This window comes from Labrys sp. ALF-8 (genome assembly GCF_059699065.1).
The window spans coordinates 2,646,873-2,760,288 of record NZ_AP048537.1 but is presented as its reverse complement, the minus strand read 5'-3'; the positions used below and the strand labels follow the sequence as shown (position 1 = coordinate 2,760,288).

Genomic DNA, 113,416 nt, shown 5'->3' with positions numbered 1-113,416 from the left:
CAGTTCCTGGGCATAGTCCTTCAGCTCATCCAGACTACCCTTGATATCGGTGCGCGTACCGGCGATCAGTTCTTCCAGTTCGATACCCCAGCGGTCGCCGAGAGCCGGCCAGTCCGCATCCTGCCAGAAATTGACGGCGGTGACCTTCGCCGTGTCGGAGAGGGCCTTTGAAAGATCCGCGCTGAACTTCTCATTGAATTCCGGACTGCTCAGGATGCTGGTGCGATTGAGGCCACCGAAATTGCTGGCATCGAGATTGCGCTTCTCGTTCTCCTTCGAGGTCGCCCAGGCGATGAAGAGACCGGCGCATTTGCGGGCATCCTCATCCTTGTTGCCCTTCACGCCGATGGCGAGGCCATGCGCATAGCCGCCGCCCGTGAGTGGAGAGGGTGGAGCGCCGAAACCGACCTTGTCGATCACCTTGGACACCTTGGGATCGAGGGCCAGAGCGCCGAGCGGGCTCGATTCGATCAGCAGGGCCACCTGACCGGACAGGAATGCGCCCGTCGATTCATCCCAGCTGCCGGTCTTGGTGCCGGGCGCGGAATATTTGAACAGATCGAGGTAGGTCTGCGTCGCCTTCACGGCGGCGTCGGAATCGAAGGTCGGTTTGTCGCCATCGAACCACTGGCCACCGAAACCCTTGAAATAGGGCATCCAGCGCCAGACATTGGCGCCCGAACCGCGCTGGCCGCGCAGGGCGATGCCATAGACGCCATGGTCGGGATCGTGCAGCTTCTGCACATCGCCGATCAGCTCATCCAGCGTCGTGGGCGGCTTCAGCCCGGCCTTGTCGAAGAGGTCCTTGCGATAGACCATGAGATCGCCGCCGCCGGTGATCGGCGCGAAATAGGGCTTGCCCTCGAATGTCGCGACCTTCTGGCGGCCGGGATCGAAATCGGTGTAGTCGAATTCCTTCGGATAGTAGTCCAGGATTGGATAGATCCATTTCGAGGAGGCGAAGAGCGCCACATTCGCCTCGTCGATGTAGTAGACGTTGTATTTTCCGATGGTGGAAGCATCCGCCCGGGACTTGGCGCGCCGATCATTTTCATTGAGGTAGTCGATCTGGAAGCTGGCCCCGCTCAGCTTCTCGAATTCGTCCTTGTTCTTCTCGTTGAGAGCGAGGCTGTCCTGGGGCTGGGCCAGCACGCGCACCGTGTTCTTGCAGATGGCATCCGCGTTGGCAGCAAGCGTGCCCGCGGCGAAAGCCATGACAGCACCCAAAGCGGTGCCGTAGACCTTGGATTTGTTCATCAGCGTTTCCTCTTTATATTCTGTTGCCGAGTAGACCTACTCCGGCATTGCTTCGCCGGCATTCGGCTTCTGTGGCCGATATGCGTGGCTGCATGTGAAATTCGGGATCTGGACACTTAGCGCATCGGCACTCTGACCCTTCCTTTACCCACGGACGCCGACCGGTTGCTCCGGCCGGAAACTTTAATGTGGGACACTACCATACTACAAACTCGGGCATTTCGGTGCGGGGTCATGAAAGGCGAACCGCCGCTGTCGGCCAGTCGATGTCAGTAGAAGGGGCGCCCCGGCTGCGGGGCGCTTGCGCGTTTTCGCGCCATTTTGGCAGAGTTTGATATGTCTTGCCCCAGCCCGTCAAGGGCCTTGGTGACAGGAGAACGACAGCGCTCCATACTTCACGCAATGCCTCTGCGCCGGCATGGCATGCAGCTCGGCGCTTTCCATTCGCCGGCGCAGTCCAGTTTACGTCAAGGGCAACCAATGGAGTGCGCTGCGCTCAGGCCTTGACGTCGGCCACCGTGCCGCCTGTCACGCGGACAAGCTCCTTCGGCGAAGTGCGGAAGGCGTGCGTCGGCGAGCCGGCTGCGGCCCAGACCGGATCCAGGGCCAGCAGATCCTCGTCGATCAGGATGAGCGCCGGTGCGAGATGCCCCACCGGCGCCACCCCTCCGACGGCGAAACCCGTCACGTGCTGAACCCAGGCCGGATCGGCTCGCTCGATCTTACGCCCCAGCACCACGCCCACCTTGGCGCGATCGATGCGATTGGCCCCCGACGCAACCACCAGCACCGGCGTCTCGCCTGCCCGGAAGATGATCGACTTGGCGATCTGCGCCTCGCTGCAACCAACGGAAGCCGCCGCCTCGGCCACGGTATGCGTGCCCTTGGCGAACTGCGCGATGGTGTCGGGATGGCCGGCAGCCAACAAGGCCTGCCGGACGCGATCGACGGAATGCGGCATGGAGGGAGCCCACGAACATGAAAGGGGCACGGTAGCCAAGAAGCGCCGCGACCCCAAGCCAAAATCCGCGCATATGCGCGGCATCTGCGCCGACAATCACGCCCCTCTGGACGGATGACGATTCCGGGTCTAGGCTGTCTGCCGTTCCGAGGGGTGTCCCGCGCAAGCGGGGCTGAGATGGTCCAGAACCGAACCCTTCGAACCTGATCCGGGTCATGCCGGCGAAGGGACGGGAACTGCGGGCCTCGAATTGGGCCCAAGGACCAGGTTGCGATACCCGGTCTCCCAGACAATCGTCGCCCCGGATCTCCACAACTCGCTTCGAGGAGGAGATCCATGAACGACCAAGCCCCCAAGGACAAGACGGCGGCGCCGCAGAGCGTCACCACAGGGCCGATCGAAGGGTCGCGCAAGGTCTACGCAGCGCCGTCCTCGCATCCCCTGATGCGCGTGCCATTCCGCGAAATCCGCCTCAGTGACGCTGCCTTGGAGCCGGTGCGCGTTTACGATGCCTCGGGCCCCTACACGGAAGATGACGCGGCGATCGATCTGAAGCAGGGTCTGCCAGCCATCCGCGATGCCTGGATCGCATCTCGCGGCTTTCCTGCCGTCGAGGGCCGTACCGTCAAGCCCGAGGACAACGGCAACGTCTCGGCGGAACGGCTGGTGCAGCCCTGTCCGGCCGAGCGCGTCCTGCGCCGCGGGGCCGACGGACAAATGGTCACCCAGTTCGAATTCGCCCGAGCGGGACTGATTACCGAGGAGATGGTCTATGCGGCCTTCCGCGAAAACCTGGCCCGGGAGCAGGCACTGGACGGGGCCTCCGCCCGCCGGGCCGACGGAGAGGATTTCGGCGCCGCCATCCCCGACTTCGTGACGCCGGAATTCGTGCGGGACGAGATCGCGCGCGGCAGGGCCATCCTGCCGGCCAACATCAATCATCCGGAAATAGAGCCGATGGTGATCGGCCGCAACTTCCTGGTGAAGGTCAACGCGAACATCGGCAACTCGGCCGTCACCTCCGGTGCGGCCGAGGAGGTGGAGAAGCTCGTCTGGGCCACACGCTGGGGCGCCGATACGGTGATGGACCTGTCCACCGGACGGAACATCCACAATATCCGTTCCTGGATCATCCGGAACTCGCCGGTGCCCATCGGCACGGTGCCGATCTACCAGGCGCTGGAGAAGGTCGACGGCGACCCGCTCAAGCTCGATTGGGAAGTGTTCAAGGACACGCTGATCGAGCAGGCCGAGCAGGGCGTCGACTACTTTACCATCCATGCCGGCGTGCGGCTCGCCCATGTGCCGCTGACGGCCCGGCGCGTCACCGGCATTGTCTCGCGCGGCGGCTCGATCATGGCGCGGTGGTGCCTCGCCGGCCATCGCGAAAGCTTTCTCTATGAACGCTTCGACGAGATCTGCGACATCATGCGCCGCTATGACGTTTCCTTCTCGCTGGGCGACGGCCTGAGGCCAGGCTCGATCGCTGATGCCAACGACGCGGCCCAGTTCGCCGAGCTCGAAACCCTGGGCGAACTGGGCAGGATTGCCTGGGACAAGGGCTGCCAGGTCATGATCGAAGGCCCCGGCCATGTACCGATGCACAAGATCAAGCAGAACATGGACAAGCAGCTCGCCGCCTGCGGCGAGGCTCCCTTCTATACGCTCGGACCGCTGACGACCGACATCGCCCCCGGCTACGATCACATCACCTCCGGCATCGGCGCCGCGATGATCGGCTGGTTCGGCACGGCGATGCTCTGCTACGTCACGCCCAAGGAGCATCTCGGCCTGCCCAACCGAGACGATGTGAAGACCGGCGTCATCACCTATCGCATCGCCGCGCATGCGGCGGATCTGGCCAAGGGCCATCCGGCCGCCCGCATCCGCGACGACGCTCTCTCGCAGGCTCGGTTCGACTTCCGCTGGGAGGACCAGTTCAACCTATCGCTCGATCCGGATACGGCGCGCGCCTTCCACGACGAGACATTGCCGAAGGATGTGCACAAGGTGGCGCATTTCTGCTCGATGTGCGGCCCGAAATTCTGCTCGATGAAGATCACCCAGGATCTGCGCGAGGAAGTTCGCGCCCTTGAAGCCGCAGCCCAGGAAGGGATGGCCGCGAAATCGCGCGAATTTCTCGAACAGGGCGGGGCCCTTTATGTCCCGGCCGGATAGGAGAACCCGCATTACCGTCGTCGGGGCCGGCGTCGCCGGCCTCGTCGCCGCCATCGAATGTGCCGAGCGAGGCGCCGAGGTCGAGATCCTGGAGCGCGCGCCGGTCCTGGGCGCACGAGCCTGTTCCTGGCTCGCGGGAGGTATGCTGGCGCCCTGGTGCGAGCGCGAAAGCGCCGAGCCCGCCGTCGAGGAGGGCGGCCAGTTCGCACTCGACTGGTGGCCGCGCCACTACGCCGGGACGGTGCAGCAGGGCACGCTGGTGGTGGCTCCGCCGCGCGACGAAGGCGATATCGCCCGCTTCGCGCGCCGCACGCGGGAACATGTGCAACTCGACGCGTCCGGCGTCGCCAGACTGGAACCCGGCCTGGCAGGACGTTTCCGGCAGGGGCTCTTCTTCCCGCGCGAGGCGCATCTCGATCCCCGGCTGGCGCTCGCGGCTCTCGCGGCTGCGCTCCCCCGCCTCGGCGCGACCTTCCGCTTCGGCGTCGAGGCCGATCCCATGGCAATCGAGGCGGACGGCGTGCTCGACTGCCGGGGCTTCGCGGCTCGCGGTTCGCTGCCGGGCCTGCGCGGCGTGCGGGGCGAAATGGCGATCGTCCGCGCCCCGGGGGTGACGCTGTCGCGGCCGGTGCGCTTCCTGCACCCCAGGTTTCCTCTCTACATCGTGCCGCGTGCCGACAGCCACTTCATGATCGGCGCGACCATGATCGAAAGCGAGCATGCGGGACCACCCACGGCCCGCTCGATCATGGAACTGCTCAATGCCGCCTTCACCCTGCATCCCGCCTTCGGCGAGGCGGAGATCGTCGAGCTCGATGCCGATCTGCGCCCCGCCTTTGCCGACAACCTGCCGCGCCTGACCCGTCAGGGCCGCGTGCTCGCTCTCAACGGCATGTACCGTCACGGCTTCCTGCTTTCGCCGGCTCTGGCGAGAGAAGCGGCGGACCAGATCCTGCAGCCCGAGGAGATTCTCATATGACGCTGACCATCAACGGCGAGAAGCGCGAGGAAGCGGCGGATACCCTCGCGCATCTCCTGGACGTGCTGGACCTCGGAGAGGCCGTGGTCGCGACCGCGGTCAACGGCCGATTCGTGCGCGCGACCGACCGCGGGAAGACGCCATTGCGCGACGGCGACGCCGTCGAGATCCTCGCTCCGATGCAAGGAGGGTGACGCCGGGTGCGCGGTCATGCTGTCCGCGCCTTGCCCACCTGCGAGCGTCACGCCCCCGGACACGGGCGGATTCCCTAACCCGGCCCGAGGCTGACGTCCCTTTCGAAAGGACCCGATTCATGAGCGATCCGCTCACCTTCTACGGCACTCCCCTCTCCTCGCGTCTCCTGCTGGGTACGGCTCAATATCCCTCGCCCGCCATCCTCACTGACGCCATACGCGCTTGCGGGACCGAACTCGTCACCGTATCGCTGCGGCGGGAGGCGGGAACGCAGCGCAGCGGCCAGAGCTTCTGGCAGTTGATCCGCGCCCTGGGGATGCGCGTGCTGCCCAACACCGCCGGCTGTCACACCGTGCAGGAAGCGGTCACCACGGCCCAGATGGCTCGGGAAGTGTTCGGCACCAGCTGGATCAAGCTCGAAGTCATCGGCGAGGCCGATACGCTGCAGCCGGATGTCTTCGGCCTGGTCGAGGCTGCCCGGATCCTCGTCGCGGATGGCTTCGAGGTGTTTCCCTATACGACCGAAGATCTCGTGGTCGCCGAGAGGCTGGTCGAGGCCGGCTGCCGTGTGCTGATGCCCTGGGGGGCGCCGATCGGCTCGGGCCGGGGGCTGAACAATGTCTACGGCCTCAGGGCCCTGCGCGCGCATTTCCCCGGCATCCCCCTGGTGGTCGACGCGGGGATCGGCACGCCCTCCCATGCCGCGCAAGCGATGGAGCACGGCTATGACGCCATCCTGCTGAATACCGCCGTGGCCAAGGCCGGCGATCCCGTCGGCATGGCGCGCGCCTTCGCCCTTGGAATCGAGGCCGGGCGCCTCGCCTTCCTCGCGGATCCGATGACGCCACGCGACATGGCCGTGCCCTCGACCCCTCTTCTCGGACAGGCGGTGTTCGCATGACCTTTCGGCTCGACCCTTTCTACCCCGTCGTCGATAGCGTCGACTGGGTATCCCTCCTGGTTGAGGAAGGCGCGAAACTGATCCAGCTCCGTATAAAGGACCGCACCGACGAGGAGGCCTTGCCGGACATTCAGGCCGCGCTGGCGCTGTGCAAGGCCGCCGGAGCCGATCTCGTCGTCAACGACTACTGGCGGGCTGCGATCAAGGCGGATGCGAGTTTCGTGCATCTCGGCCAGGGCGACCTCGATGACGCCGACGTGCCGGCCATCCGCGCCGCCGGCCTCCGGCTCGGGCTCAGTACGCATGATCATTCGGAGCTTACCCGGGCACTCTCCTTCGAACCGGACTATGTCGCCCTCGGTCCGATTTACCCCACCACGCTGAAAGCGATGCCCTTCGCGCCGCAGGGGCTGCCACGCATCGGCGAGTGGAAAGGTCTGGCAGGTACCCGCCCCCTCGTCGCCATTGGCGGCATTTCCCTGGAGCGCGCCCAGGATTGCCTGGATGCCGGAGCCGATGCGATTGCCATGGTGAGCGACGTCACCCGGCATCCCGCCCCCCGCTCCCGCGTCCGGGCCTGGCTGGCGGCAACGCGGGCAGCAGCCAGGTGACGCCGGCCGCCCTGACCATCGCAGGATCGGATTCCGGAGGCGGCGCGGGCATCCAGGCCGATCTGGCGGCATTTCGCGCCTTTGGCGTGCACGGCACCAGCGCCATCACGGCGGTCACCGCGCAGAACACGCTCGGCATATCGGCGATCCACGAAGTCCCCCCCGGCGTGCTTGGTGCCCAGATCGAGACAGTCCTCGCCGATTTCGAGGTGAGAGCCATCAAGATCGGCATGGTGCCGAGCCACGAGCATGCCGAAGTGATCGCCACGATTCTCGCCGGCTCCTCCCTGCCGATCGTGCTCGACCCGGTGATGACGGCCAGTACCGGCCGCGCGTTGGGCCGTGCCGGAACGATCGCGTCCCTCCGCGGCTGCCTCCTGCCGCTCGCGGCCTGCCTGACGCCAAATCTGCCGGAGGCAGCCGCGCTTCTGGGCTGCAAGGAGGCAAACGGCGAAGAGGCCATGCAGATACAGGCCGCCGCCCTTCTCGCCCTCGGGCCGCGGGCCGTATTGATCAAGGGCGGCCACGCCCCTCTCGAGGAGGCGGTGGATATCCTCGTGTCGGGGGCGGACGTCCGGCGTCTTGCTTCGACCTGGGTCGATAGCGTGAACTCCCATGGAACCGGTTGTGCGCTTTCCTCCGCGCTGACGGCATGCCTGGCTCTTGGCCAGCCCCTCGATTCGGCCGCCACCAATGCAAAGGCATGGCTCAGAAGGAATCTGGACGCTGGCAAAAACCTCCAGATCGGCCATGGAAAGGGCCCGGCGATCCCTCCTTCAGCGGTTTAGTAGTTAGCCATGCACTAAACGCAAGGCAGCCGCCATATTGCAGCAAAGCAATCCGAAGTCACATTCCGCCCCATAATGTGGCGCAAATGGGGCATGTTCTTTGCACGCCTGCCGTGGGACTCTATTGGCCGCTTCTGTGTTTCGGAGCCGTGTCAAATTTCCTCAAAGCATAAACTGCAGCGACGCGCATGTTCACAACTAGGGAAATTCATAATTTAATTCTGATCCATTTATATTCTATATATGTAATGATTTAGGAAAATCACAAGTTTTGGTTTCATATCGATTTTTTTATAAACTTATATAGGTATATTTTGATGACTTAAGCAGAGATTAACTACAAATCCGCGGAAGCGGCGTCTTAATTTCGCCTTGGAATCTGCGCGACGCCGTCACCAAGCGGGAAGCCACTGTGGCTGAAACGCTACAGACTCTGTCAACGCTTTCTGCTTATATCCAGTCACTGTGATTTCTCGGTTTGGAGTTTAGTTCCATGAAAATGCGTTTGGCCCTCGCGGCTCTCCTGCTCACCTCGACCTCGGCCTTCGCTGCTGACCTCGCTCCCCAGCCGGTCGAGCCTGCGGCTCCCGTCGTGGCTCCCGTCTACAACTGGACCGGCTTCTACGCGGGTCTCCATGCCGGCGCCTTCATCGGCCAGGGCAAGGTCGACGCCGCCAAGTTTGACGGCACGGGCTTCATCGGCGGCGTGCATGCCGGCTACAATGCCCAGTTCGACGGTGGCTTCGTCGTCGGTCTCGAGACGGACATCGACTACTCGAGCTTCAGCAAGTCCAAGACCGTCACGGACGGTGCCGTTGTTGCCCGCGCCAAGTTCAAGAATGAGTGGCAGGGTTCGACCCGCGCTCGTATCGGCTACGCCTTCGACAACATCCTGCCCTACATCACCGGCGGTGTTGCCTATGGCGACCAGAAGGTCAGCATCGCAGGCGTCGGCTCCAACTCCGACACCCGCGTCGGCTGGACGGCTGGTGCCGGTGTCGAATACGCGATCGACCAGAACTGGCTGGTCCGCGGCGAAGCTCGCTATGTCGACCTCGGCTCGAAGAACGTCAACCTGGCCGGCACCCGTCACAAGGTCAAGTTCGACGGCGCCGACCTGAACCTCGGCGTCAGCTACAAGTTCTGATCCGCGTATCTGGATCATTGCGTAGGAAGAGCCCGGCGAAAGCCGGGCTTTTTCTTTGTCCCATGCAAAAGCGCCTCACCCGACCCAAGGCCATTCGAGCAGGTCGCTGGCCTGGAGAGAGACATCGGCCCCAAATGGCCGCCCGTCACGGATTAACGGGCATTCCCGCCGGATTTCGGCTCCGCTAAACTGCGCCGGAGACGGCCTAGCCGCAGGCCTGTTCCGTGATAATATTTGCTTCATTTTACGATTCTATAAATATAAACTCATCATTAACCAATATTTAACGGCCACGTTTGGGCCAAAACTGCAATATTGTTTCTTCTTGAGATTCAAATTTAGCAAGTTTAACTAATGATTAACTATATAAAAATAGAGGCCGTTCTTTTGCTTCATCTAATCCTCGGTCTCAATTTTATCGGCAGTGTTGCCTAAACGCTACAGACTCCATGCGTCATTTGCGTCTATATGGAGGCACTCTGAATTCTGGTTCTGGATTATTCAAATGAAAATGCGTCTGGCCCTCGCGGCTCTCCTGCTCACCTCGACCTCGGCCTTCGCTGCTGACCTCGCTCCCCAGTCGGTCGAGCCTGCGGCTCCCGTCGTGGCTCCCGTCTACAACTGGACCGGCTTCTACGCGGGTCTCCATGCCGGCGCCTTCATCGGCCAGGGCAAGGTCGACGCCGCCAAGTTTGACGGCACGGGCTTCATCGGCGGCGTGCATGCCGGCTACAATGCCCAGTTCGACGGTGGCTTCGTCGTCGGTCTCGAGACGGACATCGACTACTCGAGCTTCAGCAAGTCCAAGACCGTCACGGACGGCGTTGTTGTTGCCCGCGCCAAGTTCAAGAATGAGTGGCAGGGTTCGACCCGCGCTCGTATCGGCTACGCCTTCGACAACATCCTGCCCTACATCACCGGCGGTGTTGCCTATGGCGACCAGAAGGTCAGCATCGCAGGCGTCGGCTCCAACTCCGACACCCGCGTCGGCTGGACGGCTGGTGCCGGTGTCGAATACGCGATCGACCAGAACTGGCTGGTCCGCGGCGAAGCTCGCTATGTCGACCTCGGCTCGAAGAACGTCAACCTGGCCGGCACCCGTCACAAGGTCAAGTTCGACGGCGCCGACCTGAACCTCGGCGTCAGCTACAAGTTCTGATCCGCGTATCTGGATCATAGTGTAGGAAGAGCCCGGCGAAAGCCGGGCTTTTTCTTTTTTTGGGCATGGGGCCAAGAGACTTTCAAACCCGTCGGCGACTCCTGATAGAGACCGATGCAAAGAGTGTTTTTCCTTTATTTCAGTCGTTTTATCCGAAAGTACGTAATGTCCACCGCCCTTCGCGACGTTCCGTCCCTGCTCCGCCATACCGGCTTCGTCTTGTTCTGGTCGGCTCGTGTCCTTTCGACGAGCTGCTTCCAGATCATTTCCGTCGTCATTGGCTGGCAGATCTATGCCCTCACCAACTCCACCTTCGACCTCGGCCTCGTGGGCCTGTGCCAGTTCCTGCCCATGCTGCTGCTGACGATACCAGCCGGTCATGTCGCCGACCGGTTCGACCGGCGGGTCATCGTGCGCACGTGCCAGGTCATCGAGGGGCTCACCGCCCTGTCGCTGGCGCTCGCCTCCTGGCAAGGCGCGATCAATCCGCACGTGATCTTCGCCGCTGCCGTGCTCATCGGCGCGTGCCGCACCTTCGAAGCGCCGACCACTGCCGCACTACTGCCCATGGTGGTAAGCCCGGCCGCCCTTCCCAAGGCACTCGCCCTCTCGGCTTCAGCCATCCAGACAGCCACGATCATCGACCCCGCTCTCGGAGGCCTGCTCTACATTGCCGGACCGGGGCACGCCTATCTCTTCGTCGGCGTCTTCTACCTGCTCGCAGCCGTTCTGGTCTCCCTGCTGAAGATCCTGGCGCCTCCGGCCGTGCGGGAGCCGCCGACGCTGCGATCCGTCTTTTCGGGCTTCAGCTTCATCCGCAGCCGCCCGATCATCCTGGGTGCCATCTCGCTCGACATGGTCGCCGTTCTGCTCGGCGGCGCCACTGCGCTGTTGCCGGTCTATGCCCGCGACATCCTTCACACCAATTCCCTCGGGCTCGGCGCGTTGCGGGCTTCTCCGGCCATCGGCGCGCTTCTGATGTCGCTCGTGCTGGCGCGCTGGCCGATGAAAAGCCGCGTCGGCCTGAAGATGTTCGGCGCCGTCGTGGTCTTCGGCCTTGGCACCGTGATCTTCGGGCTCTCAACCTGGTTTCCGCTATCCATGGCTGCCCTGATCGCGATGGGAGCCGCCGACGTGGTCAGCGTTGTGGTGCGATCCACTCTGGTGCAGCTCGGCACGCCTGATGCCATGCGAGGGCGCGTCAGCGCCGTCAACTCGATGTTCGTCGGCACCTCGAACCAGCTCGGCGAATTCGAATCCGGCATGACCGCGAGCCTTTTCGGCACCGTACCAGCCGTGGTGCTCGGCGGGCTGGGCACGATCCTGGTGGCGCTCGTGTGGTCGCAGCTGTTCAAGCCCCTGCGCGATGCGAACAGATTTCCGGAGCGGGGCGCCTAGCGGGGCGAGGCAGGCATCGGGGAGGGCTCGACAACCACGGCGTACCTGCCCATGGTGCGGCGATGCGTAGCTCCTCCTTCAAACGCGATTCGAAGCCGGCTTCCACCGAGGCCGTTCCGGATGACCTTTCGATCTCCGGCATCGTCGACCGCGTCACCTACCACAACAAGGAAAACGGCTTCGCCGTCCTGAAGGTCAAGGTCAAGGGCCGGCGGGACCTCGCCACGGTGCTCGCGCGCACCGCGGCGATCGCGCCGGGCGAGAAGCTCGAAGCAAGCGGGCGCTGGAACATCGATCCCGAACGAGGGCTGCAATTCAAGGCCGAGGCTCTCCAGACCACGCCGCCTGGTTCGGCATCCGGCATCGAGCGCTACCTGGCCTCGGGCTTCGTGCGCGGCATCGGACCGGAGACGGCCAAGAAGCTGGTCGCCACCTTCGGCAGGGATACGCTCAAGGTGCTCGACAGCGAGCCCGAGCGTCTCGGCCAGGTCCTCGGCCTGACGTTGCAGCGCATCAAGCTGATCCGCGAGGGCTGGAGCGCGCAGCAGGGCTTTCGCGACGTGCTGCTTTTCCTCACCGAGCACGGCCTCGGCGCCACGCGCGCCGCCACGGTGCAGAAGACGCTGGGCGCCAATGCGGTCGAACTGATCAAGGCCGATCCCTATCGCCTGTCGCGCGAGGTGAAGGGTTTCGACTTCCGCACCGCCGACCAGTTCGCCCTCAGCCTCGGCCATGATCGCGAGGATATCTCACGCCTGACGGCGGGACTACTCTGGGCGCTCGGAGAGGCCGCGACGAACGGCCATTGCGGCCTTCCCCGCGACGTGCTGTTCGAGCGCGCGGCGCGCGTCCTGGAGGTCGAGGAATATCTGCTCAACGCCGCCGCCTCGAACCTCCTCGAAAGCAAGCTGATCATCGGCGACACCATCGACGGCGCTCCCTCCTATTTCTTGCCGACACTCTGGAAGGCGGAGGAAGCAGTCGCGACGCGGCTGAGGCAGATGGCCGACGGAACTCCTCCCTGGCGGCAGGAGGGGCTCAGCCAGGCGGTGATCGACACGGAAGCGAGAACCAGGAAGCGCCTTGCCCCGGCACAGGCCCTCGCGGTGGAAACCGCGCTTGCCTCCAAGCTCCTCGTCATCACCGGCGGCCCCGGCGTGGGCAAGACGACTATCATCGATACCATCATCAAGGCCCTCGACCGCCGCGAGGTGACGATCGCGCTGTGCGCGCCCACTGGCCGGGCCGCCAAGCGCATGTCGGAAAGTACCGGCCAGGATGCCCGCACCATCCATCGCCTGCTGGAAATCGATCCGGCCTCCGGCACCTTCCGGCGCCAGAAGGCCTATCCGCTGGATGCCGACCTCGTCATCGCCGACGAGGCAAGCATGATCGACATCGAGCTCATGAAGGCCTTGCTGGACGCCCTCTCGCCGCGCGCCGCCCTTGTCCTGGTGGGAGATGCCGACCAGCTTCCGTCCGTCGGCCCCGGCCAGGTGCTGGCCGACGTCATCGCCTCCGACGTCATCCCTGTCGTGCGGCTGACGGAAGTGTTCCGCCAAGCCGAATCAAGCCGCATCATCTCCGCGGCCCATGCCATCAACCATGGAGAGGTCCCGGAAGGAGCCAAGAGCCCTGAGGATGGGGATTTCTTCGTCGTCGACATGGCTTCCGCCGAGGATGGCGCCAACAAGGTGCTCGACATCGTCACCAACCGCCTGCCGCGCCGCTTCGGCCTCGATCCGGTGCGCGACATCCATGTGCTGACGCCGATGAACAAGGGGCCGCTCGGCTCCCTGGTGCTGACGCAGGCCCTGCGCGAGGTGCTCAATCCCGGACGTGAGGGAGCGATCACCCGAGAGTCGGGCACTTTCGCGCCGCGCGACAAGGTCATGCAGATCGACAACGACTACGACCGGGAAATCTTCAACGGCGACATCGGTTTCATCACCCGCACCGATCCCAAGGCGGGCCAGCTCACCGTGAGCTTCGAGGGCCGGGACGTCCATTACACCACCGCCCAGCTCGAAAGCCTTGTGCCGGCCTACGCGACGACCATCCACAAGGCGCAGGGCTCGGAATACCCGGCCGTGGTGGTGGTGATCTCCAACGCCCACTACCCCATGCTGGCACGCAACCTTCTCTATACCGCCATCACTCGCGGCAAGCGCCTCGTGGTCGTGGTGGCCGAGCGCCGGGCGCTTCGCATGGCGGCCGAGGACGCAATGGGGCGCCGGCGCTGGACGAGGCTGCGCGAGAAACTGGCGGCACAAGTCCGCGACGCGGGCTGAAAATCTCCGCCGGATGTCCCAGACGAGCCGGGTATGGCGGTATCCAAATCTTCGCTATTGCGGCAGCGGTCCGAGAATTTCGAGCTGATGGCGAGCCGCCGCAGCCATCAATTTCCCCATGTCGGGGGGCGAGGGCGGCGTATCACGTGCAACGCTGGTCTCGGCAATGAAATCGGCGAAGTCACCGCCCGTGGTGAACAGGAGGATGCGGGCCGGCGTGGTTCCGTCGATGCGAAAGCCATGAGCGATGCCGCGCGGGCCGAAGGCGTAGCCACCCTGGCCAAGCGAGATCCTGTTGCCGCCGACGATGACCGTCATGGCCCCTTCGATCACGTAGAAGGACTCGTCCTCGGAATGGTGGACATGCCAGGGCGACTCGAAGCCAGCCGGCATGATCTGCTCGATCAGGCTGAGCCTGCCGCCAGTGTTCTGGCGACTGGCCTTGATCCAGGTCGGCAGGCCCAGGAAAAGGACCTCTTCGCCGCCACAGTGGCTGTTCGCTTCAACGGTGCCATGCATGAAACTATCCCCCGCTCGGGTTGCAAGAGCGCTCTTGGATAAATGTTGGGCATATCGGCCGGAAAGGGCGTCGAGACCAGACAGGCTACGCAGACATCCGCAACCAGCCATCGTAAGCATATTTGACGGAATCTATATTCCATGAAATATAGATTCCGTCAATTTGGATTCTGAATGACACGACGCAATTATCAGATGAGGCAGCGGGCGACAGCGCAGGACGAGACGCGCGAGCGCATCGTCCGGGCGACCATGCTGCTGCACGACAAGCAAGGCGTGGCATCAACGTCGTTCGCCGACATCGCCAAATCGGCCGGAGTGGGCGCTGCGACCGTTCACAGGCATTTTCCGAACCTGGGTGCACTGGTCTCCGCCTGCGGCGCCCATGTCTGGGAAGAGATGAGGCCACCCGTGCCCGGACAGGCCCAGGCTCTGTTCCAGGGGTTGGCGACCCGCGAGGAACGGCTGGAGCGTCTGGTCGAGGAACTGGATCTCTTCTATCGGCGCGGTGCGCTTCGCCTGGAGCGCGCGAGCACGGACCGATCTCACATCGCCGAGCTCGACGGTTTCCTGAAGGCGGTGGAGGCCGGCGTCGCCGATCTCGTTCGCGAGGCGCTGGCGCGGGAGAGTCCGTCCGGACCGATTCTCCACCTTGTCCACGCGCTGGTGGATTTCCCCGTCTGGCTCTCTCTGCAGCGGGTGGAAATTTCAGACACGCGGCGCAGGGCCGTGATGGTTCGCTTGATCGGTAGCGCGATCGAGGCTGCCGGGCACCCGGATTTGGCGTGAGACCGGTTTCTGCAGGTGCCCTTCCTGCAGGACGACCCGACATCCCTTCTTCTGCCGCTGGGACGGCCTTGTTTCCTGAAGAACGCTTGCCGTCACACAACAGCGCTATAGAAAGGAGGTGGGCGAGGCGGTTCCACGCGAGGGGGTGAAAATGCTGTCGATTCGGACGATCGGGGCCTGTGTGCTGGCAGGCTCCGCCTTGTTATCCCTCCCCGCTTTTGCCCAGACCCAACCGGCTGCTCCCGATGCCGACACCGCCAAGCCTGCCGCGGATCCCGCCTTCGATGCTGCCAAGGCCGCGGCGGTGGCGATGGGAGCCGATGCCTTCGCCTCGATCCAGCAGGACCTGATCTGGACAGGCGACCTCAACACCCTGCCTTCAGGCGAGATGGGCAAGCGCAGTTATGACGCCATCCGCGCCTTCCAGAAGCGCATCAACGTCAAGGATACCGGTATCTTCACGCCGCAGCAGCGCGAGGTGCTGGCCCAGCACGCAGCGAAATTCACCTCGGCCTTCGGCTTTGATACCCTCACCGAGCGCGGCATCACCATCGGCTATCCGGCCAAGGTGACGACCGACCGAAGCGAGGGCCGCAACGGCCCGCATTTTGCGACGCCGAAGGCCGCCAAGAACCAGGCCACGGTCGATATTCTCAGCCTGCCAACGGCAAAGGAGAGTTTCGAGGCCCTGTTCGCCCGGCTGAAGACCGAGAATCCCAAGCGCAAGGTGACCTATTCCCTGCTGCGGCCTGATTTCTTCGTGGTGAGCGGGATCAATGAGGGCATGACCTTCTATATCCGGTTCATCAGGACGGATACGGATTCGAAGGGCTTCGTCGTCGGCTGGGATCCTGCCCTCTCGCCCCGTTTCGACCGCGTCGCCATCGCCATGGCGTCCTCGCTGAAATTGGCCGGTGCCAGCGATCAGGCCGGCGCCCAACAGGGGCAGCCCAAGCCGCAACCCCAGCCTGCTGCGCCCTCGGAATCGCCCAGGCCCGCCGGCCCGCCCGTACCGCTGGCGCCCGGCGCTGCCGCGACGACGAAGACCGGCATCGGCATCATCGTCTCCAGCCAGGGCGACATCCTCACTTATGCCAGCGTGATCGCCGGCTGCGAGACGGTCACCCTGCAGGGCGGTGGCAAGGCCAAGGTGATCGGCGGCGACCTCAACAACGACATCGCTCTGGTGCGAGGCCCTGTGCCGGCGGGCGCCCAGCCGCTGGCCTGGCGACTGCCGGCGCTTGCGGAGAACGAAGCCGTCTCGCTTTTGTCGGGCGCCGCGCCCGTCGCGACGACGGTCAGCGCACTCGCGGGAACCAATGGCGACACGCGCCGCGTGACTCTTGCGGCCGGCGCCGCGGGCGCACTCATCGACGGGGATGGAGCTCTTGCGGGCCTGTCCGCTGCCGATGGCGGCCCCAGCGCCCTGAAGGGCCTCTTCGTCAGCGCCTTCCTGCGGGCCAACGGCGCGGCGCCTCCCAGCCAGGGCGGGGATCCGACGAAAGCGTCGGTGACGCTGACCTGCACACCCGGCAAACCATGAAGCTGCGTGCAACGGGCAGGATGTCCGTGCACGCAGGGCCTATGCCCGCTTCCTCGCCAGGCGTGCCTTGATGCTGTCGACGTCGGCGCGGGGAGTCGCCGCGAACAGCTTCTTCGTATAGTCGTGATGCGGATCGCTGAAGACCTTGTCGCGCGAGCCATATTCGACGGCCTCGCCGAAATACATCACCATTACATCGTCCGCGATATAGCGGACGACCGAAAGATCGTGGCTGATGAAGACGTAGGTCAGGTTCAACTCGTCCTGCAGATCGGCCAGGAGATTGAGAACCTGTGCCTGGACCGACAGGTCGAGGGCCGAAACCGGCTCGTCCAGCACCAGCAGGCTGGGATTGAGCATCAGGGCACGGGCGATCGCGATACGCTGGCGCTGCCCGCCTGAAAACATGTGCGGATAGCGGTTGAAATGCCTTTCCTCGAGGCCGACCTTGACGAGCATGCTCATCGCGCGCTCACGCCGCTCGGCCGCCGGCATATTGGTATTGACCAGAAGGGGCTCCATCAGCACATCGCCGATCTTCTGGCGTGGGTTGAGCGAACCATAGGGGTTCTGGAACACCATCTGGACCTTGCGCCGCATGGCGCTGGAGACGCCGTCGCGCTTGATGTCGATCGAGGCATTGTCGATGAAGAGCTCGCCGGCAGTTTGCCGGTCGATCAGGGTCAGGATGCGGGCAAGCGTGGACTTGCCGCAGCCGCTTTCACCGACGATGGCAAGCGTCTTGCCCTTCTCCACCGAGAAGCTCACGCCCTTGACGGCGTGTACTGTCTGCCCCTTGCGCAGCAAGGTAGCGGGCACGTGATAGTCGCGCACGATATTCTCGGCACGGACGACGATATCGGCCATCACACGGCCTCCGTGAAGGTGCCGTCGCGCCCAAGATAGCTTGCAATTGTCGGCAGGCGATCTCCGGTGGCGTTATCGGGCAGGGCCGCGAGCAATGCCTTGGTGTAGTTGCTCCTGGGGGACTCGAAGAGGCTCAGCACGTCGGCCTCCTCCATCTTCCGGCCCTTGTATTGCACGATGACCCTGTCGGCCGTCTCCGCCACCACGCCCATATTGTGCGTGATCATGATCAGCGCCATGCCGTGCTCTTCCTGCAGGCGCATGAGCAGGTCGAGGATCTGCTTCTGGATGGTGACGTCGAGCGCCGTGGTAGGCTCATCCGCGATCAGGAGCTTCGGATTGCAGGCGACGCCGATGGCGATCATCACGCGCTGGCACTGGCCACCTGACATCTGGTGGGGAAACGCCGAGAGGCGCCGCTCCGGCTCGGGGATGCCGACCAGGCGCAGCAGTTCCACGGCCCGCTCGCGGCGCCGGCGCTTGTTCATGCCCATATGGACGCGCAGTACTTCCTCGATCTGGAAGCCGATCGTGAAGCACGGATTGAGGCTGGCGATCGGCTCCTGGAAGATCATGGCGATGTCCTTGCCGACGATCTCGCGCCGTTCGGCCGGACTGAGTTTCAAGAGGTCGCGCCCCTCGAACGTCATCCTGTCGGCAGTGACCGTCGCGGTGAAGGGCAGGAGCCCCATCACCGCCATCATCGAGACGGACTTGCCGGAACCGGACTCGCCGACAATGGCGAGAACCTCGCGACTGTCCACGTTGAGCGAGATGCCGTCGACGGCACGGAACGGCCCCGAAGCGGTCGGAAATTCGACCACGAGATTGCTGATCTCGAGCAAAGCCATGTCAGGACCTCTTCAGCTTGGGGTCGAGGGCGTCGCGCAATCCGTCGCCGAACAGGTTGATCGCCACCACGGTGACGAGGATGCAGACGCCGGGCGCGATGGCGAGCCATGGCGCGCTCTGGATCTCCTGGCGCACGTCGGACAGCATGGCGCCCCATTCCGGGATCGGCGGCTGCGCGCCCATGCCGAGGAAGCCGAGAGCTGCGGCCTGGAGAATGGCGTCGGACACGCCGAGCGTGGCCTGCACGATCAGCGGTGCGGTGCAATTGGGCAGGATGGTGCGGAACAGCAGCCGCAGCGGCTTCACGCCGACGACCTTGGCGGCCGTGACATAGTCCTTCGACAGTTCGGCCAGCGCGGCCGCCCTGACGATACGCACGTAGCGCGGCAGGAAGACGATGGTGATGGCGGCCACGGTGGGTCCCAGGCCCGGCTCGAGGATGGCGACGATTACCATCGACAGCACCAAGTCCGGGATGGACATGATCATGTCCATGAGGCGCATCAGGCCGAAATCGAACCAGCCACCGATATAGGCCGCCAGCAGGCCGAGGATCGAGCCGATCACCATGGAGACCAGCATCACGGTGAGGCCGATGCCGAGCGAATAGCGGGCGCCGTAGATGAGGCGGGAGAGAACGTCGCGCCCGCCGGTCTTGTCGGTACCGAGGACGAAGTCCCAGCTGCCGCCCTCGACCCAGGCGGGCGGCTGGCCGACGTGGCCGGGGTGGCCCGCGTCAGGCCAGCCGGGCGCGTTGTAGGGTGCGTAGGGGGCCAGGACGGGGGCGAAGATCGCGACGAGCACGATCAGGACGAGCACCACGAGCCCGGCAACCGCACCCTTGTTCTGCTTGAGAGAATGCCAGATCTCGGCGACGGCGGAGGAAGGCTGACCCGCAGCGACTGCCGCCGAGGCTTGCGTGTCAGCGGCCATGGCGAATCCTTGGATTGATGACGCCGTAGAGCAGGTCGACGCCGAGATTGATGAAGGTGACCAGGATGGCGATGATCAGGATCCCGCCCTGCAGCGCGGGATAATCGCGGCGGGAGAAGGAATCGATCAGCCATTTGCCGACGCCCGGCCATGAGAAAACCGTTTCGGTCTGGACGGCGCCCGCGAAGAGCGAGCCGACCATCAGGCCGATGATCGTGATGATGGGAATCATGGCGTTGCGCAGGGCATGCAGGCCGATCACCCGAAGGGGCGAAAGGCCCTTCGCCCTGGCGGTGCGGACATAATCCTCATTCAGCACTTCCAGCATGGCCGAGCGCGTGACGCGCATGATCACGGCGAGCGGAATGGTGCCGAGCACGATGGCCGGCAGGATGAGATGCGAGACGGCCGACCAGAACGCTCCCTCCTGATCGGACCAGACGCTGTCCCACAGCATGAAGTTGGTGCTGCTGTCGGGATCGAAGAAATAGTTGATGTTGTCGATGCGTCCCCCGACGGGCGTGAGGTCGAGCTTGAGCGAGACCAGCAGGATGAGGAGGATGCCCCACCAGAAGATGGGCATGGAGTTGCCGAACACGGCCAGCGCGGTGGCGACGTAATCCGCGACCTTCCCGCGCTGCAGGGCTGCGAGGATTCCGAAGGGGATGCCGATGCCGACGGCAAAGATCATCGCCGCGAACGACAATTCGATCGTAGCCGGAAAGAGGGTGAAGAACTCGCTCAGCACAGGCCTTTGCGTGACGATGGACGTGCCGAAATCACCATGCAGGAGCTGCCAGAGATAGCGGCCGAACTGAGCATAGACGGGCTGGTCGAGGCCGAGCTGGTGCCGGAACTCGGCGAGGCGCTCGGGCGAGATGCCTCGTTCACCGACACGAACCTCCACCGGGTCGCCCGGCACCAGCCGGATGGCGAAGAAGGCCAGGGCGATCAGGGCGATGAAGGTCGGAATGGTCTGGGCGACACGCTTGAGCAGGAAGGTCAGCATGGGCGCTCGCGGATCTACAAGAAAACAGGATACAAAAAGGCTGCCGAACCGATTAAAGCCCGGCAGCCCTGAGCGGTGATTACTTCAGGTCGGTATCGAAGAACTCGAAGCGGCCGAGCGGCGAGGGCTTGAACCCTTCGACGTTCTTGCGAACCGGCGTATAGACCACGGTGTGGGCGATGTTCAGATAGGGAACGTCGTCGAAGGTGATCTGCTGCATCTCCTGATAGAGCTTGGCACGCTCCGCCTTGTCGGCGCTGGCGCGAGCCTTCTCGAGGTGCTCGTTGTAGTCCTTGTTGCACCAGCGCGGATAGTTCTGGCTGACGGGCTTGCCGGAGCTGTCGCAGGCGAACAGGAAGAAGAAGTTGTCCGGATCGCCGTTGTCGCCGGTCCAGCCCATCTGCGGGAGGGAGGCCTCGCCGTTCTGGAGGCGCTTGCGGTAGTCGCCCCACTCATAGGTCACGAGCTTGGCGTTGACGCCGACCTTGGCGAGATCGGCCTGCATGAGCTCGCCCATGCGCTTGCCGTTCGGATTGTACGGGCGATAGACCGGCATGTACCACAGATCGATGTCGATCGGCGTCTTGACGCCGGCGTCGGCCAGCAGCTTCTTGGCCTTCTCCGGATCGTAGCCATATTCCGGGATCTTGTCGTTGTAGCCCAGCATGAAGGAGGGGATCAGCGTGGTGGCCGACTTGCCGCTGCCTTCATAGACATCCGCGATCAGCGCGTCCTTGTTGATCGCCATCGCCAGGGCCTGGCGTACTTCCTTCTTGTCGAGCGGAGGCTTCGTCGTGTTGAAGGAGAAGTACATATCGTTCAGGCCCTCGTTGGTGAGGACCTTGAGATCGCCGTTGGCCTGCATCGACTTGAGATCGGACGGATTGGGGCCGATCATCACCTGGCATTCGTTCTTCTGCAGCTTGGCATAGCGGGCCGCCGCGTCGGGCGTGATGGCGAAGACGAGATTGTCGAGCTTGACCTTGCCGCGCCAGAAGTTCGGGAAGGCCTTGTAGCGGATTACCGCATCCTTCTGGTAGGCCACGAATTGGAAAGCACCGGTGCCGACCGGTTCCTGGTCGAACTTCTCCGGCGTGCCCGCCTTCAGCAGGTAATCGGCATATTCGGCCGACTGGATGGTGCTGAAGTCCATGGCCAGATTGGCGAGGAACGGCGCATTCGGCTTGGTGAGCGTGAACTTCACCGTGTAGTCGTCGACCTTGTCGATCGACTTCAGCAGATCCGGCATGCCCATGTCGTTGAAGTAGTCGTAGGAGCCGCCCGAGACCTTGCTATAGGGATGGTCCTTCTTCCACTGGCGATTGAAGGAGAAGAGCACGTCGTCGGCGTTGAAGTCGCGGGATGGCTTGAAGCCCTTGTAGGACTGCCACTTCACGCCCTTGCGCAGGTGGAAGGTGACCTCGGTGCCGTCCGCCGACACGTCCCATTTCTCGGCAAGGGCCGGCTCCAGATTGGTCGTTCCGGGCGTGAATTCCACGAGCTGGTCGTAGACTTGGCGCGCGGCGTCCAGCGAGGTGCCGGTCGTGTTCAATGCGGGGGTAAAATTCTCGGGGCTCCCTTCCGAGCAATAGACCAGCGTCTTGGGAGCACCCAAGGCGGTGGTGCTCAAGAGCGCGGCAAAGCCGGCTGCGAGAAGGCCTGTCTTCAGCAGTTTTGACATATGATCCCCACTTCATGGTGCGGCGGGCTGCCTGCTTCGGGGCGGCAGCCGGCGCCGAACGGGCTGAACGCCCTGTTCGACGCGCATGGAAGCCTTTTTACGAGCAATCGGCAACGGGAATCTGACGAATCCGCAGCCTTTGTAATTTTTGTATCAAAAATCGAAGACAAAGAACCCCGCGGCGCCGCCGCGGGGTTTCATGGAGCAATAACCTGTCACGACCCTTGGGCTTGATGACCGTGACGGCCGCCTGTCTCAGGCGGGCTTTACGAAAAGTTCGAGCTTCTTGTAATGCTCGGCGAGAAGGTAATAGACCGTAACGCGGGATTTCGTCGTATCCGCCTTCATCTTCTGGACGACCGCGGAAACCTCTGCGTCAAGCTTGCTGTCGGATTCCGTCAGTGCGAGCTTCTTCTTGAGGAAACTGTCACGCACGCGGGCGAGTTCAGCCGGATCGGTTCCGGCCACGAGCGAGGAATCGCGGTTGCGCAGGGCGATGCCGAGATGTTTCACGATGCCGGCGACGGCAGCTTCATTCACACTGGACGTGTATTTCTTGATGTCGGTCACATAGGTTGCCAAGTCAGCCATCGGCGTCGAGTCCTCCCAAAGCACAATCGATCAGACACAGTTGCTCGCAAGGTGAAACAAGCGGAGAATATAAGGGCACGAAATCCCCGCCTGCGCTACCGATATTTACGTCCTTCCTTACGGAAGTCTGCCCGGTCGCATTGCAAATTTGCTCATTGGCGCTTGGATTCGATGGCATCCCAGATCTGGGCGGCAAGATCAGGCCCGCCGAGGCGCTTGATTGCACGCAGCCCTGTCGGAGAAGTAACGTTGATCTCGGTAAGATGACCATCGATTACGTCGATGCCGGTGAAGATCAGCCCTTTCTCGCGCAAGGCAGGGCCGATTCGCTCGCAGATCTCGATCTCCCGCCGGCTCAGGTCCGTCGGCATCGCCGCGCCGCCGCGCACCATGTTGGAGCGGATGTCGCCCGGCTGCGGAACCCGGTTGACGGCGCCCGCCGCCACGCCGTCGACCAGGATGATACGCTTGTCGCCCTCCGACACCTGCGGCAGGAAATGCTGGACGACCCACGGCTCGCGCGACATCGAGGCGAAGAGGTCGTAGAGCGAGCCGAAGTTCGGATCCTGCGTGGCCACCTTGAACACGGCCGCCCCGCCATTGCCGTAGAGCGGCTTCATGACGATGTCGCCATGCTCGGCACGGAAAGCCTCTATCTCGCCCTTGTCGCGGGTGATCAGGGTCGCGGGCATGAGATCCGGGAATTCCGTGACGAAGATCTTCTCGGGCGCATTGCGGACATGGAACGGATCGTTCACCACGAGGGTCTTGGGGTGGATGCGCTCCAGGATGTGGGTCGTGGTGACGTAGCCCATGTCGAAGGGCGGATCCTGGCGCAGCAGCACGACGTCGAAGGTGGACAGATCGGTGCGGGCCGGGGCGCCGGACCTGACGTGATCGCCCTCGACGTCCTGGACGGTAACGGGTTTGGTGATGGCGGAAACCGTGCCGTTCCTCTGGGACAGCGTGTCGGGCGTGTAGACGGAAAGCGCGTAGCCGCGCGCCTGCGCCTCGAGCATCAGGGCGAATGTGGAATCGCCCTTGATGTTGATGCGCTCGATCGGATCCATCTGCACGGCGACATTGAGCTTCATCGGGCAATTTCCTTGAATGCTGGAAAGAAGGGACTGGTCGTAGATAGAGGTCAGGAACGGACTGGAACAGACGCCCGCCGCGCGGGACCGGAAAAAAGGAAGACGAGCAGCGCACATATGCCCGTCGCCGCGATGGCGACCGGCAGCGGCAGCGCGCTTGCCCCGAGGAAGTGGCCGACCGCAGCGCCGATCAGCGCGCCGCCCAGCATCTGGACGAAGCCGCAGAAGGAGGAAGCGCTGCCGGCCCGGTCCGGGAAGGGCATCAGCGCGCCCGCCATGGCCTGCGGCATCACGAGGCCGACGCCGAAGAGATAGAACATCATCGGCACCACCACTTCGGCAGGATGGCCGCTGCCCAGCAGCACGAAAGCCAGCATGGCGAGGCCTCCGGCGGCCAGGCATGCCACGCCCACGGCGATCGTCCTGTCGATGCCGACGCGCGGGACGAGGCGTTGGGCGGTGAGCGTGCCGCCGATATAGCCGATCACACCGATGGCGAATGCAAGGCCGAACGCAACCTCGCTGAGCCGATAGATGCCCTGCAGCACGAAGCTCGAACCGGAGATGTAGGCAAACAGCCCGCCATAGGCCAAGGCCATCATGGCGAGATAGGCCACGAAGCCGCGATTGGCGGTCAGGGCAGCAAAGCCTCGGAGAATTCCCAGGGCCGAGATCGGCGCGCGGTTGCGTACCTTCACGGTCTCCGGGAGCTTCCTGGTGATGACGATGCCACCAAAGATGCCGCAGGCGGCGGCGATGGCGAAATGCGCCGGCCAGCCGAAAAAGCGCTGCACATAGCCGCCCATGATCGGTGCCGCCGCGGGGACGAGGCCCATGATCGTACCCATGAGGGCAAGTTCGCGTGCGGCCTTCGGTCCCTCGTAGAGGTCGCGCACGACTGCGCGCGCAAGCACGATGGGGCCGGCCGCCCCGACCGCCTGCAGGAACCGGGCGGCGATCAGCAGATCGATGCTGGGTGCGATCATGCATAGGAGGCTGGCGATGATGAACAGGCAGAGCCCTCCCAGCAGCAATGGCTTGCGGCCATATTTGTCGGAGAAGGGTCCGTAGAAGACCTGGCCGACGGCAAAGCCGAGCAGGAAGGCGGACAGGGTCAGCTGTACCTGCGCCATGTCAGCCCCGAGGGAAAGGCCTATCGCCGGCAGCGAGGGCAGGTACATGTCGGTCGAAAGCGGACCGAGTGCCGTCATCAAGGCAAGCAGCGCCGTCAGGGCGAAGGTGTCGGGGCGCAGCATCGGGGAAACCGCATCGGGAGGGGAAGGGTTTCATACGGCAAGCGCGCACGCAGGGGAAGGCGGCGATTTTCCCCTGCAAAAGTAGCGGCTGGCAATCGGCTACTGCGCCTTCGCGGCGTCGCCGATATAGCCGGCCATCAGTATCTGCCCGCTGGCCGCGGCGCGCAGGGCGAACAGGAAGGGCTTGTCCGCAACGAAGGTGAAGGTCGCCGGCATCGCCAGGCTCCGCGAGGTGATCGCGGTCGCAGCCGCCGCCTCCGTGCCCTTCTCATCGACCGTGAGCGCCACCCTCTGGATGATCTTGTCGATTTTCTGGGGCACGGCGAGGAAGCCGCTGAGCGCATCCGGCGCGCGCACGGCTGGGTCGAGCCCAAGCCTGTCGAGACTCCCGCGCAGATCCTCGCCTGCCTTGATCGACAGGCGAGGCAGCGACACCGTGCCTTCGCTTTCCGTGAACCCCTCGCCCGTCAGCCAGCCCGCCACGGGCGCGAAGTCGGCGAGCGCGGCGGGCTTGTCCCTGGTGGTGAGCAGGATGAGGTCGTAGCCGTCGGTCTTGTAGGGCAGAGCGACGGCTGCGAAATGGTCATCCTGCCGCGAAAGCCAGCGGCCATGCCCACCCTGCATCATCGCCACCTTTGCGTTACCGCCGGTCAGGCGATGGAAATCGGCCTGGCTGGTATGCGAGGGGTCGAACGCCGTTCGCCAGTCGTCCTTGAAATGCAGGGCATTCAGAACCACGAGGCCGCCCTTGGGCAGGGGCTCGTCGATCAGGGTTGGAATCAGGCCCTTGGTGCGCTCCTTCACGAGCGCATTGATGGCGTCGATGGTCTTGGGGTCGGCGAGGCTGCGCACTTCGGCTTGCACGCCCGCCTGCCGGAGCTGGTCGAGCGCCGCCGGCTTGGGCCTGCCATGCGGATCGAGATAGACGGCGCTGATGCCGGTGAGCGGCCCCTCGGCCTTGCTGCCGTCGAGCAGCGGCAGGAGGGAGGCACGCAAGGTCGCGAGATCGCCGCCGTCCTTTACACCATCAAGGCGCAGGGTCTTCACCAGCGCCGCGTGGAACTTGGGGCTGGCCCCGAGATCGAGCGCGGCAAAGGCGGCGGTGAGGCTGGCCGGCGAGACCACCGTATTGGGTCCTGCACCCTTGCTTCTACCTAGCTGGCTGAGGAGATCGAAACCGAGCTGCGCCGATGCCTGCGAGACGGTCGTCGCCGCTGGAGGCGCGGCAGCTTTCCTGGCCTTGGTTGCCGCTTCCGCCCCCGGCACGGCCCAGGGCAGCATGGCGAGTACGCCCAATGCCAACAACCTCCGCCTGGACACCCTCTGCCCCAAAACCCGGCCCATGCTCAACTCCTCGGCGGGCACACATGCCCGCTGCCACCCCTGATAGCGATCATGGCATGATTGCACTGTACCGTGGAGCACAATCGTATCGAGGGCTTCGGGCGCGCGGGCATCCTGCCTGTCCTCCCCGGAACGGCGGCATCGCGCAGATATGGCGGTGCACAATCACCTTTCCCCAACCGAACGGCCTCGCTATAAGGCGCCGTTACTCGGCCAGTTGAGGTAAGCCATGCGCAGCGCGTCGATCGAGCGCATCACCAATGAAACGTCCGTCTCCGTGTCCGTCTCGCTCGACGGCACGGGCAGGCACGACATCGCCACGGGCGTGGGTTTCTTCGACCATATGCTGGACCAGCTGGCGCGCCATTCCCTGATCGACATCACAGTGCGAGCCAAGGGCGACCTGCACATCGACGACCATCACGCCGTCGAGGACACTGGCATTGCGCTAGGCCAGGCCGTCCGCAAGGCCCTGGGCGATCTCAAGGGCGTAACGCGCTATGCCGATGCCTATCTGCCGATGGACGAGGCGCTGTCGCGCTGCGCCGTCGACATATCCGGCCGGCCCTTCCTGGTATTCAAAGTCGAATTCCCGCGCGAGAAGATCGGCACGTTCGACACCGAACTGGTGCGCGAATGGTTCCAGGCCTTCGCGATGAATGCCGGAATGACGCTGCATATCGAGAATCTCTACGGGGCCAACGCGCACCACATCGCAGAGAGCTGTTTCAAGGCTCTGGCTCGTGCGCTGCGCGGCGCCATTGCCATCGATCCGCGCATGGCCGGAGAACTGCCGACCACCAAGGGCAAGCTTGGATGAGGCCGAAAATGGTCAGATGGGAGCAGCATTGCACCGGCCAGCACCTTCGCATCGGCAGGCTGTGCGACACTGCAGCAGACCATTTTTCATCTCACCCCGGAGGAGCGATCTAATGGCGAGCTGGTATGTCTTCGAGCCTGCCGCGACGGTGCCGGACACGGTCGATGCCGCCAGGAAGGCCGTTTTCGTCAAGGACGGCTTCAGCATCGGCGCCTTCCTGTTCGGCCCGCTCTGGCTGCTCTGGCGACGGATGTGGCTCGTCTTCCTGTTCTGGCTGTTGGCCGAAATCGTGCTGCTCCTGATTGCGCGGGCACTGCATTTCGACGAACGCCTGCAGGGTATCGTGTCGCTCCTGTTCAGCATCTGCGTTTCCCTGGAGGCCAACGCCCTCCGGGCGTGGACGCTGCGCCGCAAGAGCTGGCGCTTCATGGGTATCGCGGTGGGCCACAAGCTCGACGAGGCCGAGCAGCGCCATTTTGCCACCCGCACCATCATCGAGCCGCAAAGGCCCACGCCGCCGCCGGCACGCTCCCTGCCGCCCGGTCCGACTCGGCCCCATGAAGGACATGGCGGCGTGCTCGGCGTATTTCCCGAACCGCAGGGGATGCGGCCATGATCGCTGCGATTATCGACTACGGCTCAGGCAATCTGCACTCGGCGCAGAAGGCGTTCGAGCGTGCCGCCGCCGATGCCGGCCTGGCGACCGCGATCCACGTCACCGACGATCCGGCCCTGGTGGCCAGAGCCGATCACATCGTCCTGCCGGGTGTGGGCGCCTATGCCGACTGCAAGCGGGGCCTGTCTGCCGTTCCAGGCATGATCGAGGCTCTCAACGACACGGTGATCGCTCGTGGCCGGCCCTTTCTCGGCATCTGCGTCGGCATGCAGTTGATGGCCGAGCGCGGTCTCGAATTCGAGACCACCGAGGGGCTCGGCTGGATCGGTGGCGACGTCAAGGCCATCGAACCCGAGGATGCCGCCTTCAAGGTTCCTCATATGGGGTGGAACACGCTGGCCGTCTCGCGCAGCCACGACCTGTTGAAGGGCATCCCGACCGGACCCTCCGGCCTGCATGCCTATTTCGTCCACTCCTACCACCTTGCGGCGACCGAACGCGGCAGCGTGATCGCGGAGGCCGACTATGGCGGCCCGGTTACGGCCATGGTCGGCCGGGCCAACATGGTGGGTACCCAGTTTCATCCCGAGAAGAGCCAGACGCTGGGTCTGGCCCTGATCGCCAATTTCCTCCGGTGGCGCCCGTGATCCTCTTTCCCGCAATCGATCTCAAGGAAGGGCGCTGCGTGCGCCTGATCCAGGGGGACATGGCGCAGGCCACCGTCTTCAACGACGATCCGGCCGAACAGGCGATCGCCTTCGAGGAGATGGGCTTCACGGATCTCCACGTCGTCGATCTCGACGGCGCCTTCGCCGGCAAGCCGATGAATTCGGCCGCCGTCGAGCGCATCCTCGCCGCCTGCACCATGCGCGTACAGCTGGGCGGTGGCATCCGCGACATGGTGACGGTCTCCGGATGGCTCGACAAGGGCATCGGCCGAGTGATCATCGGCACGGCCGCCGTGCGCGACCCCGCCTTCGTGAAGGAGGCCGCCAGGGCCTTCCCGGGCAAGATCGCCGTCGGCCTCGATGCCCGCGACGGGCTGGTTGCCGTCGAGGGCTGGGCCGAGGTCTCGACCATCACCGCCGAGGAGATCGCGAAGCGCTTCGAGGACGCGGGCGTTTCCGCCATCATCTATACCAACATCGCTCGCGACGGCATGCTCAAGGGCATCGACTGGGAGGGCACGCTCGCGCTTGCCCGGGCGGTCAGCATTCCGGTCATCGCCTCTGGCGGCCTCGCATCGATCGCGGACGTCGAACGCATGATGCAGCCCGACGCAGCCCTTCTCGAGGGCGCCATCGCCGGTCGCGCGCTCTATGACCACCGCCTCGATCCGCAGGAGGCGCTGGCCCTACTGAAGAGGGCAGCCTGATGGCTGCGTGGCAGCACGGAACCGCCGCCCCTCCGCCTCGAGGACAGGGTGAAAAGCCCAGATGATTTTCCGCAACAATTCTGTCATGGTGCGGCGCAACAGCCCCGGCTGTCCCGCATTCGGTTCAAAGTCCCGATGCTCAAAGCGCGTGTAATTCCCTGTCTCGACGTCAAGGACGGCCGTGTCGTCAAGGGCGTGAATTTCGTCGATCTTCGTGATGCTGGCGATCCGGTGGAGAGTGCCCGCGCCTATGACGCGGCCGGTGCCGACGAGCTCTGCTTCCTCGATATCGCCGCGACCCATGAGAAGCGCGGCATCCTGCTCGATGTTGTACGTCGCACGGCCGAAGCCTGCTTCATGCCGCTGACCGTGGGCGGCGGCGTGCGCGCCGTCGATGACATACGCCAGCTCCTGCTGGCCGGTGCAGACAAGGTCTCCATCAACTCGGCCGCCGTCGCCGACCGGCAGTTCGTGGCCCGTGCCGCGGAGAAGTTCGGCCAGCAATGCATCGTCGTCGCCATCGACGCCAAAAAGGTGTCGGCGCCGGGAATGAACGATCGCTGGGAGATCTTCACCCATGGCGGAAGGCGCGAGACGGGCATCGACGCGGTCGAGTTCGCGCGCGAGGTCGTCGCCCTGGGGGCCGGCGAATTGCTGCTCACCTCGATGGACCGGGACGGCACCAAGGCCGGCTTCGACATCCAGCTCACGCGAACCATCGCGGATGCGGTGAGCGTGCCGGTGATCGCATCCGGTGGCGTCGGCACGCTCGAACATCTCGTCGAAGGCGTGCGGGACGGCCATGCCAGCGCCGTACTGGCCGCCTCCATCTTCCACTTCGGCACTTTCTCCATCCGCGAGGCCAAGACCTACATGGCCCATGCCGGCCTGCCGATGCGGCTCGACGGCCTCGATACGAACGGGCTGGCGGCATGAGCTCTTTCCGGCAATGTCTTCAGGACACTCTGGCGCCGACCTCGCCGTCGTGCATCCTTAACCCGAGGCGACTGCCGCGATGAGCTTCTCGCTTGACGATCTTGAAACCCGCGTGGCCGAGCGCGCAAAGGCGCCGCCGGAAGAATCCTGGACCGCCCGGCTCCTGGCGGGGGGCCCGCCTCGCGCGGCCAAGAAATTCGGCGAGGAGGCAGTCGAGCTGGTGATCGCCCTCGCCGAGGGCGACAAGGGGCCGATCGTGGCCGAAGCCGCGGATGTGCTCTATCATCTGCTCGTGGGGTTGCATTCGCGCAACGTCCATCTCGCCGAGGTGATGCTGGAACTCGAGAAGCGCACCGCCCAGTCCGGCCTCGCCGAAAAGGCGGCCAGGCCCAAATGACGGTGGCGTTCAGTCAGGGACAAGCATTGGCAATGGATCAGCTCGTGAAGTCGACCGTGTCGCCCTACTCCGTCTTTACGCGCAGCGAATGGGCCAAGCTGCGCGCTGACACGCCGATGACGCTGACCGCTGCCGAGCTCGACCGTCTGCGCGCCCTCAACGACCCTGTCTCGCTGGTGGACGTCGAGGAAATCTACCTGCCGCTCTCGCGCCTGCTTTCGCTGTATGTCGCCGCCACGCAGGGCCTGCATCGCGCCACGCAGCGCTTCCTGGGTACGCATGAGCGCAAGGTCCCCTATCTCATCGGCGTCGCCGGCTCGGTCGCGGTGGGCAAGTCGACCACCGCCCGCGTGCTGAGGCAATTGCTGACCCGCTGGCCGAATACGCCGAAGGTCGATCTCATCACCACCGACGGCTTCCTCTTTCCCAACGCCTTCCTCCGCGAAAACGGGCTGATGGAGCGAAAGGGTTTCCCGGAGAGCTACGACACACAGCGCCTGCTGCGCTTCCTCGCCGACATCAAGGCCGGCCAGGCCAAGGTCACCGCGCCGGTCTACTCCCATCTCGTCTACGACGTCGTGCCCGGCGAGATCGTCACGGTGGACCAGCCCGACATCCTCATCGTGGAAGGGCTGAACGTATTGCAGCCGGCGCGGCTTCCCCGCGACGGCAAAGCAGTCCCCTTCGTCTCGGACTTCTTCGACTTCGCCGTCTATCTCGATGCCGAGGAAGCCTTGCTGCGCCGCTGGTATGTCGAGCGCTTCATGACGCTGCGCGAAACCGCCTTCAGAAACCCACTCTCCTTCTTTCGCAAATATGCCGATCTCACCGAAGCGGAGGCGCTGGAGACGGCCTTGGGCCTATGGGGCCGCATCAATCAGCCCAACCTGATCGAGAACATCCTGCCCACCCGCCCGCGCGCGGACCTGATCCTGCGCAAGGGCAACAGCCACGGCATCGAACAGGTCTCCCTGCGCAAGCTGTGAGCCACCGCCTGTGACTCACATCAAAACGGCACAAAACCGTAACACCTCTGAAATATAACGCAGGCAGTTGAATGCCTGCGTCGGCTTCCTTGCCGGCATGTCTTGCGGTTTCGGAAGGTGCCTGAATGAAGGGGTTGCGCTGCCTCGTCCTGATCGCCAGCCTCATCATCTGCGCCGCACTGCTGTTCGGTCTCCTGCCCGCCATCGACCTTGACGTCACCCTGCCTTTCGCTGCCGACGGCTTCCTGCTCAAGTCGAGTGCGCTTGCGGTCACGCTGCGCCAGATCGGACAGTGGCTGCCGCTGATCGTCTTCCTCGCCTGTCTTCTGGCGCTTGCGGCCCCCTTGGCCGATCCCCGCCGGCGCAGCGGCCTGGACGCCCGGTGCCTCGCCGCCATTCTGCTGACCTTCGCGCTCGGTCCGGGCCTTCTCGTCAATGTCGTGCTCAAGGAGCACTGGCACCGCCCTCGCCCTGTCCAGGTAAGCGAGTTCGGCGGTACCGGCGCGTTCAAGCCCTGGTGGGACAGGTCGGGCGGCTGCCGCACCAACTGCTCCTTCGCCTCCGGCGAAGTCGCCGCTGCAACCGCCGCCGCCGGCATCGTCGTTCTGGTCCCGGCCGCCTACGCGGCTTCTGCCGTCATCCTCGGCATAGTCTTCACCCTGATCGTGGCCTATCTCCGCCTCGCCTTCGGCGGCCATTTCCTGTCGGACATCGTCTTCGCGGTGCTGCTGACGCAATTCGTCGCGGCCTCGTTCATGACGCTCTTTCATAGCCGGCGCTGGCGCTATGGCCGCGAAGGGGTCCTGGAACAGGATATCAGGCAACTCGCCTTCAGCCTACATGCCCGGTTGCCGTGGCTGCAGCGGCATCCGCGCTGGCTGGTGCGCCCGGCTCGGTCCGCACTCGACACGCCGTCCTTCTCCCCGACGCTCGGCAGCGTCACCGTGGTCGGCTGGGAACGGGCGGACGAGCCGGCGGTCATTTACGGGCGCTGAGCCTTGTTTTGTGACGCCGGCTGGCTATAGTCGCGCGCGATTTTCCCCCGCCGGATTTCTTCCGGCGAAATTCCACGTTAAGGCGCCTCGATGTCCAAAACTGTCAAGAAGGTGGTGCTTGCCTATTCCGGCGGCCTCGACACCTCCATCATCCTGAAATGGCTGCAGACCACCTACAACTGCGAAGTCGTGACCTTCACCGCCGATCTCGGCCAGGGCGAAGAACTGGAGCCGGCGCGCCAGAAGGCGCTGCTGCTCGGCATCAAGCCGGAAAACATCTTCATCGAGGACGTGCGCGAGGAATTCGTGCGCGACTACGTCTTCCCGATGTTCCGTGCCAATGCCCAGTATGAAGGCGTCTACCTGCTCGGCACCTCCATCGCGCGCCCGCTGATCGCCAAGAAGCAGATCGAGATCGCCGAGAAGGTCGGCGCCGACGCCGTCTGCCACGGCGCCACCGGCAAGGGCAACGACCAGGTGCGCTTCGAGTTGGGCTACTATGCCCTAAAGCCCGACGTCACCATCATTGCCCCTTGGCGCGAATGGGACCTGCGTTCGCGCGAGGCGCTGATCAAGTTCGCCGAGGAAAACCAGATCCCGATCGCGAAGGACAAGCGCGGCGAGGCTCCGTTCTCCGTCGACGCCAACCTGCTGCACTGCTCCTCCGAGGGCAAGGTGCTGGAGGATCCGGCGGTGGAAGTGCCGGACTACGTCTATTCGCGCACCGTCGACCCGGAGAAGGCGCCGGATACCCCGACCGTCGTCACCATCGACTTCGAGAAGGGCGACGCGGTCGCCATCGACGGCGTTAAGATGAGCCCGGCCACCCTGCTCGCCAAGCTCAACGAGCTCGGCCGCATCAACGGCATCGGCCGCCTCGATCTCGTCGAGAACCGCTATGTCGGCATGAAGTCGCGCGGCATGTACGAGACGCCCGGCGGCACCATCCTGCTGCCCGCCCACCGCGCCATCGAGAGCATCACCCTCGACCGCGGCGCCGCGCATCTCAAGGACGAGCTCATGCCGAAATATGCCGAGCTCATCTATAACGGCTTCTGGTTCTCGCCGGAGCGGGAGATGCTGCAGGCTTTGATCGACAAGAGCCAGGAAACGGTGACGGGCAGCGTACGGCTCAAGCTCTACAAGGGCGGCGTGCACGTCATCGGCCGCGAGAGCCCCTATTCGCTCTACAGCCAGGATCTCGTCACTTTCGAGGAAGGCGCCGTGGCCTACGACCATCGCGACGCCGCCGGCTTCATCAAGCTCAACGCGCTGCGCCTGCGCACGCTCGGGAGCCGCAAGCGCAAGCTCGGCGTCTGACGCCGACTCCGCCACCGGTATTCGTAATACCAGGGCCCTTTCCGCCTGCCGGAAGGGGCCTTTTTCTTTGCCTTCGGGCCGGCGGGGTCGTCGCCCCGATCAAGCGGGCTCGAGGAAAACGCCGGCAGACGATGCGACAGCATAACTTACTCATTTATCGTGCGCCGCAACATGAAATACCGCAATGCATTAAGTACTTTGAATTGCATAATTCTTGAATATCTAATTCAGACCAAAATGTTAAGTCCAAACGATTTAAAAACTACTTATTGAAAACTTGTCGGAGGATTGCAATAGTTCGATCCGTTGGTCACCAGGTGATCGGAACACGAGCAAGGCAATCCCATGATCAGGAAACTCGTCCTGCTATTCACTGGCGCCGTTATGGCGCTGGCGGCGACGCTCTCCCTAGCGCAGGCCGCGCCCAAGACCTTCTACTGGATATCGCATGGCGGCCCTGCCGATCCGGTCTGGACCTACTTCCTGGCCGGCGCCAAGCAGTGGGCGGCCGACACCGGCAACACGGTGAACACCTCCTTCCACTCCAACGACGTCGCCTCGCAGCAGGAGGCCTTCCGGGCCGCCATCGCGGCCGGCGCCGCGGGTATCGTCACCACCAGCCCGGATCCCGGGAGCCTCGGCAAGATCGTCGAGGAGGCGCACGCCAAGAAAATCCCCGTGATCAACTTCAACACGCCCGATCCGACGGCCGGCTTCGATGCCTATGTCGGCGGCGACAACGTCAAGTTCGGGACGGCCTGGGCGCAATATCTGGTCGACCACAAGCTGGTGAAGTCGGGCGATTTCGTCTGGCTGCCGGTCGAGGTACCGGGCGCAACCTATGGCGTACAGGAGGAGCAGGGTATCTCCAGCGTGTTCAAGCCCCTGAACATCACCTGGGAAGTCACGGAGACCACGCTCGACCAGGCCGAGGTCATCAGCCGCATGAGCGACTACCTCACAACCAACCGCAAGAAGATCAAGGCGATCATCGGCCTGGGTGACCTCGCCACCGGCAGCATCAAGCGCGTGTTCGACCAGGTTGGCGTCAAGCCGGGCGACATCCCCGTCGTCGGCTGGGGCAACTCGCTCGATACCACGCAGGAAGTGCTCAACGGTTACGTCAACGCCGCTCAATGGCAGGATCCGCAAGCCACCAGCTATATCGGCTTGTCGATGGCGAACATGGCCGCAAGCGGCATTCGCCCCGGCTTCAACGTCATCACCGGCGCGCTCTACGAAAAGAACACCGCGCAGTCCTACGACGACATCCTGAGCGGAAAGAAATAGTTTTCGAAAGGGGCGCTCAGCTTCGGCGAGCGCCCCTTTTCCATTGATATTTTGTCCCTTGTCCCCTGGCCTAGGATATCACGTGGAACAGCGTTCATTGCTCCAGCGAGCGATAGCCCGCCCGGAATTCGGGCCCTTCGTGCTCCTCATCCTCGAACTCATCGTCTTCACCGCCATCAATCCCGACTTCCTGTCGGCCGACAACATCAGCAACATCCTGGCCTTCACCGTCGAGCTTGGGCTGATCGCCCTGGCCATGACCCTGTTGATGACGTCGGGCGAATTCGACCTGTCCGTCGGTTCACTGTTCGGCTTCTCACCCGTGCTGATGTGGACTCTCTACAACAGCGGCGCGACCTCGTTGGGCATCGCCTTCATGGTCGCCCTCGTGGTCGCCGCCCTGATCGGCCTGGTCAACGGGCTGTTCGTAACCCGGCTGAAGATCCCATCCTTCCTCGTGACCCTGGGCATGCTTCTCGTGGTACGCGGCACGGCCCTCTTCGTCACCAACGGCTTTCCCCAGCGCACCTGGAATGCGGGCGACCTGCCGCTTGCCAACATCCTGGTCGGAACATTCTATATCGGTGGTTTCCGGGTCTACATGTCGCTGTTCTGGTTCGCCCTTGCCGCCATCGCGCTCGGCTATATCCTGACCCAGACCAAGGCCGGCAACTGGATCCAGGCTTCGGGCGGCAATCCGCTCGCCGCGCGGGCGCGCGGCGTCAACGTGGAACGCACCAAGATCTGTCTCTTCATCCTGTGCTCGGTGCTGGCGACGCTTGCCGGCGTGATCTCCTCGATCCGCACGTCCTCGGCCAATCCCAATTCGGGCACCGGCTATGAACTGGAAGTGATCGCCATGGTGGTGATCGGAGGCACGGCACTCACGGGTGGGCGCGGCACCATCATCGGCACCGTGCTCGGCATCTTCATCCTGCGAGTGATGCGCAACGGCATCGTCCTGATCGGTGTGCCGGGCCTTGCCTACAATATCTTCATCGGGGCGATTATCCTCGGCATGATGGCGCTGCATTCATGGCTGGACCGCCGGCACCAGGAAGGGACGTGAGCCAATGATCGCAGATTCGGCCGAAGAACTCGTCCGCATGCAGCACATCGCCAAGTCCTATGGTCGCATCCGCGCCATCGAGGACGTGACGCTGACGGTGAAGAGGCGGGAGATCGTCGGGCTGCTGGGCGACAACGGTGCCGGCAAGTCGACACTGATCAAGATCCTGTCGGGGGCGGTGCCGGCCACCTCCGGCGAGATCTACATCCGTGGCCGGAAGGTGGACATGCGCTCCACCACCGATGCCATCGCGCAGGGCATCGAGACGATCTATCAGGACTCCGCACTGGTGCCCCAGCTTTCCATTGCCCGGAACCTCTTTCTGGGCCGCGAACCGATCAGGGGCCCGCGCTTCCTCAATCGCCTGGACCACGACAAGATGAGCGAAGTGGCCCGTGCCCTCCTGCGGAAGGTCGGCATCACCAAGAACATCTCGCCCTCCACGCCGATCGGCTCCCTCTCGGGCGGCGAGCGGCAGGCCGTGGCCATCGCGCGGGCCATGCATTTCGACAGCGACCTCATCATCCTCGACGAGCCCACCAACAATCTCGGGGTGGCGGAAACGCAGGGCGTGCTCAACTTCGTACGCAATGCCCGCGATTCCGGCCATTCCTGCATCTTCATCGCCCACAACATCCATCACGTCTTCCAGGTGGTCGACCGCATCGTGGTGATGCGCCGCGGACGCGTCGTCGCCGACGATATCGATCCGAAAAAGACCACGGTCGAAGCGGTGGAGCGGGTGATCACGGGAATGGATCACTGAAGGCGCAATTGAAGCCTACCTCCCTTCGGCGTTCACCTTTCGGCACCTCCCGCCTCCCGCTACACAAATTTTGGTACCTGACAATCTCGCGGCAGCGTTTAAAAGAGGCTCGGAATGTCAGGAGCCCCCATGAAGAAACTCGTCATTTTCGACCTCGACGGCACGCTGGCGCTGAGCAAGTCCGCCATCGATGCGGAGATGTCCGCCCTTCTCGGCAAGCTGCTCGCCGTCGCGCAGGTGGCCGTGATCTCGGGAGGCGACTGGCCGCAATTCGAGAAGCAGTTCCTCTCGAACCTTGAGCAGGGCGACCGCTTCGACCGCCTGCATCTCCTGCCGACCTGCGGCACCAAGTTTTTCAGCCATGACGATGGCGCGTGGAAACCGGTCTACCGCGAGGATCTTTCGCCCGAAGACCGGCAGCGCATCATCGCGGCGCTCGACGCGGCTTTCGAGCAATCCGGCTTCAAGCCGGAGCGTATATGGGGCCAACGCATCGAGGATCGTGGCAGCCAGATCACCATGTCCGCCCTTGGTCAGGAGGCGCCGCTCAAGGAAAAGCACGAATGGGATCCCGATTTCAGGAAGCGGACGATCCTCAAGGGCTACCTCGACAAGTCGCTGCCGGACTTCTCCGTACGCATGGGCGGCGCGACCTCCATCGACGTGACGCGCCAGGGCATCGACAAGGCCTATGGTATCCGCAAGTTGCGCGACCGCCTCGGCATCGCCATCGAGGAAATGATTTTCGCTGGCGACGCCCTCTTTCCCGGCGGCAACGACTATGCAGCAAAGGAGGCTGGCGTCGATTCGATCCGCGTGCGCGATCCGGAGGAAACCAAGCGCGTGATCGAGACCATCGTCTCCTGCCTCGGCGGAGCTGTATGAGGCTTCGGGCGCACGGGTATCCTGCCTGCGACGACTGACTTCACGGGCGAAGGTTGCGCCTGGCCCGGAGGGGCGATCACCGATCGCCCTCTTCCTTTCCGATGAACCGCAGCATGTTCCGGATGTCGATCCCGCCTCTTCGGCAAGCCGAAGTGGCGGGATCGACACTCCCATCTCATGCCTCCCGGGCAAGATGCCCGTGCGAGCGGAGTCGCGGCCGGCGAGACCATGCCTGTTTTCCCCCTGCGCCAAAACATCACTTGTCCGACCTATTGGCAAAATGCTTCATTGCGGGGAAAGCATCGAGAATCAGGGAGAAACGCATGTCGGGTCAGGGTAGGATCGCCATCGTCACGGGCGCAGCGACGGGTATCGGCAAGGCTGTCGCGCTGGCGCTCCTGGAGGACGGCTGGACGGTGGTGTTCACAGGCCGCCGCAAGGAGGCCCTGGAGGCCGCCATCGCCGAAAGCCCCAAGGCGGCTTCCGCTCGCGCCATCCCATCGGATGTGACGGACCCGGCCTCCGTGGCCGCGTTGTTCGACGCCACCGTGGCGGAATTCGGAAGGGTGGACCTCGTCTTCAACAATGCCGGCACCATCGCGCAAGGCCTGCCGATCGAGGACCTCCCCTTCGAGCAGTGGAAGGCAGTGATCGACACCAACATCACCGGCGTGTTCCTGTGCACCAAGGAAGCGTTCCGCGTGATGAAGAGCCAGACGCCGCGCGGCGGGCGTATCATCAACAACGGCTCGATCTCGGCCACCGCCCCGCGCCCGAACTCAGCGCCCTACACCGCCTCCAAGCATGCGGTGACGGGCCTTACCAAGTCGAGTTCGCTGGACGGCCGCAAATACGATATCGCCTGCGGCCAGATCGACATCGGCAATACCTTGACGCCTATGGCGTCCAAGATGCCCGGCGGCGTGCCGCAGGCCGACGGCTCGATCAAGCCCGAGCCAACCTTCGACGTGAAGCACGTCGCCGACGCCGTCATCTACATGGCCGGCCTGCCGCTCGAAGCCAATGTGCAGTTCATGACGGTGATGGCCACGAAGATGCCGCTGGTCGGACGAGGATAGGGGCTCTACATCCTCCGGGTGCCCGCGCACCCGGAAAGCAGTCGGTCGATGCTGATCTCCTTCAGCAATCGCCAACGGCAAGGCCTAGTTCCTGGATATTTCATCGACCTGGCCGTTCGAGAGCCAGTGATCGATCCCGGCATCGGCTGGGCTGCCATAGGCAAGGCTTCGGGATATCGCTCAGCCGACCGTCTCGCGATAGCTGCGCGCCGTCGGCAGCACGCACATCTCCTCGCCCGAGAACGCACGGGAGCGGGTGATGAAACGCTTCTCCGTGCCGTTGTCGAGGGAGAACATGCCGCCCCGACCGGGTACGACGTCGATGATCAGCTGGGTATGCGCCCACGCGGCAAATTGCGACTCGCTGATGTAAACCGGCGCATCCCCGATGGTTCCAAGCAGCACGTCCCTGTCACCGACGAGGAAGTCGCTCTGCGGGTAGCACATCGGCGAGGAGCCGTCGCAGCAGCCGCCCGACTGATGGAAGAGGATTGGACCGTACTTGGCGCGCAGGGTTTCGATCAGCGCCAGAGCCGCCGGCGTGGCCGTCACACGGTCCGGAATGGATTCGTCCATGGGAAGGCTCCTGGTATGGCGTGGCGGCTAAGGAGAATGGCGCAGGAAACACGCAGTGTCGATCACCGATCGGCATCACCATATCCGGCAGGAGCGACGTTTCCGGAATGTCGGTCCGCCATATCGGCGTTGGCAGATGTGGCTTGAGATCGACACTCGCTGCTTGGCCAGCGCAGGCCGCGCTTCCCCGCAGGGCAGAAGCGCCGGCCCGGGGACCGGCGCTCCAGACATCAGAAGAAGCCGAGTTTCTTCGGCGAGTAGCTCACCAGCAGGTTCTTGGTCTGCTGGTAGTGGTCGAGCATCATCTTGTGCGTCTCGCGGCCGATGCCGGACTGCTTGTAGCCGCCGAAGGCCGCGTGGGCCGGATAAGCGTGATAGCAGTTCGTCCATACGCGCCCGGCCTGGATGGCTCGGCCGAAGCGATAGGCGCGGGTGCCGTCGCGGGTCCAGATGCCGGCGCCGAGGCCATAGAGCGTGTCATTGGCGACGGAGAGCGCCTCCTCGTCGGTCTTGAAGGTGGTCACCGAGACGACGGGCCCGAAGATCTCCTCCTGGAAGATCCGCATCTTGTTGGTGCCCTTGAACACGGTCGGCTTGACGTAGTAGCCGCCGGCCAGGTCTCCGGGCAGGTTGTTGCGTTCGCCGCCCGTGAGAACCTCGGCACCTTCCTGCCGGCCGATGTCGAAATAGCTGAGGATCTTCTCGAGCTGCTCGGAGGAGGCCTGCGCGCCGATCATCGTGGTGGGGTCGAGCGGGTCGCCCTGCTTGATGGCCTGGACGCGCTTCAGGGCCTTTTCGATGAAGCGGTCATAGATGCTCTCATGCACGAGTGCGCGGCTGGGGCAGGTGCAGACCTCACCCTGGTTGAGCGCGAACATCACGAAGCCCTCGATGGCCTTGTCGAGGAAGTCGTCATCCTCGGCGGCGACGTCCTTGAAGAAGATGTTGGGCGACTTGCCGCCGAGTTCCAGCGTGACGGGAATGAGGTTCTGGCTGGCATATTGCATGATCAGCCGGCCCGTCGTGGTCTCGCCGGTAAAGGCGATCTTGGCGATGCGGTTCGAGGAGGCGAGCGGCTTGCCGGCTTCGAGGCCGAAGCCATTGACGATGTTGAGCACGCCGGGCGGCAGGATGTCGGCGATCAGTTCGGCGAGGACGAGGATGGAAGCGGGCGTCTGCTCGGCGGGCTTGAGGACCACGCAGTTGCCGGCGGCAAGCGCCGGGGCGAGCTTCCAGATCGCCATCAGCAGCGGGAAGTTCCAGGGAATGATCTGGCCCACCACGCCGAGCGGCTCATGGAAGTGATAGGCGACGGTATCGTGGTCGATCTCGGAGAGAGCGCCTTCCTGCGCACGCAGGACACCGGCGAAATAGCGGAAATGATCGACGCCCAGCGGCAGGTCTGCGGCCGTGCTTTCGCGGATCGGCTTGCCGTTGTCCCAGGTCTCGGCAAGGGCGAGCGTATGCAGATTGTCCTCGATGACCTGCGCGATGCGGAGCAGAAGGAGCGAGCGTTCGGCAGCGCTGGTGCGGCCCCAGGCATCCTTGGCGGCATGGGCGGCGTCGAGCGCGGCCTCGATGTCCTTGGCGTCCGAGCGTGCGATCTCGCAGATCACGCGGCCATTGATGGGGGACGTATTCTCGAAATACTGGCCGTTCGCAGGCTCGACCCATTTGCCGCCGATGAAATTGCCATAGCGCTTCTTGAACAGGGTTCCGGGCGAGCGGATGAGTTCGGGCTTGTTCATGCAGGTCTCCTCCTTGATGCGCGCCATGATGCGGCGTCGTCAGAGCCGCAGGATGAGACTGAAAACGCGCGCTGTCAGGACGGGCACGACGATTGCGAGGGGCAAGTGTCGCAGCAGTGAGACAGGTGGGCGGAGAAAAACGGAAGACACAGTCCCGGGTCTCCGCCGCGAAGGCCGGCGGCGCGACCCCGTGTCGGCCTACCCTTCCCGGGCTATGCCGAGCCGATCGAGCTTGCGGTGCATGGTGGCGCGGCTGATGCCGAGCAGGCGGGCGGCAGCGGAGACGTTGCCCTTGGAGCGCGAGAGAGCCTGCCGCACGGCAGCGCGCTCGGCGGTGACGAGCCCTTGCTCCGGCCGCGTGTCGTCCCCGCCGAGCAGATCCTCCGCTGGGAAGGGGCGGAGCAGGCGCTCGTCCGTCAAACCATAAGCGAGACGTGCTGCGCGGCTGGCGCCGATGACCAGATCCTCGCGGTCGACAGCCAGCAGGCCGGCAGGGCCGTTGCCGAGGTCGGGACCGACGAGGATGCGCGCATGGCGGAACGTCTCGCGGAAATGATGTGTCTCGATCCGGTGCGCTGCCTCCCGCGTCGCGGCGGCCACCAGCTTGAGGATGGCCGGTGTCAGGTCCGAACGGCAGGTCGAGACGTCGAGCGCGGCCATCTGCCGGCCCTGGGCATCCCAGATCGGCGCCACCGTGCAGCTCAGGCCGATATTGCGCGTGAGGAAATGCTCCTCGCGATGGATGGTCAGAGCGCGTCCCTCTGCGATGCAGGTGCCGACGCCGTTGGTGCCCTCGCTCGCCTCGCTCCAGACCATGCCGGTCCACAGGCCGACCGCGAGGAAATCGGCATCGTCCCCGGCCATGCCGCGCCGGTCGAGGGGAACGCCTTCGCCGTCGGTGAGGAGCACGCAGCACCCGGCATCGCCGACCGACTGGAAGAGGCGGTCGAGCGTGCCCTGGGCGAGGCGCACGAACGGCTCCATGCGGTCATAGGCCGTCCGGAATTCATGATGGGTCAGCCGCTGAGGCGGGGGCGCATGGTCGGGATCGAGGCCGTAATGGGTGAGCGAACGCGACCAGGAGGCAGCCACGGCCGATTGCGCCGTCGCGCTTCCCTCGTTCAGAATTGCGTAGACCAGATCCGCATGATGCGCGCGGTCCGCGTTACCCATTCCCGGCATTCGCTCCGCCCTCCGCATGCTTTCGGATCACGGGAGCAAGAGGGCCATCCCGATCATCGACGCGGTTGCCGGCATATTCCGATTGAAAACGGCGAGGTGTCAACCGGCGAGGTGATTTTGATCTTCGCTCAAAGCGATTTGGATAAAGAAAATCATCCGACGCCTCTCCCGGTGCTACCCGCTTATGCGCGGCCGCCCCGAGGCGCGCGCCGTCACCAGCGCCTCGACGAAAAGCTCGCGCCCCTCGGCGACCACCTTTTTCTGGTCGACGCTGACGGCGATCTCCACCGTGGCCGCGCCGGCCTGCAACGCCTCCGCCTCGGACTGTTCGCGCGCCGTCGTCTCGGCAAAGGCGAGCGCCTGCGTGAGGTCCGTGATGTCGCGCGTGCCGCCCCGGGTGAAGACACGAAAGATGCCTTCCACAGGCTGCAGCACCTTCACTTCGGCGCTGACATGCACGCCGCCGACCACGGCGCCGACGGCATTGGCGACCTCGGCATGCTCCGGCACCAGGGAGGGCGCGCCGACAAGCCCGGCGATATCGCCGTAATAAGTGGCGGCTGAAGCACCGAGCCCGACGACAGGCGTCGTGAGCGAGAGGCCGATGCGCACCAGGCCGCTATGGCCGTCGAGGGCGGCAGCAGCCAGGGCATGGCGCGAGAGGCCCTGCTCGCGGAAGCCATCCTCGGCCAGCGCGCATTCGAGCAGGAATTCCGCCGAGCGTCGCGTGAGCGTGCCGATGATCTGGCGCGCCAGGATGTCGGGCGTCTCCGCGAAGGGAAGGCCCATCGCGTTCCGCCGCCGGCAGAACAGCAGCATGCCCTTCTCGGCAGCGGTCATGTCCCAGGCCTCATGCAGGCCGAGCACATGGGCAGCATCGGAGGGGGTGAGCGAGGCCATGATGGCAAGACGCCGGTTCACCAGGCGCTGCAGCGCATTGAGTTCACGCCGGTTCTGGATGAGCTTGTCGGCCGCCTGCGGCCCCTGTTCGAGCCGCGCCAGCACTTCGGCTTCCAGCGCCGGCAATTCGGCGCGCGAAGGGTTGAGGCGCAGGGCGAAGCGGCCGAAAAGCTCGTTCGGCATATCGGCGCGCAACTGCCGCTCGAGCGTGGCATGCACGAGATCGGCATGGCTTGTCGCCAGCAGCGACAGCGGCACGGCGCGGCGCGGGCCGAGCTTGAGATGGCTCTCCAGCCCATGCTGCTCGATGGAGACCTCGCTGTCGCCGCCGAGGCCGCAGGTACGGATGGCGATGGCCTCCACCATGGTGCGGAAGCCGCCGATCAGCGCGCCGGCCGGATCGATGCGGGGGCGCCCTTCGCGCAGCACGACGACGTCGGTGGTGGTGCCGCCGATATCGGAAACCAGCGCATCCGGCGCCTTGGCAAGAAAGGCGCCGCCGACGGCACTGGCCGCGGGGCCGGAGAAGATCGTCTCGATCGGCTTGGTCTTGGCCACTTCCGCCGCGACCAGCGAGCCGTCTCCCCGCACCACCATCAGCGGCGCCGAGATGCCGAGCGCCGCGAGCCGCCCCTCCGTCGCTGCGATCAACGCTTCAAGCAGATGGATCAGACGGGCATTGAGCACGCAGGTGAGCGCCCGCTTCGGACCGTCGAGCTTGGCGGAAAGCTCATGCCCGCAGGTGACCGGCAGGCCGGTTTCATGGCGCAGGATCTCGCGTGCGGCGATCTCGTGGGAAGGATCGAGCACGGCAAAGCGACCGGTAACCGCAAAGCCGGTGAGCGAGGGGGCGAGGCGCCTGGCCTCCACCGCCAGCACGGCTGCATCGAGCGGCGCCCGCGCCTGGCCCATCGCATCGTGCCCGCCGCCGATCAGAAGCACCGGGTCGCCGTTCAGCGCCGCCTTCAGATCGGGACGCTCGGCGTCGGCGGCATCGAAGCCGATATAGACGAGCCCGACGCGCCCGCCCTGCCCCTCCACCATGGCATTGGTGGCCAGCGTGGTGGAGAGCGACACCAACGAAATAAGCGCCGGATCGACCCCCGACTGCTCCAGCACGGCTCCAACGGCGCCCCCGACGCCGATCGCGAGATCATGATGCGTAGTCAGGGACTTCGCCTTGGCGACGACGCCGGATGTTTCGTCATAGAGCACGGCATCGGTGAACGTGCCGCCAGTATCGATGCCGAGGAGAAGGGACATGAAATCCGCAGAGAAAACGGGGAGTGTGCGGGGGTGATAGCGGAAGGTGCTCGAAAGGTCGAGCACTACAATTCGAACAGTCCTATAGCGATTGGACTAAGGCCCGAGGACATCGACTGTATCAGTCAACTACTGCGCCTCCGGGGCCAAAAGAACGGACTCGTGGCTCTCAGCGAGTTATCCGCTGGTCCGTTCCATCAACGCAAGCAGTCCCTTCAACAGCGCTGTCGGCGAAGGCGGGCAGCCGGGGATGTGGAGGTCCACCGGCACCACGCTTGCGACGCCGGCGGCGCAGGCGTAGCTGCCGGCGAAGATGCCGCCGTCGAGGGCACAGCCGCCCACCGCCACCACCCATTTGGGCGCGGGCACGGCGTCATGGGTACGCAGGAGAGCCTCACGCATGTTGAGCGTGACCGGGCCGGTGACCAGTAGCACGTCGGCGTGGCGGGGCGAGGCGACGATGTGGAGCCCGAAGCGTTCGAAGTCGTAGAAGGCGTTCGAGAGGGCGTTGATCTCCAGTTCACAGCCATTGCAGGAGCCGGCGTCCACCTCCCGGATGGCGAGACTGCGGCCGAGCCGCGCGCGCGCCGCCTTGTCGAGCCTGGCGGCAAGCGCCTTCAGTTCCGGATCGTCCGGCAGAGGCGCAGGCTCCGTAAGAGGCGCCCGGCGGATGGTGTCGAAAAGGGTTCGCCGCATGGTCGACTCCTTCCAGAGCGTTTTGTGTTCTGACGGGATCGGCAAAACACAAGGACGCGTCGAAAAACAAAGAGTTAAAGAAAGCGGCGTTTCTACCTAAACGCGCTTTGCTCTAGAGATCGTGCCCGGAGTAGGAACAGTTGAAGGATTTGTTGCAGAGAGGGAAATCGGCGACGATGTTGCCTTCGATGGCCGCCTCCAGGAGCGGCCACTGGAACCAGGAGGGATCACGCAGATGGCAGCGGCGCACGAGGCCGTCCTCGATGGCCGTCCAGGCCAGAATATCGCCGCGAAAGCCCTCGACAAGACCCAGGCCTTCGCCGCTGCCCCCTTCGACCGCCACGCGGATGTCGCCCTCCGGCAGGGAGCCGAGAATCTGCTCGACCAGCGACAGGCTCTGCTCGACCTCGCGGATGCGTACCCAAACACGGGCATTGACGTCCCCCTCCCCGAAGACAGGCACTTCGAAGCGCAGATCTCCATAGGGCGCATAGGGGTGATCGCGCCGGACATCGAAGTTCCGCCCCGACGCCCGTCCGACATAGCCGCCGACGGCGAACTGGCGCGCCAGGGCCTTGCTCACGATGCCCGTGCCGACAGTGCGGTCCTGCAGCGAAGTCGTGTCGTCATAGAGCCTTATCAACGGAGGAAAGGCCTTGCGAACGTCGTCCAGCAGGGTACGGAGGCAGGCTCGTCCCTCTGGTGACAGGTCTGCGGCGACGCCGCCGGGTACCACGCGGTCCATCATCAGCCGATGCCCGAAGCAGGTCATCGCGGCGCGCAGGACGCGCTCCCGCAGCACGCCGCAATGGGCGAGCATGAGAGCGAAGGCAGCATCGTTGCAGATGGCCCCTATATCGCCGAAATGATTGGCAAGCCTCTCGAGTTCGGCCATCAGCGCGCGCAGCCAGACGGCGCGGACCGGCGGCTCGACACCGAGCGCCGCCTCCACGGACTGCGCGAAGGCAAGCGCATAAGCCACCGTACTGTCGCCGGACACACGGCCGGCCAGTTGCGCGGCCTTGTCGAGGGCCGCGCCCGCCATGAGCTTCTCGACGCCCTTGTGCGTGTAGCCGAGGCGCTCCTCCAGCCGCACCACTGCCTCGCCGCTGGCGTTGAAGCGGAAATGGCCGGGCTCGATCACGCCCGCATGCACCGGACCGACCGGGATCTGATGCAGTCCCTCTCCCTGGGCGGCCAGGAAGGCGTAGGGTCTCGGCATCGGGGGCGTCGCCTGCGCCGTGCCGAGGGGAGAGCCCACCGTCCAGCGGTCGTGATCGAGCCAGGGCCTGGCATCTGGCAGCCCGGCAGCGGTAAAGCCGAACAGATCCTGAATGGCCCGCTCGGAGCGCAGCGCCGGAGGATGATGGCGGCCGAGCGAGGCAAAGACGCCGTCCGGACAGGCCAGCGTCAGCACGGCGATATCGCGTTTGTCCTCGTCGCGTATGGCGGCATGGACGGAAGCGGAGTCGCCCCATAGGGCCAGGAGGCACACCTCACCCGCATCGAGGGCGACGCCGAGCGCTTCCCAGGTCGCGGCATCGACCTCGAAGCGCGGCCAGGGCCGCTGTGTCTCGCTTGCCTCGCGCCCGGCCGTCAATCCGGAGAATCCCGCCATGGTCCCCTCCTAACCCAGCATCCGGGCGACATGCTGGAACCAGGCGACGAGCGGCCCCGGCAGGTAGATGCCGGCCAGCAGGATCAGCGCCAGATGAACGGCAAGCGGCCAGTAGGAAGCCTTGACCTCGCCCGTCTCGCCCTTCACCTCTCCGAAAGCCAGGCCATGCAGGCGCAGCAGGAGCGCGCCGAGCGCGATCAGCAGGCCCGCCACCAGCAGCAGGGCAAGTTCCGGCCGGCGGCTGAAAGTCGAGCTGATCACCAGGAACTCGCTCATGAACACGCCGAAGGGCGGCAGGCCGACGATGGCGAGCACGCCGAGTACCAGGCCCCAGCCGAGCCAGGGATGGCTCTTGGTCAGTCCTCCGATCTCCGACATGGTCTGGGTGCCCTTGACCTGCGCGACATGGCCGACGGCAAAGAAGATGGCGGATTTGGTCAGGCTGTGCATGGTCATGTGCAGCAGCCCCGCGAAATTGGCTATCGGGCCGCCCATGCCGAACGCGAAGGCCATGATCCCCATGTGCTCGATCGAGGAATAGGCGAACATGCGCTTCATGTCGCGGCGCCGGTAGAGCATGAAGCCGGCGAAGAGGATCGAGATCAGGCCTAGCGTCACCAGCAGCGGGCCGGGCGCGATGGCCGCCTCGTTGGCCGCCAGCAACAGCTTGAAGCGCAACACTGCATAGAGCGCCACGTTGAGCAGCAGCCCCGACAATACGGCCGAGATCGGCGTCGGGCCCTCCGCGTGGGCGTCAGGAAGCCAGGCGTGCAGCGGGACGAGACCCACCTTGGTGCCGTAGCCGAGCAGCAGGAAGATGAAGGCGAGGTTGAGCATGGCCGGATCGAAGGCCGGCGCATGGGCGATCAGCACCGTCCAGATCATGCCGTCGAAGCCCTCGCCCACAACCGGGCGCGCGGCCATGTAGACGAGGATGGTGCCGAACAGGGCGAGCGCGATGCCGACACTGCCGAGGATGAAATATTTCCAGGCCGCCTCGATCGCCTCATGGGTGCGGTAGATGCCGACCATCAGCACGGTGGTGAGCGTGGCAAGCTCGATGGCCACCCAGATCAGCCCGATATTGTTGGCCAGCAGCGCCAGGTTCATCGCAAAGAGCAGCACCTGGTACATCGCGTGGTAGAAGCGCAGGTGGACGGGCGTCAGCCGGCCGGTCTCCAACTCATGGGCGATGTAGCTGGCGCTGAAGAGGCTGGTGGTGAAGCCGACAAAATTGTTGAGGACGACGAAGACCACGTTGAGGTCGTCCACCACGACATAGGTCCCGGCCTGGGGCTGGTGCAAAAGCAGCGAGAGCGCCGCCAGCAAGGTCAGGAAGGTAGCGAGCACGTTGAGGCGGGCAGAGATCCGGTAGTCGCGCAGCAGGGCGAGCACGATGGCGGCGAGCACGGGTATCAGCAGGATCAGGGCGGTGGCATCCGGCAGGATCATCGGCGTTCTCCCCGGAAACGGTCCAGCGCCTTCGAGTCCACCGTGTCGAAGCGCTCGCTGATGCGGAAGAGGAAGATGCCGATGACGATGAGGGCGATGAGCACCGAGAAGGCCACGCTGATCTCGACGACAAGGGGCATGCCCTTGGCGCCGGTGCCGGCGAGGATGAGTCCGTTCTCCATCGACATGAAGCCGACGACCTGGCTGACCGCATTGCGGCGCGTCACCATCATGAGGAAGCCGAGCAGCACCACGGAGAGCGCGAAGGCGAGGTCCTCCCGGGCGAGCGCATCGGCGCCCGTCGTCACCCGCAGCATGATGACCATGGAGAGCGCCACCAGCCCCATGCCGGCGAGCATTGTCGGCCCAAGGCCGACCACGGTCTCGACCTCGCGGTGGATGCCGAGGCGCGCGACGATGCGGTGCAGTGCCACCGGGATGATGATCGCCTTGAAGACGAGGGCGATCAGGGCCGTGACGAACAGGTGGTAGGCATCCTGGATCCAGGCCTGCCAGGCCACCGACAGGGACAGGACCACGGCCTGCAGCGCGAAGATGTTCAGGAGGGCGTAGAGCCGGTTCTGGTAGAGCATCATGAAGCTCACCAGCACCAGGCCGCCGGCGAGCATGTGGGCTATGTCCAGGGAAAGCGTCGGCATCTCACAGGCTCCGCGAGACGAAGAGCAGCAGCGCGCCCAGGAGGCTGAGCATCAGGGCCACGCCGAGGAAATCGGGAACGCGGAAAACGCGCATCTTCGCGATGGTGGTCTCGAACAGTGCCAGGAGGCCGGCGCCGACCGCGAGCTTCACCAGGAAGGCGAGAACGCCGACGAGATGGTCGGCAAGGCCGCTGCCGGGTGCCGCAAGCCCCCAGGGCAGGAAGACGCAGCCGATCAGCGACATGTAGAGCAGCAACTTCAGCGAGGCCGAGAGCTCGATCAGGGCGAGATGCCGCCCGGAATATTCGAGCACCATGGCCTCGTGCACCATGGTGAGTTCGAGGTGCGTGGCCGGATTGTCGACGGGGATGCGGCCGTTCTCGGCGATCGCCACCATCACCATCGCGATCAGGGCGAGGGCCAGCGAAACGCGCAGCCCCACCGAGGTCATGAAGCCGGCGAGATAAGAGAGCTGCGTCGATCCCGCCAGCAACGCCAGCGAGAAGACGATCATGATCATGGCGGGCTCGGCCAGGGACGCGATCATCATTTCGCGGCTGGCGCCGATGCCGCCAAAGCTGGTGCCGATGTCCATGCCGGCAAGGGCCAGGAAGAAGCGCCCGCTGCCGAGCAGCGCGATCACCACGATGAGATCCGCCGACCAGCTGAACTGCAGCCCGGTGGCGAAGGTCGGCACCAGGGCGGCGGCCACCCATGTCGCGGCGAAGATCATGTAGGGCGTCGAACGGAACAGCCAGGAAGCGTTGTGGGCGAGCACCGCTTCCTTGCGCAGTAACCTGAGAAGGTCACGGTAGGGCTGCAGCGGCGAGGGGCCGCGGCGCCGCAGGAGATGGGCCTTGATGCGCCGCACCAGGCCCGTCAGCAGCGGAGCCAGCAGCAGCACGAGCAGCATCTGGATGGCCTGCACGGCCAGGCTTGCGATCACCCCCATAGCGCCAGCACCATGAGAAGCAGGACGAGGGAGAGAAAGACCAGGCTCAGATATTGGCGGATGGTCAGGAAGTGCAGGCGGTCGAGATGACCGGCGATGAACTGCACGATCCGGGTCAGCGGCGAATAGAGGCCGTCCCAGGCGAGGTCATGCAGGACGACCACCAGCCGGGCCGGGCGCATGTCGCCGGGAGCCGGCATGTCGACGATCTCGCGGGCGCGGAAGAGCGTGCTGCCGTAGACCCGGCGGATCGGCTGGGCAAAGCTGGTCGCGCTGTATTGCGTCACCGGACTCGGATCGGGAAAGCCGCAGTCCCAGGCCGGCGTGCGTCGCACGGCTCGCGAGGCCAGACGATGGATGGCATAGGCCGAGACCGAAGCCGAGAAGGTGATGAACAGGAAGACGAGCAGGCCATTATAGGAACTGCGGCTCGCTGCCACGGGAATGATGGTGAGCCAGTCGACACCGGACTGCACAGGCATGCGCTCGCCCACCGCGAAATGCACCGCGGGCGCCAGGGCGTCGATGACGACGCCGGGAAGGATGCCCGCCAGCACGCACAGCAGCGCGAGGGCAGCCATGGCCCCCAGCGACCAGCGGTCGACCTCGACCGCCTCCTCGGCGGCGGCGCTCCTCGGCCTGCCCAGGAAGACCACGCCGTAGGCCCGTACGAAGCAGGCCGCCGCCAGCGCCGCCGAGAGAGCCAGCAATGCGCCCACTGCCGGGACCAGCAGCTTAAGCCCCCATTCCGGGACCTGCGGGCTGAGGAGGATGGCCTGGAAGGTCAGCCATTCGGAGGCAAAGCCGTTCAGAGGCGGCAGTGCCGAGATGGCGACGCAGGCGACGAGCACCAGGACGCTGGTGACGGGCATGCGGTGTATGAGCCCTCCCAGCCCGTCGAGGCGGCGCTGTCCCGTGGCAGTCAGAACCGCACCGGCGCCGAAGAACAGAAGGCTCTTGAAAAGGGCGTGATTGAAGACATGGAAGAGTGCGGCGGTTACGGCAAGGGCAGCGGCCGCGGGCAGGCCGTTGGCCTCGAACGCCAGCGCGAGCCCGAGCCCGGCGAAGACCAGCCCTATATTCTCGATGGTGCTGTAGGCGAGCAGGCGCTTGAAATCGGTCTGCATCAGGGCATGCAGGATACCGATCACCGCCGTACCGCCCCCTGCCACCAGGACGGGGATGCTCCACCACCATGCCGGCGGGCCCGCGAGGTCGAAGACGATGCGCATGAAGGCGTAGATCGCGACCTTGGTCATCACGCCGCTCATCAGGGCTGAGACGTGGCTCGGCGCGGCGGGATGGGCCAGCGGTAGCCAGACATGCAGCGGGACGAGCCCGGCCTTGGAACCCGCCCCCAGCAGGGCGAGGACCAGCACGGCGCCGGCGATCACGGGTGCCGGATGGTGGGCGCGGATCTCGGCGAAGGTGAAGGAACCGGCATCGCCCGCCAGCAGCCCGAAGGCCAGCAGCAACGCCATGGTGCCGAAGCCCGCCATGACGATATAGACATAACCGGCCTGCCGGTTATCCGCTTCCCGGTGATGGGCGAGCACCAGGGCCCAGGATGCGAGCGACATCAGCTCCCATGAGAACAGGAAGCTGAAGGCGTCTGCTGCCAGCACCGCCATCGTCATGCCGGCGAGGAAGGCCGGAAAGAACGGCAGCACGCGCTGCGGCTCGCTCTCGTGATGGCCATAGCCAAGACCGTAGACGCTGGCAGCGACCCCGCCGAGATTGACGACGGCGAGGAAAAAGGCGCTGAGGGCATCCAGGTGCAGCCGGGCACCGATCCAGGGCAGGCCCAGAGGCAGGACGACATCGGCCGGCGTGCCATCCGACAAGAGCTGGCCGAGGGATGCGAGGAGAGCCGCGAGGGCTATCAGCGCGGAGAGGCCGTAGACGAGGGTCGTGGCGTAACCAGATCGCCTGGCGACCAACGCCAGCACGGCAACGGCAAGGAAGGCGGCTACGCAGCCCTGAACGATGAGGAGCGGCATGGCACTACCCTTCCACCGCTCCCGAATTGCCGGAGTCCGGCTCCTTCACGACCGGCGCCCGCAACCGGACGCCCCGTCCGCCGCCCTGGCTGATGGTCCCCTCCCCGATAAGCTCGATCCCGGCGGCATCGAGCGCGCCGACAAGCTTCATGAGGGAATCGACATTGCCCCGGATCACGCCCTCCCGGGACTCCATGCGCTGGACGGTAGGCACCGAAAGGCCGGACCGTTCCGCCAGCACCTTCTGATCGATGCCGAGAAGGGCGCGAGCCGCCCGCAATTGTGCTGCTGTGATCATGGCGCAACGCCAAAAGAGATGGAATATCTATTGGTATTTATGGATATTCCATTTATATCGGCATCTCAACAATTATTATTGATATTTAAAATATCATATTGAAAAGAAAAGGCGACCCGAAAGGCCGCCTTCTTTCAATTCTGATATCTGGAGCGTCGCGTTGGAAAAACGATGGGCACGATGCCGCAAGGCACCAGCGGCGATCCGATTGAAAAGGCCGCCGGGAGGCTACGAGCCGCCGGGACTTATTTCGCCGGCAGCGGCTGCACGGGCATGCCGGGACCGATCTTCTGGAGGTTGCCGGAAATGATCTGGTCGCCCTCCTTGATGCCCTTCGTCACCGAGACCAGCGGCCCTTCCGCCGCGCCGAGCTCGACCAGGCGCATGTCGACCTTGCTGCCCTCGCCCACGACATAGAGATATTTGCCGAGCTGGCTGGAGCCGAGCGCCACCTGCGGCACCATCAGGGCATCGGGCTGCTCGCCAATGGTGAGGTGGACGTTCACATACTGGCCGGGCAGCAGGCTGAGATCGTCATTGGCGATGGTGGCTCGCGCCGTGATCGTACCGGTGGCGTGATCGATGGCGTTGTCGATGAAGGTGAGTTCGCCCTTATGGGTTGCCCCCGCCTCCCCCGGAACCACGACGTCGGCCGTAATCTTGCCGGCGGTACGTGCCTTCTGGATCAGGGCGAGATCGGCCTCGCTCGGCGAGAAGGTCACGTAGATGGGGCTGAGCTGCACCAGCGTGTTGAGCGCCGTGCCACTGGGACTCACCAGCGTGCCGGACGGCGCCTGGTTGCGGCCGATGCGGCCCGAGAAGGGCGCCCGGATCTCCGTATAGCCGAGATTGAGCTCGGCCGTCTGGATCGCCGCCTTGTCGGCCGCAAGCGCGGCCTCGGCCTGGTGAACGTTGCTGGAGCGCTGGTCGAAGGTGTCCTTCGACAGGAAGCCGGTCTTCGACAGCTCGTTGCCGCGGTTGAGGCTCGCCCTGGCATAGTCGAGAGCCGCCGAATCACGCTGGGCCTGCGCCTTCACCTGGTCGAGTGCGGCCTGGAAGTCACGCGGATCGATACGGTAGAGCAGGTCGCCCTGCTTGACGTCGGCGCCGTCGGCGGCAGCCTGGTCCAGGATGTAACCCTGAACCTTGGGCTGCAGCGAAATGCTGCGGATGGATTCGGCGCGGGCCGAGTAATCCAGCGTCACCGGGATGGTCTTCTTCACCACTGCCGTCACCGGCACCGGCATGGCGGGCATGGCGGGCGCCGGGGTCGTCGCCGCCCCGGCCGGGCCGCCGACGAAGCGGGCCAGCAGGTCGGGTTCGCTGCGTGCGTAGACCAACACGCCGGCAGCTACCAGCACGGCAAGCGCCGTGGTGATCCTCAAGCTACGATTTCTCAGAATGGACATGTTGCATTCTTCCTATTCCGCAGCCTCGATATGAGGGAACAGCTCATGCTGTTCCTCTTCCTTCCGAGGCGCGCTATGGGGCTTGTCTTCGTGACGGGAGCCACGCTCCCGCCACTTCTCGATAACGGCATAGAAGACCGGCACGAAGATCAGCGTCAGCACGGTGGCGGCGACCATGCCGCCGAACACCGCGGTTCCCAGCGACTGGCGGCTCGCGGCGCCGGCACCCGTGGCCAGCATCAGCGGCACCACGCCGAGGATGAAGGCGAAGGCCGTCATCAGGATCGGACGCAGACGCAGCCTTGCCGCTTCCATGGCCGACTCGACGATGCCGAGGCCCTCCTCGCGGCGGCGCTTGGCGAACTCGACGATCAGGATCGCGTTCTTGGCCGCCAGGCCGATCAGCATCACGAAGCCGATCTGCGAATAGACGTCGATCTGCATGCCGCGCAGGTAGATCGCGGCCAGGGCCCCGAACAGGGCGAGCGGCACCGCCAGCAGGACCATGAAAGGCATGGACCAGCTCTCGTACTGCGCCGCCAGGATCAGGAACACGAAGACGATCGCGAGCGCGAAGACCACGGTGGCGATCGAGCCTGCCTTCAGCTCCTGGAAGGTGATGCCCGTCCATTCGAAGCCGAAGTCGTTTGGCAGCGCCGTCGCCGCGGCCCGTTCCATCGCCGTCACCGCCTGGCCCGAAGAGAAGCCAGGCGCGGCGTTGCCGTTGATCTTGGCCGAGTTGTAGTTGTTGTAGTGCGGCACGGTCTCCGGGCCGACGATCGGCTTCAGCGTGCCGAGCGTCGAGAGCGGCACCATGTCGCCCGTATTGTTGCGCACGTAGAGGCGAGACAGGTCCGTGGCCTTGGCGCGTGCGTCCTGCTCCGCCTGCAGGGTCACACGGAAAGTGCGGCCGAACAGGTTGAAGTCGTTCACATAGAGCGAGCCCAGATAGATCTGCAGGGTGTTGAACACGTCCGGCAGGTTCAGACCGAGGAGCTTCGCCTTGGTGCGATCGAGGTCGTAGTCGAACTGCGGCGTCGAAGTCGAGAAGGTCGTGAACAGCGCCTGCGGGTTCAATTCAGGCTGCTTGCGCGCCTCCGCGATCAGGGCCTGGGTGGCATCGTTCAACGCCGCGGTACCCTTGCCTGTCAGATCCTCAACCTGGAATTCGAAGCCGCCGGTGGTGCCGAGGCCCGGAATCGAAGGCGGATCGAAGCTGAGCGCGAAGGCATCGGGGATGCCCAGCAGCTTGGGCCGCACGGCGTTGACGATCTCGCTGGCGCCCTGGCCGGCTCCACGCTCTTCCCACGGCTTGAGTATCGCGAATTCCACCGCCGAGTTGGACTGCGCCGCCCCGGTGAGGAAGTTGAGGCCGCTGATCGAGCCGACGATCTCCACGCCCGGTGTGTTCTGCAGGATGGCACGGGCCTGCTTGGCCACGGCATCCGTACGTTCCAGCGAGGCGCCGTCGGGCAACTGGATCACGGCGAAGAAATAGCCCTGATCCTCGACCGGCAGGAAGGTGGATGCGATGCGCGTGGACAGCATGAAGGTCGCCGCCAATCCCGCCACGAAGACCGCAAGCACGGCCCAGCGAAAGCGGACAAGCCCACGCACCATCGAGGCATACCAGTGCGAAATGGCCTCGAAGCTGCTGTTGAACCAGCGGAAAGGCGGAAATTTGGTCGGCGGACGATGGCGCAGGAAGGCCGCGGCCAGGGCCGGGCTGAGCGTCAGCGAGTTGAAGGCGGAGATGCCGACCGAGATCGCCACCGTGAGGGCGAACTGGTTGTAAAGCCGGCCCGCGACGCCCGGAATGAAGGCCACCGGCACGAACACCGCCATCAGCACGGCCGTGGTCGCGATGATAGGACCGGTGACTTCCTTCATGGCAAGCTTGGCGGCCTCGAGCGGCGGGTGGCCGTCCTCGAGCTGGCGCTCGACATTCTCCACCACCACGATGGCGTCGTCGACGACGAGGCCGATGGCGAGCACCATGCCAAGAAGACTCAGCATGTTGAGCGAGAAGCCGAACATCTCCATCACCACCAGCGTCGCGACGAGCGATACCGGGATCGCGATGGTGGGAATGATGGTGGTGCGCCAGCTCTGCAGGAAGATGAAGACCACCGCGACGACGAGGATCAGCGCCTCGACCAAGGTGATCAGCACGTCATGCATGGAGGCCGACACGAACTTCGTCGTGTCGTAGTGCATGGCGTATTCGATGCCCTTGGGAAAACGCTTGGAGAGCTCCTGCATCTTGTCCTTGACCCGCTGCTGCAGGTCGAGGGCGTTCGAACCCGGCATCTGGTAAACGGCGAGCACGATGGTGGGATCTTCGCCGAAAAAGGCGGAGGAGGCGTATTGCAGGGCACCGAGTTCGATGCGCGCCACATCGTGCAGGCGCACGAGCGACCCGGTGGCTGGATTGGCCCGCACGACGATGTCGCCGAACTCCTTGGGATCGCTCAGGCGGCCCGTGGCATTGACCTGCATCTCGAACGGCGTGCCCTTCGGCGCGGGCGACTGCCCGATCTTGCCGGCGGCGACCTGCACATTCTGCTCGGCGATGGCATTCTGGACATCGACGGCGGTAATGCCGAGATTGGCGAGCTTGTCGGGATCGAGCCAGACACGCATGGAATAGCGCCGTTCGCCGAAGATCTGCACGTCGCCCACGCCCGGCAGGCGCTTCAGGGGATCGACCACCTGGAGATAGGCGTAGTTCGACAGGGCCACCGGATCGACTGACTTGTCCGGAGAGGTCAAGTTGACGATCAGGACGAAGTTCGGGTTCTGCTTCTTGATGGTGACGCCGGCCTGGTTGACGATGGCCGGCAGCGAAGAAGCAGCCTGGCTGACGCGGTTCTGCACGTCGACGGCCGCGATCGACAGGGGATAGCCGACGTCGAAGGTCACCGTGATGTTCGACGAGCCGTCATTCGACGAGGAGGAGGACATATAGGTCATGCCCTCGACGCCGTTGATCTGCTGCTCCAGCGGCGTGGTGACGGTATCGGCGACCACCTGGGCGCTCGCGCCGGGATAGTTGGCGCTTACAACCACCTGAGGCGGCGTGATGTCGGGAAACTGCGAAACGGGCAGGTTGAAATAGGAAATCGCCCCGGCCAGCACCATGATCACGGCGATGGCCGAAGCGAAGATCGGACGTTGGATGAAAAAACCTACCATCAGAGTGCTCTGCAACTGTCATAGGGGGCGCTTGCCGCGATGAACGCGGGACCTCCCGAAACGGAAAAGACGCTGTCGGCCGCGAAGGACGGCGTGCTGGTCCCTCTCGCCTCGCGAAGCCGGGCGGCCTGGCCGGCCAGCATGGCCTTGAAGGAAATGGGATCGACGCCGTCAGCCCGCATCACCGCCAAAGTCATCGGGTCGTTGAGCAGCTGGTCGACAGTCAGATCGATGCAATGAGAAGCCATGAGTCCTCCTTCGCGGAAAACGCGCCGGGCACGCTCCGCCGAAATCGATAATTGAAATGTCCTGCTCGGGTGGCGCGCCGGCGATTTGCTCCCTGCCTCGGCATCGGGCAGCGAATCGTCCTTGACGGCGTCAGACCAAGGTGTTACCGGTCAGTAACAACGCAACTGTTACAGGGCGGTAACATCGCCGTCAAGCCATGAGCACGAAAATTTTGCAACGCGAAGCAATTCCTGGTTGTAGCGGACTGAAACCCCGCGACCGCATCGTGGTGACCGCGCGCGATCTCTTCCACCGCCACGGCATCAAGACCATCGGCGTGGACGCCATCGCCGAGGCGGCCGGCACCAACAAGATGACGCTCTACCGTCATTTCGGCTCGAAGGACGACCTCATCGTCGCCTGTCTGCGCGAAGCCGCCGAGGAAATGGTGAGCTTCTGGGACGACATCGAGGCCGATCACCCCGGCGATCCGCAGAGCCAGCTCCGTGCCTGGATCCGCGAGGGCGCGGCCTGCATCGAGAGCGACGAGCGCGGATGCGAACTCGCCAACGCTGCCGTCGAACTCGCCGAGGAAGACCATCCGGCACGCCGCCTGGTGGAAGAATGCAAGAAGAAGCACCGCGACCGCCTGGCCGCCGTGTGCCGGAACGCCGATCTCGACCAGCCGGAACTCGTGGCCGACACGCTGTGGCTCCTCCTCGAAGGTGCCCGCCTCAGCCGCCAGAGCGTCGGCGCCGAAGGCCCGAGCGCCCGCTTCGTGCGCATGGCGGAGGGCATCATCGCATCCTTCGGAAAGCGCAGCGCGGCCGAATAGGCCCGATCCCGTCTCGCCGGAACTGCCCCGTTTGCGTAAGATGACCGCAGAAGGGCAGCGCGGACTGCCGGGAAGCTGTCATGCGTTTTCTGTTGGCTCTTTTTTGGCTCACAGTTCTTACCGAGATCGCCGCTGCGCAGAGCGTCGAGGAATATCAGGCTCTGCGCTGGGGTATGACGAGGGACGAAGTCAAGGCCGCCTATCCTGCCATGAGCGAGGGGGTCTCTCGATACGACTCACACAAACGTGCGATGATAGAGGGCTTCGGCCTCGCCAACATCCACTTCGCTGGCTGCAAGGCGAACTTCTATCTGGATTTCGGCAGACAGGGACTGCAGGAGACGGGCTTTTCGCATATCAAAAGCGGGAAGGATGTCTGCGCCTCATCCTTCCGCCTCACACTGATCCGCCGGTTTGGCCTGGATTACCTGTCAATGTCGGCATCCATGTTTGGTCCGGTGGACTTGGGCGTAGTTACCGAGGACAGTTGGACAGGCGCGACATGGATATCCGGGGACAATGAGATCACGCTCACCGACTATCCCGGTCTCACAACGATCCGCATCAGGAAGCAAACTCCCTGGTCCCCGCCCGGTCCGCGATAACTAGGCAGCAAGCATGCTTTCCTATGCCGACGCCGGTGTCATTGAATACATGTCCCATCCGATCCAGGGCGTCACATTGCGGATAGGATCAGCCGCGATAGGATAGACTCAACATTGCGTTTCCTTCGGAGCCCTTCCATGTCCCATCCCGCCCTCGTCCCCGGCGCGGTCGCCGTCATTACCGGCGGCGCCAGCGGCATCGGCCTTGCGGCCGCGACGAAGTTCGCCGGCCTCGGCCTCAAGATCGTGATCGCCGATCTCGGCGAGGAAAGATTGGCGAAGGCAGTCGAGACCGTCGCCGCCGCTTCCCCGGACGGGCGGGAAGCCGTGCTTGCCCAGGCCACCGACGTGAGCAGCGTGGACGATCTCCTTCGCCTGCAGCTCGCGGTGCGCCAGCGCTTCGGCGGCACGGACGTCCTGATGAACAACGCGGGCATCCAGCCCGGCTCCCGCATGTTCGACGACCGGAACGACGACACCTGGGAGCGTATCCTCGCCGTCAATCTCAAGGGCGTGATCCAGGGCAGCCAGATCTTCGCACCGGGCATGATCGCGCGCGGACGGCCGGGACTGATCATCAATACCGGCTCCAAGCAGGGCATCACCACCCCGCCGGGCGACCCCGCCTACAATGTCTCCAAGGCTGCCGTGAAGGCCTTCACCGAAGCCTTGGAGCACGAATTGCGCAACACGCCCGGCTGCCGCGTCAGCGCGCATCTTCTCATTCCCGGCTTCGTCTTCACCGGCCTCACCGCCGGAGGCAGGACGGAAAAGCCGGCCGCTGCCTGGACGCCCGAGCAGACCGTCGATTTCATGCTGGAAAGCCTGGAACGGGGCGATTTCTACATCCTGTGCCCCGATAACGACGTGCCGCGCTCACTCGACGAACGCCGCATCGCCTGGGCCGCCGGCGACATCATCGAAAACCGCCCGCCTCTTTCGCGCTGGCACCCGGAATATGCCGAGGCCTTTGCAGAATTCATCAAGCGCTGAAAAGCGAATGGCGGCTCCCGGCCGCCACTTCATGTTCGATACCGCCTGATCCAGCGGGCCGAAGCCGGAACTCCTACCTGCCGCTCCTCAAACGGTCGCCGACTTGTGGGCGCCGCCATTGGGCGAGGTCACGGGCGTGCGGATCGGTTGGCTGACGCGCTGGGCATCCGCCTGCTTGTCGACCGCACGCTGGAACTGATCCAGCGTATTCATCATCTGCAGGATCTTGGAGGTCATCGCCTGCGCCTGCTTCTTGCTCATGCGCTTTTCGGCGATGGCACGGGCGGCTTCGTCCTCGAAGGGAACGTAGAACAACGGAAAGCCCGTCGCATCCACCACCTGGAATCCGCGAGCGCCCTCGCGGACCGTCCAGGGGCTGTAGAAGCGCATATCAGGCGTCTGACCCATCACTGCTCTCCCGGCGTCGCGGCCTCGATTACCACGCCATAATGACGCCATGATTGCAGCTTGCGAGTCATTTTCCGAGGTATTCGCCTGAAGAGGTAGCCCCCTCCTGCCGGGGGGCGCCAGGGTCATCGGCGCACGCCTGCCTACGATGTTCCGATCATGCGGCGATTGCGCTTTGGCTTGACGGCATGGGTCTCGCGGCCCGCGGCGCTCTGGAGTTCGCGGCGGAAGACATCGCGGCGCTCGTGGATGGAGGCGATCACCGGCCCCGCGGGCACGCCGAGCCCTGCGAGCGCCGCTTCCGAGAGTTGCAGGCTGGCCTCGATCGTCTCCGGGACCGCGTCGGTGACGCCGAGCGCGTAGAGCTTGCTGGCGTGGTCGGCGTCGCGCGAACGGGCCACGATGACGAGATCCGGCCGCATCGCGCGCGCGGCGGTCACCACCGCCTCGATCTGCCGCGGGCCGTCGATGGTCACCACCAGCGCCGATGCCTCCGCGAGGCCGCATCGCTCGAGGAAGGCGGCATTGGTGGCATCGCCCCAATAGACGGGCCTCTTCTGCTCGCGCCAGCGCGCCACCGATCTGGCATCGGCATCGACGGCGAGATAGGCGACCTTGTGCTCGGCCAGCATTTCGGCGACCAGCCGCCCCACGCGGCCATAGCCGACGACGATGGCGCGGCGCTGCTTGTCCTCCGGCGGGGCCTCCAGCGCGGCCGACTCGACCGGCACGACCTGCTCGTAGCGGCGCGCGAAGCGGCGTCCGGCCATACCGAGCAGTGGAATGAGAGCCATGGAGAGCGAAGCGATCGCCACCGCAAGGGCCGACTGGTCCGGCGTGAAGATCGAGAGCTGGCTGGCGAGCTTGAAGACCACGAAGGCGAACTCGCCGGCCGAGGCCAACAGGAAGGCCGACTCGATCGACACCGGCATGGGCAGGCGGAAGAGCCGGCAAAGGCCGAAGATCATGACACCCTTCACCAGCACCAGCGCCAGCACCGCCGCGACGATCAGGAAGAGATGGTCGAATACGACTGCGAAATCGACGCTCATGCCGACGGCGAAGAAGAAGACGCCGAGCAACAGGCTCTTGAAGGGCTCGATCGTCGCCTCGATTGCGCGACGATACTCCGTCTCCGCCAGCAGCAGGCCCGCGATGAAGGCGCCCAGTGCCATGGAGAGGCCCGCACTGGCTGCAGCAACGCCGGTACCGATGGCGACGAAGAGCGTCGCGGCGATGAAGAGCTCGGGATTTTCCGGCCGTGCCACCAGGCGGAACAGCGGGCGCAGCAGGAAGTTTCCGGCGACGACGATGGCGCCGATGGTGATGGCCGCCGACAGCAAGGCGTAGCCCAGACCGACCAGCACCGACTGCCCGCTGTTCGCCCCCATCGTGCCGACGAGGAAGAGCACGGGGACGACGGCGAGATCCTGGAAGATCAGCACCGCGAAATTGACGCGCCCGGTGGTGGAGGCCATGCGCTTCTGGCCCGCAAGGACCTCGATCACGATGGCCGTCGAGGAAAGCGCCAGGCCCGAGGCGAGCACCAGTGCCGCCGCGGCGGGCAGCAGAAAGCTCGCGAGCAGCGCGACGACGGCAATGGAAATGACCACCTGCAGCCCGCCCAGGCCGAAGACGAGGCGGCGCATGGTCAGGAGACGGGCGAGGGAGAGTTCAAGGCCGATGACGAAGAGAAGGAAGACGACGCCGAGCTCGGCGATATGGCCGATCGTCTCTTCCTCGCTGATGGTGAACCAGTCGATGAAAGGCAGGCGCGACGAAAGGGCGCCGAGACCCGTCGGCCCCATCGCGGCTCCGGCCGCAAGGAAGCCGATCACGGGGCTGACGTGCAGGCGGCGCACCAGTGGCACGACCACGCCCGCCGCGCCGAGCACCACCAGCGCGTCCTTCAACGATGTGACATCCACCGATCCCGTCACCCCCGGTCCCTTCGCTCTTCGATTGCTGCCCCCAAGTCACAGGGAACAACGAAGGCGCCTGCTTCGCCAACCGAAATATGACGAGGCGGAGCGAAAAAGCCCCTGCCAACGCCGGATGGCGGCGTCCAGCCTCAAAGGATGCGCGTGCTCAGCCCGCGGCGGCAGGCAGATCGGGAACCGGTGACCATCGTGCGTACCGGCCGCAGCCGGTCTTCAGAGCTTCCAGCCCGAATGGATCGACACGATGTTGCCCGTCAGGGAGCGATGGCTCGCCTGGGAGAAGCCCGCCTCGCGGATCATCGCCGAGAATGCGGCGGGCTTGGGGAAATTGCGGATGGATTCCACGAGGTAGCGATAGGGCTCGGCGTCGCCCGTCACCATTCGGCCGATGGGGGGAATGACATGGAAGGAATAGAGATCGTAGATCTTGTCCAGGCCCGGCATGTCGACCGTGGAGAATTCGAGGCACAGGAAGCGCCCGCCCCGCTTGAGTACGCGGTAGGCCTCGGCGAGGGCCTTGTCGATGCGCGGCACGTTGCGGATACCGAAGGCGACGGTGTAGCCGTCGAAGCTGCCGGTCGCGAAGGGAAGCTCCTCGGCATTGGCTTCGACGAAATCGAGCTGCCCCGACAGGCCGCGTTCCTCGCCGCGCTGCCGCCCGACCTCCAGCATTGAACCGTTGATGTCGAGTACGGTGACGTGGGTGTCCGGACCGCCGGCCTTGACGATTCGGAAGGCGACGTCACCGGTGCCGCCGGCCACGTCGAGATGGCGGAAGGGACGCTGGCGCGGCGGATTGAGCAGGTTGACGAGATCGTCCTTCCACAACCGGTGCAGGCCGGCGGACATGAGGTCGTTCATCAGATCGTAGCGCCCGGCGACCTTGTGGAAGACATCGTCGACCAGCGTCTGCTTCTCCTCCAGCGGTACGGTGGAAAAACCGAAATGGGTCTCAGCGCTGGCGGGCATCGGGATAACTCCGGACAAGATTGCAGCCTCTATAGAGCAAGAGGAGACACTGGCGCAAAGGGAGCCTTCGCCCTATCTCTCCGCTTCTGAGCAATCGCCGGAGGAATCATGCCCGAACTGCCCGAAGTCGAAACCGTGCGGCGGGGCCTGGAGCCGGCGATGACGGGCGCGCGCTTCCTTGCCGTTGAGGCGAGGCGGCCGGACCTGCGCTTTCCCTTTCCCCCCGGTTTCGCAGACCGCCTGACGGGCGAGACCGTCCTTTCCATGGGGCGGCGTGCCAAGTATCTGCTGGCAGACCTGTCGTCCGGCGACGTGCTGGTGATGCATCTGGGCATGACCGGCCGCTTCCTGATCGGCGCGCCGGACGGCCATGTCGAGGAGCCCGGGGAATTCGCCAACGAAGTGAAGGAAGACGCCCGGCACGACCATGTCGTCTTCCGCCTCTCCAACGGCTTCACCATTACCTACAACGACGTCAGGCGCTTCGGCTTCATGGACCTGGTGCCGCGCGCCGGCCTCGAGATTTCGCGCCACTTCAAGGCAATGGGCATCGAGCCCCTCGGCAACGAACTGAGCGGCGAGGCGATCGAACGCATGTTCGAGCGCAAGGCGGCGCCCCTGAAGGCGGCGCTGCTTGACCAGGGCCTTATCGCGGGCCTCGGCAACATCTATGTCTGCGAAGCCCTCAACCGGGCGGGCCTGGCGCCCGAGCGCGCAGCTGGCACGCTCAGCGGCCAGCAAGCCCGCAAACTTGCGACCGTGATCCGCGAGGTTCTCGAGGAGGCGGTGGAAGCCGGCGGCTCGACCTTGAAGGATTACCGCCACACCGACGGCTCGCTCGGCTATTTCCAGCATCGCTTTCGGGTCTATGACCGGGAGGGCGAACCCTGCGCCACGCCGCGCTGCAAGGGCGTCATCGAACGCCTGGTGCAGTCGGGGCGGTCGACCTATTGGTGCCGGAGCTGCCAGAAGTAGAACGGATCAGCCGAGAGGGACGCTGGCACGTACCTCCCATTCGGCGACCGCGATGGCCTGGGCCGCATAGACCGCGCAGATCCGGTCGAAGCGGATCCTGCGGCCGGCAAGGCTCCGGCGCAGTTCCTCGCGTGACCGCCGGCGCTGCGGCGTATCGGCGACGCCGTAGGCGAGCGAGACATGCGGCATGAAGGTCTCCAGCGGCGATGCTGCAATGCTGTGGATGGCACGCCGCTTAAGCTCCAGGATCGGCCCTTCCGCCTCGAAACGCGCATAGAAGGCCCGGAAGAAGGCCTCGCTGGTGCCGATGTCCGCGATCGGGGCGAGGAAGGGAGCGACGCCCTCGGCGACGGCCCTGATCTGCGCCGTCAACTCATCCAGCCTAACCAGCCTGTCTTCCACCAGCGTGAGGTGCGGGCTGAAGGGCTCACTGCCGAAGGCCCTGCCAAGATCGGCGATGATGGCCGATAGCATGCCATGGTCTTCCTCGCACGGCATCAGCCATACCGAATGCATGTCGATCATCGAAACGTCCATTGCTCGCATGCAGGCGGTTCCCTCCCCGCGCGACTTCCTCTACACCAGCTTCCATATCGATATGGAGCGGATAATGCAGGCCGAGACTTTCGAGACCTTGCTGGTCGAGCAACGGGGCCGGGTCGGCCTGATCACCCTCAATCGCCCCAAGGCCCTGAACGCCCTCAACGCGCGTCTTGCGGCCGAGCTTACCAGCGTGCTGGCGGCATTCGAGGCCGATGAGTCCGTCGGCTGCAGCGTGATCACGGGCTCCGAAAAGGCCTTTGCCGCCGGCGCCGATATCAAGGAAATGGCGGACAAGGGCTATCCGCAGGCATTGCTCGAGGATTTCATCGCCGTGTGGGACGGCTTCGACCGCCTGCGCAAGCCGGTGATCGCAGCAGTCGCCGGCTTCGCCCTCGGCGGAGGCTGCGAACTGGCCATGCTGTGCGATCTCATCATCGCGGCCGACACCGCTCGGTTCGGCCAGCCCGAGATTCGCCTCGGCGTGGTGCCGGGCATCGGCGGCACCCAGCGCCTGGTGCGCGCCATCGGCAAGGCCAAGGCGATGGAAATGGTGCTGACCGGCCGCATGATGGATGCGGCCGAAGCCGAGCGGTCCGGCCTCGTCGCCCGTGTCGTGCCGGCGGCCGACCTGCTCGCCGAAGCATTGAAGACGGCCGAAGCCATTGCCGACATGCCGTTGCCGGCCGTGCTCGCGGCCAAGGATTGTGTCGACCGCGCCTATGAGCTGACCCTGGCCGAGGGCGTGCGCTACGAGCGGCGTGCCTTCTACGCCCTCTTCGCCACCGACGATCAGAAGGAGGGCATGGCCGCCTTCATCGAGAAGCGTCCCCCGGTCTTCAAGCATCGGTGAGGAAGGAGAAGCCGTCGTTCGACTCGGCCTTTACCTTGCCGCCACGGACGATTTCGCGGATTCATCGCAGTCCGTCGTTGACGCCGGGCCGGTCTCAATGTAAAGAGCCGCCTCCAATGTCGGGCGCTGTTGTGCCCGCTTTATTCATTTCAGGCAACGCACGGCCTCGCGACGATCTTCGATCGCCTCGGATGCGGCCGGCTTAACAGGCAGGGATCATGGCCAATACGAAGTCGGCCAAGAAGGCTACGCGCAAGATCGAAGTGCGCACCGCAGTGAACAAGGCGCGCCGCTCGCGTGTGCGCACCTTCATCCGCAATGTCGAGGAGGCGATTGCCTCCGGCGATCAGGTCAAGGCTGCTGCCGCGCTGCAGGGTGCCGAGCCCGAGATCATGCGTGCCGCCCAGAAGGGCGTGCTGCCTGCCAACACCGCCTCGCGCAAGGTTTCGCGCCTTACCCAGGCCGTGAAGAAGCTCAGCGCCTGAGATCACACGAAACGCAATAGTGGCCCGCCATGCGGGCTTATTATTGATGTTCCGTTAGGTTAGGAGACCCGGCTGTCACGGCCGGGTTTTTCATTTTTCGATGTCGGCGCGAGATGCCGCGCCATCAGGCCATCTCCACCACGGTGAGCGCCGAGGCTCCCTCGCGGGCGGCCGCCGGACCCGTGCGCCGCGCTCGGGCCCGTTTCCCGGCGTTCAATTCCACGCTCCGCAGTCCGCTGAAGAGGGCCCCGCCGCGCGCGGCGGCGGCGGCGCGAAAGATCGGTTTAGCGACCTACCCACGATTGTCATGGCCTCGTAATAGTTCAGACGTACAGTAGTAATTAGATACCTCCATTAAGGGCAAGCGCAATCTTTCCCCTTGACTCACCGTTTGGACGAGAGCGGCTTCCACCGCCGTAGGCCGGACAAAATTTCCTTATATATATCATGGGGTTATAGCATAAGAGGAAAGTGCCCCGGGCGACGAACGGGCGCTTCCGTGGGAAATTACGAAGCCCGGCAATCTTTACGCATCCGAAACGAACTTTTTTGAGTCATTTTGCCGTCTCCATGATTCCATCGACTCCTCAACATCTTGCGGCTTCGGCGACCGGGAAGGCCGTTGTCCGAATCGAGAACATCGAGGGTGCATTAACGAATCATTGAGATTTGCCTGTTGCGCCCGCCTGTCCCGGTTCGGTATGTTTTTTCTCGGAACGGGTCATGTGTAGGTTCCTTCCCGATACTGCGAGCGGACGGACGTCCATTCTGGGCATTGGGGGCGTGTGTGCCAAGTGATCGCGTATAGTGCAGAAGACAGTAAGGTAATGTTCAAAACATTCCGTATTGAATTTCCGCACAGTTATCCAAGCGGCATACTGTAGTGTGTCCCGTGTCGGTAGCCCGGCACGTTCTCAGGTATTGCAAACGAAGTCTGATAAAGACGGAATTGGGGTGTCATGTCGTCGGGGTGGTTGAATGACTATGCGGGAGACGTTACAGCCCGGGAAGCCTACGAGCTTCTCCGCCAGCAGCCGAAGGCTCAGCTCGTCGACGTCCGCACCCGGGCAGAATGGTCATTCGTGGGAGTCCCCGACCTGTCGGCCCTCGGCAAGGAGACCATCCTGGCCGAATGGCAGCGCTATCCAACCATGGAAGTCGCCGCCGATTTCGTCGATCAGCTCGAGCGCGAGTTGCAGCGCCGCTCGGTGGGAGAGGATGATCCTGTCCTCTTTCTCTGCCGTTCGGGCGCACGTTCCCTCGCCGCTGCGCAAGCCATGCTTGCCGCAGGCTGGAAAGGCAGCCGCAACGTCACCGCCGGCTTCGAAGGCCCGGTCGACGCGGATCGCCACCGCGGAACGGTAGAGGGCTGGAAAGCCTCTGCGTTGCCCTGGATACAGTCCTGATTTCCATTTCGTGGCTTTGTGGCGGATCGGTGCAAGCCGGACGACGCCCGAGCTTTATCTTGAACTCTTATTGCCAGACGATAGCCCCATGAACTCGAGCGAACGCCTGACACTCTCAGCCGCGGCCCAGACCTCCAAGACGCTGGCCGTCGCAGATCTTTCCGCCGTCCATTCAGACGCGGCGATTGCGCCCGCCGCCGCGTGGGACCGCGTGAAGCGCCGCCTGCGTGCGGAATATGGCGAAGACGTCTTTTCCAGCTGGTTTGCCCGCCTGGAGCTCGATGCCGTCGCCGACGACACCGTGAATCTGTCCGTGCCCACCCGCTTCCTGCGTAGTTGGATCCAGGCCCACTACATCGACAAGATCCTGTCGCTGGTCTCGGCCGAACTGCCGGGCACGGCCCACATCGCGCTCAACGTCCGCACGGCCGCGGCCCGCCCGCCCGTGGTTATCCGCGAGGCTGCTTCCTGCGCAAAGACGCCAAGCGAGGCCGTGGTCGCCAAGCCGACCGCCGTCCCTTTTCTTCGCGCCGTCGAGGCGCCGGCGCGTGACGACGAACTCGCGGGCTCTCCGCTCGACCGCCGCATGTCCTTCGAAGCCTATTTCGTCGGCAAGTCCAATGCGCTGGCCCATGCCGCCGCGCTCCAGGTCGCCAAGGCCGCGCCGAGCGAGCCCCTTCCCTATAATCCGCTCTTCATCCATGCCTCGGTGGGCCTGGGCAAGTCGCATCTGATCCAGGCCATCGCCCACCAGGCCGAGGCGCAGGGCAAGCGCGCGCTCTACCTCACCGCCGAGCGCTTCATGTACGGTTTCGTCGCCGCGCTGAAGGCGCAGACGGCGATCGCCTTCAAGGAGAAGCTGCGCGCCATCGACATTCTCGTCATCGACGACCTGCAGTTCCTGGCGGGCAAGTCGATCCAGCAGGAATTCTGCCACACGCTCAATGCCCTCATCGATGGCGGCAAGCAGGTGGTCGTCGCCGCCGACCGTCCGCCGGCGGATCTGGAGACACTCGACGAGCGCGTGCGATCGCGCCTTTCGGGGGGTCTCGTCGTCGAGATCGGCGCCCTCGACGAGGAGTTGCGCGTCAAGATCCTCAAATCCCGCATCGAGGCAGCACGTTCGCATCACGCCAATTTCGACGTACCCGACAATGTCGTCGCCTATGTCGCCCATCAGGTCTCGACCAACGGCCGCGACCTCGACGGCGCCGTGAATCGCCTGCTCGCCCACTCGGCCCTGTCCGGCTCGGGCATGTCGCTCGAGACGGCCGAGGCCGCCATTCGCGATCTCGTCAAGAATCGCGAGCCCCGCCGTGTGAAGATCGAGGACATCCAGCGCATCGTCGCCAAGCACTACAATGTGAGCAGGGCCGACATCCTGTCGCTGCGCCGCACGGCCACAGTGGTGAAGCCACGGCAGGTGGCGATGTATCTCGCCAAGTCGCTGACGCCGCGCTCCCTTCCGGAGATCGGCCGCCGCTTCGGCGGCCGCGACCACACCACGGTCCTGCACGCCGTGCGCAAGATCGAAGGGCTGGTCGGCAAGGATTCCGGCCTGGCGGAGGAAGTCGATCTGCTGCGTCGCCTGCTTTCGGAGTAGGCTTCGCCGCTGCACCCGTGACAAATCGGCGGCACTCGTGCTCTTAAGGAGCCGTCCTCCCAGCATGAGTGCGTGCCATGGCTTATCTCGGCCTCGATATCGGAACTTCGGCGGTCAAGGCCGTCATCGTCGATGAAAAGGAGGCCGTGCTGGCCGAAGGCGAGGAAGCCCTCGCAATTTCGCGTCCCGGTCCCGGCCTGTCGGAACAGAACGCGCAGGACTGGCTTTCCGCCGTCGAGGCCATTCTCTCGCGCTGGCATTCGAGCCACGCTTCCATTCTCGGCACTGTGGAAGGTATCGGCCTGTCCGGCCAGATGCACGGCTCGGTCTGCCTCGATGCAGCCGACCAGCCTCTCCTGCCGGTGATCCTGTGGAACGACAGCCGCGCCGTCGAAGAGGCGGCGGAACTCAACCGCGATCGGCCCGAGCTGGCCTGGGAACTCGGAGTCCCCGCCGCGCCCGGCTTCACGGCGCCCAAGCTCCTCTGGCTCTCCCGCCACCGGCCCGATCTGATGCAGCGCCTTGCCCGCGTGCTGCTGCCGAAGGACTTCGTGCGGCTCTGGCTGACAGGTGAGCATGTCAGCGAGATGTCGGACGGTGCGGGAAGCTGGTGGCTGGACGAGGCCGCGCGAGACTGGTCCGACACCGCCCTCGCCGCCACAGGCGTCGACCGCAGCCACATGGCCCGGCTCGTCGAGGGCACCGAGGTCTCCGGCCGCCTGCGCCCCGCATTGGCGCAGCGCTTCGGCCTGAAGCCCGGCATTCCCGTTGCCGGGGGCGCCGGCGACGCCATGGCGGGTGCCATCGGCATCGGCGCCATCGACGACGGCGCCTTCATCTCGCTCGGCACCTCCGGCCAGTTCTTCGTGCCGGGCACCAGCTACCGTCCGCTGCCGGACAAGTTCCTGCATGCCTTCTGCCATGCGGTGCCCGGTCGCTGGATCCAGATGGCGGCCCTGCTCAATGGCGCTTCCTGTCTTGCCTGGGCCGCCGGCCTCGTGGGCGAGCCCATCGAGAAACTGCTCGCCGAGGTGGAGGCCCAGCCCGCCGGCCCCGGCTCCGTGATGTTCCTGCCCTACCTGGCCGGCGAGCGCACTCCCCACAACGATGCCCTCGCGACCGGCGTCTTCTCCGGCATGACCGGCGCGACGGGCAAGGCCGATCTCATCCGCGCCGTGCTGGAGGGCGTCGCCTTCTCCTTCGCCGACGCCAGCGCGTGCCTGGAAGAGGCCGGCACCGTGCTCAGCGAGGCCGCCGTCATCGGTGGCGGGACCCGCAGCGCATTCTGGGTGCAGATCTTCGCGGACGTGCTGGGTCTCAGGCTGATGCGATATCGGGGCGGTGAAAAGGGGCCTGCTTTCGGCGCTGCCCGTCTCGCCCGCGCGGCCGCCACGGGCGAGGATATCGCTGCCATCGCGACCAAGCCGCCGGTCCTGGACATGGCCGAGCCGCGCCCCGCACTCACGCAGGCCTACGCCGAAAAGGTCACCGCTTTCCGGCGTCTCTACCAGGCAACGAAGGCCGCGCGATAGTCGGCAGACCCTTCCGCGACCTCACGCCCGCGCGGCCCCTGCACTGAGTTCGGCCCAGTCGAACTCCTCCTCCAGCAAGTGGTAGGCATCGTCGCCGATCGCGCCGTCGAGGCGTAGTTCCTCCATCTTGCGGCGGGCGGCGGCAATGGCGCGCCGCCTCAGCGTATTGCCGGGAAGCTCGCCGCTGCCGCTCTGCAGCGGGCTTACCTCGCTCAGTTCCACCACGGCGCTATATTCCTTGCAGAGCAGCTTGGCCTGCATATCGCCGTCGTCGCGGATCTCATCGATCGCGGCGCGATAGGCCTCGGTCCGCGCCCACTTCACCTCCTGGCCCACGGGATCCCCATCGCGAAGGTTCATCCAGCGGATCAGGGGCTTCAGCGTCAGGCCCTGGATCACCAGGGTGCCGAACACCACGCAGAAGGCGGTGAACAGAATGAGGTCGCGATGGGGAAAGGGCGTTCCGTCGGCGAGATGTTCGGGCAAGGCGAAGGCGGCGGCGAGAGTCACGATGCCCCGCATGCCCGCCCAGGAGATCACCAGCCCGCCGCGCACGGTGGGCCGGGCCATCGGGCGCGGAGGGTGGAAGCCATAGCGCCGGATCTTCAGGCGGACGGCGGAGTTGTAAGTCATCACCCAGGCGAAGCGGACGATGATGACGGTGACCAGGATCGCCAGGGCGGTGATCGAATATTGATAGCGCAACGCCATGTCCAGCCTGTCCCAGATCGGGCGCAGCTGCATGCCGATCAGCACGAAAGCGAAGGCGTTGAGGACGAAAACAACCGTTTCCCAGACCGCATAGACCGGGATGCGCAGGCGTGCCGGCATGCGGCTGCCGCCGCGACGGGCCATCGTCATCGCGTAGCATACGATGGTGAGAATCCCCGATAGCCCGACATACTCGGCAAAGATCCAGACGCCGAAAGTGGTGGCGAACTGAACGATGAGCGACGTGGGCGCATCGTCGAACAGTGCGATGAGATAGGGGAAGACAAAGGCAAACCCGACACCGACCGCCACACTGCCGAGCACGCTCATCAGGAAGGCAGGCCCGATGCCGCTGAAGGCAAAGCCGCCGGAGACCATGGCGATGACGGCGAGACGATAGATCAGCAGCGCACTGGCATCGTTGAGGAGGCTCTCGCCCTCGAGAATCTTCATCAGACGATGCGGCAGCTTGACTTGGCGCACGATGGCCGTGGCCGCCGCGGCATCGGGCGGGGCCAGGATTGCGCCCAGGGCAATAGCCGCCGCCCAGGGCAGGTCCGGCACCAGCCAGCGGGCAACGAAGGCCACCGCCACGGTCGTCACACCAACGGCCACCACCACGAGATTGGCAACGGGCACCCAGTTGTCGCGCAGATCCCTCAGCGAAGTGTCGTAGGCGGCATCGAGCAGCACGGGCGCCACGAACAGCGTGAGCGCCAGGTGCGGGTCGAGCGTCCATTCGGGGGTCTGCGGCAGAAAGGCGAGGCAGGCGCCGCCTATGGCGAGGAAGGTAGGATAGGGAGCGCCCAGCCTGCGGGCGAGCGTCGCCAGCAGCGCAGCACCCAGCAGCAGCAGAATAATCCACTCGAACGTCTCCATCACGCCCCCGATGTGACCGACAAGGTTGCATCGGGCAATCTGCACGAGGCGTCAAGGGGATGGTCGTTGGAGACTCTCGCCCCACTGCCGCGTTCTGTCCCGTCGTGTCGGGCCTGCCGGCGGATGCGCCTGCCCCGGATCTCAGGGCCTGAGATAGAGCCAGCCCTGCGTCTGCATCTCCGCCAGTTTCACGACGCCGCCCCTTTCCGCGACGGCGAAGCCCGGCATGAGGCTGGCGAGGGTGAGCTTCATGCCTTCCATCGTGTTGTGGCAGGCATGAAACGCGACACCATCCCTGACGAAGCCCGCCACCTTCACCCTGACGTCGTCGCTGCCCGCATCGGCGCGGAAGGCGCGCAGCGGCGGCCCGTGGACGACGACGGCGAGTTGCACAGTGTAGGGACCGCCCATGCCGTCGATATGGTTGCGCAGGTTGCCGAGCACGAAATTCACCTTTTCGAGGTCCGAGAGATGGTAGACCACGCGCGGAATCTTCGGCGTGTCCGCCCGCGCCGCAGCCCCGGCCGCCAGCATTCCGGTACCGGCAGCCAGCACCGATTTCACCGCGCTCCTACGATCCATCTCACTGCCCCTTTCGCAACTCGGCCTTTTTGTCCTCGTCGCCAACCAGCGACAGGCAATCGCCCAGCGTGGTGCGGTCGAGCCGGAAGAGCTTGTCGTCGGCGCCGAAGCGCCGGCTTTCATCTTGCGTCTCGTCGGATGTGCTGCCGGCCTTCCAGATGCGCGCGCCCTCCGGGATCGAGACGAGCACCGATTTCTCGTTCTTGAGCGCGACGTCGATCGAGCCTCCGTCGCAGTCGACCCCGCAATTCACCGCATTGGCCTTGCCGCCCTTGGGCGTGCCGTCGCCAATGGTGCCGCAACTGCCGTACGTTTCGAAATGCGTGCCGCTCTTGCGGAACGTGACGCCGAGGCCGAGCGCATAAGTCGGGTTGGCCGGGTCCTCCGCGGAGCCCGTGACCAGCAGCGTCATGGTGCGCACGTTCTGCTGGGGATGGCCTGCCAGATGCGGCGCATCATAGACACGCCTGTAGCAGGCGTGGACGCGGTTCTTGCCGATGGCGCGGCCGAAGATCTGCTTCTGAAATGACTCGTTCTGCGCCCGGCTCGCCGCCTCTGCCGACGGCGTGGCGACAGCGGCGGCAACCAAGATGGCGAAGGCCGCAGCCAACGAAGCGGATCTCATCATTTCCTCCAGCCGGCATAGCTCAGTTGGAGCAAACTACAGTATCGCCCCCGGCATGTCTGTGCCGGGGAGCACGATCCTCCGCAAATGACGGGCCAACTGCCGGGGGTTGCCGGCTCTATCCGTTGATGGGGAAGCGCACCACCCGGTTCGCCTCCTCCGAACCCGTACCCGGATCGTCCGGAACGGGATGCGAAGGCACCACCGGCATAGGCGGCGGTGGCCGGCGGGGCGGCGTCTTCAGGGGCTCGGGCATCAGCACCTCGACCTTGGCGGGTTCGACCGGCGTCGGTTCCGGCTCGGCAGCCTTCGGAGCGTCCTCGACGACCGGCGCGGCGGCCTCGACGAGCTTCGGCTGCTCCGGTTCGTCGATATCGGCCAGCACGTCGTCGGAATACGACATCACCGGTGCGCCCAGGCGCTCCACCGGTGTCTTCCATTCGAAAGCGTCGATGCGGCCGGTGACGGGCGAAACCGGGAGCCAGACGTCGGAGACGACGCCGTCGGCCGTCCATACGGGATCACGCGGCGCGCGCAAGGCACGGGAGAGCCATTCGCGCACCTTGCCGGTTGCACCATTCTCCGCCTCCTCGATCTCCGCCATCAGCAGGCAGACACGTTCCGTGGCACCGGAAGCGAGAAGCGGCGCGAGCGAGGAGCGGGCGGCCGTGAAGTCACGCGCCGTCAGGGCCGCGCGGGCCAGGGCGATGCCGGCCTCGGGATTGCCGGGCATCAGAGCAGCCAGATGCTGGGCGCGCGTGTAACGGTCCCGAGCCGAATCGCCGAGGCGGACGTTCATATAGGCCTCGGCGAGATCGGGATGCGGCTGCAGGCGCCACGCGGTCTCCAACGCGCGCGTGGCCTTGCGGATGTCGTTGCCCTCCGAGAGGAGCTTGGCGGCGAGCACCGCCGCCGGCACGAGGCCGGGCGCAAGCTTGAGGGCTTCCAGAGCGCTCGCCTTCGCGGCGGCGCGGTCGCGTTCCGATTGGTCGATGGCGCGGGCGGTGAGCAGGACGGCACGATGGCGCCGGGCGGTCTCCCTGTCGATCAGGCGATGATCGGCATTGCGGGCGAGGGTCGCGAGCGCGCCGGCCCAGTCCTTCTCGACGGACTGGAATTCGAGCAGCGCGGTACCGGCCCATGGCAGGCTCGGGGAGGTCTTCACCGCCTCGGCGGCAAGCTGGCGCGCGGCTTGGGCGTCGCCCCGCCGACGGGCCTCGACGAAGAGGCCGCGCAAGCCGAGCGGCTTGGTCTCCGTCTCGTTCAGCATGGCACGAAACGCAGCCTCGGCGCCCGCGCGGTCGCCCGAAAGCTGGGAAGCCTGTGCCCGCAGGAGCAGGGCGAGCGGCTCGCTGCCGAGGATGCGCTCCGCGTCGCCGGCCTGCTTCTGGGCCCGGCGCACGTCGCCCGAACCCACGGCGATCATGCCCTGGGTGACGGCGTTGAATCCCTTGGAACGCCGGCGCGTGCGAAAATAGCCGGTGACATTCGCCGGCGAGCGCAGCAGCCACCGCAAGAGCCCGATCGCCATCATGAGCAGGACGACCAGGATGAGGACCGCCACCACGGCCCAGACCAGCTTCACGCTGTGCTGGGCATGGTTGAAGGTGAGCGAAACGGTTTCCGGCCGGTCCGCGAGAAGATAGAGGCCGTAGGCAGCCAGGGCGACAACGACGACGGTGACGAGAACGCGGATCATCGACGCCTCACTGGCCGGTGAATTTTTGCAGGGCGGCGCTGGTCTGCGCCTTGATCAGATCGAAGGCCGTCGCGGCGCCCGAGGCCTGGGACAGCCAGGCGGCGCCGGCCTGCTGGCCGGCTTCGGGCATGGCCTTGAAAGCCGCGATGGCGCCGGGCAGGTCGCCCTTGCGCAGTGCGTCGGAAACCCTCTGGGCGGGCCAGGCGGGATCGCCGGCAGGAACATCGCCGTCAGGCGTGGTCGTCACGATGCCGTTCAGGCTCGAGGCAAGGCGATCGAGCACGCCGGCATCCGGCGCGGGCTCCGCAGGCTTGGGCGTAAGCGCGGCGACGATCTGCGGCTTCACGGCTTCATAGGCTGCCGCGAGAGTTTCGACCGACGGGGTGCCGGCTTGGGCCAAGCTCGCGAGTGGTGCCAGCGCATCGGCACCACCGCCGAGGGCCGTCGCGGTATTCAGTTCCGCCGTGAAGGGCTTGCCGCTTCGGATCGCATCGCCGAGCTGCGAAAGCGCGACGGCATAGGCGGCCGCCTTGTCCGGCGTGTTGGCGACGGCGGTCTTCAGGTCGCCGATCTGTTGGGAAAGGCTATTGGTGGCGGTGCCGACCTGGCGCATGGCGTCGTTCAGGGCCGAGACGTCGGTCTCGGCCTTCGCCAGTCGTCCCGAGACATCGGAAAGGCCGGCCTCCGTCTTGCCGAGACGGTCCGTGATGCCGGAAAGGTCCGGCACGGTCGCGGGCGGTGCCGCCGGCGGCTCGCTTGCCGCGCTGCCGGCGCTGCCCGCCGCGCTCGCGGCCTTCTGCGCTTCGCCGGCCAGGTTCAAGGCGTTGCTGGCGGCATCCTGTGCCGTCCTCGCCGTAACCTCGACCGCCCCGACCTTGTCGAGCGCCTGGTCGATCGCCGTCTTGTTGGACGCGATGCCCTGCTCGACGGATGCGATGCGCGAGGCGAGAGCTTCCTCCCCGCCACTCTCCTTGCCCAGCGGCACGAGATCGAAGGCGCCCGCAGCGAGCACGAGACCGCCGCCGACGAGACCGCCCGCCAGGGCAGCGAGCAGGACCGGCAGGTTTGTACGCGCAGTTGCTTCGGAAGAGGGCCGGGCGGAAGAGGGCGCCGGGTCTGCGGCCGCCGCTTCCTGCTGCTTGTCCGCCTCCGGTTCCACAGCGGCCGGGGCGCTGTCCTGCGAGGTCGGGGAAGGCTCGGCGGACACGGTGGATTCTTCCGTAGAGGAGGGCTTCGATTCGGCCGCAACTTCCGTTGCGTTCAGATCCAGTGTTGCGGGACCAAGTCCGGCAGTTTTCTGCCTTTGCGGCCTGCCTTCAGTGTCGTCTTCCCGTACCATGCAACCCTCGTGGAAACCCGATCCGGCCTTGCCTATAGCACGAAAAACCCCGAGCGCATCCCGTTCAAATCAGCGCAAGCAGGGCATCTTCCTCCGGCTGCGCCGCAAAGGCAACTTTCGCCGCTCCACCCTCCCTCATCACTTCCGCCACCTTCCGCGAGAGGCAGAGATGGCGGACATCGAGGCCGGCCACGCCCGCCCTTCCTCCGGCGCAGGCGATGAAGGCGTCGGCCGTACGGGCCGAGTAATGCAGCACCACATCGACGGCGCCGGCGGCGAGGGCAGCCTGGGTCTGCGGCTGGAAACGAGCAGCCTGATGCGCCTCGTAGATCTCGACGAGCGTGACCCGATGCCCGAGGACGGCGAGTTCGGCCGGCAGGTCCGAACTGCGGTCGGCGCCCGCCAGATAAAGCGCGCGCTTCGGCTCCCGCCATGCCGCCGTGACGTGGGCGACGAGTCCGGCGACGTCGCGCCCAAGCGTCTCGACCTCGGCAAAGCCCAGCGCCCGCGCCGCGGCCCCGGTGCGCTTGCCGACCGCGACGAGCGGGATGGCGGCAAGGCCATCGAGTTCGCTCCTGTGGCGCAGGGCGGCCAGCGCATTGCCGCTGGTCACGATCAGGACATCAAAGGGTCCGGCGGGAAGGGGATCGGCACGGAAGACGATCTCCAGCATGGGATCGACGAGCGGCTGGTGGCCGTATCGCTCCAGCGCGACGGCAGTCTGCCGGGCCTCGTCGAGCGGCCGTGTCACCAGAACGCGCGCCATGGCTGTCCCCGAAAATAGTAGGCGCCGGCCTCGCGAGCCGGCGAACCGATTAGCCTGCGAAGAAGTCCGGTCCGCCCGCCACGCGCAGTTCCTCGCCCGCAGAACGTCCCAGTGCTTCCGCCTCGGCGATGCTGCCGCTGCGGATTGCCTCGTGCATGGCGCTGCCGTCCGGCTTGAGGATCTGCCCGCGGAAGACGATGCGGTCGCCCTCGACCCTCGCGTGCCCGGCGATGGGCGTGCGGCAGGAGCCGTCGAGCACGCCGAGGAAGGCCCGCTCCAGCGTGAGCGCGAGATGGGTATCCCGGTGGTCGATATCGGCTATGAGGCGATTGGTTTCGGCATCGTCCCGGCGCGTCTCCAGGCAGATGGCGCCCTGGCCGACCGCGGGGAGGAAATCCTCCTCGCTCAGGATGGCGCTGGCCCGGTCGATCAGGCCGAGCCGCTTCAGCCCGGCCACTGCGAGCAGCGTGGCATCGGCCTCGCCCTCGGCGATCTTGCGCAGGCGCGTCTCGACATTGCCCCGGAACAGGATGGTCTTGAGGTCCGGCCTGAGGTGCCGGACCTGCGCCTGGCGCCTCAGCGCCGCCGTGCCGACGATAGCGCCCTGCGGCAAGGCGGCGATGGACGCCGCCCGGGGCGAAATCAACGCGTCGCGCACATCCTCGCGCCGCAGGAAGGCGCCGAGCACCAGCCCGTCCGGCAGAATGGTGGGCATGTCCTTCGCCGAATGCACGCCTATATCGATGTCGCCGTCCGTGAGCGCGCGCTCGATCTCCTTGGTGAACAGTCCCTTGCCTCCAACCTCCGAGAGCGCCCGATCGCGGATGAGGTCGCCCGAGGTCTTGATCACCCGGATCTCGATGCGTTCGGGCGCGATGCCGTGCGCGTGTGCCAGCAAGGCCTGGGTTTCCCGCGCCTGCACCAGGGCAAGCGGACTGCCTCTCGTCCCGAGGCGCAACAGAATGGACACGATGTGGGTGCTTCCTAGTGGTTTGGCGCTGCTTAGCGCCGGAGGATAGGACGAGTCAAAGGAAGCGTGGTCCAGGAAGCCCCGAGCAGGGCCGATATTCCGCCGGGTTCGCGGCGAGGAGGTCAGCCAGGCACCATCCGTTCGAATTTCTGCAAGGAGGGGTCGCTCGGGTCCCATGCCTGGCCGCGGATGCTGTAGGTGAGCGCCTGCGGGCTGAATTGGCTCGGGTCGTCGAGGCTGGCCGCGTGGACCGCTATCAATTCCGGCATCGCGGCGAATGTCAGGTAGACCGGCGTTCCGCAAGTAGGGCAGAAGGCATGGATCTTGTCATTCCCGCTGTCCGCGGCCACGCTCCACTGTGACGCCCCGCCGGTAAGCCTGACTTCGGCCCGGCGCGGAAAGGTCAGATAGGACCCGTGTCCGGTACCGCTGCGCTTCTGGCAATCCCGGCATTGGCAGTGGTTCTCGAAGATTGGCTCGCTGCTCGTCTCGTAGCGGATCGCGCCGCATGCGCACCCGCCTGCATAGAACTTGGCCATGACCATGTTTCCCTTGGATGTTCCGGATCTGGCGCCTGGATCAGGCCGCCTTTGGCTTGGCGAAGACGTCGAGGCCATGGCCGGTTTCCAGGTAGGATTTCAGGCTGGAGAGAACCACCGGCCAGCCCTTGCTGATGCCGCTCGCCATTCCGCTGTCGGCTTCGAGTTCGTCGTGCGTGACGGTGAGCCTGACCATGCTCTCATATTCCTCGATCTCGAACGTCACCCGGCTGTAGCTCTCCGGGTTGGAGGCCTGCGAAGCGGCTGCCCAGGTGACGACCAGGCGGGTCGGCGGCGAGATCTCGACGACCTTGCCGACGAGTTGGAGCGTGCGTTCGTCATTGGCGCGGATATGCTCCCATTTCGATCCGGGCTTCCAGTCGGAGACGTTCTCGTGGCCCCAGTAACGCCTCGTAACGTCCGGCCTCGTTATGGCCTCGAACACCTTTTCCGGCGTCGAGAGAATATAGGTTACATAGAGAAAGCTGGTCTTTTCCCTGGTCATGATCTCTCTCCTTCGAGCTCATTCTTCAATTCGTGCAGGAGACTGAGCCGCTCGGTTTCGAACTTCCTCACCCACCGCTCGTAGACTTCGTGCAGCGGCACGGGATTGATGAAATGCAGCTTCTCCCGGCCCCGCTTGACCGTGTTTACGAGATTGGCCTCCTCCAAAATGCCGAGATGCTGCGTGGCCGATTGCCGGGCCATTCCCAGATTCTCGCAAAGCTGGCCGAGGGGCTGCCCGTTCCTCTCGCAAAGAAGGTCGAGCAGCTTTCTGCGCGTCGGGTCCGCCAGCGCCTTGAAGACCTTATCAGCGTCCATCGATCTCACTCGCATGCAATAAAATTGGCAGGTAAATACCTGCATGTCAAGAGCAGGTATTTACCTGCATATGAAGGATAGCGATCGCGCCCTCTGCGTCGGCGGACAGCGTGCCGCCTGCGATTTCGTCTAGTTCGAGTGCCGGGCGGCGAAGGGATCGTCACATCGCGGCACCGGCAGGCGCGTCATCGCGCTCCTGCCGGACACAACGGGATGGAATGGGGTCACAAGACCGCGAGATTGCCATAGCCCCGGGACCCCTCCTCGCCGAGCAGTCCGGCGATGATCACCAAGGCCTCCTTCAGGGGGCCGGGCGATGGACCGCCGAGGCTGAGGCGGATACCGCCTTGCGCAGCGTTGACATCGACCAGCGGAGCCCGGGGTTGCATGACGAGCACCCCCTGCGCTGCGGTTGCGGCGGCGAGGCGATCGGCACGGCTCGACGGCATCGGCAGCCAGAGATGGAAGCCGGATGGTCCGGGCAACGCCTCGAGCCGCAGAAGCGTCCGGGCAAGGTCCAGGCGCCGCGCCGCATCGGTTCGAATCGAGGCCGCGACGGATTGCGCCGTACCGTCCGTCAGCCATTGTTCCATGATGAGGCAGGCAAGCGGGGCCGCCATGGTGCAGGTGGTGCGCAGGGCGCTCATCGCGCGCTCGAGAAAGGCGGGCGGAACCACCAGCGAGCCGATGCGCAGGCCCGGGCTGAGCACCTTCGACAGGCCGCTGACGTGGAGGGTTCGCTCGGGCGCCAGGGTGGCGATCGGCATGTGTCCGGGACCGGCGAAGATGGCATGGATGTCGTCTTCCACGATGACGACGTCATGCCTGCGGCAGAGGTGCGCGATATCCTCCCGCCGCCTCGCATCCATGGTTGCGGCCGTGGGATTGTGGAGCGTCGGCGTTACATAGAGCAGCTTCGGCCTGGAAACGCGTGCAAGCGAGTGCAGGGCTTTCTCCAATGCATCGGGGCGCAGGCCCCGGGCATCGGTGTCGATACCGATCAGCCGGTGGCCGTGCTGGCGTGCCAGCATGATGGCCCCCGGATAGGTGATAGCCTCGGTCAGGATGACGCCGCCAGCCGGGGCGACTGCCGCGAAGGCGATGGCGAGGGCGTGCTGCGCGCCATTGCAGATAAGCAGGTGCTCGGGCCTGGCATCAAGCTTCTGGCCGGCCAGCCAGCCGGCGAGCAGGGCCCGGTGGTCGTCCCGCCCGGCGGGCGGCAGATAGGAGCCGAACAGGTCGGCATCGAGCCGTCGCGCCATGGCGGTGAGCGTCGCCGCCAGGAGGCGCTCGCTCAGCATCTGCGGCGGGATGTTGACGGAGAGGTCGATCACGCCGGTCCGGCGCGCTGCGAGGCCGGACACGAACATGCCGCGGCCGCGCTCGCTGCGAACCAGGCCGCGGCGCTCCAGCACGGCGTAGGCCTTGGTCACCGTGCCAAGCCCGATGCCGAGCCGGTAGGCAAGCTCGCGATGCGGCGGCAGCCGCGCCCCTGGGACGAGTTCTCCTTCGGCGATATCGTCGGCGATGGCGGCGACCAGCCGTTCGTGGGGAGAGCCCTCGCCCTCCGAGAGCCGCGGTTTCCAGGGAGAGACGAGGCGCATCGAATCCTAAAGTGTCACATGACGCTATATCAATAGCGTAAATAGTGTCACATCACTAGGATGCCGGCAAGCAAACATTCCGGCTCCCCCCCGATGACCCTCGAACTGCTCCTCGCCTTCGCCGCCTATGCCTTCGTGACCTCGATCACGCCGGGCCCCAACAACACCATGCTGCTGGTTTCCGGTGCCAATTTTGGTTTCGGACCAACCATTCCGCATCTGCTCGGCGTCAATCTGGGCTTCTCCGCCATGGTGCTGGCGGTGGGCCTGGGCGCAGGCGGCATCTTCACCGTCTTCCCGCTGCTGCACGAGATCCTTCGCTATGGCGGCGCGCTCTACCTTCTCTATCTCGCCTGGCGCATCGCCACCGCCGGCGGCATCGGAGGCGATGACGCCGCCGCCCGGCCCATGGGCTTCCTACAGGCCGCAGCCTTCCAGTGGATCAATCCCAAGGCGTGGATCATGGGTGTCGGCGCCGTGGCGGCCTATACGCCGCAGAACGGCTATTTCCTCAACATCGCCATCGTCTCGCTGGTCTATCTGATCATCAACGCGCCCTGCATCGCGGCCTGGGCGGGCTTCGGCGTGGCACTCCGGGGCCTGCTGCATCAGCCCTTCTACCTGCGTCTCTTCAACGTCGCGATGGCGGTGCTGCTGGTGGCCTCGCTCTATCCCCTGCTGATGCACGCATAAGCCGGATTCGCGCCGGCCGGCAGGAGATGGCCTATAACCGGAGCACCTCCCGGCGCCCCTCCTTTGGAAAGCCCCATGAAACGACGCTTCATCCAGTGCGATGTCTTCACCTCGGTTCCTACGCGGGGCAACGGCCTCGCCGTCGTTCTCGACAGCGAAGGTCTTTCGGATCACGACATGCAGGCATTCGCAGCCTGGACGAACCTTGCCGAGACGACATTCCTGCTGCCGCCCCGCGATGGCGCGGACTACAGGGTACGCATCTTCACGCCGGCCTATGAGATGCCCTTCGCGGGCCACCCCACCCTCGGCAGTTGCGCTGCCTGGCTGCGCGCGGGCGGAAGGCCCGCCATGGCCGGCGTGGTGCGGCAGGAATGCGGGGTCGGCATCGTCGAGATCGACTTGACCGGCGAGCTGCCGGCCTTCACGGCCCCGCCCACCGCGATCCAACCGCTGCCTGCCCGGACGCTCGAACCGATCACCGACGTTCTCGCCCTGGATCCCGGCCGCATCCTGCGCACCGCCATCCTGGACAACGGCACTCCCAAACACGTGCTGGAACTCACGAGCGCCGAGGACGTCCTTGCTCTCGATTCCGCCCGGGTACGCTGGCCGGCCTTTCAGCCGATCGGCGTGATCGGGGCCTATCCGCCGGGCAGCGAGTGCGATTACGAGGTTCGGCTGCTGGCGCCATCCAGCGGCATGAGCGAGGATCCCATCACCGGCTCGCTCAACGCCGCCATCGCCCACTGGATGCAGGCCGAGGGGCGGCTCGGCGAGCGGCTCGTCCTCGCGCAGGGCACGAAGATCGGACGGATCGGCCGCGTCCATGTCCGCACCGTCGGGGACAGGGTGCTGGTGGGGGGCGATACGCGGATCCTGATCGAGGGGACGCTGGACCTGTAACCCTCGTCAGGTTGCGGGAACGCAGCACCCATTCCAGCACGCTTCCATCGGATGGAATTAGCGCCTATGGCATGCTGGACTGCAATTCCGGTTTGTCATGAAAGACGAGCAAGTTCATCGCGCCTTCCGGCTGAGCGTCCTCCTGAAGGGCGCGCATGCGCTGATCGAATGCATCGGCGGCCTTGCGCTCGCCCTGATCAGCACGCAGACGGTCATCGGCCTCGTCAGGGCCGTCACCCAGGAAGAGCTGGTCGAGGATCCCCACGATTTTCTCGCTGGCCACCTCCAGGCCTGGGCACAGGGCTATTCGCTGCAGAGCAAGCACTTCTACGCCTTCTACCTGCTCAGCCACGGGCTGGTGAAGGTATTGCTGGTGATCGGCCTGCTGAGGGGCAAGGCGTGGTCCTATCCGGCCTCGCTCGTCGTCCTGGGGCTCTTCATCCTCTACCAGCTTTACCGCTACTCCTATACCGGCAGCGTCGGGCTCCTGGTGCTGACGGCCTTCGACGTGGTGGTGATGGGGCTGATCTGGTGGGAATACCGGCTCGTGCGCCATAGGCTGGATGTCGCGAGGCCACCTTGAAGACAGGTCATTGCCGCTCCGTGTGGCCCCGGCAGATGGCGGCCAGCTTGTTCCCGTCGGGGTCGCGCACATAGGCGGCGTAGAAATCGGGGCTGTAATGGAGCCGCAGGCCGGGTGCACCGTCGCAGCGTCCCCCATGACCGAGAGCGGCGGCGTGGAACTCGTCCACCGCCTGCCATGACGGCGCCAGGAATGCGACCATGCTGCCATTGCCGACCGTCGCCGGCTGCTGGTCGAACGGCAACCCGATCCAGAAGGCGAGTTCCCGGCGGCCATCGTCCTCGTAGAGGCCCCATCCCGCAGAGACCTTGTCCCATTCCGGATCATTGGTCACGCAGCGAGCCATTCCGAGCGGGGCCAGGGCCGAATTGTAGAAAGCGATCGCACGATCGAGGTCCTTGGTACCGAAATAGACATAGTGCAGCATGGCGCTCTCCCGAACGATCGTCCTCCGGCCGAGCCGGCACCGGAAACAGTCCCAGGATCGGGGCTACTTGCAAGCACTGGCTTCGCAGGTTGCTGACAAGCCTTGTCAGCAGCGTTGCCTTACTCTGGGCATGGAACGATGAGGGACCGGCAGATGCGGATGGAAGGTTTCGAGACACGCTCGGTACGCATGGAGCGGCTCTGCCTGCTCACGCTCCAGGCGCCAGCCGAGGATCTCGACCGGATCATGGCCGCCGTCCTTGCCATCACGCCGCTCGCCATGGGCAGCTACGACAGCAACGCCTACCAATCTGCTGCCGGCGTCGAATGGTATCACCCGCTCGAAGGCGCCGCCGCCGGGGCGGAGCAGGCCATCCGCAAGCGTCCGGGCGTCGGCGAATTCGTTTTCGAACTGCCCGACGACCAGGCGCTCATCGAAAGGGTGGTCGAAGCCATCTTCCAGGTCCACAGCTACCAGGAACCGGTGATCAGGCTGCAATCCATCCTGGGCAGCCGCTCCCGCGGCCTCGACGATAGCGCCAATCCCCATCGCTGGTGGAACACCACAGGCGACTGGAAGAAGACGGACACCGCACCAATGGCTCCGCGCGGATGAGCATGCCGCCCCATCGCCTTGGGCTGATCCTGGTCACGGCCTCGGCCATTGCGTGGAGCATGGCCGGCTTCTTCACCCGGCTGATCGCGCTCGACACCTGGACGATGCTGGCCTGGCGCGGCATCTTCGGCGCACTCGGCATCGGCACCCTCATCCTCGCCATCGAAGGGCGGCGCGCCTGGCGGGGCCTCGCCGCAATGGGCTGGCCCGGCTGGACCTTCGCCCTCGTCTCGGCCCTCGGCATGGTGCTCTTCATCACGGCCCTGCGCCATACCACGGTTGCGCATGTGGCCGTGATCTACGCCACCGTTCCGTTCGTCGCCGCGGCCCTTGCCTGGTTCACCCTGCGGGAGCGACCGACAGGGAGCGCCATCCTGGCGAGCCTGGCGGCCCTGGCCGGTGTCTGCGTGATGGTGGGGCTCGGCATCGAGGGCAGCCCGTTCGGCGACATCCTTGCCCTGCTCATGACTGTCACCATGGCCGTGATGATGGTCATCGCCCGCAAATATCGAGATATTCCCGTGATGCATGCGGCCTGGCTCTCCGCCGTACTGAGCGCGGCGGCAAGCTGGCCGCTTGGCGATCCACTCGCCCTCACCTTTCACGATCTCTGGCTGCTCGCCTTGTTCGGACTGGTGAACTCCGCCCTCGGCCTTGCCCTGTTCACACTGGGCGCACGTTACCTGCCAGCCATCGAGACGGCTCTGATCGGATCGCTCGACGCTCCGCTCGCTCCACTCTGGGTATGGCTGTTCTTCACCGAGACGCCCGGACTTGGTACTCTCATCGGCGGTCTCATCGTCTTCACGGCCGTCCTGCTCCACATCCTGCTGAGCGCAACCCTGCGGAGAGCGGCAAGGACGGCTGAGCCTTGAGCACGGCCGGATTGAGGGCTGGCGCGACTGCTAGTGCTTGATGGTCTGTGTTTCGGCGGACTTTGCAAGCCAGTTTCCGAGAGCGGCGTGAAGGGCCTCGGCCGCTTCCGACGAGATCGGCACCTTCAGGACGGTGTCGCCGTCGAAATGGAATTCCGCGAGGACGAAGCCACCGCAGGGCGGGGAAGCCAGTCGCAGCAGGCTGGTCAGCACGGGAGCCTCGATGGCGCCGCCATCACCTTCCAGGTCATCGATGTCATCGGCCATGTCGACCTCAATTTCCTCAGAACGAAGTACTGTTGCCGTCCGCCGGAATGTGACGGTTTGATGAAAGCCAGGCCTGACCCTCCGCGAGTGCCGGAACGGGACCGCCATATCTGCCTCTTCGCGTCACGACAAAGACAGGAATGACTTATGTTGCTCACACGCGGGTAATCAGAACCTGGCGCCGATCGCCCTTCCCCTATGTAACAGCTGTCTCGCCACGATGATTCACCAATCAGAACTGTCGCGCTGCACTTATGATCTCAACCGAAATCGCCACCCGCCGAACAGTTTTCAAGTTGACGAAATATTGTATTCAGCGCCCATCAGCACAGTGTAGCCTCAGGAGGCTCACTTCAGTTTTCCAATAACGAAACCGATCATCTGCACATTTCATTCCGTTTATCACTCAATAAGTTCTTAGGATAGAGCAAATCTGCAACACCTCGAAGTAAATCACCCACTCGCAGGGCGTGATCCTTCTTCCTTAACTACACCTTTTAGATAGGTCAGGCTACCTCTCCTGGCTATCGCGGTTCGCATGCCCTTCTCGTCTGTCACGATCCGACTACGCAGGTAGGCGCAAATAGCGCTTGAACGGTTGGGCGTTCTTTCCGATTGTCTGCCTCTCCCCGCCTCGGAGTTTCTTCCATGCATCGTCCCGCTTCCAAGCTCGCCGCAGCGCATAGCCGGGCCGAGCGCCTCGACGCCGTGATAGACGCGGCCATCGCGGAGGCACGCATCGTCGGAGCGGTGGTGCTCGTGGCCGAACATGGCGAGATCGCCTATCGCCGCGCCGCCGGCCATGCCGACCGCGAGGCGGGCAGGCCCGTGCTGGAGGACACCATCTTCCGCCTCGCCTCCGTGACAAAGCCGATGGTGGCCGCCGCTGCGCTCTCGCTGGTCGAAAGTGGCCATATGGCGCTTGAGGATCCGGTGACGCGTTTCCTCCCCGCCTTTCGCCCCCGGCTCGCCGACGGCAGCGAGCCGGCAATCACCATCCGCCATCTTCTCACTCACACGTCGGGCCTGATCTATGGCTATGACCGCGCCGCCGGCATTTCGGAAGGCATGGACATGCCCGGTCGCGGCATGCCGGAGAATCTCGAGAGGATAGCGGCCCAGCCCCTCGCCTTCGCCCCGGGCACCTCGTGGCGCTATTCGGTGGCCATCGACGTGCTTGGCGGGCTGATGGAGAAGGCGGCGGACAGGAGCCTGCCGACCATCCTGGCCGAGCGCATCACCGGGCCGCTCGAGCTTGCCGATACCGAATTCGTGGCCACAAGGCCCGAACGCCTTGCGACTGCCTATGCCGACGGCAAGCCGAGCCCGATCCGCATGGCCGATCACCAGCCCGTGCAAGGCAAGGACGGCGTGCTTCACTTTGCCCCCGGACGCGCCTTCGATCCGACGGCGTTTCCCTCGGGGGGTGCCGGAATGGTCGGCACGGCCCGCGATTTCCTCGCCTTCCTCGAATCCATGCGCAAGGGAGGCGAGCCGATCCTCTCGCCTGCCAGTGTGCGCCTGCTGCGCGAGAACGCCATCGGCGGCTTCGATACCGGCGTGGCCGGTCGCGGTTTCAGCCTCGGCTGGTCGGTCTCGCGCGATCCACACGCCGCCGGCCTGCCCTATTCCGTGGGAACATGGCAATGGGGAGGGGTCTACGGGCATTCCTGGTTCGTCGATCCGACGAAGGAACTTTCCGTCGTCTCCTTCACCAATACGGCGGTGGCGGGCGTGAACGGAGCTTATCCGGAAGCCATCCGAGATGCCGTATATGCGGATGCCCCGTAGGAAAGCAGCCCGCCGTGCTGGAACCTCCCAAGCACGGGAACGTTGTTGGCAATCCTCGGTTTCAGTCTCGATTCATCCAGGCCATGCAATCAAGGCAACGACCCGGCCTCAATGGGTTAGGGTACCCTCGCGTTCTGGGCATCCTTTTCATCGAAGAAGGTATCCCTAGCCATTTTGGACCGAAATCCTCAGTCGAACCAAGTAGGGGATTACGCAAGGGTACCACTGAATCACATCTGTACGCATTGCGTGTACTTTCGTAGATGAAAGGCTGCCGTCAGCTTCTTTCGAGTGTGTTAGCATCATGGGAAAGCCGGTAGCCGCGAGCCGGATTGGAAAGGTTCGGTTTTCACCTTTGTGGGAATGGGAATGACTGTTGTCCTTGTAACCGGTGGCGCCGGCTATATCGGCAGCCATGCCTGCAAAGCGCTGGCCTTGGCTGGTTATGAACCCGTCTGCGTCGACAACCTCTCCCTGGGGCATGCCGACGCCGTGAAATGGGGTCCGCTCGAAGTGGGCGACATTCGCAACGGCGCCTTCCTGAACAAGGTGATCGCCAGATATTCGCCCGAAGCCGTCATGCATTTTGCGGCCAGCAGCAATGTCGGCGAATCCGTCGCCGATCCCGGCAAATACTACTCCAACAATGTGATCGGCTCGCTGAACTTGCTCGAGGCGGCGCGCCAGAACGGTATCGAGCACTTCATCCTGTCCTCGACCTGCGCCACCTACGGCATCCCCGAGAGCCTGCCGATCGTCGAGACGTCCCCGCGCAACCCGATCAATCCCTATGGCGCCACCAAGCTGGCCGTGGAGCATGCGCTGGCCGATTACGGCCTTGCCTACGGGCTGCGATGGGCTTCGATGCGCTACTTCAATGCGGCCGGCGCCGATCTCGACGGGGAACTGGGCGAAAGGCACACGCCCGAGACCCACGTGATCCCGCTGGCGATCATGGCCGCCTTCAGCCACTACCCAACTTTCAACGTGTTGGGCACCGACTATCCGACGCCAGACGGCTCGGCCATTCGCGACTATATCCATGTCACCGATCTCGCCGAAGCCCATGTGAAGGGGCTGGACTACCTCATGGCCGGCGGCCAGAGCACGGCCTTCAACCTCGGCACCGGCATCGGCACGACCGTGCTGGAGGTGCTCGAAGCCGTGCAGACCTGTACGGGCCGTCGCCTCGACATTCGCCGCCAGCCGCGCCGTGCCGGCGATCCCGCCATCCTCTACGCTGCCGCGGGCAAGGCAGCCGAATTACTGGACTGGCATCCCCAGCATCGCGAAATCGAGACGATCGTAGGCAGCGCCGTCTCCTGGTTCCGGCACAATCTCGCCGCGTGAACGGCGCGCAAGCCTCTTCTGGTCTCCGGCGCCACTGCTCACGGAATGGGAATTGTATTCGCAAGGGCGGCTCATCGATGATATTGGCGTCACCGCGGCGCGTGGACGTCATCCGAACCTTCGAGGCTGAAAGCCATGAGCCTGATTACGCCTGAAACCGTGTCCTGGCTGCTGATCACCGGACGGATCCTGCTGGGCGGCCTGTTCGTGGTGGGAGGTCTCCACCACATCCTGAACTTCCATCCCGTCGGCGACGCCATGCGGCAGCGCGGCGTGCCCTTCGCACCACTGGCACTGCTCTGCGGCACGATTTTCCAGATCCTGGCCGGCCTCCTTGTGATGGCGGGCTGGCTGGTGACGGTGGCCGCACTGGGCCTCGCGCTCTTCACCCTGCTGACCTCGGTGACGATGCTGAACTTCTGGAGCCTCGAGGGTGAGGCGCGCAAGGCCGCCGTCAATGGCTGGCAATCCAACCTCGCCATCATCGGCGGTCTCTTGATCGCGGCCGCACAGGCCGCCTGAAAGCCGGCGTCTCTCCCGCCGGCGAGGCGCCGAGGCCGCTTCCCACCGAGATTAATTCTTCCCGCCGCCCCGCAGGCCTCTTGACACTTTCTCAAAATGTAGAAAAACTACATAGATAAATCGAATGTGACCAATTGGACGGGATCAACCGGCCATTTAGCGGAGGAAATCTATGTCAGCGGAACTTTTCCGAACATCTCGTCGTGCCTTCCTGAAAGGCGCTGCCGCACTGGCGGCCGGCGCCGCCGTGGCGGGCCAGACCAGCGGCGCCCTTGCGGCCGGCAAGCCGTTCGTGCCCTATTCCAACAAGAGCCTCGACTATTACTTCTTCGTGGCCCAGGAAGAGGCCGTGAAGAGGGCCGTGGAAGCGCAGGGCTGGGAATTCCAGGCCGTCAACGCGAACTTCGACAACACCCGCCAGCTCCAGCAATGGCAGAACCTGCTGCTGAAGAATCCGGCAGCGATCATTTCCGATCCCATCGACAGCCAGGCCATCGCCAGCGCCATCAAGCGCTTCAATAAGAAGAAGATCCCCGTCGGCATCATCGACACCCCCGCCTCGGACGGCGCCGTCTCCATCACGGTTGACTTCGACAACTACCAGGGCGGCGCCATGGCGGCCGAGCAGATCGTGAAGCTGCTCACCGCCCGCCACGGCTCGCCCAAGGGCAGCGTGCTCAATGCCTATGGCGCATTGCAGTCAGTCGCCTGGCGCCTGCGCAAGGAAGGCTTCGAAGCCACCATGCAGAAATACCCGGACATCAAGCTGTTCAGCCGTCCGACCGAAGGCATGATCGACAAGATGCAGGCGGTGACGCTGGCCACGCTCGCCGAAGTGCCCGATCTCGATGCCGTGCACGCCCCTTCCGACACGCCTTCGCGCGGCATCGTCACCGCTCTCCAGCAGAAAGGCCGCTGGAAGAAGGTCGGCGAGGACGGCCATGCCATCTTCTGCAACATCGACGGCGAACCGATCGCCCATCAATGGATCAAGGATGGCTACATGGACGCCTCGATCGCGCAGGATCCCATTGCCTATGCCGAGATCACGGTAGAGATGCTGAGCAAGTACGCGATGAAGGAACAGCCGGTTCCGACCGGCCCCTACGAGAACAAGAAATACTACTGGGAACGTGGCGTGATCACCGATTCGCTCACTGGGCCCTCGCTGATCATCCCGCCTTTCGTCATCAACAAGGACAATGTCGACGACAAGCGCATGTGGGGCAACATCGCCTATAACGAATGGGGACTGCGGTACAAGTGAGCCCCTCCGGCAAGCATCGCGCCACATGATGGCGCGATGCTGATGCGGAACCGTATTCCGCATCCAATCGGCGTACGATCCCGGACCTGCGAGGCACCGCTCCGCGGCGCGGCGCATCCGGGATGACCTTCTCTCCTTGCGAGATGTCCATGACCGTTACCCCAGCCCGGCCTCTCGCCTCGTCCGATACCATTCTTCGGGCCGAGAATCTGGTGAAGACCTACGCCGGCGTGCAGGCGCTCAAGGGCGTTTCCCTTTCCGTGCGGCGCGGCAGCATCCACGGCCTGCTCGGCGAGAACGGCGCGGGCAAGAGCACCCTGGTCGGCCTGATCTCCGGCATGCGCACGCCCACCAGCGGCCAGATCTGGCTTGGCGACCAGCCGGTGGCGGGCCACGACGTCAAGGCGATGGAACATGCCGGCGTCTTCCTCGTCACGCAGGAGCCGATGATCGTCGAGCAGCTCAGCGTCGAGGAGAACCTGCTGCTCGGCCGCTGGCCGGCAAAGGGCGGCTTCGTCGACTTCAGGCGCCTGCGCCGCGATGCCACCCGCATGCTGGAAGGCATCGGCATCGAGCCCGACCTGCCGGCCGGGTTGCTGGGCGCCGTGGAGAAGCGCAAGCTCAACATCCTTCGCGCGCTGTTCAGCGGCGGCGAAGTGATCATCCTCGACGAGCCGACGACCTCGCTCACGGTTGCAGACCGCAAGCACCTGTTCGACTTCATGCGCGAGCTCAAGGCACGTGGCGTCACCTTCATTTTCATCTCGCACTACAACGAGGAGATCCTCGAGATCTGCGACGCCGTTTCGGTCCTGCGCGACGGATCCCTTGCCGGCGAGAGCTTCGACATCGCCTCGCTCAATTCCGACAGCCTTTCCGAAATGGTGCTGGGGCGGGACCTCGCGCTCTTCCATCGCAGGAAGCGGGCGCCGGAGGATCTGTCGCCCTCCACCGGCGTGCGCTTCCGCGATGTGCGCGCGCCAAGCGTCGCCATCGCGGATTTTTCCGTGGCGTCGGGGGAGATCGTCGGCTTCGCGGGCCTGCCGGGGTCCGGCGCCAAGGATTTCGCCCGTTGCATGTTCGGCCTGGTGCCGGTGCAGTCGGGCCGCTTCGCCATGGCCGGGGGGGCTGAAAGGCCCATGCCGGCGGACCCGCGGGAAGCCTTCCAGAACGGTATCGCCTACCTCTCGGACGACCGGCGCCGCGATGGCCTGGTCGGCATCCGATCGATCGGCGACAACATCGTGATGTCGAGCCTCGACGCACTCTCCTCCTTCGGCTGGATCGACACGCGCCGCGAGGGGGAGACGGCGCAGCGCTACTTCCGGCAGATGGGCGTGAAGGCGCCCAGCCTCGACACACCCGGCGATTCTCTCAGCGGCGGCAACCAGCAGAAGGTCTGCCTGGGCCGCGTCATCGCGACCAGCCCGAAGCTCCTGATTCTCGACGAACCGACGCGCGGCATCGACGTCGGCGTCAAGGAGGACGTGCACCGCCAGATCGACGCCCTCACCAGCCAGGGCATGAGCGTCATCATCATCACTACCGACCTCGACGAGATGGTGCGGGCGGTGGACCGCGTCTGCGTCTTCTCCGGCGGCGCAATCGTCGAGACGCTGGCCGGAGCCGACATCACCAAGGAACGCCTGCGCGCCGCCGCCTTCGACCGTGGCGCCAACACTATTCAAGGGACCAGCCAGCCATGAGCGATGGAGCTTCCGTCAAATCGAGCCCGCCCGTGAGCGAAGGTGCCCGCCAGGCCCGCGGCGGCAAGTCCGGCACGCTGCAATGGCTGCTTCAGAACGTGGTTTGGTTCTGGCTTCTTGGCCTGATCGTGATCTTCGGGGTGTTCAACCCCTACTTCTTCACGATCAACAACATGCAGAACATCATGGTGCAGGCGACTGTGCTGGGCCTTCTGGCGCTCGCCATCTCGCTGCCGCTGCTCGTGGCGGAGATCGACCTTTCCATCGCCTCCAACATGGGCTTTTCCTCCGTGATCGGAGCGCTCACCATCAACTATGGCGTGCCATGGTGGGGAGGCGCCCTGATCGGCATCCTCGCGGGCGCCGGCGTCGGCCTGTTCAACGGGCTGTGCGTCACACGCCTGCGCATGGTCTCGCTGATCGAGACGCTGGCGATGATGATCATCCTCCAGGGTGCCCTGCTCGCGATCACGGAGGGCAACACCGTCGCCAACATGCCGGACGAATATACCTGGATCGGTCAGGCGACCGTCGGTACCTGGCCGATCATGCCCCTGGTCTTCGTGGTCTGCCTCGTCGCCGAGGCGATCGTTCTCAGGCGAACGGTGCTCGGACGCAGCATCTACGCGGTCGGCGGCAACGCCGCCGCCTCCACTGCCGCCGGCATCCGCGTCGATCGCATCAAGATCATCGCCTTCACCCTTTCCGGGCTGCTGTCGGGCATCGCCGGCTACATGCTGGCGGCCTGGCAGATGGCGATCACCTCCAACCAGGGCGAGGGTTTCCTGCTCTACTCGATCGCGGCTCCCATCATCGGCGGCGTCTCCGTGTTCGGCGGACGCGGATCGGTGGTCGGCATCCTCGGCGGCGTGCTCCTGCTCACCACCATCCAGGCGGGCCTTGCCGTGGTCAGCTTCCCCTCGTTCTATGTGCCGATGATCGGTGGCCTGATGATCTTCGTCGCCGTGGCGATCGATGCCGTCAGGGTCCGCATATCGGCCGGCCGATGAGTTTCAATGTCGGGTAAGATTTCCTTCGCCAGACAAATGTAGTTTTACTAGATAGTGCCGACCGAACAGCCGGCACCGGGATTCGATATGACCGACGTGAAGCGCTACCCCAATTTCATCGATGGCCAGTGGACGGCGGAGGGCATGGAACGTTGGCTCGACGTGGTCAACCCCGCCACCGAGAAGACAATCGCCCGGATCGCGCAGAGCGACCCGGCCATGGTTGACCATGCCGTTGGGGCAGCACGCAGGGCTTTCCCGGCCTGGCGCGATCTCGGTGCCCATCGCCGCGCCGACATATTGCGCAAGGCCGGCGAGCGGGTCAGCGCCAATCGCCGTTCGATCGGCGAAGCGATGACCAGCGAGCAGGGCAAGCCGCTCAACGAAGCGCTGGGCGAGGTGGACAAGCTCGCCAAGACCTTCGCCTATTATGCCGAGGAAGCGGTACGCGTGCTCGGCTACACCGCGCCGAACGAGGAACCCGGCCATCTCAGCCTGGTCGAGAAGGAGCCGATGGGCGTGGCGGCGGCAATCGCTCCCTGGAACTATCCCGTGGAACTGATCGGCTGGAAGCTCGGCGCGGGCCTTGCCGCCGGCTGCACGATGGTGGTGAAGCCCTCGGAGTGGACGCCGCTCTCAGCCATCGGTGTGATCACATGCCTGGAGGAGGCCGGCCTGCCGGCTGGCGTGGTAAACCTCGTCAACGGCGATGGCCCAGCCACCGGCCAGGCGCTCGTCTCCCATCCCGACGTCGACAAGATCGCCTTCACCGGCTCGCTCAGGGTGGGCGAGGAGATCTTCCGCACCATGGGCGGCATCAAGTCGGTGTCGCTGGAGCTGGGCGGCAATTGTCCGCTGCTGGTGGCGCCCAGCGCCGACCTGGCCGCCGCGGTGAAGGGGGCGGTGCGGCGCAGCTTCCGCAACATGGGCCAGGTGTGCATCGCCATCAACCGCATCTACGTCCACCGCCCGCTCTACGGGGACTTCGTCCAGCGGACGATCGCGGCGGCGAAAGAGCTTGTGATCGCCGATGGCCTCGCCACGCCCACGGCCGATCTCGGCCCGATGACCAATGCGGCTGGACTCGTGAAGGTCCGAGAGCATGTCGCCGACGCCCTCGCCAAGGGCGCGCGGCTCGGCTGCGGCGGCAAGCGGCCGGAGGACAGGCCCGTCGGCCATTTCTACGAGCCGACCGTGCTGTTCGACTGCACGCCGGACATGCTGGTGATGAACGCGGAGACATTCGGGCCCGTCGTCGGCATCAGCGCCTACGATACGCTGGACGAGGCCATCGCGCTCGCCAACGATTCGCAGTATGGCCTCGCCGCCTATGCCTATGCGCGCGATGCCGGCGAGATGTTCGACCTGGCGAGGAAACTCTCCTTCGGAAGCGTCGCTATCAACAATGTCGATGCCGGCATCATCAATGCGCCGTATGGCGGCCGCCGCAAGAGCGGCACGGGCTACGAGCATGGCCGCGAAGGCATGGAGGGCTACCTGCAGTTCAAGCATGTCCGCATCCGGCACAGGGCCTGAGGGGAAGGGAGACCCGACATGAGCCCCCGCCCCTGCTTCATCGGCATCGACCTGGGCACTTCGACCTGCAAGACGCTGGCGTTGGATGCGGAGGGCCGCGTCGTCGCCGGCGCCAGCGCGGACTATCCGCTCGTGACGCCGCGCCCAGGCTGGGCCGAGCAGGATCCGGAGCTGTGGTGGCAGGCGACTGTCGAGACTATGAAGGCCGTGCTGGCCCGCCTCGAGGGATGGCAGGTGCAGGCGATCGGCCTCACCGGGCAGATGCACGGGCTGGTGCCGCTCGACGCCGGGGATCGGGTGATCCGTCCTGCCATGCTCTGGTGCGACCAGCGGGCCGCACCGCAATGCGACACCATCACCGAGCGCGTCGGGGGGCTGGATGCCCTGCTCGCCCTCTCCAACAACCGCATGCTGCCCGGCTTCACCGGCGGCAAGTTCCTCTGGATGGCCGAGCACGAGCCGGAGGCCTTCGCGCGCATGCATCGCTTCCTAAACCCCAAGGACTATCTGCGGCTGAGGATGACGGGCGTGCATGCGAGCGACGTTTCCGACGCCTCCGGCACCGGCCTGTTCGACGTGCGCCGGCGCCGATGGTCGTCCGAGTTGCTCGCGGCCGTCGGCCTGACACAAACGCATGTCCCCGCCGTGTTCGAGTCCAGCGAGGTCACCGGAGGGCTGTCGGCCGATGTCGCCGGGCTCTGGGGCCTGCCCGCCGGCCTGCCCGTGGTGGCCGGCGGCGGCGACGCGGTGATGCAGACGACCTCGCAGGGCGTCGTCGAGCCCGGCGGCATCGGCGTGACGATCGGCACGGCGGGCATCGTCGGCGGCGCGGCACGAAACTGCCCGGACAACCGCGGCGGCCTCGTCCAGGTCTCCTGCGGCAATGCGCCGGATCGCTGGCATGTCATGGGCGTCTCGCTCAATGCCGGCGGTTCCTTTCATTGGCTGAAGGAGACGCTGGAGCCCCTCACGGGCGGCGAACTTTCCTTCGACCGGCTGGCGGAGCTGGCCGGATCAACCCCGCCGGGCGCCGGGGGCCTCCTCTTCCTGCCCTACCTGATGGGCGAGCGCTGCCCCGATATCGCCGCCGACGGGCGTGGTGCCTGGGTCGGCCTGACGCGCGGCCACGGTGCCGGCCATATGGCGCGAGCGGTCATGGAGGGCGTGCTCTTCAACATGCGGGCCATCCTCGATCTCTTCACCGAGGCAGGCCTCCGCGGCCAGAAGCTGCGCGCCTCGGGTGGCGCTACCGCTTCGCGCATGTGGCTCCAGCTCCTGGCCGACGTCACCGGGCGGCCGGTCGCCACCGTTTCCGGTGCGTCGGAAGGCGGGGCCTTCGGCGCCGCCCTGCTCGCGGGCGTCGGCGCCGGACGCTGGCGAAGCCTCGACGACGCCGTGCAAGTGGTGAGCGAAACCGATCATGTCGAGCCCGATTCCGCACGCGCCAGCCTCTACGAGGCCATGCATCCCATCTACAAGACATTGTATCCGGCCCTGCAGGCGACCTTCGGCCGCCTTGCGCTCCTGGCCGACAGAAAGGTTCCGTGATGAAAGCAGCCATCTTCGATCTCGACGGAACCCTGGTGGACTCGGCGCCCGACATCGCCCTCTCCATGAACCGGCTCCTGGCCGATCACGGCGCACCGCCGCAGGCCGTCTCCTTCGTGGAGGGCTTCATCGGGGAGGGGGCGAGGGCGCTGGTGGCCAAGCTGTTCGCCGCGCTCGGCGTGCAGACGGATGACCTGGACCGGGACGTTGCGACCTATATCGCCTACTACCGCGCCAATCCGGTGGCCGCTTCCAAGCTCTATGCCGATGCCGCGCCCGCCCTCCAGGCCCTGCACGCCGCCGGCATCAAACTCGGCGTCTGCACCAACAAGCTGCAGGAACTAGCCGAGATCGTGCTCGATCACTTCGGCCTGCTGCCGCTCATGTCGGTGGTGATCGGTGCCGATACGACGCCCTACACCAAGCCGGACCCCCGCCCCCTGCTCCATGCGGCGCAGGCCCTCGGCGTGGAGCCGCACGAGGTCGTCTATGTCGGCGACACCACCATCGACCGCGATTGCGCGACGGCCGCGAGCATTCCCTATCGCATCGTGAACTGGGGCACGGGCCGCGAAGTCGCCGTCGCTGCCGAGGCCCGCCTTTCCCGCTTTGCCGACCTGCTGCCGAACCCGGTGGCGGCGGATTGAGGATTCCATGCTGAAGGAAGTCGCCAAGATAAGGGACACGCTCACCAAGGCGGAGCTGAGGCTGGCGGAGGTCATCCTCAGGCAGCCCGAAGCGGTCATCACCATGAGCATGGTGGAGCTGAAGAAGGAGGCGGAAGTCTCCGATCCCACCATCGTGCGGTTCTGCCGCCGGCTGGGTTGCACGGGCTATCCCGAATTCAAGGTGCGCCTCGCGCAGGGCCTCTCCCCGGCCGCGCCCTTCGTGCATCGCGCCATCGAGCAGGGCGACAGCGTCGCCGACGCCGTGGAGAAGATCCTCAGCAACTCGATGAACTCCATCAAGCGCTTCGCCGACGACGCGGATCCGGTAGCCGTGGAGAAGGCAGCCGACGCGATGATCAAGGCACGCGCGGTGTTCCTGCTCGGGCTCGGCATCTCCGAGACCGTGGCGTTCGACGCCGAGCACAAGCTCTTCCGCCTCGGCCTGCATTGCCGCACCGTCTTCGACTCACAGCGCCAGATGGTGCTGGCCCCCACGCTCAAGAGCGACGAGGTGGCGGTGTTCTTCTCCCATTCCGGCGCTACGCGCACGCTGGTGAACGTCGCCATGACGGCCCGAGAGAACGGCGTCACCACCATCGCGATCACGGCCCCGCAGTCTCATCTCGCCCGCAACTGCGACATCGTGATTCCCGTGCCGCGCTACGAGCACAGCGAACTCTACACGCCCCTGACGGCGCGGCTGAACCACTTCCTGGTCATCAACATGCTCGTCGCCACCATCGGCCTGAAGCAGGGTCGTCACATGCCCGACAACCTTACCGCCCTCGATCCCTGGCTGACGGAAAAATACATGGATTGAGAGTGGGGTTTCCACCCTCCCCTGTCGCGATTCTCACCCTACCGCGGCGCCGAAGCGTCGACCCTCCCCGTCAGGGGGAGGATGAAACGAGGAGTCCCCCGTGCTGCAACCCAAGACCGAACAGGACAAGGCCAAGATCGCGGCCGGCCGAAAGGCCATCGCCACCTACTTCCGGAACGACATGCAGGTCGGCCTCGGTTCAGGCACGACCTCGCACTGGATGGTGCGCCTGCTGGGCGAGGAAGTGAAGAAGGGCCTGCGCATCGCCGGCGTGCCGACATCCAACGCCACCAGGGCGGTCGCCATCGAGGCCGGCGTGCCGCTGCTCGACCTGAACGACGTCACCGAACTCGAGGTCACGCTCGATGGCCCCGACGAGGTCGATCACCAGGGCAGGATGATCAAGGGCGGCGGTGCCTGCCTCCTTTGGGAAAAGATGGTGGCGCGCGCCTCCAGGCGCATGGTCTGCATCGCCGACGACACCAAGATCGTCGACACGCTCGGACGCTTCCCGCTACCGATAGAGGTGATCCAGTTCGGCTGGCACAACACCGCCTATCAGCTTCAGAAGCTTTTCACCGAATTCGGCTGGGGCGAGGTGCCGATCATCAGGCGCGGCGGCGACACTCCCGTGATCACCGACAGCGGCAACTACATCCTCGACTGCCATCTCGCGGCAATCGCAGATCCGGACCGGCTGGCCCCGCGCTTCAACGAAATCCCCGGCGTGGTGGAGCATGGGCTGTTCGTGGGCATCGCCAAGGAAATCGTGATCGGGCATGCCGATGGCACGGCCGATGTAGAAGTCTATTAGAGCCAGGCGCATTCAGGCAGAAGCGCCGCTTCGCTCCAACTTCTTGTTTTTCGACACGTCATTGCGTTCTGCCGATTCCGTCAAAAAACAGAACGCTCCCCACGCCCCCGCTCCCTCAGCGATCGCCCGCAATGTCTCTGGAAAGCCACCTCGCCGCCTTCGACCCCGTCACCGACCCGGACCAGGCCGAACGCTACCTCACGGACTGGCCGCGCGACGCCCATGGCCTGGCCCGCGCCATCCTGCGGCCGCGCGACGTCGAGGAGGTGGCCGCGATCGTGCGGCTCTGTGCCGCCGAGGGCATCCCGGTGGTCCCACAGGGGGGTCACACCGGCCTCGTCGAGGGCGCCGTGCCGTCGGGCGAAGGCAGGGAAGTCATCGTCAGCCTGGAACGGCTGAATCGCATCCGGGATGTCGATGCGATCAACTTCTCCATGACCGTGGAGGCCGGCTGCATCCTCGCGAACCTGCACGCCGTCGCCGCCGGGCATGACCGGCTCTTCCCGCTTTCGCTCGGCGCCCAGGGCAGTTGCCAGATCGGCGGCAATGTCGCCACCAATGCCGGCGGCATCAACGTGCTGCGCTACGGCATGACACGAAATCTCGTGCTCGGCATCGAGGTCGTGCTGCCGGACGGGCGCATCTGGAACGGCCTGAGAAAGCTTCACAAGAACAATACCGGCTACGATCTCAAGCAGCTCTTCATCGGCTCGGAAGGGACGCTCGGCATCGTCACGGCCGTCAGCCTGCGCCTTTTCCCCAAGCCAACGCAGGTCGAAACGGCCTTCCTGGCGGTCGAGAGCCCGGCCGCTGCGGTGGAGCTGTACGGGCTTGCCCGGCGCGACCTCAGCGACCTGCTCTCGGCCTTCGAGATCATCCCGCGCTTCGGCCTGGAACTCGCTCAGGAGGCGACGCCCGATCTGCGCGATCCCCTGACGACGAGCGCCTCGCATTATGTCCTGATGGAAGCCTCCGCCAGCGGCCTCGTGGACCTCGCCACCCTGATGCAGCTCTTCCTGGAGGGCGCCATGGAGGCCGGGCATGTGCTCGACGGCACCATAGCCGCCAATACCGCGCAGGCCCGCCTGCTCTGGCGCTTCCGCGAGGATCTCGTCGAGGGCCAGGCCAAGCGCGGACGGCACCTGCGCACCGACGTCTCCGTGCCGATTTCCTCGATAGCCGACTTCCTCGCCCGAACGGACGCGGCGCTCGCGGCAGCCGAACCGAATGCGATCCCCGTGGCCTACGGACATGTGGGCGACGGCAACATCCACTACAACGTGCTGCCGCCACCCGACATGGCGGAGGCGGACAAACCCGCCTTCCTGAAGCACTGCGAAAAGGCCATCTACGCCTGCCTCGCCGAGTTCGGCGGCTCCATCAGCGCGGAGCACGGCATCGGTCGCGCCAAGCTCTCCTCCCATCTCAAGGGCCTGTCGCCGGTCGAGAAGGCGCTGACGGAGGGCGTGAAGCGCCAGTTCGATCCGGAAGGCATCATGAGCCCCGGCCGGCTCTTCGAAGCCTGACGATCACAGCCTGAAGGACGGGCGCCGGCAACATCGAAAGCGATGGGTCGCCGCCATGGCGCTCGCAGCCTGCCCGGCCTTTCCGGTGCTTTCGCCACAGGCTTTGCCCGCCCATCCCCGCGCTGCGGATGCCCACCCTGTCCATGATCCGGTTTGAAGGCGCTTCCCCATCAAGGGGTGAAGTCCGCTTTCTCCTGCTGATATCACAAGTGATGATTGACTCATCATACCAGTTGACCTATAAACCGCCCGAACTCGTAGGGAGGTCCGTATGACGACGATCGCGCTCTTCGGCGCCGGTGGAAAAATGGGTTACCGGCTGGCCAGCAACCTCAACGGATCGCGCTTCGAGGTCCGGCACGTCGAAGTGAGCGATGCCGGCAAGGAGCGCCTCAAATCCGGCCTCGGCCTCGATACGGTCGATGTCGACACCGCGCTCGACGGCGCCGAAGTGGTCATCCTCGCCGTGCCGGATACGCTGATCGGCAAGGTCGCCGCCGGCATCAACGACAAGCTCAAGGCTGGCACCATGGTGGTGGCACTCGATGCAGCAGCGCCCTTCGCCGGTCACTTCCCCGACCGGCCGGACCTGACCTATTTCGTCACCCATCCCTGCCATCCGCCCATCTTCAACGATGAGACGGACATGGCCGCGAAGAACGACCATTTCGGCGGCATCGCCGCCAAGCAGCACATCGTCAGCGCCCTGATGCAGGGCCCCGAGAGCGCCTATGCCGTCGGCGAGGAGGTCGCCAAGGTGATCTGGGCGCCAGTGATGCGCTCTCACCGCGTTACGGTGGAGCAGATGGCGCTGCTGGAACCCGGCCTGTCCGAAACCGTCTGCGCCACGCTTCTGGTGGTGATGCGCGAGGCGATGGACGAGGTGGTCGCCCGCGGCGTGCCGCATGAGGCCGCCCGCGACTTCCTGCTCGGCCACATGAACGTGCTGGGCGCCGTGATCTTCGACGAGGTCAAGGGCGTGTTCTCCGACGCCTGCAACAAGGCCATCGCCTTCGGTAAGCCGGCCCTGATGCGCGACGACTGGAAGCGCGTCTTCGAGCCAAACGAGATCGCGGACAGCATCCGCCGCATCACCTGAGCAACATTGCCAGCAGCCGTCGCCTCCGGGCGGCGGCTGTTTTCATAGCACCCGACCACCCCGATCCGCGTCCCCCACACAAGAACAAGACGGGACGGGCGCCAACCTCTCTGGGAGGAAGCAGTGAGTTCGAACGCCCCCGCGAGCAGCACCGTCGAGCAGTCGGCCATCAGCAAGGCCACCTGGCGCCTGGCACCTTTCCTCGGATTGATGTTCTTCATCAATTTCCTCGACCGCACGGCGATTTCCTTCGCCGGCCCGCACGGTCTGACAACCGATCTCGGCCTCACCGCCACGCAGTTCGGCTTCGCCGCCGGCATCTTCTTCATCGGCTACATCGTCCTCGAAATCCCCAGCAACCTTGCCCTGCACAAGTTCGGCGGCCGGCGCTGGCTTGCCCGCATCATGGTGACCTGGGGCATCGTCTCGCTGCTCTTCACCTGGGTGAGCAGCGTCACCGGGCTCTATGCCCTTCGGTTCCTGCTCGGCATCGCCGAGGCCGGCTTCTTCCCCGGCGCGATCCTCTATCTCTCGACCTGGGTGCCGGCCCGCCACAAGGCCAACATCCTCGCCCTCTTCTACATCGCCCAGCCGATGACCACCGTGATCGGAGCGCCGCTCGCCTCCTCGCTGATCCAGGCGCACGGTTTCTTCGGGCTCGAGGGCTGGCGCATCATGTTCTTCGGCGTCTCCATCCCAGCCATCCTGATCGGTATCGTCACCTGGTTCTACCTGCCGGATTCGCCCAAGGACGCGAAGTGGCTGACCGCAGAGGAGAAAAGCTGGCTGATCGCGGAACTCGCCCGCGAGGACAGCGCCAAGCGCGACCCCCAGAACCATTCCATCAGCGCGGCCCTGTCGAGCGGACGGGTCTGGGTGCTGTCCCTGATCTATTTCGGTCTCGTCTATGGCCTCTATGCGCTCGCCTTCTTCCTGCCGACCATCATTTCAGGCTTCGAGACTAAGTTCGCCACCAAGTTCAGCGTCTTCCAGGCTGGCCTGATCACCGCCATCCCCTACCTGCCCGCCGCCATCGCCCTTTATCTGTGGAGCCGCGACGCGACGAAGCGCGGAGTACGCGCCTGGCATATCGGCATCCCGGCGCTGGTCGGCGCGTTGAGCATTCCCGTGGCGCTCTACATGCCCTCGCCCGAGACGACGGTCGCCTGCATCACGGTCACGGCCTGCGCCATCTTCTGCGCGCTGCCGAACTTCTGGTCCCTGCCGGGCCGTTTTCTATCCGGCGCCGCGGCAGCCGCCGGCATCGCGTTCATCAACACCATCGGCAATGTCGCGGGCTTCGCGGCGCCCTACATCACCGGCGCCGTCAAGGACGCCACCGGCCTCTACCAGGCCCCAATGATCATCGTCGGCGCCTTCATGCTGCTCTCGGCCATCCTCGCCTTCATCGTGGGGCACGAGATCCGCCGCGGCGACGCTACCTCCGGCGCCTATGCGCCCCTCAAGCCCCGGGGGTGAGCCTCACCCTCGGCAAGCAAGACGCTCGCCGGAAACAACCGGCGGCAACCACGCACTGATACGTCGATTTGACGAAACCGGGAGGACGACATGACCTTGAAACGACTTCTACTGAGCGCCGCACTGGCCGGCGTGATGGCCGCGGGAATGGCCGGCTCGGCACTTGCCGCCGACCTCATCGCCATCATCACCCCCTCGCACGACAACCCCTTCTTCAAGGCCGAGGCGCAGGGCGCCGAGGCCAAGGCCAAGGCGCTCGGCTACGACACGCTGGTGCTGGTCCATGACGACGACGCCAACAAGCAGTCCCAGCTCATCGACACCGCCATCGCGCGCGGCGCCAAAGCCATCATCCTCGACAATGCCGGCGCCGACGCTACCGTCGCCGCCGTTCAGAAGGCCAAGGATGCGGGCGTGCCCTCCTTCCTGATCGATCGCGAGATCAATGCCGCCGGCGTCGCCGTCGCCCAGATCGTCTCGAACAACTACCAGGGCGCCCAGCTCGGGGCGACGGAGTTCGTCAAGCTGATGGGCGAGAAGGGCAATTTCGTCGAGCTGGTCGGCAAGGAATCCGACACCAATGCCGGCATCCGTTCCAAGGGCTACCACGACGTCATCGACGACTATCCGGACCTGAAGATGGTGGCCCGCCAGTCGGCCAACTGGAGCCAGACCGAGGCCTATTCCAAGATGGAGACCATCCTGCAGGCCAATCCCGACATCAAGGGCGTGATCTCGGGCAACGACACCATGGCGATGGGCGCCATCGCCGCCCTGCAGGCGGCCGGCCGCAAGGACGTGATCGTGGTGGGCTTCGACGGCTCCAACGATGTGCGCGATTCCATCAAGCAGGGCGGCATCAAGGCGACCGTCCTGCAGCCCGCCTATCTCCAGGCCCAGAACGCCGTCGAGCAGGCCGACGGCTACATCAAGACCAAGAAGGCGCCCGCGCAGGAAAAGCAGCTCATGGACTGCGTCCTCATCACGCCGGACAACGCCGGCAAGCTCGAGACCTTCGCGCTGTCGAACTGAGCCCTCGACAAATCTGCCGGTGGCAGGGCGCGAACCTTGTCATGCCCGGGACAAGCCCGGCGATGACAAAGTGGCGTTCCACCGGCAGGGACTGTGCAACATGGAGATGGCGGTATCCGCCAGCTCCCTTCATCCCGGACACGCGTTCCGGATATGGCGGTCGGTGACCGCCACTCCAATTGCCAGGGCCCACCGATGCAGGCCGATCGTTTCGCCCCAACTCTGCTCATCCTCGCCGCCGCGCTCACTCTGGGCGCCTGCAAGATCGTGCCCACCGGCGAAGTAGCGGCCATGAAGCAGGCCGGCGCCTCGGGCGCGGGACCAGCCTTCGATCCCGACAAGATGGTTGCGGAGATGTGGGATGCCAAGGTAATTCCCTATCTCAAGGCCAAGGCCGGCGATTTCGCCGCCGTGCGCGACCTTGCCGCGAAGTCCCCCGACGAGGCGGGCCAGAAATATGGCTATCGCGCCAAGGAGGGCAGCACGCCCTGGACCTATGTGGTGAAGGCCGAAGGGCGCATCGTCGCCGCCAACACCCAGTCGCGAGCCGCTACCATCGACATCGATGTCGACAAGGACGGCAAGGCGGATCTGGTCGTGCAAATCGGCCCCGCCCTGCGCGGCACCACGCTGCGCGACAGCCTCGACTTCATCTCCTTCAATTCCTTCACCAACCAGATCGACTACGCCCAGTTCGGCAAGGCCTTCAACGCCAAGGTCAATGCGAGCGTGCTCCAGGCCGTGCCGCGCGACGGACTGGTCGGGCGCAGCGTGACGGTGCTCGGCACCTATGCCTATGAGCCTGGCGACAAACCGCCGCTGGTGACGCCAGCGGAGCTGAGCCTGGGGCCGAAGTCATGAGCACTCCCGACCATGAGGTGGTGCTGCGCCTCGAAGGCGTATCGAAGGTCTATTCCGGTACCGTCGCGGTGAAGCATGCGGATTTCGACGTCCGGCGCGGCGCGGTGAACGTGCTGGTCGGCGAGAACGGCGCCGGCAAGTCCACGCTGATGAAGATCATCGCCGGGGTGGTGCAGCCGACCAGCGGACACATCCTCCTCAACGGCAAGCCGGTTATCTTCCACAACGCCGGCGAGGCCGTGGCGCACGGCATCGGCATGGTGTTCCAAGAACTCAACCTCTTCGGCAATCTTTCCGTGGCCGAGAACATCTTCGCCGCCAGAGAGATCGTGCGCCTGCCGCGCGGCATCGACCATCGCGAGCAGGAACGGCGCGCCACCGAGTTCCTGAACCGCCTGGAGGCCGGGATCGACGCCCGCACACCGGTGGAGGACCTGCGCATCGGCCAGCAGCAGCTCGTCGAGATCGCAAAGGCAGTGGCGCAGGACGCTCGCATCCTCATCATGGACGAGCCGACCTCGGCCCTCAGCGCCACCGAGGTCGAGATCCTCTTCCGCGTCATCGCCGACCTCAAGGCGCGGGGCGTCGCCATCGTCTACATCTCGCATCGCCTGGAGGAACTGATCCGCATCGGCGACTACATCACCGTGCTGCGCGACGGCACCGTCACCGGCCAGGAGCGCATGGCCAATGTCGACGTGCCCTGGATCGTGCGCCAGATGATCGGCTCCGACGCCAAGGACTTCGCCAAAACAGAGGAGCATCCGCTCGGCAACGAAGTCTTCCGCGCCGAGGACATCTGCCTGCCCCGCGTGACCGGCGGACTCGCGGTCGACCATGTCTCGCTCGCCGTCCGCCAGGGCGAGATCGTCGGGATATATGGGCTGATGGGCGCCGGTCGCAGCGAGTTCTTCGATTGCGTCATGGGCCGCCATCGCCATGCCACAGGCCGCATCTTCATCGACGGCAAACCCGTGGCGGAGAAGGACGTGACCGGGCGCATTCGGCGAGGCCTCGCCCTCATTCCCGAGGACCGCCAGCGCGAGGGCCTAGTCACGGTCCTCTCGATCGCGGCCAACCTCTCGATGGCGGCGCTCGGCCGTTTCCTGACCGGTTTCCACATCAGGCGGGATCGGGAGCAGGCCGCCATCCGCTCGGCCATCAAGGACCTTTCCATCAAGGTCGCCGATCCGGAACTCGAGGTGAGCTCGCTTTCGGGCGGAAACCAGCAGAAGGTGGTGATCGGCAAGGCGCTGATGACGAACCCCAAGGTTCTGCTGATGGACGAGCCGAGCCGCGGCATCGATGTCGGCGCCAAGGCGGATGTCTTCCGCACCATGCGCAGGCTCGCCGCCAAGGGTCTCGGCATCCTCTTCGTCACCTCCGACCTCGACGAGGTCATGGCCCTGTCGGACCGCATCGCCGTGATGAGCAACGGCAAGCTCACAGCCTTGTTCGACCGCGACAAGACCACGCCATCGGAGGTGGTCGCCGCTTCGGCGCTCGGCCACGGCCCCGCCTCCTCCCAGACATCGAACCACGGAGCGCCGGCATGACAGTCGCGCAGGAACCCTCGAACCGGTCAGTGGCCGGCAGCGGCTCCCTTGCCCTGAACCTGATGAAGCTGCGCACCTTCATCGCGCTCTTCGCGGTGCTGATCTTCTTCTCGCTAGCGGCGCCGAACTTCCTGTCGACCGCCAACCTTATCCTGATGTCGAAGCATGTGGCGCTGAATGCCTTCCTCGCCATGGGCATGACCTTCGTGATCGTCACGGGCGGCATCGACCTGTCCGTCGGCTCGATCGTCGGCCTGTGCGGCATGGTGGCCGGCGGGCTGATCCTCAACGGTCTCGACCTGCGCATAGGCTACACCGTCTTCTTCAACATCTACGAGGTGATGGCGATCACCCTGCTGGTGGGCATCGTGATCGGCGCCATCAACGGCCTGCTGATCACCCGGCTCAACGTGGCACCCTTCATCGCCACGCTCGGCACGCTCTATGTCGCGCGCGGCCTGGCGCTGCTCTCCTCCGATGGCGCGACCTTCCCCAACCTCGTGGGCCGGCCCGACTTCGGCACGCAGGGCTACGAGATCCTCGGCGCGGGACGCCTTCTCGGCCTGCCGGTCTCGATCTGGATCCTCGCCGTGCTGGCATTGGCTGCCGCTTACATGGCGCGCTGCACGCCCCTGGGGCGGCACATCTTCGCGGTAGGCGGCAATGAGCGCGCGGCAGGCCTCTCCGGCATCCGCGTCAACCGCGTGAAGATGTTCGTCTACATGTTCTCGGGTTTCTGCGCGGCCGTGGTCGGCCTCGTCGTCTCCTCCGAGCTGATGGCCTCCCATCCCGCCACGGGCGAGAGCTTCGAGCTCAACGCCATCGCGGCGGCCGTGCTCGGCGGCACCTCGATGTCCGGCGGACGCGGCACCATCGGGGGAACAATCATCGGTGCCTTCGTCATCGGCATCCTCTCGGACGGCCTCGTGATGATGGGCGTCAGCGAATTCTGGCAGATGGTGATCAAGGGCCTGGTGATCATCATCGCCGTCGTGGTCGACCAGGCCCAGCGCAGGCTGCAGCAGCGTGTTGCCCTGCGCCAGATGGCGAGGCTTGCCTGATGAGTTTACGTGGTGCCCTGATCGGTTGCGGCTTCTTCGCCATCAACCAACTGCATGCCTGGCGCGACGCCGAAGGGGCCGACATCGTCGCCATCTGCGACCGAGACCCGGCGCGGCTCAACCTGGCAGGCGACCAGTTCGGCATTGCCGCGCGCTATGCCGACGCCGAGGAAATGCTGAAGGCCGAAAAACCCGACTTCGTCGATATCGCCACCACGGTACCGAGCCACCGCCCGCTGGTGGAACTCGCCGCACGCCTGGGAATCCCCGTGATCTGCCAGAAGCCCTTCGCGCTTTCGATGGCGGATGCCCGGAGCATGGTGGACGCCTGCCGGCAGGCAGGCGTGCCGCTGATGGTGCATGAGAATTTTCGCTGGCAGAGCGCCATCCAGGCTGTGAAAGCCAGGCTCGACGCCGGTGCCGTCGGCAAGCCCTTCTGGGCACGCGTGTCCTTCCGCTCGGGCTTCGACGTCTTCTCCGGCCAGCCCTATCTCGCCGAGGGCAAGCGCTTCATCATCGAGGACCTGGGCATCCACATCCTCGACATCGCCCGCTTCCTGTTCGGAGACGTCGCCCGGCTGACCGCCCGCACCGCCCGCGTCAATCCTGCCATCCAGGGCGAGGACGTCGCGACCATGCTGCTCGACCACGAAAGCGGCCTCTCCTCGGTGGTCGACTGCAGCTACGCCACGAGGCTGCCGGTGGAGCCCTTCCCTGAGACGCTCGTGGAGATCGACGGCACGGCTGGCACGCTGCGTCTCGGCCAGGGCTATCGCCTCGTCGTCAACGGCCCCGGCGGCGTGGAGGAGGCCGACCTGTCGCCGCCGCTGCTGCCCTGGGCCTCGCGCCCCTGGCACAACATCCAGGAGAGCGTGTTCGCCATCCAGCAGCACTGGGTGGAGTGCCTCAGGGAGGGCCGGGAGCCATCCACCTCCGGCCACGACAATATCGGCACGATGGCGCTGGTCGAGGCGGCCTACGCGAGCGCCCACGGCGGGCAGACGATCGAGATGCGCACGGTGTGATACAGCCGATGGCGGATTATTCGAGGCAGGAAGGAATATTTTTCGAAGGAGTGGAGGGAATAAATGCCGCGCGGCGACTGTCCTTCCTCCCATGGGCTCGAGAAAGAGCCTCGTGAGAGGAGCACACCATGTCGAACGATGCCAATTCCAGGAAAGAAGGATCGCGGGCGAGGTTCGCGGCACTTGCCGCGCTTGCGGTTCTAGCGGGCATGGGCTTCGCGAGCCCCGCCTTTGCGGACGCCGGCGATCGTGACCTCGAGGTCAACGCCATCAATCCCGCGCCGAACTTCCTGGGTTCGCCGCCGGCAGTGGCGCCGGCTGCGAAAGCGCACCATATGAAGCCCGTTCATGGCATGACTGCAGCCAATGGCCACGTCCGGGCCTTCGCTCGCATTCGCCGGGAATGACGGTCACGCGATCCAATCCGAAGTGACGTCGGAAGGCGGGGCTCGTGTTCGCCATCTGGAGACTCGTCCCTCACCCCGCCGGACCCTGGTGGACATAGAGTGAAGCCGAGCGGTCGAGGTGCCTGACCATCGCCTTTTCCGCCCCATCCGGATCATGGGCGATGATGCGGCCGAGGATCTCCTCATGTTCCGCCAGCGTGAAGTTTTCCTTGCCCGTCCAGATCAGAAGGTCGGTGTGATACTGCTTCAGCCAGCCGAGCATGGCCTCGCTCATCGCCTCGAAGAGAGGATTGCCGGAGATCGCGGCGATGCGGGTATGGAACTGCATGTCGGCATTGATGAATGCATCCGCGTTGCCCAGATTGGCGCGCTGGCGCGCCAGCGAGTCCTGCAATCCGGCGATCGCCTTCGCGTCCGCCTTCTCGGCCGCCTGGCGCACCATGCCGAGCTCGAAGAAGCGGCGCACCTCCTTCAGGTGCTCCAGCGAGGCCGGGGAATTGGACAGGAGGATGCTGGCGGCATCGTCGACCTGCTGGAAGATCGACTTTGCGGTGGGATGTCGGACCCGCGCCCGTTCGCCATGGGAGATGGTGAGCAGGCCTATGGTGCTCAATTGCTGCATGGCTTCGCGGATTGCGGGGCGGCCGACGCCGAGCCGGTCCATCAATTCACGCTCCGAGGGGAAAGGGTCCCCCGGCTGCAGTTCACCGGTCGTGATCAGCGCCTTCAGGCGATCGAAGACCTCGTCGGAGAGCTTGCGACGGACGATAGGGGCGTTGCTGAGTGGCATGAGACATTCCGACTGAGGCATGGCCTGATATGACGGTCTTTGCCGTCTGTTTCCGCGCGAGGCAAGCGCTCCTGCAAGAGTGCCACCTGTGCCTGGAAACCGACAGGGCAAAATTCCTTGCGTCAACTTACGTCATGATATACTCATCATACCTGTTGAGCAATTCCTGAACGGGCTCGATCGCGCGTTTCCAAAAGCTGAATGAGTGCCATGTCCGTCATCCGCATGACCTATCGCATCGAGACGGCCGGTGATGTCGAGAAACTGGCCGCGAAGATCGCCAGCGACCAGTCCACGGGCACCTTCGTCGCCCTGCCGGGCGAAACGCCGGAACTCAAGGCGCGCGTGGCTGCCCGCGTGGTCGACATTCGCGCCCTGGAGCCGCTGGCGGTTCCCTCGCTGCCCGAGCCCTCCGCGCCGGCCGGCCGCGTCTACAAGCGCGCCGACGTCGACATCGACTTTCCCACCGAGGCGGTGGGCACGGACCTCGCGGCCCTGATGACCATCGCCATCGGCGGGGTCTATTCCATCAAGGGATTCAGCGGCATCCGCGTCACGGGCATGCAGTTGCCCGAGGCCTTCGCGGCGGCCTATCCGGGACCGCAGTTCGGCGTCTCGGGAACGCGGCGCCTGACCGGGGTGACGGATCGTCCCGTGATCGGCTCCATCGTCAAGCCGGCACTGGGACTGCGCCCGCCCGAATCCGCCGAGCAGGTGCGCGAGCTGGTCGAAGCCGAAGTGGACTTCATCAAGGACGACGAGAAGCTGGCAAGCCCCGCCTATTCCAGCCTCGATGATCGGGTGAAGGCCATCATGCCCATCATCCTCGATCACGAGCAGAAGACCGGCAAGAAGGTAATGTACGCCTTCGGCATTTCGCACAGCGATCCGGACGAGATGCTGCGCAACCACGACATAGTCGCGAAGGCCGGCGGCAATGCGGCGGTGATCAACATCAATTCAGTGGGACTGGGGGGCCTCTCCTTCCTGCGCAAGCGTTCGAGCCTTGCGCTGCACGCTCATCGCAATGGCTGGGATATACTGACACGCCATCCGGGCCTCGGCATGGATTTCGAGGTCTACCAGCAGTTCTGGCGGCTCCTCGGCATCGACCAGTTCCAGATCAACGGCATCCGGGCGAAATACTGGGAATCGGATGAATCCTTCGTGCGCTCCTTCGAGGCGGTCACGACGCCGCTGTTTGCCGGCGACGTCTGCCCGATGCCGGTCGTCTGCTCGGGCCAATGGGGCGGGCAGGCGCCGGAAACCTATGCCCGTACCGGGCGCACCCTCGATCTGCTCTATCTGTGCGGGGGCGGCGTGGTGAGTCATCCGGGTGGACCGGCTGCCGGCGTTCGCGCCGTCCGCCAGGCCTGGGAGGCGACCGTCGCGGGCGTGCCCCTGGAAACCTATGCGCGCGAGCACCCCGAACTCGGGCAATCGCTCCAGAAATTCGGCACCGATGCCGGGGCCGCGTGACGGGTCGGGCGAGACCCAGCAATGACGCGTGGAAACGCAGAGCCTGCCGGACAGGCAATGTCGGCCGGAGGTCGATCCTCCAAGTTCATGCCACCTTACGCATCACGATCGAAAAGCACCCCAGGAAAGACCCCGCCCATGCCCCGCCTGCTGCTTTCCTACTACGGTGACGATTTCACCGGCTCCACCGACGTGATGGAGGCGCTGGCCTCGCACGGCGTGCGGACCGCGCTATTTCTCCAGCCGCCGACCGCGGCCCAGCGGGAACGCCTCGGCGAGTGCGACGCGATCGGCCTCGCCGGCACCAGCCGCAGCCAGAGCCCGGCCTGGATGGACGCCGAGCTCACCCCGGCATTCGAGTGGCTGCGGGGCCTCGGCGCGGCCGTGTGCCACTACAAGGTCTGCTCCACCTTCGATTCCAGCCCGGCTATCGGAAACATAGGCCGCGCCATCGAGATCGGCCGCCAAGTGTTCGGGCAAGGGCAGGTGCCACTCGTAGTCGGCGCACCGCAGCTCAGGCGCTATACGAGCTTCGGCAACCTGTTCGCGGCCTATCAGGGGCAGGTCTATCGCATCGACCGCCATCCGGTGATGAGCCGGCACCCTGTCACGCCCATGGATGAGGCGGACCTGCGCCTCCATCTCGGCCGGCAGACCTCGTGCAGCATCGGCCTGGTCGACATCGCCACCCTGGGCGCGGCCGACGCCGAAGGCATGGTCGACGCCATCCTGGCGAAAGGCGAGGATGTCCTCGTGTTCGACGTCCTGGACGACGCGACGCAGGCCCAGGCCGGCCGACAGCTTCATCGCCTGCAGCCCAGGCTCGGCCCGTTCGTGGCGGGTTCCTCCGGCATCGAATACGCGCTGCTGCGCGCCTGGCAGGAAACCGGCCTGATCGGCGGGAAGGCCTCCTTCTCCACGCCGGGCACGGCAGACCGCATTGCCGTCGTCTCGGGAAGCTGCTCTCCCACCACCGAGCGACAGATCCGCCACGCCACCGCAAACGGCTTCGACGGCATCGCCCTCGATCCGCGCCAGCTCATCCACGGCGGCGACGAGGCCATCGGGGAGGCTGTCGCTGCCGGCCTGGACGAGCTCGGCCAGGGGCGCAGCGTCATCCTCTACACGGCACTCGGGCCGAGCACCGATATCGGCGGAGAGTTCGACGGCGAGGGAGACCGCAACAGCATCGGCCGGGCGCTGGGGCGGATCCAGAAGGCTCTGGTCGAGCGCGCCGGCCTTCGCCGTGCCGTCATCGCAGGCGGCGATACCTCCAGCCACGCTTTGCGGGAACTCGGCATCTTCGCCCTGACGACGCGCCTGCCCCTGCCCTCCTGCCCAGGCTCCCCCCTCTGCATCGCCCACGCCGATGCCCCTGCCTTCGATGGGCTCGAAATCGCGCTCAAGGGCGGCCAGGTGGGCGGCGACGACTATTTCTCGATGATCCGCGAAGGCCGCGCCTAGCGGTATCGCCACATATCGTCCCCGCCGAAGCGGGGCACGCTCAGCACGAAACCGGCCTGGCCGCGCCAGCACGGCGACTGTTGACACCCCATGCCGATTTGTAATAAATTTCATTTAGCGTAATAAATTACACTTTTGCACTTCCCGGCAGGAAACATGCCCCGACCCGCCCCCAAGCGAGTGAGCGAGGACAGCCTCGCGATCCGCGCCGCCTGGCTGCATTACGCCGCCGGGCTGACGCAGGCCGATGTCGCGGCCCGCCTCGGGGTCACCAACGTCAAGGCTCACAGGCTGATCAGCCGCGCCGTCGAGAACGGCGCCGTCAAGGTCACCATCGACGGCGACGTCGCCGAATGCGTCGTGCTGGAGGCATCGATCGGATCGCGCTACGGCCTCGACTACTGCGAGGTGGTGCCGGACCTGAACGAGCCGGGCCTGCCCTTGCGAGCGCTCGGCATCGCCGGGGCTGGCTTCCTGCAGCGGGAGATCGAGAACCTGCAAGGCGGCATCATCGGCATCGGCCACGGGCGTACACTTGCCGCCGCGGTGGCCGACATGCCCCGCGTACCGGCCGGCAAGATCCGCTTTGTCTCCCTGCTCGGAGGACTCACCCGCAACTATGCCGCCAATCCCTATGACGTGATGCACCGCCTGGCCGAGAAGACCAATGCCGCGGCCTATGTGCTGCCCGTGCCCTTCTTCGCCAATTCCGTGGAGGATCGCGAGGTACTCGTGGCCCAGCGCGGCGTTCGCGAGGCCTTCAACCTTGCGGCCGAGGCCGATCTCATGGTGGTCGGCATCGGCACGGCCGAGCCGGAGGCCCAGCTCGTCGCCTCCCAGATGATCGAGCCGGCCGAGATCCTCGAAGTGCGCGAGGTCGGAGGCGTCGGCGAGATGCTGGGACATTTCTTCGATGCGGCCGGCAATCCGGTGGAGACGTCGCTGGCCGCACGCACCCTCTCACCCGACCTAGCGGGACTGAAGGGGCGTCGGATCGTGGCGCTCGCAGGCGGCACCGAGAAGGTCGAAGCGATCCGGGCGATCCTTGCCAGCGGCTATCTCAAGGGACTGATCACCGACGAGCGCACGGCGGAAGCGCTCACGGCGAAGGGCTAGGGGAAGGGAAGACAGGCGATGTTCGACAGCGCGCCCGGCATGCGGACGAAATGCGAGGATACCCTCACATGAGCGCGGACAAGGATCTGCTCGTCGGCATCGATGCCGGCACGTCGGTGATCAAGGCCGTGGCCTTCACGCTCGCGGGCAGGCAGATCGCCGCTGCCTCCGTGCCCAACCGCTATGCGACGGGCGCCGATGGCATGGCTACGCAGTCTTTGTCCCAGACATGGTCCGACTGCGCCCAGACCCTGCGTGATCTCGCCGGCAAGGTCGAGGGCCTGGCGCGACGCGTGGCCGCCATCGCCGTCACGGGCCAGGGAGACGGAACCTGGCTCGTCGGTCCCGGCAATCGGCCGGTCGGCGACGCATGGCTGTGGCTGGACGCGA

General features: G+C 65.1%; 108 protein-coding genes and 1 riboswitch (2 of these 109 only partly in view). Of the genes, 64 read left to right on the top strand and 44 right to left on the bottom strand.

The features are described 5' to 3' along the window. Positions 1–1,257: the 5' portion of an ABC transporter substrate-binding protein gene (locus AC6H34_RS12725; RefSeq protein WP_497539045.1), read on the bottom strand. 21 nt of this gene lie to the left of the window's left edge; 1,257 of the gene's 1,278 nt are visible here — the first part of the coding sequence; it begins with the start codon at positions 1,255–1,257; its stop codon lies beyond the left edge, outside the window. A gap of 496 nt (positions 1,258–1,753) precedes the next feature. Further along, positions 1,754–2,218, bottom strand: coding sequence for a YbaK/EbsC family protein (locus tag AC6H34_RS12720; protein WP_497539044.1), 465 nt, complete (start codon positions 2,216–2,218; stop codon positions 1,754–1,756). A gap of 139 nt (positions 2,219–2,357) precedes the next feature. Then, a riboswitch (TPP riboswitch) is annotated at positions 2,358–2,465 on the top strand. Between the two features lie 89 nt (positions 2,466–2,554). On the opposite strand from AC6H34_RS12720, the gene thiC reads away from it, so the two are divergent. From thiC to recD2, 10 genes are all read left to right on the top strand, one after another. Next, on the top strand, positions 2,555–4,396 hold the full coding sequence (gene thiC, locus AC6H34_RS12715; RefSeq protein WP_497539043.1) for a phosphomethylpyrimidine synthase ThiC: 1,842 nt from the start codon (positions 2,555–2,557) through the stop codon (positions 4,394–4,396). Next, a complete protein-coding gene (locus AC6H34_RS12710) occupies positions 4,380–5,375 on the top strand; it encodes an FAD-dependent oxidoreductase (RefSeq protein WP_497539042.1) in 996 nt (331 codons plus the stop codon). Before thiC ends, AC6H34_RS12710 begins: the two co-directional genes overlap by 17 nt. Continuing rightward, complete coding sequence (gene thiS / locus AC6H34_RS12705; RefSeq protein WP_448149624.1) at positions 5,372–5,569, top strand: sulfur carrier protein ThiS; 198 nt, start codon at positions 5,372–5,374, stop codon at positions 5,567–5,569. The genes AC6H34_RS12710 and thiS overlap by 4 nt, the downstream gene beginning before the upstream one ends. Before the next feature lie 119 nt (positions 5,570–5,688). Beyond that, on the top strand, positions 5,689–6,471 hold the full coding sequence (locus AC6H34_RS12700) for a thiazole synthase (RefSeq protein WP_448149625.1): 783 nt from the start codon (positions 5,689–5,691) through the stop codon (positions 6,469–6,471). Beyond that, positions 6,468–7,082: a thiamine phosphate synthase gene (locus AC6H34_RS12695; RefSeq protein ID WP_497539041.1), complete on the top strand. Its 615-nt coding sequence runs from the start codon at positions 6,468–6,470 to the stop codon at positions 7,080–7,082. The genes AC6H34_RS12700 and AC6H34_RS12695 overlap by 4 nt, the downstream gene beginning before the upstream one ends. After that, positions 7,079–7,870, top strand: a complete 792-nt coding sequence (thiD, locus tag AC6H34_RS12690; protein ID WP_448149627.1) for a bifunctional hydroxymethylpyrimidine kinase/phosphomethylpyrimidine kinase — start codon at positions 7,079–7,081, stop codon at positions 7,868–7,870. Before AC6H34_RS12695 ends, thiD begins: the two co-directional genes overlap by 4 nt. Positions 7,871–8,363: 493 nt before the next feature. Then, complete coding sequence (locus AC6H34_RS12685; RefSeq protein ID WP_497539040.1) at positions 8,364–9,017, top strand: outer membrane protein; 654 nt, start codon at positions 8,364–8,366, stop codon at positions 9,015–9,017. 505 nt (positions 9,018–9,522) lie between these two features. Further along, positions 9,523–10,176 (top strand): outer membrane protein, encoded by a 654-nt coding sequence (locus tag AC6H34_RS12680; RefSeq protein WP_448149629.1) that lies wholly within the window; start codon positions 9,523–9,525, stop codon positions 10,174–10,176. 165 nt (positions 10,177–10,341) lie between these two features. Further along, positions 10,342–11,574 carry an MFS transporter gene (locus tag AC6H34_RS12675; RefSeq protein ID WP_497539039.1) on the top strand — a complete coding sequence of 411 codons (1,233 nt, stop codon included), beginning with the start codon at positions 10,342–10,344 and terminating at the stop codon, positions 11,572–11,574. 62 nt (positions 11,575–11,636) lie between these two features. Further along, positions 11,637–13,865 (top strand): SF1B family DNA helicase RecD2, encoded by a 2,229-nt coding sequence (gene recD2, locus AC6H34_RS12670; protein ID WP_497539038.1) that lies wholly within the window; start codon positions 11,637–11,639, stop codon positions 13,863–13,865. 54 nt (positions 13,866–13,919) lie between these two features. Here recD2 and AC6H34_RS12665 read toward each other — a convergent pair whose 3' ends face one another. Beyond that, on the bottom strand, positions 13,920–14,384 hold the full coding sequence (locus AC6H34_RS12665; RefSeq protein WP_448149632.1) for a cupin domain-containing protein: 465 nt from the start codon (positions 14,382–14,384) through the stop codon (positions 13,920–13,922). Positions 14,385–14,558: 174 nt separating this feature from the next. Between AC6H34_RS12665 and AC6H34_RS12660 the strand changes: the two genes are divergently transcribed. Then, positions 14,559–15,173 (top strand): TetR/AcrR family transcriptional regulator, encoded by a 615-nt coding sequence (locus tag AC6H34_RS12660; RefSeq protein WP_497539037.1) that lies wholly within the window; start codon positions 14,559–14,561, stop codon positions 15,171–15,173. Positions 15,174–15,324: 151 nt separating this feature from the next. Then, positions 15,325–16,716 (top strand): peptidoglycan-binding domain-containing protein, encoded by a 1,392-nt coding sequence (locus tag AC6H34_RS12655; RefSeq protein WP_497539036.1) that lies wholly within the window; start codon positions 15,325–15,327, stop codon positions 16,714–16,716. Positions 16,717–16,755: 39 nt separating this feature from the next. Here the strand turns inward: AC6H34_RS12655 and AC6H34_RS12650 are convergent, their stop codons facing one another. From AC6H34_RS12650 to AC6H34_RS12610, 9 genes are all read right to left on the bottom strand, one after another. After that, a complete protein-coding gene (locus tag AC6H34_RS12650; RefSeq protein ID WP_448149635.1) occupies positions 16,756–17,583 on the bottom strand; it encodes a dipeptide ABC transporter ATP-binding protein in 828 nt (275 codons plus the stop codon). Further along, on the bottom strand, positions 17,583–18,434 hold the full coding sequence (locus AC6H34_RS12645) for an ABC transporter ATP-binding protein (protein ID WP_497539035.1): 852 nt from the start codon (positions 18,432–18,434) through the stop codon (positions 17,583–17,585). The genes AC6H34_RS12650 and AC6H34_RS12645 overlap by 1 nt, the downstream gene beginning before the upstream one ends. A gap of 1 nt (position 18,435) precedes the next feature. Continuing rightward, the gene (locus AC6H34_RS12640) at positions 18,436–19,368 is read right to left on the bottom strand and encodes an ABC transporter permease (RefSeq protein ID WP_497539034.1); all 933 of its coding nucleotides are present in this window, start codon (positions 19,366–19,368) and stop codon (positions 18,436–18,438) included. Then, positions 19,358–20,377: an ABC transporter permease subunit gene (locus AC6H34_RS12635; protein WP_497539033.1), complete on the bottom strand. Its 1,020-nt coding sequence runs from the start codon at positions 20,375–20,377 to the stop codon at positions 19,358–19,360. The genes AC6H34_RS12640 and AC6H34_RS12635 overlap by 11 nt, the downstream gene beginning before the upstream one ends. A 79-nt stretch (positions 20,378–20,456) precedes the next feature. Further along, positions 20,457–22,058 (bottom strand): ABC transporter substrate-binding protein, encoded by a 1,602-nt coding sequence (locus AC6H34_RS12630; RefSeq protein WP_448149638.1) that lies wholly within the window; start codon positions 22,056–22,058, stop codon positions 20,457–20,459. A gap of 255 nt (positions 22,059–22,313) precedes the next feature. Next, positions 22,314–22,640: a DUF2853 family protein gene (locus AC6H34_RS12625; protein ID WP_497539885.1), complete on the bottom strand. Its 327-nt coding sequence runs from the start codon at positions 22,638–22,640 to the stop codon at positions 22,314–22,316. 161 nt (positions 22,641–22,801) lie between these two features. Then, on the bottom strand, positions 22,802–23,743 hold the full coding sequence (gshB, locus tag AC6H34_RS12620; RefSeq protein WP_497539032.1) for a glutathione synthase: 942 nt from the start codon (positions 23,741–23,743) through the stop codon (positions 22,802–22,804). A gap of 50 nt (positions 23,744–23,793) precedes the next feature. Further along, the gene (locus tag AC6H34_RS12615; protein WP_497539031.1) at positions 23,794–24,999 is read right to left on the bottom strand and encodes a multidrug effflux MFS transporter; all 1,206 of its coding nucleotides are present in this window, start codon (positions 24,997–24,999) and stop codon (positions 23,794–23,796) included. Positions 25,000–25,098: 99 nt separating this feature from the next. Further along, positions 25,099–26,301, bottom strand: coding sequence for a serpin family protein (locus tag AC6H34_RS12610; protein ID WP_497539030.1), 1,203 nt, complete (start codon positions 26,299–26,301; stop codon positions 25,099–25,101). 271 nt (positions 26,302–26,572) lie between these two features. Here AC6H34_RS12610 and hisB point away from each other — a divergent pair, with 271 nt between their 5' ends. The 14 genes from hisB to AC6H34_RS12540 all read left to right on the top strand — a co-directional run bounded on the left by hisB (position 26,573) and on the right by AC6H34_RS12540 (position 38,877). Next, positions 26,573–27,163, top strand: a complete 591-nt coding sequence (gene hisB, locus AC6H34_RS12605; RefSeq protein WP_497539029.1) for an imidazoleglycerol-phosphate dehydratase HisB — start codon at positions 26,573–26,575, stop codon at positions 27,161–27,163. Between the two features lie 112 nt (positions 27,164–27,275). Further along, positions 27,276–27,779, top strand: coding sequence for a DUF2628 domain-containing protein (locus AC6H34_RS12600; RefSeq protein ID WP_497539028.1), 504 nt, complete (start codon positions 27,276–27,278; stop codon positions 27,777–27,779). Then, complete coding sequence (gene hisH, locus AC6H34_RS12595; protein ID WP_448149644.1) at positions 27,776–28,426, top strand: imidazole glycerol phosphate synthase subunit HisH; 651 nt, start codon at positions 27,776–27,778, stop codon at positions 28,424–28,426. The genes AC6H34_RS12600 and hisH overlap by 4 nt, the downstream gene beginning before the upstream one ends. Beyond that, positions 28,414–29,154, top strand: a complete 741-nt coding sequence (gene hisA, locus AC6H34_RS12590; RefSeq protein ID WP_448149645.1) for a 1-(5-phosphoribosyl)-5-[(5-phosphoribosylamino)methylideneamino]imidazole-4-carboxamide isomerase — start codon at positions 28,414–28,416, stop codon at positions 29,152–29,154. Before hisH ends, hisA begins: the two co-directional genes overlap by 13 nt. A 135-nt stretch (positions 29,155–29,289) precedes the next feature. Further along, a complete protein-coding gene (gene hisF, locus AC6H34_RS12585) occupies positions 29,290–30,090 on the top strand; it encodes an imidazole glycerol phosphate synthase subunit HisF (protein WP_448149646.1) in 801 nt (266 codons plus the stop codon). Between the two features lie 79 nt (positions 30,091–30,169). Continuing rightward, positions 30,170–30,487 (top strand): phosphoribosyl-ATP diphosphatase, encoded by a 318-nt coding sequence (locus tag AC6H34_RS12580; RefSeq protein ID WP_448149647.1) that lies wholly within the window; start codon positions 30,170–30,172, stop codon positions 30,485–30,487. A gap of 32 nt (positions 30,488–30,519) precedes the next feature. Continuing rightward, the gene (gene coaA / locus AC6H34_RS12575; RefSeq protein ID WP_448149648.1) at positions 30,520–31,473 is read left to right on the top strand and encodes a type I pantothenate kinase; all 954 of its coding nucleotides are present in this window, start codon (positions 30,520–30,522) and stop codon (positions 31,471–31,473) included. Positions 31,474–31,598: 125 nt separating this feature from the next. Next, positions 31,599–32,468, top strand: a complete 870-nt coding sequence (locus tag AC6H34_RS12570; RefSeq protein WP_497539027.1) for a phosphatase PAP2 family protein — start codon at positions 31,599–31,601, stop codon at positions 32,466–32,468. 90 nt (positions 32,469–32,558) lie between these two features. Then, a complete protein-coding gene (locus tag AC6H34_RS12565) occupies positions 32,559–33,788 on the top strand; it encodes an argininosuccinate synthase (RefSeq protein ID WP_497539026.1) in 1,230 nt (409 codons plus the stop codon). A gap of 384 nt (positions 33,789–34,172) precedes the next feature. Beyond that, complete coding sequence (locus tag AC6H34_RS12560; protein ID WP_497539884.1) at positions 34,173–35,078, top strand: substrate-binding domain-containing protein; 906 nt, start codon at positions 34,173–34,175, stop codon at positions 35,076–35,078. A gap of 82 nt (positions 35,079–35,160) precedes the next feature. After that, the gene (locus AC6H34_RS12555; RefSeq protein ID WP_497539025.1) at positions 35,161–36,147 is read left to right on the top strand and encodes an ABC transporter permease; all 987 of its coding nucleotides are present in this window, start codon (positions 35,161–35,163) and stop codon (positions 36,145–36,147) included. A gap of 4 nt (positions 36,148–36,151) precedes the next feature. Further along, positions 36,152–36,913, top strand: a complete 762-nt coding sequence (locus tag AC6H34_RS12550; protein WP_497539024.1) for an ATP-binding cassette domain-containing protein — start codon at positions 36,152–36,154, stop codon at positions 36,911–36,913. Positions 36,914–37,042: 129 nt separating this feature from the next. Continuing rightward, positions 37,043–37,798, top strand: a complete 756-nt coding sequence (locus AC6H34_RS12545) for an HAD-IIB family hydrolase (protein ID WP_448149653.1) — start codon at positions 37,043–37,045, stop codon at positions 37,796–37,798. Between the two features lie 323 nt (positions 37,799–38,121). Continuing rightward, entirely contained in the window at positions 38,122–38,877 is a 756-nt protein-coding gene (locus AC6H34_RS12540) for an SDR family oxidoreductase (protein WP_497539023.1), read from the top strand. Between the two features lie 180 nt (positions 38,878–39,057). Here the strand turns inward: AC6H34_RS12540 and AC6H34_RS12535 are convergent, their stop codons facing one another. The 14 genes from AC6H34_RS12535 to AC6H34_RS12470 form a co-directional block, all read right to left on the bottom strand. Continuing rightward, positions 39,058–39,453, bottom strand: a complete 396-nt coding sequence (locus AC6H34_RS12535; protein WP_448149655.1) for a DUF779 domain-containing protein — start codon at positions 39,451–39,453, stop codon at positions 39,058–39,060. 230 nt (positions 39,454–39,683) lie between these two features. Beyond that, positions 39,684–41,201 (bottom strand): aldehyde dehydrogenase, encoded by a 1,518-nt coding sequence (adh, locus tag AC6H34_RS12530; protein ID WP_497539022.1) that lies wholly within the window; start codon positions 41,199–41,201, stop codon positions 39,684–39,686. Positions 41,202–41,399: 198 nt separating this feature from the next. Beyond that, positions 41,400–42,374, bottom strand: coding sequence for a GAF domain-containing protein (locus AC6H34_RS12525; protein ID WP_448149657.1), 975 nt, complete (start codon positions 42,372–42,374; stop codon positions 41,400–41,402). Between the two features lie 183 nt (positions 42,375–42,557). Then, a complete protein-coding gene (locus AC6H34_RS12520; protein ID WP_448149658.1) occupies positions 42,558–44,546 on the bottom strand; it encodes a hydantoinase/oxoprolinase N-terminal domain-containing protein in 1,989 nt (662 codons plus the stop codon). Between the two features lie 177 nt (positions 44,547–44,723). Further along, on the bottom strand, positions 44,724–45,242 hold the full coding sequence (locus AC6H34_RS12515; protein ID WP_448149659.1) for an NADH-quinone oxidoreductase subunit B family protein: 519 nt from the start codon (positions 45,240–45,242) through the stop codon (positions 44,724–44,726). 112 nt (positions 45,243–45,354) lie between these two features. Next, a complete protein-coding gene (locus tag AC6H34_RS12510; protein ID WP_497539021.1) occupies positions 45,355–46,860 on the bottom strand; it encodes a hydrogenase large subunit in 1,506 nt (501 codons plus the stop codon). A 9-nt stretch (positions 46,861–46,869) separates the two neighbouring features. Continuing rightward, a complete protein-coding gene (locus tag AC6H34_RS12505; RefSeq protein ID WP_448149661.1) occupies positions 46,870–48,312 on the bottom strand; it encodes a hydrogenase 4 subunit F in 1,443 nt (480 codons plus the stop codon). Then, positions 48,309–48,971, bottom strand: coding sequence for a hydrogenase-4 component E (locus AC6H34_RS12500; protein WP_497539020.1), 663 nt, complete (start codon positions 48,969–48,971; stop codon positions 48,309–48,311). The genes AC6H34_RS12505 and AC6H34_RS12500 overlap by 4 nt, the downstream gene beginning before the upstream one ends. Position 48,972: 1 nt before the next feature. Next, positions 48,973–49,923, bottom strand: a complete 951-nt coding sequence (locus tag AC6H34_RS12495; protein ID WP_448149663.1) for a respiratory chain complex I subunit 1 family protein — start codon at positions 49,921–49,923, stop codon at positions 48,973–48,975. Further along, positions 49,914–51,923: a hydrogenase 4 subunit B gene (gene hyfB, locus AC6H34_RS12490; protein WP_497539019.1), complete on the bottom strand. Its 2,010-nt coding sequence runs from the start codon at positions 51,921–51,923 to the stop codon at positions 49,914–49,916. Before hyfB ends, AC6H34_RS12495 begins: the two co-directional genes overlap by 10 nt. 4 nt (positions 51,924–51,927) lie before the next feature. Further along, positions 51,928–52,221: a helix-turn-helix domain-containing protein gene (locus AC6H34_RS12485; protein WP_448149665.1), complete on the bottom strand. Its 294-nt coding sequence runs from the start codon at positions 52,219–52,221 to the stop codon at positions 51,928–51,930. A gap of 245 nt (positions 52,222–52,466) precedes the next feature. Further along, positions 52,467–53,630, bottom strand: coding sequence for an efflux RND transporter periplasmic adaptor subunit (locus tag AC6H34_RS12480; protein ID WP_497539018.1), 1,164 nt, complete (start codon positions 53,628–53,630; stop codon positions 52,467–52,469). A 12-nt stretch (positions 53,631–53,642) separates the two neighbouring features. Further along, positions 53,643–56,825, bottom strand: coding sequence for an efflux RND transporter permease subunit (locus tag AC6H34_RS12475; RefSeq protein WP_497539017.1), 3,183 nt, complete (start codon positions 56,823–56,825; stop codon positions 53,643–53,645). Further along, positions 56,825–57,073 (bottom strand): hypothetical protein, encoded by a 249-nt coding sequence (locus tag AC6H34_RS12470; RefSeq protein ID WP_448149667.1) that lies wholly within the window; start codon positions 57,071–57,073, stop codon positions 56,825–56,827. Before AC6H34_RS12470 ends, AC6H34_RS12475 begins: the two co-directional genes overlap by 1 nt. Before the next feature lie 197 nt (positions 57,074–57,270). Between AC6H34_RS12470 and AC6H34_RS12465 the strand changes: the two genes are divergently transcribed. From AC6H34_RS12465 to AC6H34_RS12455, 3 genes are all read left to right on the top strand, one after another. Beyond that, positions 57,271–57,888 (top strand): TetR/AcrR family transcriptional regulator, encoded by a 618-nt coding sequence (locus tag AC6H34_RS12465; RefSeq protein ID WP_497539016.1) that lies wholly within the window; start codon positions 57,271–57,273, stop codon positions 57,886–57,888. Between the two features lie 80 nt (positions 57,889–57,968). After that, positions 57,969–58,493, top strand: a complete 525-nt coding sequence (locus tag AC6H34_RS12460) for a hypothetical protein (RefSeq protein ID WP_497539015.1) — start codon at positions 57,969–57,971, stop codon at positions 58,491–58,493. 138 nt (positions 58,494–58,631) lie between these two features. After that, positions 58,632–59,486, top strand: coding sequence for an SDR family NAD(P)-dependent oxidoreductase (locus AC6H34_RS12455; protein WP_497539014.1), 855 nt, complete (start codon positions 58,632–58,634; stop codon positions 59,484–59,486). An 87-nt stretch (positions 59,487–59,573) separates the two neighbouring features. Here the strand turns inward: AC6H34_RS12455 and AC6H34_RS12450 are convergent, their stop codons facing one another. The 3 genes from AC6H34_RS12450 to ubiE all read right to left on the bottom strand — a co-directional run bounded on the left by AC6H34_RS12450 (position 59,574) and on the right by ubiE (position 62,803). Further along, positions 59,574–59,894: a hypothetical protein gene (locus AC6H34_RS12450; RefSeq protein ID WP_448149671.1), complete on the bottom strand. Its 321-nt coding sequence runs from the start codon at positions 59,892–59,894 to the stop codon at positions 59,574–59,576. Positions 59,895–60,037: 143 nt separating this feature from the next. Continuing rightward, entirely contained in the window at positions 60,038–61,834 is a 1,797-nt protein-coding gene (locus AC6H34_RS12445) for a cation:proton antiporter domain-containing protein (RefSeq protein ID WP_497539013.1), read from the bottom strand. A gap of 213 nt (positions 61,835–62,047) precedes the next feature. Continuing rightward, positions 62,048–62,803, bottom strand: a complete 756-nt coding sequence (ubiE, locus tag AC6H34_RS12440; RefSeq protein ID WP_497539012.1) for a bifunctional demethylmenaquinone methyltransferase/2-methoxy-6-polyprenyl-1,4-benzoquinol methylase UbiE — start codon at positions 62,801–62,803, stop codon at positions 62,048–62,050. Between the two features lie 108 nt (positions 62,804–62,911). Here ubiE and mutM point away from each other — a divergent pair, with 108 nt between their 5' ends. Further along, positions 62,912–63,778: a bifunctional DNA-formamidopyrimidine glycosylase/DNA-(apurinic or apyrimidinic site) lyase gene (gene mutM, locus AC6H34_RS12435; RefSeq protein WP_497539011.1), complete on the top strand. Its 867-nt coding sequence runs from the start codon at positions 62,912–62,914 to the stop codon at positions 63,776–63,778. 6 nt (positions 63,779–63,784) lie between these two features. Here the strand turns inward: mutM and AC6H34_RS12430 are convergent, their stop codons facing one another. Then, positions 63,785–64,303 (bottom strand): 2'-5' RNA ligase family protein, encoded by a 519-nt coding sequence (locus AC6H34_RS12430; RefSeq protein WP_497539010.1) that lies wholly within the window; start codon positions 64,301–64,303, stop codon positions 63,785–63,787. Positions 64,304–64,388: 85 nt separating this feature from the next. On the opposite strand from AC6H34_RS12430, the gene AC6H34_RS12425 reads away from it, so the two are divergent. The 5 genes from AC6H34_RS12425 (at position 64,389) to xylB (AC6H34_RS12405) (ending at position 70,197) form a co-directional block, all read left to right on the top strand. Beyond that, positions 64,389–65,171, top strand: a complete 783-nt coding sequence (locus AC6H34_RS12425; protein ID WP_497539883.1) for an enoyl-CoA hydratase — start codon at positions 64,389–64,391, stop codon at positions 65,169–65,171. A gap of 218 nt (positions 65,172–65,389) precedes the next feature. Next, positions 65,390–65,656, top strand: coding sequence for a 30S ribosomal protein S20 (gene rpsT, locus AC6H34_RS12420; protein WP_448149676.1), 267 nt, complete (start codon positions 65,390–65,392; stop codon positions 65,654–65,656). Positions 65,657–66,615: 959 nt separating this feature from the next. Beyond that, positions 66,616–67,062 carry a rhodanese-like domain-containing protein gene (locus AC6H34_RS12415; RefSeq protein WP_448149677.1) on the top strand — a complete coding sequence of 149 codons (447 nt, stop codon included), beginning with the start codon at positions 66,616–66,618 and terminating at the stop codon, positions 67,060–67,062. An 88-nt stretch (positions 67,063–67,150) separates the two neighbouring features. Further along, positions 67,151–68,665: a chromosomal replication initiator protein DnaA gene (gene dnaA, locus AC6H34_RS12410; protein WP_448149678.1), complete on the top strand. Its 1,515-nt coding sequence runs from the start codon at positions 67,151–67,153 to the stop codon at positions 68,663–68,665. A 77-nt stretch (positions 68,666–68,742) separates the two neighbouring features. Further along, the gene (gene xylB / locus AC6H34_RS12405; protein WP_497539009.1) at positions 68,743–70,197 is read left to right on the top strand and encodes a xylulokinase; all 1,455 of its coding nucleotides are present in this window, start codon (positions 68,743–68,745) and stop codon (positions 70,195–70,197) included. 21 nt (positions 70,198–70,218) lie between these two features. Here the strand turns inward: xylB (AC6H34_RS12405) and AC6H34_RS12400 are convergent, their stop codons facing one another. The 11 genes from AC6H34_RS12400 to AC6H34_RS12350 all read right to left on the bottom strand — a co-directional run bounded on the left by AC6H34_RS12400 (position 70,219) and on the right by AC6H34_RS12350 (position 80,733). Further along, entirely contained in the window at positions 70,219–71,787 is a 1,569-nt protein-coding gene (locus AC6H34_RS12400; protein ID WP_448149680.1) for a Na+/H+ antiporter, read from the bottom strand. 141 nt (positions 71,788–71,928) lie between these two features. After that, positions 71,929–72,369, bottom strand: coding sequence for a DsrE family protein (locus tag AC6H34_RS12395; protein ID WP_497539008.1), 441 nt, complete (start codon positions 72,367–72,369; stop codon positions 71,929–71,931). A gap of 1 nt (position 72,370) precedes the next feature. Further along, a complete protein-coding gene (locus AC6H34_RS12390) occupies positions 72,371–72,997 on the bottom strand; it encodes a hypothetical protein (RefSeq protein WP_497539007.1) in 627 nt (208 codons plus the stop codon). A gap of 115 nt (positions 72,998–73,112) precedes the next feature. Continuing rightward, positions 73,113–74,693 carry a heme biosynthesis protein HemY gene (locus tag AC6H34_RS12385; protein WP_497539006.1) on the bottom strand — a complete coding sequence of 527 codons (1,581 nt, stop codon included), beginning with the start codon at positions 74,691–74,693 and terminating at the stop codon, positions 73,113–73,115. 7 nt (positions 74,694–74,700) lie between these two features. Further along, positions 74,701–75,900: a COG4223 family protein gene (locus AC6H34_RS12380; RefSeq protein ID WP_497539005.1), complete on the bottom strand. Its 1,200-nt coding sequence runs from the start codon at positions 75,898–75,900 to the stop codon at positions 74,701–74,703. A 196-nt stretch (positions 75,901–76,096) separates the two neighbouring features. Further along, complete coding sequence (locus AC6H34_RS12375; protein WP_448149685.1) at positions 76,097–76,798, bottom strand: uroporphyrinogen-III synthase; 702 nt, start codon at positions 76,796–76,798, stop codon at positions 76,097–76,099. Between the two features lie 49 nt (positions 76,799–76,847). Next, the gene (gene hemC / locus AC6H34_RS12370; RefSeq protein ID WP_448151363.1) at positions 76,848–77,771 is read right to left on the bottom strand and encodes a hydroxymethylbilane synthase; all 924 of its coding nucleotides are present in this window, start codon (positions 77,769–77,771) and stop codon (positions 76,848–76,850) included. A 119-nt stretch (positions 77,772–77,890) separates the two neighbouring features. Next, positions 77,891–78,307, bottom strand: a complete 417-nt coding sequence (locus AC6H34_RS12365) for a GFA family protein (RefSeq protein WP_448149686.1) — start codon at positions 78,305–78,307, stop codon at positions 77,891–77,893. Between the two features lie 40 nt (positions 78,308–78,347). Then, positions 78,348–78,812 (bottom strand): SRPBCC family protein, encoded by a 465-nt coding sequence (locus AC6H34_RS12360; protein WP_448149687.1) that lies wholly within the window; start codon positions 78,810–78,812, stop codon positions 78,348–78,350. Then, complete coding sequence (locus tag AC6H34_RS12355; protein WP_448149688.1) at positions 78,809–79,129, bottom strand: ArsR/SmtB family transcription factor; 321 nt, start codon at positions 79,127–79,129, stop codon at positions 78,809–78,811. The genes AC6H34_RS12360 and AC6H34_RS12355 overlap by 4 nt, the downstream gene beginning before the upstream one ends. Positions 79,130–79,353: 224 nt before the next feature. Then, positions 79,354–80,733: an aminotransferase-like domain-containing protein gene (locus tag AC6H34_RS12350; protein ID WP_448149689.1), complete on the bottom strand. Its 1,380-nt coding sequence runs from the start codon at positions 80,731–80,733 to the stop codon at positions 79,354–79,356. A gap of 93 nt (positions 80,734–80,826) precedes the next feature. Between AC6H34_RS12350 and AC6H34_RS12345 the strand changes: the two genes are divergently transcribed. The 3 genes from AC6H34_RS12345 (at position 80,827) to AC6H34_RS12335 (ending at position 82,915) form a co-directional block, all read left to right on the top strand. Next, positions 80,827–81,426 carry a LysE family translocator gene (locus tag AC6H34_RS12345; RefSeq protein WP_448149690.1) on the top strand — a complete coding sequence of 200 codons (600 nt, stop codon included), beginning with the start codon at positions 80,827–80,829 and terminating at the stop codon, positions 81,424–81,426. 75 nt (positions 81,427–81,501) lie between these two features. Then, a complete protein-coding gene (locus AC6H34_RS12340; RefSeq protein WP_497539004.1) occupies positions 81,502–82,332 on the top strand; it encodes a PhzF family phenazine biosynthesis protein in 831 nt (276 codons plus the stop codon). Positions 82,333–82,429: 97 nt separating this feature from the next. Beyond that, positions 82,430–82,915: a DUF2127 domain-containing protein gene (locus AC6H34_RS12335; protein WP_497539003.1), complete on the top strand. Its 486-nt coding sequence runs from the start codon at positions 82,430–82,432 to the stop codon at positions 82,913–82,915. Positions 82,916–82,922: 7 nt separating this feature from the next. Here AC6H34_RS12335 and AC6H34_RS12330 read toward each other — a convergent pair whose 3' ends face one another. Next, positions 82,923–83,342 carry a VOC family protein gene (locus AC6H34_RS12330; RefSeq protein ID WP_448149693.1) on the bottom strand — a complete coding sequence of 140 codons (420 nt, stop codon included), beginning with the start codon at positions 83,340–83,342 and terminating at the stop codon, positions 82,923–82,925. Positions 83,343–83,495: 153 nt separating this feature from the next. Here AC6H34_RS12330 and AC6H34_RS12325 point away from each other — a divergent pair, with 153 nt between their 5' ends. Further along, complete coding sequence (locus AC6H34_RS12325) at positions 83,496–83,957, top strand: YqfO family protein (protein WP_497539002.1); 462 nt, start codon at positions 83,496–83,498, stop codon at positions 83,955–83,957. Then, on the top strand, positions 83,954–84,832 hold the full coding sequence (locus AC6H34_RS12320) for a DMT family transporter (RefSeq protein ID WP_497539001.1): 879 nt from the start codon (positions 83,954–83,956) through the stop codon (positions 84,830–84,832). The genes AC6H34_RS12325 and AC6H34_RS12320 overlap by 4 nt, the downstream gene beginning before the upstream one ends. A 30-nt stretch (positions 84,833–84,862) precedes the next feature. Here the strand turns inward: AC6H34_RS12320 and AC6H34_RS12315 are convergent, their stop codons facing one another. Then, the gene (locus tag AC6H34_RS12315) at positions 84,863–85,099 is read right to left on the bottom strand and encodes a hypothetical protein (protein ID WP_448149696.1); all 237 of its coding nucleotides are present in this window, start codon (positions 85,097–85,099) and stop codon (positions 84,863–84,865) included. A 648-nt stretch (positions 85,100–85,747) separates the two neighbouring features. On the opposite strand from AC6H34_RS12315, the gene AC6H34_RS12310 reads away from it, so the two are divergent. From AC6H34_RS12310 to AC6H34_RS12215, 20 genes are all read left to right on the top strand, one after another. Further along, positions 85,748–86,890, top strand: coding sequence for a serine hydrolase domain-containing protein (locus AC6H34_RS12310; protein ID WP_497539000.1), 1,143 nt, complete (start codon positions 85,748–85,750; stop codon positions 86,888–86,890). A gap of 363 nt (positions 86,891–87,253) precedes the next feature. Beyond that, positions 87,254–88,240, top strand: a complete 987-nt coding sequence (gene galE / locus AC6H34_RS12305) for a UDP-glucose 4-epimerase GalE (protein ID WP_497538999.1) — start codon at positions 87,254–87,256, stop codon at positions 88,238–88,240. A gap of 135 nt (positions 88,241–88,375) precedes the next feature. Continuing rightward, positions 88,376–88,762 carry a DoxX family protein gene (locus AC6H34_RS12300; protein ID WP_497538998.1) on the top strand — a complete coding sequence of 129 codons (387 nt, stop codon included), beginning with the start codon at positions 88,376–88,378 and terminating at the stop codon, positions 88,760–88,762. Positions 88,763–88,934: 172 nt separating this feature from the next. Further along, on the top strand, positions 88,935–90,029 hold the full coding sequence (locus AC6H34_RS12295; RefSeq protein ID WP_448149700.1) for a sugar ABC transporter substrate-binding protein: 1,095 nt from the start codon (positions 88,935–88,937) through the stop codon (positions 90,027–90,029). 149 nt (positions 90,030–90,178) lie between these two features. Then, positions 90,179–91,735, top strand: coding sequence for a sugar ABC transporter ATP-binding protein (locus AC6H34_RS12290; protein WP_497538997.1), 1,557 nt, complete (start codon positions 90,179–90,181; stop codon positions 91,733–91,735). Continuing rightward, the gene (locus tag AC6H34_RS12285) at positions 91,732–92,745 is read left to right on the top strand and encodes an ABC transporter permease (RefSeq protein ID WP_497538996.1); all 1,014 of its coding nucleotides are present in this window, start codon (positions 91,732–91,734) and stop codon (positions 92,743–92,745) included. Before AC6H34_RS12290 ends, AC6H34_RS12285 begins: the two co-directional genes overlap by 4 nt. Positions 92,746–92,832: 87 nt before the next feature. Next, complete coding sequence (locus AC6H34_RS12280; protein WP_497538995.1) at positions 92,833–94,281, top strand: aldehyde dehydrogenase family protein; 1,449 nt, start codon at positions 92,833–92,835, stop codon at positions 94,279–94,281. A gap of 18 nt (positions 94,282–94,299) precedes the next feature. Beyond that, positions 94,300–95,829: a xylulokinase gene (xylB, locus tag AC6H34_RS12275; RefSeq protein WP_497538994.1), complete on the top strand. Its 1,530-nt coding sequence runs from the start codon at positions 94,300–94,302 to the stop codon at positions 95,827–95,829. Then, entirely contained in the window at positions 95,829–96,476 is a 648-nt protein-coding gene (locus AC6H34_RS12270; RefSeq protein ID WP_448151364.1) for an HAD family hydrolase, read from the top strand. The genes xylB (AC6H34_RS12275) and AC6H34_RS12270 overlap by 1 nt, the downstream gene beginning before the upstream one ends. A gap of 7 nt (positions 96,477–96,483) precedes the next feature. Next, positions 96,484–97,317, top strand: a complete 834-nt coding sequence (locus AC6H34_RS12265) for a MurR/RpiR family transcriptional regulator (RefSeq protein ID WP_448149705.1) — start codon at positions 96,484–96,486, stop codon at positions 97,315–97,317. 100 nt (positions 97,318–97,417) lie between these two features. Beyond that, the gene (gene rpiA, locus AC6H34_RS12260; protein WP_448149706.1) at positions 97,418–98,131 is read left to right on the top strand and encodes a ribose-5-phosphate isomerase RpiA; all 714 of its coding nucleotides are present in this window, start codon (positions 97,418–97,420) and stop codon (positions 98,129–98,131) included. 131 nt (positions 98,132–98,262) lie between these two features. After that, complete coding sequence (locus AC6H34_RS12255; RefSeq protein WP_497538993.1) at positions 98,263–99,657, top strand: FAD-binding oxidoreductase; 1,395 nt, start codon at positions 98,263–98,265, stop codon at positions 99,655–99,657. A 271-nt stretch (positions 99,658–99,928) separates the two neighbouring features. Beyond that, complete coding sequence (locus AC6H34_RS12250) at positions 99,929–100,756, top strand: phosphogluconate dehydrogenase C-terminal domain-containing protein (protein WP_497538992.1); 828 nt, start codon at positions 99,929–99,931, stop codon at positions 100,754–100,756. Positions 100,757–100,879: 123 nt separating this feature from the next. After that, complete coding sequence (locus AC6H34_RS12245) at positions 100,880–102,235, top strand: MFS transporter (protein ID WP_497538991.1); 1,356 nt, start codon at positions 100,880–100,882, stop codon at positions 102,233–102,235. A 90-nt stretch (positions 102,236–102,325) separates the two neighbouring features. Continuing rightward, positions 102,326–103,267 carry a D-ribose ABC transporter substrate-binding protein gene (locus AC6H34_RS12240; RefSeq protein WP_497538990.1) on the top strand — a complete coding sequence of 314 codons (942 nt, stop codon included), beginning with the start codon at positions 102,326–102,328 and terminating at the stop codon, positions 103,265–103,267. Positions 103,268–103,462: 195 nt separating this feature from the next. Then, the gene (locus AC6H34_RS12235; RefSeq protein ID WP_497538989.1) at positions 103,463–104,128 is read left to right on the top strand and encodes a DUF2291 family protein; all 666 of its coding nucleotides are present in this window, start codon (positions 103,463–103,465) and stop codon (positions 104,126–104,128) included. After that, the gene (locus tag AC6H34_RS12230; protein ID WP_497538988.1) at positions 104,125–105,684 is read left to right on the top strand and encodes a sugar ABC transporter ATP-binding protein; all 1,560 of its coding nucleotides are present in this window, start codon (positions 104,125–104,127) and stop codon (positions 105,682–105,684) included. The genes AC6H34_RS12235 and AC6H34_RS12230 overlap by 4 nt, the downstream gene beginning before the upstream one ends. Next, positions 105,681–106,745, top strand: a complete 1,065-nt coding sequence (locus AC6H34_RS12225; protein ID WP_448149713.1) for an ABC transporter permease — start codon at positions 105,681–105,683, stop codon at positions 106,743–106,745. The genes AC6H34_RS12230 and AC6H34_RS12225 overlap by 4 nt, the downstream gene beginning before the upstream one ends. Continuing rightward, a complete protein-coding gene (locus AC6H34_RS12220) occupies positions 106,742–107,770 on the top strand; it encodes a Gfo/Idh/MocA family protein (protein WP_497539882.1) in 1,029 nt (342 codons plus the stop codon). The genes AC6H34_RS12225 and AC6H34_RS12220 overlap by 4 nt, the downstream gene beginning before the upstream one ends. Before the next feature lie 128 nt (positions 107,771–107,898). Beyond that, positions 107,899–108,177 carry a hypothetical protein gene (locus AC6H34_RS12215; RefSeq protein WP_448149714.1) on the top strand — a complete coding sequence of 93 codons (279 nt, stop codon included), beginning with the start codon at positions 107,899–107,901 and terminating at the stop codon, positions 108,175–108,177. Between the two features lie 70 nt (positions 108,178–108,247). On the opposite strand, the gene AC6H34_RS12210 is transcribed toward AC6H34_RS12215, so the two are convergent. Continuing rightward, the gene (locus tag AC6H34_RS12210) at positions 108,248–108,967 is read right to left on the bottom strand and encodes a transcriptional regulator NanR (protein ID WP_497538987.1); all 720 of its coding nucleotides are present in this window, start codon (positions 108,965–108,967) and stop codon (positions 108,248–108,250) included. A 201-nt stretch (positions 108,968–109,168) separates the two neighbouring features. On the opposite strand from AC6H34_RS12210, the gene oiaX reads away from it, so the two are divergent. From oiaX to AC6H34_RS12190, 4 genes are all read left to right on the top strand, one after another. Beyond that, positions 109,169–110,446, top strand: a complete 1,278-nt coding sequence (oiaX, locus tag AC6H34_RS12205; RefSeq protein WP_497538986.1) for a 3-oxo-isoapionate-4-phosphate decarboxylase OiaX — start codon at positions 109,169–109,171, stop codon at positions 110,444–110,446. A 138-nt stretch (positions 110,447–110,584) separates the two neighbouring features. Continuing rightward, the gene (locus AC6H34_RS12200) at positions 110,585–111,910 is read left to right on the top strand and encodes a four-carbon acid sugar kinase family protein (RefSeq protein ID WP_497538985.1); all 1,326 of its coding nucleotides are present in this window, start codon (positions 110,585–110,587) and stop codon (positions 111,908–111,910) included. 156 nt (positions 111,911–112,066) lie between these two features. Then, on the top strand, positions 112,067–113,026 hold the full coding sequence (locus AC6H34_RS12195; RefSeq protein WP_497538984.1) for a sugar-binding transcriptional regulator: 960 nt from the start codon (positions 112,067–112,069) through the stop codon (positions 113,024–113,026). Between the two features lie 68 nt (positions 113,027–113,094). Next, positions 113,095–113,416: the 5' portion of an FGGY-family carbohydrate kinase gene (locus tag AC6H34_RS12190; protein ID WP_497538983.1), read on the top strand. It continues 1,241 nt past the right edge of the window; the window shows 322 of its 1,563 coding nt (coding positions 1–322); the start codon lies at positions 113,095–113,097; the stop codon falls past the right edge of the window.

Bases quoted from the DNA above. Each gene is read 5' to 3' on its own strand.
- AC6H34_RS12720 (WP_497539044.1), bottom strand. From the start codon at position 2,218: ATGCCGCATTCCGTCGATCGCGTCCGGCAGGCCTTGTTGGCTGCCGGC.
- thiC (WP_497539043.1), top strand. From the start codon at position 2,555: ATGAACGACCAAGCCCCCAAGGACAAGACGGCGGCGCCGCAGAGCGTC.
- AC6H34_RS12710 (WP_497539042.1), top strand. From the start codon at position 4,380: ATGTCCCGGCCGGATAGGAGAACCCGCATTACCGTCGTCGGGGCCGGC.
- thiS (WP_448149624.1), top strand. From the start codon at position 5,372: ATGACGCTGACCATCAACGGCGAGAAGCGCGAGGAAGCGGCGGATACC.
- AC6H34_RS12700 (WP_448149625.1), top strand. From the start codon at position 5,689: ATGAGCGATCCGCTCACCTTCTACGGCACTCCCCTCTCCTCGCGTCTC.
- AC6H34_RS12695 (WP_497539041.1), top strand. From the start codon at position 6,468: ATGACCTTTCGGCTCGACCCTTTCTACCCCGTCGTCGATAGCGTCGAC.
- AC6H34_RS12685 (WP_497539040.1), top strand. From the start codon at position 8,364: ATGAAAATGCGTTTGGCCCTCGCGGCTCTCCTGCTCACCTCGACCTCG.
- AC6H34_RS12680 (WP_448149629.1), top strand. From the start codon at position 9,523: ATGAAAATGCGTCTGGCCCTCGCGGCTCTCCTGCTCACCTCGACCTCG.
- AC6H34_RS12675 (WP_497539039.1), top strand. From the start codon at position 10,342: ATGTCCACCGCCCTTCGCGACGTTCCGTCCCTGCTCCGCCATACCGGC.
- recD2 (WP_497539038.1), top strand. From the start codon at position 11,637: ATGCGTAGCTCCTCCTTCAAACGCGATTCGAAGCCGGCTTCCACCGAG.
- AC6H34_RS12665 (WP_448149632.1), bottom strand. From the start codon at position 14,384: ATGCATGGCACCGTTGAAGCGAACAGCCACTGTGGCGGCGAAGAGGTC.
- AC6H34_RS12660 (WP_497539037.1), top strand. From the start codon at position 14,559: ATGACACGACGCAATTATCAGATGAGGCAGCGGGCGACAGCGCAGGAC.
- AC6H34_RS12655 (WP_497539036.1), top strand. From the start codon at position 15,325: ATGCTGTCGATTCGGACGATCGGGGCCTGTGTGCTGGCAGGCTCCGCC.
- AC6H34_RS12650 (WP_448149635.1), bottom strand. From the start codon at position 17,583: ATGGCCGATATCGTCGTCCGTGCCGAGAATATCGTGCGCGACTATCAC.
- AC6H34_RS12645 (WP_497539035.1), bottom strand. From the start codon at position 18,434: ATGGCTTTGCTCGAGATCAGCAATCTCGTGGTCGAATTTCCGACCGCT.
- AC6H34_RS12640 (WP_497539034.1), bottom strand. From the start codon at position 19,368: ATGGCCGCTGACACGCAAGCCTCGGCGGCAGTCGCTGCGGGTCAGCCT.
- AC6H34_RS12635 (WP_497539033.1), bottom strand. From the start codon at position 20,377: ATGCTGACCTTCCTGCTCAAGCGTGTCGCCCAGACCATTCCGACCTTC.
- AC6H34_RS12630 (WP_448149638.1), bottom strand. From the start codon at position 22,058: ATGTCAAAACTGCTGAAGACAGGCCTTCTCGCAGCCGGCTTTGCCGCG.
- gshB (WP_497539032.1), bottom strand. From the start codon at position 23,743: ATGAAGCTCAATGTCGCCGTGCAGATGGATCCGATCGAGCGCATCAAC.
- AC6H34_RS12615 (WP_497539031.1), bottom strand. From the start codon at position 24,999: ATGCTGCGCCCCGACACCTTCGCCCTGACGGCGCTGCTTGCCTTGATG.
- hisB (WP_497539029.1), top strand. From the start codon at position 26,573: ATGCGCAGCGCGTCGATCGAGCGCATCACCAATGAAACGTCCGTCTCC.
- AC6H34_RS12600 (WP_497539028.1), top strand. From the start codon at position 27,276: ATGGCGAGCTGGTATGTCTTCGAGCCTGCCGCGACGGTGCCGGACACG.
- hisH (WP_448149644.1), top strand. From the start codon at position 27,776: ATGATCGCTGCGATTATCGACTACGGCTCAGGCAATCTGCACTCGGCG.
- hisF (WP_448149646.1), top strand. From the start codon at position 29,290: ATGCTCAAAGCGCGTGTAATTCCCTGTCTCGACGTCAAGGACGGCCGT.
- AC6H34_RS12580 (WP_448149647.1), top strand. From the start codon at position 30,170: ATGAGCTTCTCGCTTGACGATCTTGAAACCCGCGTGGCCGAGCGCGCA.
- coaA (WP_448149648.1), top strand. From the start codon at position 30,520: ATGGATCAGCTCGTGAAGTCGACCGTGTCGCCCTACTCCGTCTTTACG.
- AC6H34_RS12570 (WP_497539027.1), top strand. From the start codon at position 31,599: ATGAAGGGGTTGCGCTGCCTCGTCCTGATCGCCAGCCTCATCATCTGC.
- AC6H34_RS12565 (WP_497539026.1), top strand. From the start codon at position 32,559: ATGTCCAAAACTGTCAAGAAGGTGGTGCTTGCCTATTCCGGCGGCCTC.
- AC6H34_RS12560 (WP_497539884.1), top strand. From the start codon at position 34,173: ATGGCGCTGGCGGCGACGCTCTCCCTAGCGCAGGCCGCGCCCAAGACC.
- AC6H34_RS12550 (WP_497539024.1), top strand. From the start codon at position 36,152: ATGATCGCAGATTCGGCCGAAGAACTCGTCCGCATGCAGCACATCGCC.
- AC6H34_RS12545 (WP_448149653.1), top strand. From the start codon at position 37,043: ATGAAGAAACTCGTCATTTTCGACCTCGACGGCACGCTGGCGCTGAGC.
- AC6H34_RS12540 (WP_497539023.1), top strand. From the start codon at position 38,122: ATGTCGGGTCAGGGTAGGATCGCCATCGTCACGGGCGCAGCGACGGGT.
- AC6H34_RS12535 (WP_448149655.1), bottom strand. From the start codon at position 39,453: ATGGACGAATCCATTCCGGACCGTGTGACGGCCACGCCGGCGGCTCTG.
- adh (WP_497539022.1), bottom strand. From the start codon at position 41,201: ATGAACAAGCCCGAACTCATCCGCTCGCCCGGAACCCTGTTCAAGAAG.
- AC6H34_RS12525 (WP_448149657.1), bottom strand. From the start codon at position 42,374: ATGGGTAACGCGGACCGCGCGCATCATGCGGATCTGGTCTACGCAATT.
- AC6H34_RS12520 (WP_448149658.1), bottom strand. From the start codon at position 44,546: ATGTCCCTTCTCCTCGGCATCGATACTGGCGGCACGTTCACCGATGCC.
- AC6H34_RS12515 (WP_448149659.1), bottom strand. From the start codon at position 45,242: ATGCGGCGAACCCTTTTCGACACCATCCGCCGGGCGCCTCTTACGGAG.
- AC6H34_RS12510 (WP_497539021.1), bottom strand. From the start codon at position 46,860: ATGGCGGGATTCTCCGGATTGACGGCCGGGCGCGAGGCAAGCGAGACA.
- AC6H34_RS12505 (WP_448149661.1), bottom strand. From the start codon at position 48,312: ATGATCCTGCCGGATGCCACCGCCCTGATCCTGCTGATACCCGTGCTC.
- AC6H34_RS12500 (WP_497539020.1), bottom strand. From the start codon at position 48,971: ATGCCGACGCTTTCCCTGGACATAGCCCACATGCTCGCCGGCGGCCTG.
- AC6H34_RS12495 (WP_448149663.1), bottom strand. From the start codon at position 49,923: ATGGGGGTGATCGCAAGCCTGGCCGTGCAGGCCATCCAGATGCTGCTC.
- hyfB (WP_497539019.1), bottom strand. From the start codon at position 51,923: ATGCCGCTCCTCATCGTTCAGGGCTGCGTAGCCGCCTTCCTTGCCGTT.
- AC6H34_RS12485 (WP_448149665.1), bottom strand. From the start codon at position 52,221: ATGATCACAGCAGCACAATTGCGGGCGGCTCGCGCCCTTCTCGGCATC.
- AC6H34_RS12480 (WP_497539018.1), bottom strand. From the start codon at position 53,630: ATGTCCATTCTGAGAAATCGTAGCTTGAGGATCACCACGGCGCTTGCC.
- AC6H34_RS12475 (WP_497539017.1), bottom strand. From the start codon at position 56,825: ATGGTAGGTTTTTTCATCCAACGTCCGATCTTCGCTTCGGCCATCGCC.
- AC6H34_RS12470 (WP_448149667.1), bottom strand. From the start codon at position 57,073: ATGGCTTCTCATTGCATCGATCTGACTGTCGACCAGCTGCTCAACGAC.
- AC6H34_RS12465 (WP_497539016.1), top strand. From the start codon at position 57,271: ATGAGCACGAAAATTTTGCAACGCGAAGCAATTCCTGGTTGTAGCGGA.
- AC6H34_RS12460 (WP_497539015.1), top strand. From the start codon at position 57,969: ATGCGTTTTCTGTTGGCTCTTTTTTGGCTCACAGTTCTTACCGAGATC.
- AC6H34_RS12455 (WP_497539014.1), top strand. From the start codon at position 58,632: ATGTCCCATCCCGCCCTCGTCCCCGGCGCGGTCGCCGTCATTACCGGC.
- AC6H34_RS12450 (WP_448149671.1), bottom strand. From the start codon at position 59,894: ATGGGTCAGACGCCTGATATGCGCTTCTACAGCCCCTGGACGGTCCGC.
- ubiE (WP_497539012.1), bottom strand. From the start codon at position 62,803: ATGCCCGCCAGCGCTGAGACCCATTTCGGTTTTTCCACCGTACCGCTG.
- mutM (WP_497539011.1), top strand. From the start codon at position 62,912: ATGCCCGAACTGCCCGAAGTCGAAACCGTGCGGCGGGGCCTGGAGCCG.
- AC6H34_RS12430 (WP_497539010.1), bottom strand. From the start codon at position 64,303: ATGATCGACATGCATTCGGTATGGCTGATGCCGTGCGAGGAAGACCAT.
- AC6H34_RS12425 (WP_497539883.1), top strand. From the start codon at position 64,389: ATGCAGGCCGAGACTTTCGAGACCTTGCTGGTCGAGCAACGGGGCCGG.
- rpsT (WP_448149676.1), top strand. From the start codon at position 65,390: ATGGCCAATACGAAGTCGGCCAAGAAGGCTACGCGCAAGATCGAAGTG.
- AC6H34_RS12415 (WP_448149677.1), top strand. From the start codon at position 66,616: ATGTCGTCGGGGTGGTTGAATGACTATGCGGGAGACGTTACAGCCCGG.
- dnaA (WP_448149678.1), top strand. From the start codon at position 67,151: ATGAACTCGAGCGAACGCCTGACACTCTCAGCCGCGGCCCAGACCTCC.
- xylB (WP_497539009.1), top strand. From the start codon at position 68,743: ATGGCTTATCTCGGCCTCGATATCGGAACTTCGGCGGTCAAGGCCGTC.
- AC6H34_RS12400 (WP_448149680.1), bottom strand. From the start codon at position 71,787: ATGGAGACGTTCGAGTGGATTATTCTGCTGCTGCTGGGTGCTGCGCTG.
- AC6H34_RS12395 (WP_497539008.1), bottom strand. From the start codon at position 72,369: ATGGATCGTAGGAGCGCGGTGAAATCGGTGCTGGCTGCCGGTACCGGA.
- AC6H34_RS12390 (WP_497539007.1), bottom strand. From the start codon at position 72,997: ATGATGAGATCCGCTTCGTTGGCTGCGGCCTTCGCCATCTTGGTTGCC.
- AC6H34_RS12385 (WP_497539006.1), bottom strand. From the start codon at position 74,693: ATGATCCGCGTTCTCGTCACCGTCGTCGTTGTCGCCCTGGCTGCCTAC.
- AC6H34_RS12375 (WP_448149685.1), bottom strand. From the start codon at position 76,798: ATGGCGCGCGTTCTGGTGACACGGCCGCTCGACGAGGCCCGGCAGACT.
- AC6H34_RS12365 (WP_448149686.1), bottom strand. From the start codon at position 78,307: ATGGCCAAGTTCTATGCAGGCGGGTGCGCATGCGGCGCGATCCGCTAC.
- AC6H34_RS12360 (WP_448149687.1), bottom strand. From the start codon at position 78,812: ATGACCAGGGAAAAGACCAGCTTTCTCTATGTAACCTATATTCTCTCG.
- AC6H34_RS12355 (WP_448149688.1), bottom strand. From the start codon at position 79,129: ATGGACGCTGATAAGGTCTTCAAGGCGCTGGCGGACCCGACGCGCAGA.
- AC6H34_RS12350 (WP_448149689.1), bottom strand. From the start codon at position 80,733: ATGCGCCTCGTCTCTCCCTGGAAACCGCGGCTCTCGGAGGGCGAGGGC.
- AC6H34_RS12345 (WP_448149690.1), top strand. From the start codon at position 80,827: ATGACCCTCGAACTGCTCCTCGCCTTCGCCGCCTATGCCTTCGTGACC.
- AC6H34_RS12340 (WP_497539004.1), top strand. From the start codon at position 81,502: ATGAAACGACGCTTCATCCAGTGCGATGTCTTCACCTCGGTTCCTACG.
- AC6H34_RS12335 (WP_497539003.1), top strand. From the start codon at position 82,430: ATGAAAGACGAGCAAGTTCATCGCGCCTTCCGGCTGAGCGTCCTCCTG.
- AC6H34_RS12330 (WP_448149693.1), bottom strand. From the start codon at position 83,342: ATGCTGCACTATGTCTATTTCGGTACCAAGGACCTCGATCGTGCGATC.
- AC6H34_RS12325 (WP_497539002.1), top strand. From the start codon at position 83,496: ATGCGGATGGAAGGTTTCGAGACACGCTCGGTACGCATGGAGCGGCTC.
- AC6H34_RS12320 (WP_497539001.1), top strand. From the start codon at position 83,954: ATGAGCATGCCGCCCCATCGCCTTGGGCTGATCCTGGTCACGGCCTCG.
- AC6H34_RS12315 (WP_448149696.1), bottom strand. From the start codon at position 85,099: ATGGCCGATGACATCGATGACCTGGAAGGTGATGGCGGCGCCATCGAG.
- AC6H34_RS12310 (WP_497539000.1), top strand. From the start codon at position 85,748: ATGCATCGTCCCGCTTCCAAGCTCGCCGCAGCGCATAGCCGGGCCGAG.
- galE (WP_497538999.1), top strand. From the start codon at position 87,254: ATGGGAATGACTGTTGTCCTTGTAACCGGTGGCGCCGGCTATATCGGC.
- AC6H34_RS12300 (WP_497538998.1), top strand. From the start codon at position 88,376: ATGAGCCTGATTACGCCTGAAACCGTGTCCTGGCTGCTGATCACCGGA.
- AC6H34_RS12295 (WP_448149700.1), top strand. From the start codon at position 88,935: ATGTCAGCGGAACTTTTCCGAACATCTCGTCGTGCCTTCCTGAAAGGC.
- AC6H34_RS12290 (WP_497538997.1), top strand. From the start codon at position 90,179: ATGACCGTTACCCCAGCCCGGCCTCTCGCCTCGTCCGATACCATTCTT.
- AC6H34_RS12285 (WP_497538996.1), top strand. From the start codon at position 91,732: ATGAGCGATGGAGCTTCCGTCAAATCGAGCCCGCCCGTGAGCGAAGGT.
- AC6H34_RS12280 (WP_497538995.1), top strand. From the start codon at position 92,833: ATGACCGACGTGAAGCGCTACCCCAATTTCATCGATGGCCAGTGGACG.
- xylB (WP_497538994.1), top strand. From the start codon at position 94,300: ATGAGCCCCCGCCCCTGCTTCATCGGCATCGACCTGGGCACTTCGACC.
- AC6H34_RS12270 (WP_448151364.1), top strand. From the start codon at position 95,829: ATGAAAGCAGCCATCTTCGATCTCGACGGAACCCTGGTGGACTCGGCG.
- AC6H34_RS12265 (WP_448149705.1), top strand. From the start codon at position 96,484: ATGCTGAAGGAAGTCGCCAAGATAAGGGACACGCTCACCAAGGCGGAG.
- AC6H34_RS12255 (WP_497538993.1), top strand. From the start codon at position 98,263: ATGTCTCTGGAAAGCCACCTCGCCGCCTTCGACCCCGTCACCGACCCG.
- AC6H34_RS12250 (WP_497538992.1), top strand. From the start codon at position 99,929: ATGACGACGATCGCGCTCTTCGGCGCCGGTGGAAAAATGGGTTACCGG.
- AC6H34_RS12240 (WP_497538990.1), top strand. From the start codon at position 102,326: ATGACCTTGAAACGACTTCTACTGAGCGCCGCACTGGCCGGCGTGATG.
- AC6H34_RS12235 (WP_497538989.1), top strand. From the start codon at position 103,463: ATGCAGGCCGATCGTTTCGCCCCAACTCTGCTCATCCTCGCCGCCGCG.
- AC6H34_RS12230 (WP_497538988.1), top strand. From the start codon at position 104,125: ATGAGCACTCCCGACCATGAGGTGGTGCTGCGCCTCGAAGGCGTATCG.
- AC6H34_RS12225 (WP_448149713.1), top strand. From the start codon at position 105,681: ATGACAGTCGCGCAGGAACCCTCGAACCGGTCAGTGGCCGGCAGCGGC.
- AC6H34_RS12215 (WP_448149714.1), top strand. From the start codon at position 107,899: ATGTCGAACGATGCCAATTCCAGGAAAGAAGGATCGCGGGCGAGGTTC.
- AC6H34_RS12210 (WP_497538987.1), bottom strand. From the start codon at position 108,967: ATGCCACTCAGCAACGCCCCTATCGTCCGTCGCAAGCTCTCCGACGAG.
- oiaX (WP_497538986.1), top strand. From the start codon at position 109,169: ATGAGTGCCATGTCCGTCATCCGCATGACCTATCGCATCGAGACGGCC.
- AC6H34_RS12200 (WP_497538985.1), top strand. From the start codon at position 110,585: ATGCCCCGCCTGCTGCTTTCCTACTACGGTGACGATTTCACCGGCTCC.
- AC6H34_RS12195 (WP_497538984.1), top strand. From the start codon at position 112,067: ATGCCCCGACCCGCCCCCAAGCGAGTGAGCGAGGACAGCCTCGCGATC.